This is a genomic window from Chitinophaga niastensis (genome assembly GCF_003014755.1).
Classification (GTDB): Bacteria; Bacteroidota; Bacteroidia; order Chitinophagales; family Chitinophagaceae; genus Chitinophaga; species Chitinophaga niastensis.
This window is the reverse complement of the sequence record NZ_PYAW01000001.1, coordinates 519,044-634,386: the sequence shown is the minus strand read 5'-3', so window position 1 is coordinate 634,386 and position 115,343 is coordinate 519,044. Positions and strand designations below refer to the sequence as shown.

100 protein-coding genes (2 of these 100 running past the window's edge) are annotated in these 115,343 nt (G+C 43.2%); 53 read left to right on the top strand and 47 right to left on the bottom strand.

The annotated features are described in order from the left end of the window. Nucleotides 1–259: the 5' portion of a hypothetical protein gene (locus CLV51_RS02690; protein WP_106526462.1), read on the bottom strand. Its footprint begins 191 nt before the window's first position; 259 of the gene's 450 nt are visible here — the first part of the coding sequence; the start codon lies at nucleotides 257–259; its stop codon lies off the left edge, out of view. Nucleotides 260–451: 192 nt separating this feature from the next. Between CLV51_RS02690 and CLV51_RS02685 the strand changes: the two genes are divergently transcribed. The 3 genes from CLV51_RS02685 to typA all read left to right on the top strand — a co-directional run bounded on the left by CLV51_RS02685 (nucleotide 452) and on the right by typA (nucleotide 5,990). Continuing rightward, nucleotides 452–1,525, top strand: a complete 1,074-nt coding sequence (locus CLV51_RS02685) for a COX15/CtaA family protein (RefSeq protein ID WP_106526461.1) — start codon at nucleotides 452–454, stop codon at nucleotides 1,523–1,525. 24 nt (nucleotides 1,526–1,549) lie between these two features. Then, the gene (locus CLV51_RS02680) at nucleotides 1,550–3,811 is read left to right on the top strand and encodes a patatin-like phospholipase family protein (protein WP_146151213.1); all 2,262 of its coding nucleotides are present in this window, start codon (nucleotides 1,550–1,552) and stop codon (nucleotides 3,809–3,811) included. Between the two features lie 370 nt (nucleotides 3,812–4,181). Beyond that, nucleotides 4,182–5,990 (top strand): translational GTPase TypA, encoded by a 1,809-nt coding sequence (gene typA, locus CLV51_RS02675; protein ID WP_106526459.1) that lies wholly within the window; start codon nucleotides 4,182–4,184, stop codon nucleotides 5,988–5,990. Nucleotides 5,991–6,329: 339 nt separating this feature from the next. On the opposite strand, the gene recA is transcribed toward typA, so the two are convergent. The 5 genes from recA to CLV51_RS02650 form a co-directional block, all read right to left on the bottom strand. Beyond that, nucleotides 6,330–7,337, bottom strand: a complete 1,008-nt coding sequence (recA, locus tag CLV51_RS02670) for a recombinase RecA (RefSeq protein WP_106526458.1) — start codon at nucleotides 7,335–7,337, stop codon at nucleotides 6,330–6,332. A 595-nt stretch (nucleotides 7,338–7,932) separates the two neighbouring features. Beyond that, nucleotides 7,933–8,628 (bottom strand): hypothetical protein, encoded by a 696-nt coding sequence (locus CLV51_RS02665; protein ID WP_106526457.1) that lies wholly within the window; start codon nucleotides 8,626–8,628, stop codon nucleotides 7,933–7,935. Between the two features lie 10 nt (nucleotides 8,629–8,638). Beyond that, nucleotides 8,639–10,126 (bottom strand): RNA polymerase factor sigma-54, encoded by a 1,488-nt coding sequence (rpoN, locus tag CLV51_RS02660; protein WP_106526456.1) that lies wholly within the window; start codon nucleotides 10,124–10,126, stop codon nucleotides 8,639–8,641. A 108-nt stretch (nucleotides 10,127–10,234) separates the two neighbouring features. Next, nucleotides 10,235–10,834, bottom strand: a complete 600-nt coding sequence (locus CLV51_RS02655) for a ribonuclease HII (RefSeq protein WP_106527563.1) — start codon at nucleotides 10,832–10,834, stop codon at nucleotides 10,235–10,237. Between the two features lie 71 nt (nucleotides 10,835–10,905). After that, nucleotides 10,906–11,361 carry a hypothetical protein gene (locus CLV51_RS02650; RefSeq protein ID WP_106526455.1) on the bottom strand — a complete coding sequence of 152 codons (456 nt, stop codon included), beginning with the start codon at nucleotides 11,359–11,361 and terminating at the stop codon, nucleotides 10,906–10,908. A 201-nt stretch (nucleotides 11,362–11,562) separates the two neighbouring features. On the opposite strand from CLV51_RS02650, the gene CLV51_RS02645 reads away from it, so the two are divergent. The 9 genes from CLV51_RS02645 (at nucleotide 11,563) to CLV51_RS02605 (ending at nucleotide 21,953) form a co-directional block, all read left to right on the top strand. Then, nucleotides 11,563–13,725, top strand: coding sequence for a S46 family peptidase (locus CLV51_RS02645; RefSeq protein ID WP_106526454.1), 2,163 nt, complete (start codon nucleotides 11,563–11,565; stop codon nucleotides 13,723–13,725). A gap of 237 nt (nucleotides 13,726–13,962) precedes the next feature. Further along, entirely contained in the window at nucleotides 13,963–15,141 is a 1,179-nt protein-coding gene (locus CLV51_RS02640) for a porin (protein WP_106526453.1), read from the top strand. Between the two features lie 15 nt (nucleotides 15,142–15,156). Next, nucleotides 15,157–16,587 (top strand): anion permease, encoded by a 1,431-nt coding sequence (locus CLV51_RS02635; protein WP_106526452.1) that lies wholly within the window; start codon nucleotides 15,157–15,159, stop codon nucleotides 16,585–16,587. Between the two features lie 23 nt (nucleotides 16,588–16,610). Continuing rightward, nucleotides 16,611–17,279 carry a succinate dehydrogenase cytochrome b subunit gene (locus CLV51_RS02630; RefSeq protein ID WP_106526451.1) on the top strand — a complete coding sequence of 223 codons (669 nt, stop codon included), beginning with the start codon at nucleotides 16,611–16,613 and terminating at the stop codon, nucleotides 17,277–17,279. 6 nt (nucleotides 17,280–17,285) lie between these two features. Continuing rightward, the gene (locus CLV51_RS02625; protein WP_211301929.1) at nucleotides 17,286–19,196 is read left to right on the top strand and encodes a fumarate reductase/succinate dehydrogenase flavoprotein subunit; all 1,911 of its coding nucleotides are present in this window, start codon (nucleotides 17,286–17,288) and stop codon (nucleotides 19,194–19,196) included. A 15-nt stretch (nucleotides 19,197–19,211) separates the two neighbouring features. After that, nucleotides 19,212–19,958 (top strand): succinate dehydrogenase/fumarate reductase iron-sulfur subunit, encoded by a 747-nt coding sequence (locus CLV51_RS02620; protein WP_106526450.1) that lies wholly within the window; start codon nucleotides 19,212–19,214, stop codon nucleotides 19,956–19,958. A gap of 213 nt (nucleotides 19,959–20,171) precedes the next feature. Next, nucleotides 20,172–20,546 (top strand): IPT/TIG domain-containing protein, encoded by a 375-nt coding sequence (locus CLV51_RS02615; RefSeq protein ID WP_106526449.1) that lies wholly within the window; start codon nucleotides 20,172–20,174, stop codon nucleotides 20,544–20,546. A gap of 132 nt (nucleotides 20,547–20,678) precedes the next feature. Next, nucleotides 20,679–21,446, top strand: coding sequence for an AraC family transcriptional regulator (locus CLV51_RS02610; protein ID WP_106526448.1), 768 nt, complete (start codon nucleotides 20,679–20,681; stop codon nucleotides 21,444–21,446). 78 nt (nucleotides 21,447–21,524) lie between these two features. Beyond that, nucleotides 21,525–21,953: a VOC family protein gene (locus tag CLV51_RS02605; protein WP_106526447.1), complete on the top strand. Its 429-nt coding sequence runs from the start codon at nucleotides 21,525–21,527 to the stop codon at nucleotides 21,951–21,953. 81 nt (nucleotides 21,954–22,034) lie between these two features. Here the strand turns inward: CLV51_RS02605 and CLV51_RS02600 are convergent, their stop codons facing one another. The 11 genes from CLV51_RS02600 to rlmD form a co-directional block, all read right to left on the bottom strand. Continuing rightward, nucleotides 22,035–23,117 carry an META domain-containing protein gene (locus CLV51_RS02600; RefSeq protein WP_106526446.1) on the bottom strand — a complete coding sequence of 361 codons (1,083 nt, stop codon included), beginning with the start codon at nucleotides 23,115–23,117 and terminating at the stop codon, nucleotides 22,035–22,037. A 142-nt stretch (nucleotides 23,118–23,259) separates the two neighbouring features. Further along, complete coding sequence (locus CLV51_RS02595) at nucleotides 23,260–24,135, bottom strand: hypothetical protein (protein ID WP_106526445.1); 876 nt, start codon at nucleotides 24,133–24,135, stop codon at nucleotides 23,260–23,262. 15 nt (nucleotides 24,136–24,150) lie between these two features. Continuing rightward, on the bottom strand, nucleotides 24,151–24,771 hold the full coding sequence (locus tag CLV51_RS02590) for an alpha-ketoglutarate-dependent dioxygenase AlkB family protein (protein WP_106526444.1): 621 nt from the start codon (nucleotides 24,769–24,771) through the stop codon (nucleotides 24,151–24,153). A gap of 41 nt (nucleotides 24,772–24,812) precedes the next feature. Then, entirely contained in the window at nucleotides 24,813–25,454 is a 642-nt protein-coding gene (locus CLV51_RS02585; RefSeq protein ID WP_106526443.1) for a DNA-3-methyladenine glycosylase family protein, read from the bottom strand. A gap of 58 nt (nucleotides 25,455–25,512) precedes the next feature. Beyond that, nucleotides 25,513–26,505, bottom strand: coding sequence for a M28 family peptidase (locus tag CLV51_RS02580; RefSeq protein ID WP_106526442.1), 993 nt, complete (start codon nucleotides 26,503–26,505; stop codon nucleotides 25,513–25,515). A 20-nt stretch (nucleotides 26,506–26,525) separates the two neighbouring features. Next, a complete protein-coding gene (gene cysS / locus CLV51_RS02575) occupies nucleotides 26,526–28,022 on the bottom strand; it encodes a cysteine--tRNA ligase (RefSeq protein WP_106526441.1) in 1,497 nt (498 codons plus the stop codon). 159 nt (nucleotides 28,023–28,181) lie between these two features. Beyond that, nucleotides 28,182–29,288 carry an endonuclease/exonuclease/phosphatase family protein gene (locus tag CLV51_RS02570; protein WP_106526440.1) on the bottom strand — a complete coding sequence of 369 codons (1,107 nt, stop codon included), beginning with the start codon at nucleotides 29,286–29,288 and terminating at the stop codon, nucleotides 28,182–28,184. Between the two features lie 64 nt (nucleotides 29,289–29,352). After that, nucleotides 29,353–30,447, bottom strand: a complete 1,095-nt coding sequence (locus tag CLV51_RS02565) for an endonuclease/exonuclease/phosphatase family protein (protein ID WP_106526439.1) — start codon at nucleotides 30,445–30,447, stop codon at nucleotides 29,353–29,355. A gap of 140 nt (nucleotides 30,448–30,587) precedes the next feature. Further along, complete coding sequence (locus CLV51_RS02560; protein WP_106526438.1) at nucleotides 30,588–31,520, bottom strand: rhomboid family intramembrane serine protease; 933 nt, start codon at nucleotides 31,518–31,520, stop codon at nucleotides 30,588–30,590. A gap of 45 nt (nucleotides 31,521–31,565) precedes the next feature. Continuing rightward, a complete protein-coding gene (locus CLV51_RS02555) occupies nucleotides 31,566–32,393 on the bottom strand; it encodes a rhomboid family intramembrane serine protease (RefSeq protein WP_106526437.1) in 828 nt (275 codons plus the stop codon). A gap of 6 nt (nucleotides 32,394–32,399) precedes the next feature. Beyond that, nucleotides 32,400–33,815 carry a 23S rRNA (uracil(1939)-C(5))-methyltransferase RlmD gene (gene rlmD / locus CLV51_RS02550; RefSeq protein WP_106526436.1) on the bottom strand — a complete coding sequence of 472 codons (1,416 nt, stop codon included), beginning with the start codon at nucleotides 33,813–33,815 and terminating at the stop codon, nucleotides 32,400–32,402. A 121-nt stretch (nucleotides 33,816–33,936) separates the two neighbouring features. Here rlmD and CLV51_RS02545 point away from each other — a divergent pair, with 121 nt between their 5' ends. The 5 genes from CLV51_RS02545 to CLV51_RS02525 all read left to right on the top strand — a co-directional run bounded on the left by CLV51_RS02545 (nucleotide 33,937) and on the right by CLV51_RS02525 (nucleotide 38,628). Then, complete coding sequence (locus CLV51_RS02545; RefSeq protein ID WP_158266918.1) at nucleotides 33,937–35,346, top strand: TlpA family protein disulfide reductase; 1,410 nt, start codon at nucleotides 33,937–33,939, stop codon at nucleotides 35,344–35,346. Nucleotides 35,347–35,457: 111 nt separating this feature from the next. Then, nucleotides 35,458–36,168, top strand: coding sequence for a porin family protein (locus CLV51_RS02540; protein WP_106526434.1), 711 nt, complete (start codon nucleotides 35,458–35,460; stop codon nucleotides 36,166–36,168). Nucleotides 36,169–36,312: 144 nt separating this feature from the next. Continuing rightward, nucleotides 36,313–36,936, top strand: a complete 624-nt coding sequence (locus CLV51_RS02535; protein ID WP_106526433.1) for a porin family protein — start codon at nucleotides 36,313–36,315, stop codon at nucleotides 36,934–36,936. 177 nt (nucleotides 36,937–37,113) lie between these two features. Then, nucleotides 37,114–37,800: an outer membrane beta-barrel protein gene (locus tag CLV51_RS02530; RefSeq protein ID WP_106526432.1), complete on the top strand. Its 687-nt coding sequence runs from the start codon at nucleotides 37,114–37,116 to the stop codon at nucleotides 37,798–37,800. Between the two features lie 144 nt (nucleotides 37,801–37,944). Continuing rightward, nucleotides 37,945–38,628, top strand: coding sequence for a porin family protein (locus tag CLV51_RS02525; protein WP_106526431.1), 684 nt, complete (start codon nucleotides 37,945–37,947; stop codon nucleotides 38,626–38,628). A 280-nt stretch (nucleotides 38,629–38,908) separates the two neighbouring features. Here the strand turns inward: CLV51_RS02525 and metF are convergent, their stop codons facing one another. Next, entirely contained in the window at nucleotides 38,909–39,862 is a 954-nt protein-coding gene (metF, locus tag CLV51_RS02520; RefSeq protein ID WP_106527561.1) for a methylenetetrahydrofolate reductase [NAD(P)H], read from the bottom strand. Nucleotides 39,863–40,033: 171 nt separating this feature from the next. Between metF and lptB the strand changes: the two genes are divergently transcribed. The 8 genes from lptB to CLV51_RS02480 all read left to right on the top strand — a co-directional run bounded on the left by lptB (nucleotide 40,034) and on the right by CLV51_RS02480 (nucleotide 53,154). Next, a complete protein-coding gene (gene lptB / locus CLV51_RS02515; protein WP_106527560.1) occupies nucleotides 40,034–40,795 on the top strand; it encodes an LPS export ABC transporter ATP-binding protein in 762 nt (253 codons plus the stop codon). A 22-nt stretch (nucleotides 40,796–40,817) separates the two neighbouring features. Next, the gene (locus CLV51_RS02510; RefSeq protein WP_106526430.1) at nucleotides 40,818–42,350 is read left to right on the top strand and encodes a GH3 auxin-responsive promoter family protein; all 1,533 of its coding nucleotides are present in this window, start codon (nucleotides 40,818–40,820) and stop codon (nucleotides 42,348–42,350) included. Between the two features lie 17 nt (nucleotides 42,351–42,367). Continuing rightward, entirely contained in the window at nucleotides 42,368–43,117 is a 750-nt protein-coding gene (fabG, locus tag CLV51_RS02505; protein ID WP_106526429.1) for a 3-oxoacyl-[acyl-carrier-protein] reductase, read from the top strand. A gap of 179 nt (nucleotides 43,118–43,296) precedes the next feature. After that, complete coding sequence (locus tag CLV51_RS02500; RefSeq protein WP_158266917.1) at nucleotides 43,297–43,869, top strand: RNA polymerase sigma-70 factor; 573 nt, start codon at nucleotides 43,297–43,299, stop codon at nucleotides 43,867–43,869. Between the two features lie 33 nt (nucleotides 43,870–43,902). Then, the gene (locus tag CLV51_RS02495) at nucleotides 43,903–45,066 is read left to right on the top strand and encodes a FecR family protein (protein WP_146151212.1); all 1,164 of its coding nucleotides are present in this window, start codon (nucleotides 43,903–43,905) and stop codon (nucleotides 45,064–45,066) included. 187 nt (nucleotides 45,067–45,253) lie between these two features. Beyond that, complete coding sequence (locus tag CLV51_RS02490; RefSeq protein ID WP_106526426.1) at nucleotides 45,254–48,481, top strand: TonB-dependent receptor; 3,228 nt, start codon at nucleotides 45,254–45,256, stop codon at nucleotides 48,479–48,481. Nucleotides 48,482–48,504: 23 nt separating this feature from the next. After that, entirely contained in the window at nucleotides 48,505–49,992 is a 1,488-nt protein-coding gene (locus tag CLV51_RS02485) for a RagB/SusD family nutrient uptake outer membrane protein (RefSeq protein ID WP_106526425.1), read from the top strand. A gap of 171 nt (nucleotides 49,993–50,163) precedes the next feature. Continuing rightward, nucleotides 50,164–53,154: a glycoside hydrolase domain-containing protein gene (locus CLV51_RS02480; RefSeq protein ID WP_245898601.1), complete on the top strand. Its 2,991-nt coding sequence runs from the start codon at nucleotides 50,164–50,166 to the stop codon at nucleotides 53,152–53,154. A 131-nt stretch (nucleotides 53,155–53,285) separates the two neighbouring features. Here the strand turns inward: CLV51_RS02480 and CLV51_RS02475 are convergent, their stop codons facing one another. After that, on the bottom strand, nucleotides 53,286–54,185 hold the full coding sequence (locus tag CLV51_RS02475) for an SMP-30/gluconolactonase/LRE family protein (RefSeq protein WP_106527558.1): 900 nt from the start codon (nucleotides 54,183–54,185) through the stop codon (nucleotides 53,286–53,288). Nucleotides 54,186–54,338: 153 nt separating this feature from the next. Between CLV51_RS02475 and CLV51_RS02470 the strand changes: the two genes are divergently transcribed. Further along, nucleotides 54,339–55,391 carry a nucleoid-associated protein gene (locus CLV51_RS02470; RefSeq protein WP_106526424.1) on the top strand — a complete coding sequence of 351 codons (1,053 nt, stop codon included), beginning with the start codon at nucleotides 54,339–54,341 and terminating at the stop codon, nucleotides 55,389–55,391. A gap of 198 nt (nucleotides 55,392–55,589) precedes the next feature. Here CLV51_RS02470 and CLV51_RS02465 read toward each other — a convergent pair whose 3' ends face one another. From CLV51_RS02465 to radA, 6 genes are all read right to left on the bottom strand, one after another. Further along, entirely contained in the window at nucleotides 55,590–57,077 is a 1,488-nt protein-coding gene (locus CLV51_RS02465; protein ID WP_106526423.1) for a PSP1 domain-containing protein, read from the bottom strand. A 147-nt stretch (nucleotides 57,078–57,224) separates the two neighbouring features. Then, nucleotides 57,225–58,364 (bottom strand): DNA polymerase III subunit, encoded by a 1,140-nt coding sequence (locus CLV51_RS02460; protein ID WP_106526422.1) that lies wholly within the window; start codon nucleotides 58,362–58,364, stop codon nucleotides 57,225–57,227. A 34-nt stretch (nucleotides 58,365–58,398) separates the two neighbouring features. Further along, nucleotides 58,399–58,950 carry a hypothetical protein gene (locus CLV51_RS02455; RefSeq protein WP_106526421.1) on the bottom strand — a complete coding sequence of 184 codons (552 nt, stop codon included), beginning with the start codon at nucleotides 58,948–58,950 and terminating at the stop codon, nucleotides 58,399–58,401. A 121-nt stretch (nucleotides 58,951–59,071) separates the two neighbouring features. Then, complete coding sequence (locus CLV51_RS02450; RefSeq protein ID WP_106526420.1) at nucleotides 59,072–59,593, bottom strand: glutathione peroxidase; 522 nt, start codon at nucleotides 59,591–59,593, stop codon at nucleotides 59,072–59,074. A 140-nt stretch (nucleotides 59,594–59,733) separates the two neighbouring features. Further along, the gene (locus tag CLV51_RS02445; protein ID WP_106526419.1) at nucleotides 59,734–60,423 is read right to left on the bottom strand and encodes a ComF family protein; all 690 of its coding nucleotides are present in this window, start codon (nucleotides 60,421–60,423) and stop codon (nucleotides 59,734–59,736) included. Between the two features lie 16 nt (nucleotides 60,424–60,439). Further along, entirely contained in the window at nucleotides 60,440–61,816 is a 1,377-nt protein-coding gene (radA, locus tag CLV51_RS02440) for a DNA repair protein RadA (protein WP_106526418.1), read from the bottom strand. Nucleotides 61,817–62,375: 559 nt separating this feature from the next. Between radA and CLV51_RS02435 the strand changes: the two genes are divergently transcribed. The 8 genes from CLV51_RS02435 (at nucleotide 62,376) to pyrH (ending at nucleotide 71,949) form a co-directional block, all read left to right on the top strand. After that, nucleotides 62,376–63,068 (top strand): zinc metallopeptidase, encoded by a 693-nt coding sequence (locus CLV51_RS02435; RefSeq protein WP_106526417.1) that lies wholly within the window; start codon nucleotides 62,376–62,378, stop codon nucleotides 63,066–63,068. Between the two features lie 373 nt (nucleotides 63,069–63,441). Next, complete coding sequence (locus CLV51_RS02430; protein ID WP_211301928.1) at nucleotides 63,442–66,429, top strand: SusC/RagA family TonB-linked outer membrane protein; 2,988 nt, start codon at nucleotides 63,442–63,444, stop codon at nucleotides 66,427–66,429. 23 nt (nucleotides 66,430–66,452) lie between these two features. Next, nucleotides 66,453–67,856 (top strand): RagB/SusD family nutrient uptake outer membrane protein, encoded by a 1,404-nt coding sequence (locus CLV51_RS02425; protein WP_106526416.1) that lies wholly within the window; start codon nucleotides 66,453–66,455, stop codon nucleotides 67,854–67,856. Between the two features lie 291 nt (nucleotides 67,857–68,147). Further along, nucleotides 68,148–68,591, top strand: coding sequence for a 50S ribosomal protein L13 (gene rplM / locus CLV51_RS02415; protein WP_106526414.1), 444 nt, complete (start codon nucleotides 68,148–68,150; stop codon nucleotides 68,589–68,591). A gap of 14 nt (nucleotides 68,592–68,605) precedes the next feature. After that, nucleotides 68,606–68,995: a 30S ribosomal protein S9 gene (gene rpsI / locus CLV51_RS02410; protein ID WP_089890120.1), complete on the top strand. Its 390-nt coding sequence runs from the start codon at nucleotides 68,606–68,608 to the stop codon at nucleotides 68,993–68,995. A 92-nt stretch (nucleotides 68,996–69,087) separates the two neighbouring features. Continuing rightward, on the top strand, nucleotides 69,088–70,080 hold the full coding sequence (gene rpsB / locus CLV51_RS02405; protein WP_106526413.1) for a 30S ribosomal protein S2: 993 nt from the start codon (nucleotides 69,088–69,090) through the stop codon (nucleotides 70,078–70,080). Nucleotides 70,081–70,210: 130 nt separating this feature from the next. Then, entirely contained in the window at nucleotides 70,211–71,035 is an 825-nt protein-coding gene (gene tsf / locus CLV51_RS02400; RefSeq protein WP_106526412.1) for a translation elongation factor Ts, read from the top strand. A 200-nt stretch (nucleotides 71,036–71,235) separates the two neighbouring features. After that, nucleotides 71,236–71,949 (top strand): UMP kinase, encoded by a 714-nt coding sequence (gene pyrH, locus CLV51_RS02395; RefSeq protein WP_106526411.1) that lies wholly within the window; start codon nucleotides 71,236–71,238, stop codon nucleotides 71,947–71,949. 63 nt (nucleotides 71,950–72,012) lie between these two features. On the opposite strand, the gene CLV51_RS02390 is transcribed toward pyrH, so the two are convergent. After that, a complete protein-coding gene (locus CLV51_RS02390) occupies nucleotides 72,013–73,137 on the bottom strand; it encodes a DUF3298 and DUF4163 domain-containing protein (RefSeq protein WP_106526410.1) in 1,125 nt (374 codons plus the stop codon). 86 nt (nucleotides 73,138–73,223) lie between these two features. Between CLV51_RS02390 and pdxH the strand changes: the two genes are divergently transcribed. After that, on the top strand, nucleotides 73,224–73,871 hold the full coding sequence (pdxH, locus tag CLV51_RS02385) for a pyridoxamine 5'-phosphate oxidase (RefSeq protein ID WP_211301927.1): 648 nt from the start codon (nucleotides 73,224–73,226) through the stop codon (nucleotides 73,869–73,871). 79 nt (nucleotides 73,872–73,950) lie between these two features. Here pdxH and CLV51_RS02380 read toward each other — a convergent pair whose 3' ends face one another. The 6 genes from CLV51_RS02380 to CLV51_RS02355 form a co-directional block, all read right to left on the bottom strand. Further along, nucleotides 73,951–74,076: a 30S ribosomal protein THX gene (locus CLV51_RS02380; RefSeq protein WP_106526409.1), complete on the bottom strand. Its 126-nt coding sequence runs from the start codon at nucleotides 74,074–74,076 to the stop codon at nucleotides 73,951–73,953. 154 nt (nucleotides 74,077–74,230) lie between these two features. After that, nucleotides 74,231–74,500, bottom strand: a complete 270-nt coding sequence (locus CLV51_RS02375; RefSeq protein ID WP_012788562.1) for an HU family DNA-binding protein — start codon at nucleotides 74,498–74,500, stop codon at nucleotides 74,231–74,233. Between the two features lie 316 nt (nucleotides 74,501–74,816). Then, nucleotides 74,817–75,119 (bottom strand): DUF4286 family protein, encoded by a 303-nt coding sequence (locus CLV51_RS02370; protein WP_106526408.1) that lies wholly within the window; start codon nucleotides 75,117–75,119, stop codon nucleotides 74,817–74,819. Between the two features lie 38 nt (nucleotides 75,120–75,157). Then, on the bottom strand, nucleotides 75,158–75,922 hold the full coding sequence (locus CLV51_RS02365) for an exodeoxyribonuclease III (protein WP_106526407.1): 765 nt from the start codon (nucleotides 75,920–75,922) through the stop codon (nucleotides 75,158–75,160). A gap of 86 nt (nucleotides 75,923–76,008) precedes the next feature. Continuing rightward, nucleotides 76,009–78,780, bottom strand: a complete 2,772-nt coding sequence (gene metH / locus CLV51_RS02360; RefSeq protein ID WP_170115317.1) for a methionine synthase — start codon at nucleotides 78,778–78,780, stop codon at nucleotides 76,009–76,011. 45 nt (nucleotides 78,781–78,825) lie between these two features. Next, a complete protein-coding gene (locus CLV51_RS02355; protein WP_106526406.1) occupies nucleotides 78,826–79,842 on the bottom strand; it encodes a homocysteine S-methyltransferase family protein in 1,017 nt (338 codons plus the stop codon). Nucleotides 79,843–80,280: 438 nt separating this feature from the next. Here CLV51_RS02355 and CLV51_RS02350 point away from each other — a divergent pair, with 438 nt between their 5' ends. After that, on the top strand, nucleotides 80,281–80,499 hold the full coding sequence (locus tag CLV51_RS02350) for a hypothetical protein (RefSeq protein ID WP_106526405.1): 219 nt from the start codon (nucleotides 80,281–80,283) through the stop codon (nucleotides 80,497–80,499). Nucleotides 80,500–80,622: 123 nt separating this feature from the next. Here CLV51_RS02350 and recR read toward each other — a convergent pair whose 3' ends face one another. Both recR and CLV51_RS02340 read right to left on the bottom strand, forming a co-directional pair. Next, a complete protein-coding gene (recR, locus tag CLV51_RS02345; protein WP_106526404.1) occupies nucleotides 80,623–81,243 on the bottom strand; it encodes a recombination mediator RecR in 621 nt (206 codons plus the stop codon). Nucleotides 81,244–81,305: 62 nt separating this feature from the next. Then, entirely contained in the window at nucleotides 81,306–82,754 is a 1,449-nt protein-coding gene (locus tag CLV51_RS02340) for an Ig-like domain-containing protein (RefSeq protein WP_106526403.1), read from the bottom strand. A 107-nt stretch (nucleotides 82,755–82,861) separates the two neighbouring features. On the opposite strand from CLV51_RS02340, the gene CLV51_RS02335 reads away from it, so the two are divergent. Beyond that, nucleotides 82,862–83,341 (top strand): SRPBCC family protein, encoded by a 480-nt coding sequence (locus CLV51_RS02335; RefSeq protein WP_106526402.1) that lies wholly within the window; start codon nucleotides 82,862–82,864, stop codon nucleotides 83,339–83,341. Here CLV51_RS02335 and CLV51_RS02330 read toward each other — a convergent pair. After that, the gene (locus tag CLV51_RS02330) at nucleotides 83,325–83,873 is read right to left on the bottom strand and encodes a hypothetical protein (RefSeq protein ID WP_106526401.1); all 549 of its coding nucleotides are present in this window, start codon (nucleotides 83,871–83,873) and stop codon (nucleotides 83,325–83,327) included. The genes CLV51_RS02335 and CLV51_RS02330 overlap by 17 nt on opposite strands. Nucleotides 83,874–84,416: 543 nt before the next feature. On the opposite strand from CLV51_RS02330, the gene CLV51_RS02325 reads away from it, so the two are divergent. The 4 genes from CLV51_RS02325 to CLV51_RS02310 all read left to right on the top strand — a co-directional run bounded on the left by CLV51_RS02325 (nucleotide 84,417) and on the right by CLV51_RS02310 (nucleotide 86,650). Further along, nucleotides 84,417–84,929 carry an RNA polymerase sigma factor gene (locus CLV51_RS02325; protein ID WP_146151211.1) on the top strand — a complete coding sequence of 171 codons (513 nt, stop codon included), beginning with the start codon at nucleotides 84,417–84,419 and terminating at the stop codon, nucleotides 84,927–84,929. Continuing rightward, entirely contained in the window at nucleotides 84,920–85,402 is a 483-nt protein-coding gene (locus CLV51_RS02320; protein WP_106526399.1) for a hypothetical protein, read from the top strand. Before CLV51_RS02325 ends, CLV51_RS02320 begins: the two co-directional genes overlap by 10 nt. 135 nt (nucleotides 85,403–85,537) lie before the next feature. Then, a complete protein-coding gene (locus CLV51_RS02315; RefSeq protein WP_106526398.1) occupies nucleotides 85,538–86,029 on the top strand; it encodes a hypothetical protein in 492 nt (163 codons plus the stop codon). A 129-nt stretch (nucleotides 86,030–86,158) separates the two neighbouring features. Next, nucleotides 86,159–86,650, top strand: coding sequence for a lipocalin family protein (locus CLV51_RS02310; protein WP_106526397.1), 492 nt, complete (start codon nucleotides 86,159–86,161; stop codon nucleotides 86,648–86,650). A gap of 70 nt (nucleotides 86,651–86,720) precedes the next feature. Here CLV51_RS02310 and CLV51_RS02305 read toward each other — a convergent pair whose 3' ends face one another. Then, a complete protein-coding gene (locus CLV51_RS02305; RefSeq protein ID WP_106526396.1) occupies nucleotides 86,721–88,802 on the bottom strand; it encodes a TonB-dependent receptor family protein in 2,082 nt (693 codons plus the stop codon). A 156-nt stretch (nucleotides 88,803–88,958) separates the two neighbouring features. On the opposite strand from CLV51_RS02305, the gene CLV51_RS02300 reads away from it, so the two are divergent. Together CLV51_RS02300 and CLV51_RS02295 are read left to right on the top strand one after the other, a co-directional pair. Beyond that, on the top strand, nucleotides 88,959–89,708 hold the full coding sequence (locus CLV51_RS02300) for a metal-dependent hydrolase (protein ID WP_106526395.1): 750 nt from the start codon (nucleotides 88,959–88,961) through the stop codon (nucleotides 89,706–89,708). A gap of 32 nt (nucleotides 89,709–89,740) precedes the next feature. Beyond that, a complete protein-coding gene (locus tag CLV51_RS02295; RefSeq protein ID WP_106526394.1) occupies nucleotides 89,741–90,247 on the top strand; it encodes a GNAT family N-acetyltransferase in 507 nt (168 codons plus the stop codon). A 16-nt stretch (nucleotides 90,248–90,263) separates the two neighbouring features. Here the strand turns inward: CLV51_RS02295 and CLV51_RS02290 are convergent, their stop codons facing one another. The 6 genes from CLV51_RS02290 to ispG form a co-directional block, all read right to left on the bottom strand. Then, nucleotides 90,264–91,157: a LysR substrate-binding domain-containing protein gene (locus CLV51_RS02290; RefSeq protein ID WP_106526393.1), complete on the bottom strand. Its 894-nt coding sequence runs from the start codon at nucleotides 91,155–91,157 to the stop codon at nucleotides 90,264–90,266. 22 nt (nucleotides 91,158–91,179) lie between these two features. Next, nucleotides 91,180–92,100 (bottom strand): molybdate ABC transporter substrate-binding protein, encoded by a 921-nt coding sequence (locus tag CLV51_RS02285; RefSeq protein ID WP_245898600.1) that lies wholly within the window; start codon nucleotides 92,098–92,100, stop codon nucleotides 91,180–91,182. Nucleotides 92,101–92,109: 9 nt separating this feature from the next. Then, nucleotides 92,110–92,526 (bottom strand): DsrE family protein, encoded by a 417-nt coding sequence (locus tag CLV51_RS02280; protein WP_106526391.1) that lies wholly within the window; start codon nucleotides 92,524–92,526, stop codon nucleotides 92,110–92,112. A gap of 20 nt (nucleotides 92,527–92,546) precedes the next feature. Next, nucleotides 92,547–93,566, bottom strand: coding sequence for a c-type cytochrome (locus CLV51_RS02275; RefSeq protein WP_106526390.1), 1,020 nt, complete (start codon nucleotides 93,564–93,566; stop codon nucleotides 92,547–92,549). 295 nt (nucleotides 93,567–93,861) lie between these two features. Continuing rightward, nucleotides 93,862–94,218 (bottom strand): hypothetical protein, encoded by a 357-nt coding sequence (locus CLV51_RS02270; RefSeq protein WP_106526389.1) that lies wholly within the window; start codon nucleotides 94,216–94,218, stop codon nucleotides 93,862–93,864. A gap of 82 nt (nucleotides 94,219–94,300) precedes the next feature. Further along, entirely contained in the window at nucleotides 94,301–96,262 is a 1,962-nt protein-coding gene (gene ispG / locus CLV51_RS02265; RefSeq protein WP_106526388.1) for a (E)-4-hydroxy-3-methylbut-2-enyl-diphosphate synthase, read from the bottom strand. 138 nt (nucleotides 96,263–96,400) lie between these two features. On the opposite strand from ispG, the gene CLV51_RS02260 reads away from it, so the two are divergent. The 4 genes from CLV51_RS02260 (at nucleotide 96,401) to CLV51_RS02245 (ending at nucleotide 103,286) form a co-directional block, all read left to right on the top strand. After that, the gene (locus CLV51_RS02260; protein ID WP_106526387.1) at nucleotides 96,401–97,264 is read left to right on the top strand and encodes a helix-turn-helix domain-containing protein; all 864 of its coding nucleotides are present in this window, start codon (nucleotides 96,401–96,403) and stop codon (nucleotides 97,262–97,264) included. A 111-nt stretch (nucleotides 97,265–97,375) separates the two neighbouring features. Continuing rightward, the gene (locus tag CLV51_RS02255; RefSeq protein ID WP_106526386.1) at nucleotides 97,376–98,791 is read left to right on the top strand and encodes a TolC family protein; all 1,416 of its coding nucleotides are present in this window, start codon (nucleotides 97,376–97,378) and stop codon (nucleotides 98,789–98,791) included. Nucleotides 98,792–98,879: 88 nt separating this feature from the next. Further along, entirely contained in the window at nucleotides 98,880–102,110 is a 3,231-nt protein-coding gene (locus tag CLV51_RS02250) for an efflux RND transporter permease subunit (RefSeq protein WP_106526385.1), read from the top strand. A 27-nt stretch (nucleotides 102,111–102,137) separates the two neighbouring features. Further along, nucleotides 102,138–103,286 (top strand): efflux RND transporter periplasmic adaptor subunit, encoded by a 1,149-nt coding sequence (locus CLV51_RS02245; protein ID WP_158266916.1) that lies wholly within the window; start codon nucleotides 102,138–102,140, stop codon nucleotides 103,284–103,286. 257 nt (nucleotides 103,287–103,543) lie between these two features. On the opposite strand, the gene def is transcribed toward CLV51_RS02245, so the two are convergent. Continuing rightward, entirely contained in the window at nucleotides 103,544–104,065 is a 522-nt protein-coding gene (gene def, locus CLV51_RS02240) for a peptide deformylase (protein ID WP_106526383.1), read from the bottom strand. A gap of 101 nt (nucleotides 104,066–104,166) precedes the next feature. Here def and CLV51_RS02235 point away from each other — a divergent pair, with 101 nt between their 5' ends. Then, nucleotides 104,167–104,955, top strand: coding sequence for a helix-turn-helix domain-containing protein (locus CLV51_RS02235; RefSeq protein ID WP_106526382.1), 789 nt, complete (start codon nucleotides 104,167–104,169; stop codon nucleotides 104,953–104,955). Between the two features lie 60 nt (nucleotides 104,956–105,015). On the opposite strand, the gene CLV51_RS02230 is transcribed toward CLV51_RS02235, so the two are convergent. The 4 genes from CLV51_RS02230 to kbl form a co-directional block, all read right to left on the bottom strand. Continuing rightward, complete coding sequence (locus tag CLV51_RS02230) at nucleotides 105,016–105,801, bottom strand: tetratricopeptide repeat protein (RefSeq protein WP_106526381.1); 786 nt, start codon at nucleotides 105,799–105,801, stop codon at nucleotides 105,016–105,018. Nucleotides 105,802–105,816: 15 nt separating this feature from the next. Next, nucleotides 105,817–106,839, bottom strand: a complete 1,023-nt coding sequence (locus CLV51_RS02225; RefSeq protein ID WP_106526380.1) for a VWA domain-containing protein — start codon at nucleotides 106,837–106,839, stop codon at nucleotides 105,817–105,819. A gap of 208 nt (nucleotides 106,840–107,047) precedes the next feature. Continuing rightward, nucleotides 107,048–107,857 carry a class D beta-lactamase gene (gene blaOXA, locus CLV51_RS02220; RefSeq protein WP_106526379.1) on the bottom strand — a complete coding sequence of 270 codons (810 nt, stop codon included), beginning with the start codon at nucleotides 107,855–107,857 and terminating at the stop codon, nucleotides 107,048–107,050. Between the two features lie 125 nt (nucleotides 107,858–107,982). Further along, nucleotides 107,983–109,170 (bottom strand): glycine C-acetyltransferase, encoded by a 1,188-nt coding sequence (gene kbl, locus CLV51_RS02215; protein WP_106526378.1) that lies wholly within the window; start codon nucleotides 109,168–109,170, stop codon nucleotides 107,983–107,985. Between the two features lie 378 nt (nucleotides 109,171–109,548). Here kbl and CLV51_RS02210 point away from each other — a divergent pair, with 378 nt between their 5' ends. From CLV51_RS02210 to CLV51_RS02190, 5 genes are all read left to right on the top strand, one after another. Then, a complete protein-coding gene (locus tag CLV51_RS02210) occupies nucleotides 109,549–110,034 on the top strand; it encodes an RNA polymerase sigma factor (protein ID WP_106526377.1) in 486 nt (161 codons plus the stop codon). 41 nt (nucleotides 110,035–110,075) lie between these two features. Further along, complete coding sequence (locus CLV51_RS02205; protein WP_106526376.1) at nucleotides 110,076–111,119, top strand: anti-sigma factor family protein; 1,044 nt, start codon at nucleotides 110,076–110,078, stop codon at nucleotides 111,117–111,119. 22 nt (nucleotides 111,120–111,141) lie between these two features. Beyond that, a complete protein-coding gene (locus CLV51_RS02200) occupies nucleotides 111,142–112,089 on the top strand; it encodes an outer membrane beta-barrel protein (protein ID WP_106526375.1) in 948 nt (315 codons plus the stop codon). 28 nt (nucleotides 112,090–112,117) lie between these two features. Further along, the gene (locus CLV51_RS02195; RefSeq protein WP_106526374.1) at nucleotides 112,118–112,471 is read left to right on the top strand and encodes a hypothetical protein; all 354 of its coding nucleotides are present in this window, start codon (nucleotides 112,118–112,120) and stop codon (nucleotides 112,469–112,471) included. Nucleotides 112,472–112,638: 167 nt separating this feature from the next. Continuing rightward, nucleotides 112,639–115,343: the 5' portion of a M16 family metallopeptidase gene (locus CLV51_RS02190; protein WP_106526373.1), read on the top strand. 235 nt of this gene lie beyond the right edge of the window; 2,705 of the gene's 2,940 nt are visible here — the first part of the coding sequence; it begins with the start codon at nucleotides 112,639–112,641; the stop codon falls past the right edge of the window.

Genomic DNA, 115,343 nt, shown 5'->3' with positions numbered 1-115,343 from the left:
CTTTGATGTAAAGCGTTAACTTTTCGTTGGCTGGGTTTTCAACTGCGATTCCAAACAGGAGTTGATCCTTTGTCAGCTGTGTGATTTGAAAGTTAAATGTCTTGGGAGCCGCTTCTGTACCACGTTTTTCGATCACAAACTTAGCAGCGTTATAAGCAAATGCTTTTTCTTGTGCTGTGATGTGCAAAATTGGGAACAGGATAGCAGCTAATACGAGCATTACTACTTTGGGTGCTAAAACAAAACTTAAATGTTTCATGACATTATTTTTTTAATGTGTTGAGCTTTTTAAATGAGGGCGGTATTAGCTAATACAATGGTGCCGTTTAATTTTCAATGCAAAGCTCCGATGTTGGAGTTAACAGAATATTACGCCATTGTTAAAATAATGTGAGAAATTTCAAGCTTCTTGTCGCCTGTTCATTTTTTCTGACATAATTTTGCATCGTTTATGGAAACAGTTATATTAAAAGAAGCAGGTACAATAAAGAATAACCGCCCGGTAGCCATCTGGTTATATATAGGCGTGGGTATGTTAATAGTACAGGTACTCCTGGGTGGCCTGACCCGTTTAACCGGTTCCGGCTTGTCTATTACTGAATGGAAGCTTATACTGGGCGCTCTGCCGCCTATGAATGAGCATGCCTGGCAGGAAGCTTTTGATGGATATAAAAAAATAGCCCAATATCAATATATCAATAATCACTTCACTTTAGCGGATTTCAAATTTATCTATTTCTGGGAGTGGCTGCACCGTGACTGGGCACGCTTAATGGGTCTGGTGTTCATCGTGCCGTTTATTTATTTTATTATAACAAAGAAGATCAATAAAAGCATGATCAATCCTATGCTCATATTGTTCCTGCTGGGAGGCCTGCAGGGCGTTATTGGCTGGATCATGGTAATGAGTGGATTGAATGAAGAAAATCTGTATGTGAATCATATCCGCCTGGCTGTGCACTTTATTGCAGCACTGGTGTTGTTATGTTATGTGTTTTGGTTTGCATTGAAACTAAGTGTACGCCCTACAGAAATATTAAAAGTACCTGCTTTGCGCACACTGAATATATGGCTGCTGGCATTAGTAGGTATACAGCTGGTTTACGGCGCGTTTATGGCTGGTTTGCATACTGCCCTTGTGGCTAATACCTGGCCGGATATCAATGGCTCCTGGATACCCGCAGGCATGTTTTCTCAGGGCGGGTTTGCAACTGATATTGTACATAATCCTATTACTATTCAATTTATACATCGCGGTCTGGCGTATCTGATCACGATCCTGATAGCTTTGTGGTGGTGGAAATCTGCACAAACGCCCACCAATAGTCTGCTGCACGTTACCCGTTATTTACCGCTACTGCTGGTTTTATTACAGGTATTGCTGGGAGTGCTCACCCTGCTTAACAGCCAGATTAAAATACCCGTAAGCTATGGTATCCTCCATCAGGGTGTAGGAATGCTGCTGTTATTATCATTGGTCTGGACATTTTATCTGAGCCGGGGAGTGGGTAGTGTTAACAAATAATAGTAATTCGTAAATCATAATTATTTGCGTAAGTTTATTCGTAATAATCGTCTGATGAAGGTGAAGCTATTACTAATAAAAATTTACTATTCTTTCCCTATACAGTTAGTATTGCTGCATTTCAGAAAGTATCAGATACTACTCATCTTCTGGGTGATATTATTCAGTACTATCAACGGAGGCTTTGCGAAAGTATTTGGTGGAGATGCGTTATATCTGGCACCAGAATACCTGGGCAAGGTAAACTTTTACAGCACAACCATTCTGGGGCTTGCTACTGGCATGTTTGTCATGAGTTGGCAAATCACCACTTTCATATTACATACCGGCCGTTTTAAATTTCTGGCCACTACTTCACAGCCTTTCTTCAGGTATTGTCTGAATAATTCAATTATTCCGCTGGTTTTTTTTATCAGCATCCTTTATCGTGGATGGCAGTATCAGCGCTATGAACAGCTGAGTACCATTCCGGAAATTTTGTTGCTGGGAGAAGGATTCATCTGCGGGGTACTATTTATCATCTTCTTCTGTTTCTTTTATTTTTTTAATGCAGATAAAAACATCGGACGACGGCTGGAGAAGCGTTTTGGGAATCCGCGCAACTTCCTGCGGATGATCATGAAGCCTACGCAGGAACCGGATGAAAATGCATTACCGGTACATAACTACTTTTCCACCCCCTGGCGTATCCGCAGGGCCCGGAATGTGGACCATTACAACAAGCATTACCTGGATGGTATCCTCAAGCAGCATCATTTTGCCGCCATGATCACCGTAGGCTGTGCACTGATCTTCCTGGTAATACTGGCTTATATGATGGATTATGACGTATTCAGGATTCCTGCAGGAGCCAGTGTACTTATATTCTTTGCCTTCTTGATAGGTGTAGCTGGTGCGTATTCATATATGCTGCAAACCTGGTCTATTCCCATATTGCTGGTGATGTTGTTTGGCCTGAACTGGATGGTAGAACACAATTGGGTTGATAACCGCAACAAAGCTTACGGCCTGAACTACCGTCAAAAGAAAGAGCGGCCTGAATATAGTGTTGCTGCCTTACAAAAGTTTTTTACAAGAGATAAATACGAGGCAGACAGGAAACATACCCTGCAAATATTAGATACCTGGAGAGCAAAATTCCCGGCAGATAAGAAGCCGCCATTGATTGTGATGAACTTCAGCGGGGGAGGAAGTCGTTCTGCTACCTGGACACTTAACGTATTACAACGACTTGATAGCTTGCTGCAAGGCCGTTTGATGAAACATACGGTACTGATGACGGGAGCTTCCGGCGGTATGTTGGGAGCCAGCTATTTTCGGGAACTATATTATGAACAGCAACAGGGCAAGCCCATCAGGTTGGGTGACAATATATATGCAGAAAAGGTTTCGCGTGATTTGCTCAATTCTGTTTTTACGGCCCTGGCAGTAAATGATTTTATTACGCCATGGAGAAGTTTTAAAATCGGCAAAAACCAATATGCCAAAGACAGGGGATATGCCTTTGAAATGCAGCTGAATGAACATACCGATAGTATATTGGATAAAACGTTGAAAGACTACCGGTTACCGGAAGAAAAGGCGGAGATCCCTATGCTTATATGGAACACCACCATCAATGCGGATGGCCGCCGGCTGATGATTTCGCCACAACCCATCAGCTATTTGTGCAGTCCGCAATATCTTTATCCTACCCGCCAGGTACGTGATATTGACGGGGTGGATTTTGCGCAATACTTTGCTGCACAGGATGCGATGGACTTACGCGTTACCAGTGCTATCCGGATGTGTGCTACTTTTCCGTATGTATTGCCTAACGCATTTTTACCCAGCAACCCCATTGTAGATGTGATGGATGCCGGTATTCGCGATAATTTCGGGCAACAAACTACCTTACGTTATTTGTATACTTTCAATAAATGGATCAATGAAAACACCAGCGGAGTGGTGTATATACAGATCCGAGATACCCGCAAAAACGATATCTCTCCCATTAAAAAAACAAAAGACCTTAGTGATCTGCTGTTTGAGCCGCTATTTACTATGCAGCAGCATTGGAGTGCCATGCAGGACTTTGATCAGGACGACCTGCTGAATTATATGGAAGGTTACTTCCCGGATAAGTTCCATCGTGTGATCTTCCAATATGTGCCACAAAAGCAGGATAAAGCGGCTGCTTTGTCCTGGCATCTTACCTCCCGTGAAAAGCTGGATATTGCTCATGCACTGGATAACCCCGCTAACCAAAGTGCGTTGGATTATGTGGTGAAATTGCTGAATGAATAGCATTTTGTATTAAGGCAACATAATATTCTGGGTTGGTATTTGCTGTGTTTTGGTATAGTTATAATTAAAGGAGAGATACGATGGCCGGCTGGTATAATTTCTTTTTCCCGGGAGATGGATTATGCTGATTAAAGGCAGGGGTGGCTAAAACCAGCGCCACAAAACTATTTGGTTGCAATATTAGGTTATAACTAATTGTAAAACAATGACAATCAGTCTGTTAGGAATGGTGTATTTCAAGTGACCAAATGATTACATTTATTTAAAACGTGAACCCTTCATTCTCGCTAGCTTTTCGTACCTTTGCGCCTTCTTTTTGTAGCTATTAGCGTAAATTTTGTTAATGGCTGATAGCTAAAGACATAAGTATATGAACATTCGTAATATCGCAATTATTGCACACGTAGACCATGGTAAAACTACTTTGGTTGACAAAATCCTTCATCAAGCTAATGTATTCCGGGCTAACCAGGAATCAGGAGAACTGATCATGGATAGTAACGATCTTGAAAGAGAGCGTGGTATCACCATATTCAGCAAGAACGCTTCTGTTGAGTACAAGGGAACCAAAATCAATGTGATTGATACTCCAGGCCACGCCGACTTTGGTGGTGAGGTTGAGCGGGTATTGAAAATGGCTGATGGTGTTATCTTGTTGGTGGATGCTTTTGAAGGCCCTATGCCACAAACCCGTTTTGTGTTGCAGAAAGCTTTACAGCTGAACCTGAAACCTATTGTTGTTATCAACAAGGTGGACAAGGCTAACTGTCGTCCTGACGAAGTACATGACGCGGTTTTTGAATTGTTCTTTAACCTGGATGCAACAGAAGAGCAGCTGAACTTCCCGACTTTTTATGGCTCCGGTAAAAATGGCTGGTTCAACAGTTCATTAGAACAGAGCGAAGATATTACTCCACTGATGGATGGTATCCTGGAATTTGTTCCGGAACCTAAAACACCAGATGGTAACCTGCAGATGCAAATCACTTCCCTGGATTATTCTTCTTTCCTGGGTCGTATTGCAGTAGGTAAAGTAGCGCGTGCTTCCATTGAAGAAAACCAGTGGATTATGTTAATGCAGGCAGATGGTACCAACAAAAAGCAGAAAGTGCGTGAGTTGTACATATTTGAAGCATTAGGTAAGAGAAGAGTAACTAAAGTATTTGCCGGTGATATTTGTGCTGTAGTAGGTATTGAAGACTTTAACATCGGTGATACTATTGCTGATGCAGAAGAACCAGAAGCATTACCAGTGATCAGTGTAGATGAGCCAACCATGAACATGCTGTTTGGTATCAACAACTCACCGTTCTATGGTAAAGATGGTAAATTCGTTACTTCCCGTCACTTACGTGATCGTTTGATGAAAGAAACTGAAAAGAACCTGGCACTGCGTGTTACGGATTCTGAAAATGCTGATAGCTTCATGGTTTATGGCCGTGGTATCCTGCACTTAGGTATCTTGATTGAAACCATGCGTCGTGAAGGTTATGAGTTGACTGTTGGTCAGCCTCAGGTAATTGTGAAGATGGTTGATGGCAAAAAATGCGAACCATACGAAATACTCGTGGTAGATGTTCCGCAGGATTTTGCGAGCAAGGTGATTGACCTGGTAACCCGTCGTAAAGGTGAAATGATGATCATGGAAACCAAGGGTGAAATGCAACACCTGGAATTTGAAATTCCTGCCCGTGGTTTGATTGGTTTGCGTACACAGATGCTGACCGCTACTGCTGGTGAAGCTGTAATGGCACATCGCTTTAATGATTATAAACCATGGAAAGGTGCTATCCCAGGCCGTAACAACGGTGTGCTGATTGCCAAAGAAGCTGGTACTACTACCGGTTACTCATTGGACAAGCTGCAGGATAGAGGATCTTTCTTTGTTGATCCGGGAGAAGAAGTATACAAGGGTATGATCATTGGCGAAACTAATAAGCCAGGCGATCTCGTTGTAAACCCGAATGAAGGTAAGAAACTGACCAACATGCGTGCGAGCGGAACCGATGGTGCTGCTAACATTGCACCTAAGATCCTGATGACACTGGAAGAATGTATGGAGTACATCCAGCATGATGAGTGTATCGAGGTTACGCCTAACTTTATCCGCATGCGTAAAACCATTCTGGACGAAGAAGAACGTAAGAGATCAGCTAAGGGTATGAAAGCAGAAGCTTAATGATTTTAAGATAACTAGTAAAAGAGAAGCCGCTCCATTTAAATGGGGCGGCTTCTCTTTTCTATTAAATATTTTGTGCTGTGTTCAAATTGGGCAAGGGTAATGCTGTAAAGCTATTCCTTCGGTTGACATTGTGTTATTAGTTAGGTTGTCCTTGTATTGCAGTGATAATCCTTACACAATGTGTGGAAAATGTACACGCAAAAAAATCCCCGCCCAGGATAAGGCAGGGATGCGCATACTAACCCAATGCTTACTAAAACTAAAACTAACTTCTATGTATATTTAATACAATGTTTTAATTCAACACTTATTCAAAATTCAATCGAAAAACAACAACTAAGCTTCCTGTTTTTCTATAATTTTTACTTTGATCTTTGCTTCTATTTCTGCTGCCAGCTCAGGATTATCGTTCAGCAGTTGTTTTACTGCATCGCGGCCCTGTCCAAGTTTGGTGGTATCGTAGCTAAACCAGCTACCACTCTTCTGCACAACACCATATTCAACACCCATGTCAATAACTTCACCCATTTTAGAGATACCCTGTCCATAGATGATATCGAATTCAGCCTGACGGAAAGGAGGAGCTACTTTATTTTTTACCACTTTTACTTTAACACGGTTACCTACTGCTTCATCGCCATCTTTGATCTGGCTCATACGGCGTATATCCAATCTCACAGATGCGTAGAATTTTAACGCGTTACCACCGGTAGTGGTTTCTGGGTTTCCAAACATAACGCCTATCTTTTCACGCAACTGGTTAATGAATATGCAGCAACAGTTTGTTTTGGAAATGGTAGCGGTTAATTTACGCAGCGCCTGTGACATCAAACGAGCCTGTAAGCCCATTTTACTTTCACCCATTTCTCCTTCCAGCTCAGCTTTAGGTACCAGTGCTGCTACGGAGTCAATCACTACTACATCTACTGCACCGGAGAGGATCAGACGATCTGCTATTTCCAGCGCCTGTTCACCGTGATCCGGTTGAGATATTAACAGGGAATCAACATCAACTCCCAATCTTCTTGCATAGCTGCTGTCAAAAGCATGCTCCGCATCTATAATAGCGCAAATACCGCCCTTTTTCTGTGCTTCTGCTATAGTATGTATTGCAACGGTTGTTTTACCAGAAGATTCCGGACCATATATCTCTATGATTCTTCCTTTCGGTAAACCACCAATTCCAAGTGCAATATCAAGTCCTAAAGAACCGGTAGAAATAATCTCCATTGGTGCTTCTGCTTTCTCACCCATCATCATCACAGATCCCTTACCGAAATCCTTCTCTATTTTGTCCATTGTGAGGCGCAGGGCCTTCAGTTTTTCTGCATTGGCTGTAGACATATTAATTAGTATTTTTTACAAATTTAAAAGATAGCAAATCATAAACAGAATGCAAATCACAATTGGATTGCTAAGTTATGATCTAATTTTTTATTTTCCTAAATATTTTAGCAATTTCTTTTAAATGCTAAATAAACTAGTATTCTGCTGCTCCTCTCTTTTACTCCTGATCCAATCCTATGCGAATATTTTTAAGGGTTAACCCGCAATGGCATAACAAAGATGCTAATCCATTACGCATTGAATGTGCGTAACAATAAATCTTTAAAAAAAATTATGCCGGGCGAAATATGAGAATTCTACTGCATTTTTAAAAAGCGTAGTTATACGCTTGAGTATCAAGATAGAATGTTTGACTTTTGCAGAGTCAAGTTTAGTTGTTGAGAGTTAACCCCTACTGTTTGTTAGTTGTTTGTTAGCCTGCCTTGCGGCCTTTGCATCCATGTTAACGGAAGTACGAGTGAAGCGGTCCAGGTTAAACCCCAAAATTTTTTTATTCGCCATTCTATATTCTTTGTTCCCTTTTCCTTGTTGCGTTCATTTGTAAGAGACAAATAACGAACAAGGAATAGGGAATTTAGAATGGTGAAACTTTTTATTTAACCAATATCCAGCACGCAGCCAGCTGCGACAGGATACCAATGAGAAAGCCAATATAAATCTCACGCGGAGTATGAGCCTCCAGCACAAGACGCGCCGTAGCAACTATAGCCGCTACAAAAAATGTGATTACCAGCGGAACAGACACATTCATATGCATCCCCCACATTAATGACAGTAAAAAGCCAATCACACCACCCCAGCCTACCGTATGCATGCTGGTTTTTATAAAATTATTGGATACAAAAGAGATAGAGATAGAAAGAAATACACCCAGAAAAAAGGCTGTATAAAACTTGGGCGCCCGTCCTTCCTGGAAAAAAGTATAGAATGCCCAAAAATAATAAGTAATCATCGCTACGTACGGAATGATCCGGTCACGTTGCGTTTTCATATATACAGAAGAAATAAATCCCAGTGCTTTTGCCAGAAAAACAGAAAGTAGTGGAAAACCTACACTAATAATAACCACCCTGATATACAGCATATCAAATGCAAAACGTTTGCTCTGCACCTTAAATGCCACCATGTATTCGGGAATAGATTCCAGTACCAGGAAGGTAACCAGCACAGGAATAAATAGCGGATGTGTGAGATAAGAAATCACCTGCGCGATTGATCTCATAACAGGAGAAAACTCCGGCTTCATATGTAAATGTCCGTCCCGGTCCAGTACTGCTTGTTCTTGCATGGTGTAATTCTTATAATTCTTTACGTAAACGGGCCACCGGAATATTCAGCTGCTCCCTGTATTTTGCCACCGTACGGCGCGCAATGTTGTAACCTTTGTCCTGCAGCATTTTAGTCAGATTCTCATCACTGAGCGGCTTCCGCTTATTTTCTGCTTCTATGAGATCAGACAAAATTTTCTTCACTTCCCTGGTAGATACTTCTTCACCACTATCTGTTGATAAAGATTCAGAGAAGAAAAATTTCAGCTTGAAAGTGCCGAACTCCGTTTGTACATATTTACTGTTGGCTACACGGCTCACAGTGGATATATCCAGTTGTGTACGGTCTGCAATATCCTTCAGGATCATGGGTTTCATGGTGGTTTCATCACCGGTGAGGAAAAACTCCCGTTGATAATCCATGATTGATTCCATGGTGGATAACAAAGTATGTTGTCGCTGTTTAATGGCATCTATGAACCATTTAGCCGCGTCAATTTTTTGTTTGATGAACAATACTGCTTCCTTCTGCCGCTTATCTTTCTTATCTCCGCGATCATATTCTTTCAGCATTTCCCGGTAGCCGCCGGAAATACGGAGGTCCGGTGCATTGCGGGAATTGAGGGTGAGCTCCAGTTTGCCGGCATTATTTAAAATAAAGAAGTCAGGAAGTACATAACTCTCCGCCTTATTAAGGGTGGCAAAATTACCTCCCGGTTTAGGTGTCAGCTTAATAATCTGTGTGATAGACTCCTTCAGCGCTTCATCGGTGAGGCTCAGTGCCTTCTGTATCTTTTCGTAATGTTTCTTGGTAAACTCGTCGAAATAATTCTCGAGGATCAGGTAAGCAGTATGCACGCCGGGATCATCCTGTGATTTACGTTTTAACTGTAACAACAAACATTCTTTCAGATCAGTAGCACATACACCGGCAGGGTCAAAGTCCTGGATCTTTTTGATCAGCTCCCGCAGCTCATCTTCTGTAGTATCTATATTCTGGGAAAAAGACAAATCATCTACCATAGAGCTGATCTCTCTGCGCAGATAACCATCATCGTCAATGCTACCAATAATATGTTGTGCAATGGCATTCTGATGGTCGTCCAGCTCCAGCATTCCCAGCTGGCTCAGTAAGTGTTCATGAAAAGATGTTTCTACTCTGATCGGGATGGTTTTGTTGCTTTCATCCGGATCCGGGTAGTTATCATCCCGCAGCTTATAATCTGCTACATCATCATCTCCCTCACTCACATATTCAGAAATATCTATATTGTCATATTCGTTCTCGCTACCATCCGGTTCAAATTCTTCCTCTTCCGCGGGCGTTTCAAACTCTTCCTGCTCTTTAAATTCTTCATCGTTAGACTCTTCACCGTATTCCAGCGCAGGATTCTCCTCCAGTTCTTCTTTAATCCTTTCTTCCAGGTTGACAGTAGGTACCTGCAGCAATTTCATGAGCTGAATTTGCTGGGGTGAAAGCTTCTGTAATAATTTTTGCTGTTGTGTCTGCTTTAACATAATCGTTCCCTATGAGGGCAAAATTAATAAGTATAAGGTTAACCAGGCTCTTAGGCTTTAGCTGTTAGCATTTAGTTAACTGCTAATGCCTAACTGCTAATTGCTTTTTCACAGTTCTAATTCCAATTGTTCCGGCAACAGGCGGAATGTTTTCCGGTGGTAGGGCGTATCGCCAAACTCCCGAATGGCATTACGGTGCTGTTTCGTAGGGTATCCTTTATTCACATCCCAGCCAAAATGAGGATATACAGCATGTAATTGCTGCATATATTCATCCCGGTATGTTTTGGCCAGAACAGAAGCCGCTGCAATGGAAGCATATTTACCATCCCCCTGTATAATACAGGCGTGTGGCGTGTTCCCATATGCATAAAAGCGATTACCATCTACCAGTATGAATTCAGGTTGCTGATGCAGCTGCTCCAATGCCAGGTGCATGGCCTTGAAGGAAGCTTTTAATATATTTATCTTGTCTATTTCTACATTATCCACACTCGCTACAGCAAAGCACAAAGCTTTTTTCTCTATCACTGTTCTCAGCTTATCCCTGTCTGATGCCTTCATTTGTTTTGAGTCATTCAGCAACGGATGCTTGAATTTTGGTGGTAATATCACCGCCGCAGCAAACACCGGGCCTGCCAGGCACCCTCTTCCGGCTTCATCGCAGCCAGCCTCCACTAATAATTCCTGATAATAAGAAAGTAGCAAATTCAAATCTATTAAGCCGGGTAAAATTACAAGAATAAAGTTCAAGGAACAAAGAATGTGGAATTTTGAAGTTATTCCACACTATTCCCGGAATCCTTCTTAAACAGATCTCTAAAATCCTGCTTGAAATTGGTCCATTCTTTATCCGACTTTTTCATCAGCTGATCTGCCGCTTCGCGGGTACTGTCCCACGTTTCGGCACTGCTGTTCTTCACGTCTTTCATTTTTTTGTTCATCTCCGCTTTCAGTGATTCCAGCTTTCTACGGGCGGCATCACTCTTTTCACTGCCTTCTTTTTTCAGTTCAGCAGTGGTTTGGTCTATTTCCTTAATCCGCTCGCTGATAGCGTCTTCGGCCTGTTTTTTTTGTTCTGTAAGATAATCACCGGCATTGTTAGCCGCAGATTTAATATCATCTCCCACCTTTTCCACACCTTCTTTTATTTCTTCTTTCTTTTCTTTCCGGGTATTCTTTTCATTGCAGGCGAAAAACGCGGCAAGGCCCATTAACAAGAATATTTTTTTCATGATCGCACAGATTTTTTTCGCTGAGTAAAATTGTGGCATAGCCTACAAACAGCCACCCCCTTTATCAAAACATATTCCAGTTTTCTGTTCAATGCGGAATAATAAAAAAAATGTTCCAAATAAGCCGTTAATCCTTATCCCTGCACCCGGTAACGAAAAAATAGCTAGGTTTGAGGTCCTTAAAAACAAAACCTGATTAATATGAGAAAAAAATTAGTGGTTTTACTCTTGTTGCTTAGCGTAAGTATAAAATGGGCTAAAGCAGACGAGGGCATGTGGTTGCCTTATTTGTTAGGGCAGCAGGCGTACAATGACATGGTAAAGAAGGGGTTGAAGCTGACCAAAGAACAGTTGTACAGCATTAATAAAGCATCTCTGAAAGATGCGATTGTTATCTTCGGTGGTGGCTGTACCGGCGAAATTGTGAGCAATGAAGGGCTGATCTTTACCAATCACCACTGCGGATATGGCGCCATTGCCGCTGCCAGCTCAGTAGCGCATAATTATCTTAAAAATGGTTTCTACGCAAAAAACAAACAGGAAGAAATTACATCTTCCCAGCTGTCCGTTCAATTCCTGGTAAGAGTAGAGGACGTTACCAAACAAGTGGAAGAAACGCTGAAAGGTTTGGATGGCGCTGCAAGAGCACAGAAAGAACAACAGGTTTACAGCGATATTATTACTAAAGCAATTGCTAATACAGGCTACGAAGCCAAAGTACTGCCTATGTTCAAAGGCAATCAGTACCTCTTATTTGTGTATGAGCGTTATAAAGATATCCGCCTGGTAGGTGCGCCTCCTGAAAGTGTGGGTAAATTTGGTGGCGACACTGATAACTGGGAATGGCCCCGCCATACCGGTGATTTTTCTATCTTCCGTGTATATACCGGTAAAGATGGTAAACCCGCTCAATATGCGGCCGACAACGTTCCTTTAAAACCTAAACATTTCCTGCCGGTATCTATCAAAGGCGTAAAGGAAAATGATTATGCCATGATCTTTGGTTATCCTGGTGGTACTAACCGCTATGAAACTTCTTATGGCGTACAGTTGAAAACTACTGTGGAAAACCCATCTGTGGTGAATCTGCGTGATGTAAGACTGAAAGCAATGTTTGAACAGATGAAGAAAGATCCGGCTGTTAAATTACAACTGGCGTCTTCTTATGCTGGTATTGCTAACTACTGGAAATTTTTTGACGGCGAAACCAAACAGCTGGAAAAGCACGGTGTGCTGGCTGACAAACAAAAACAGGAAGCTGCTTTTGTTAAATGGGCACAGGGTAAACCTGAATTTGCCAGTATCTTCAACGATTATGAGGCCGCCTATAAAGCATGGGCGCCATATACAAAACAACGCATTTACCTCAACGAAGGCGTGTTAGGCTCTCCGGTAGCAGCTTTTGCGGCATCTTTAATAGGTGTGGAAAAAGCACTGGTAACACCAGGTGCGGCTAAAGATGCAGCTAAACTGGCTGTAGATGCAGCTGACAAAGCGCGCAAAACTTTCCTTGAAAGTGAAAACAAACCAAGCGATCAAAAAATACTGGCCGCTACCTGCCATATGTTTTACACAGATATCTCTAAAGATCAGCAGCCTATTGGTTTTTATGAGGCACTGAAAACAAAATATGGTAGTCTTGATGAAGAGAACACTTACCGCACCTGGGCTGCAGGCCTGATGGCTAATACCATCATCTTTGACGACGCCAAATGGAAAGCTTTCGTATCAAATCCGGATGCAGTAACGCTGCAGAACGATCCGGCATTTGCTTATGCCAGCACATTCCTCAAAAACTATACTGGTAAATATCTCCCTTTATACAGTCAGTTCAATGCTAAGAACAATGATCTTGGCCGTGCTTACCTGAAAGGAGTAATCCAAATGACACCTAATGCAAACAGGTATCCTGATGCAAACTTCACCATGCGGTTATCTTATGGTCAGGTGAAACCATACGCTCCACGCGATGCAGTAAACTACGATTACGTAACTACCATGAAAGGTGTGATTGAGAAATATGTTCCGGGTGATTATGAATTTGATCTCCCTGAAAACTATTTAGACCTGTACAAGAAGAAAGATTTTGGTCAGTATAAAGATGCTAAACGTAACGATATCGTAGTAGGCTTTATTACTACCAATGATATCACGGGTGGTAACTCCGGCTCTCCGGTAATCAATGCTAACGGCGAATTGATTGGTCTGGCTTTCGATGGTAACTACGAAGCGCTGAGCCACAAAATTCAGTTTGACTCCGAATACAACCGTACTATCTGTGTAGATGTGCGTTATGTATTGTGGTGTATTGAAAAACTGGGCGGTGCTAAAAATATTATTAATGAGCTGAAGCTGGTAAAATAAGCCACGAATAAGCTTTTGAAGGTCCCGTTCCGGCTTTGCCGGAGCGGGATTTTTTTTGTCTTACCCAGGATTATGCTGATTAAAATGATTATGCTGATTATTTTCTAATAACAAAATCAGTGTAATCATTTTAATCAGCATAATCCTGGGTAAGACAAAACATTTTCCTGCCGCATGATGTTATTTGGATAAGTAGCCCGTTCCAATCGCTTATTCAGAATCACATAACAACCGTGCATGCATAAACGAAGTTTACTCCTTTTTGCCGCCTTCGTATTTATCTTTTGCCATACAGGCAATGCTTATGCCTGGCAATTGAATGTTCCCGTAAAAGATAGTACTGTTAAGGATTCTGCCATACAGAAAGTTGCCGGATTTTTAAAAAAGATAACGCTGGGAGGTGTTTTCCAGGCCCGTTATACCGTTTCACTGAACAGGGAGGTGGATGTGAATGGTGTACATCAACCCAATGCAGAGGAGGTAGTGCGTAATAGCTTTAGTCTGAAACGTGCGCGCCTACAGGTAAAGGCGCAGGTGAGCGATCGCTTTATGGCTGCGGTGCTGGTGAATCTGGCTGATTTCGCCAGCGACCCTAAAGGCAAAGTGCTGGAAAATGCATTTATCTCGTATCGCTGGAATGATGCCATCAATTTCACAGTGGGACAGTTCCGGCCGTCTTTTGGATTAGAAGATCTTTATCCTGTAGATATCATTCAGTCGATGGATTTCTCGAATCAGTATTATGCCTTTGGCAATAACGGCTGGCAAAGCTTTCAGGTGGGGGTATCGATGTTTGGTTCGTTTAATAAAGAGCGTAAGGTTCCCATGAAATACGCCCTCTCTGTGGTAAATGGAAATAACCGCAACCAACCTGCTGATAACGATAATGGCAAACTGGGTACCGGCCGGCTGGAATTCGGCAATATGAATAAAATAGCAGTGGGACTCAATGGCGGCTATGGTGCTGTAAAGCGTCAGAGCGTGTATGCGTTGGGGGTAGATGTTTCCGGTGTTATTCCGCTGGCGCCAAAATGGGACCTGCAGCTGCAAACAGAATATAAACAGGGCAACAATCATCAGTATTATTACGCCATACCAGATAGTTTGCGTAAAGAACCGTTGAGTAAATACATCATGAATGGTATTTATGTATTACCCAATTTCCGCTATAAAATAAGTTACCACAAACTTACTTCCATTGAGTTTTCTATGCGGTATGAATATTTTAATGAAGATGAAAAGCATGATGGAAATATGCGCCAGACCTATATTCCCATGATCAGCCTTGCTTTTCTGAAAGATTATGGTGGCCGCGTACAGTTAGGAATGCAAATAGATCAGTACAACAAAGATATTCCCGGTACAAAAACACATAACAGCAACCTGATGATTGTTCAGGTGCAATGCAGACTTTAAAAAATTGCAGCCAGTATGAAAGAGATCAAATATCCGCAACTGTTAATTACTGTGGCTTTTGGCCTGGTCATCTGGTTTATACCGGAGCCTGCAGGTGTAAAACCGGAAGCCTGGCATTTGCTGGCTATTTTCCTGGCCACTATCCTGGGCATTATTATGAAGGCGGCTACTATGGGCACGATGTCTATGATGGCTATTACGCTGGTCGCACTTACCGGAGTACTGGCACCGGGTAATCCCGGTAAGTCTATAACCCTCGCCCTTAGCAGCTTTGGGGATAAAGTGATCTGGCTGATCGGGATTTCTTTTTTTATTGCCCGCGGATTTATCAAAACAGGACTGGGCAAACGTATTGCCTATCTTTTTATCCGTGTGTTTGGGCGTAGTTCGCTTGGATTAGCCTATGGGCTTGGTTTGGCAGATCTGGTACTGGCACCGGCCGTGCCCAGTAATACTGCCAGGGGAGGAGGCATTATCTATCCCATCATGAAATCTATGGCCATGAACTTTGGCTCTGTTCCGGAAGACCCTGCCACACATCGTAAGCTGGGTGGGTATCTTACCCTGAGCAGCTATAATATGAACCTTATCACTTCTTCGATGTTCTTAACAGGAACAGCTAGTAATCCTATGTGTCAGAAGTTCGCGGAAAATATGGGGATTGATATTTCCTGGATGTCGTGGTTTACAGCGGCTATAGTACCTGCTATAGTCTCCATTATTGCCGTTCCTTATATTCTTTATAAGATTTATCCTCCCGAACTGAAATCTACCGGTGATGCACCTGCCATGGCAGCTGAGAAACTAAAGGAAATGGGACCGGTACACAAAAATGAATGGCTGATGCTACTGGCTTTTGTCATTCTTTTATTCCTGTGGATTACGGGAGATTTATTTGGAATAGATGCTACTACCACTGCTTTAATCGGGCTGGTTTTTCTGTTGTTATCGCAGGTGCTCACCTGGGAGGATGTGAAGTCTGAAAAAGGAGCATGGGACACGATTGTATGGTTTTCTGCATTGGTAATGATGGCAAGTTTTCTCAATACATTAGGCTTTATTCCCTGGTTCAGCGACGTTATCAAACAGCAGGTGGGTGGTATGAAATGGACGGTCGCTTTCCCCATTATTGTGCTGGTGTATTTTTATAGTCATTACATTTTTGCCAGCGCTACAGCACACGTGGCAGCTATGTATTCCGCATTTCTGGGAGTAGGCATTTCTGTGGGTATACCAGGAACGTTGCTGGCGCTGGTATTGGGCTTTTGCGGTGGTATATTCGGAACACTTACACATTATGGACACGGACCCGCACCCGTGTTTTTTGGTAGCACCTATGTGGACCTGAAAGATTGGTGGAAATGTGGTTTTGTTTTAAGTATCGTCTTTCTCCTTATCTGGATGGGCATTGGCGGTGGATGGTGGAAAGTATTAGGTATCTGGTAATGCATTGCTAAAAAAAGATTGTTATGGGGCAACGGAAGCAACAAACATTGTCCAGGAAAAACTGGATGGCATTTACAGGATTGTTCCTGTGCTCTTTCCTGGTAATACATCTGCTGGGAAATTTGCAGCTGTTCCTGCCGGATGAAAAGGCGCATCAACAGTTCAATGCGTACTCTCACTTGCTGTCCGGCAATATCCTTATCAAAATTATTTCCTACGTATTGTACGCGAGTATCGTTGCACATGTGGTGTATGCTGTTATCATAACGGTAACGAATAAACGTGCAGGTGGTATTAAGTATCACTATGACCGCAGAGGGGCTGTGAGCAAGTGGTATAGCCGCAATATGGGATTGCTGGGCACTGTCATTTTTATTTTCCTGGTGATACATCTGCGCGACTTTTGGTACATCTATAAATTCGGACAACTTCCATTGGATGCGCAGGGCAATAAGGACTTGTATACATTGGTGGTGGCTGTTTACAGCGAGTTATGGTATGTAGTGATATATGTGATTTGTATGATAGCGCTCTGCTATCATCTGCTGCACGGATTTTTCAGCGCCGCAAGAACGTTAGGCGTGTATCATCCGCGATATGCACAATGGATCAGAGTTTTTGGTTGGGCATATAGTATTGGTATCTGTGCCGGGTTTGCGGCGATACCGGTGTATGTTCATTTCTTAAAATAGATGATTATGCTGGATGCTAAAATACCGGACGGACCACTGGAAGAAAAGTGGAATCATTACAAGGCACATGCAAAACTGGTGAATCCTGCCAATCGTAAAAAGCTGGATGTGATAGTAGTAGGAGCCGGGCTGGCAGGTAGTTCTATAGCGGCTTCACTGGGAGAAATGGGATACAGGGTGAAGAGCTTTTGTTTTCAGGATACACCGCGCCGCGCACATTCTGTGGCCGCGCAGGGAGGGGTAAATGCCTGTAAGAATTACAAAAATGATGGCGACAGTGTATATCGCATGTTTTATGATACCATTAAGGGTGGCGACTTTCGCGCCCGCGAAGGGAATGTATACCGGTTGGCAGAATGTAGTGCTAACCTCATAGATCAGGCCGTGGCACAGGGTGTGCCATTTGGCCGGGAGTATGGCGGGTATCTGAACAACCGTTCTTTTGGTGGCGTGCAGGTGTCCAGAACTTTTTATGCACGCGGACAAACCGGGCAACAGCTGCTGCTGGGCGCTTACCAGGCATTAATGCGGCAGGTAGGTGCAGGGGCAGTACAATTGTTTGCGCGCCATGAAATGCTGGATTTGGTGGTAGTAGATGGCAAAGCGCGGGGTATCATAGTGCGTAACATGGATACCGGCGAAATTGAGCGTCATGGCGCTCACGCGGTGGTATTGGCTACCGGTGGATTTGGTAAGATCTATTACCTGTCCACATTGGCGATGGGCTGCAATGGCTCTGCTATCTGGCGTGCACACAAACGAGGTGCTTATATGGCCAGCCCCAGCTGGACGCAGATACATCCTACCAGCTTACCACAATCCGGCGAATACCAGTCAAAGCTGACGCTGATGTCTGAATCATTGCGCAACGATGGCCGCATCTGGGTACCGAAGCATAAAGGTGAACAGCGTTTACCGAACCAGGTTCCGGAAGAGGAAAGAGATTATTACCTGGAGCGTCGTTATCCTGCATTTGGTAATTTATCTCCCCGTGATATTGCTTCCCGCGCTGCCAAAGAGCGTATAGATGCAGGTTACGGCGTAGGCCCACTAAAAAATGGGGTATATCTCGATTTTTCAAAGGCGATTAAAGATCAGGGAGAGGATAAGATCAGGAAGAAGTACGGGAATCTCTTTCGCATGTACGAAAAAATGACCGGTGTAAATGCTTACCAGGAGCCCATGCGGATATCACCGTCTGCGCATTTTTCCATGGGAGGGCTGTGGGTGGATTATGAATTGATGACTACCATTCCGGGACTATTTGCATTGGGAGAAGCTAATTTTGCGGATCACGGCGCCAATCGTTTGGGCGCCAACTCCTTATTACAGGCGAGTATTGACGGCTACTTCATTGCACCTTACACCATGGCCAATTATCTGGCAGATGAAATTAAAACAGGCCCCATAGATATTCGTCATGCAGCTTTTGCAGCAGCAGAAGAAACAGTGCAAACGCAATTGCGGCACCTGCTAGCCATTCAGGGAAATTTAGGGGCTGATTATTTTCATAAGACACTCGGTAAAATTTTGTACGATAAATGCGGCTTAACGCGTTCCCGTGAAGGATTGGAGGCCGCCATCAAAGAGATCACTGCTTTGCGGGAACAGTTTTATCAACACTTATATGTGCCCGGAGGTTATGCCATTAACAGTGAGCTGGAAAAAGCGGGTCGTGTAGCAGATTACCTGGAGTTGGGAGAGCTGATGTGTTATGATGCGCTTACGCGCAATGAATCCTGTGGCGCTCATTTTCGTGTGGAGTATCAGACACCGGATGGAGAGGCGATGCGTAATGATCAGGACTTTTCTTTTATCTCTGCGTGGGAGTGGGCGGGAGTCAATAAAACACCGCAATTGCACAAGGAGCCTTTGCACTTTGAATTTGTGACACCTACTGTAAGAAGCTACAAGTAACTTAAACTAACGTGTATGCGTATACGATTAAAAGTATGGCGGCAGGAGAGCGGGGATGACGCCGGTAAAATGGTAAGTTATCTCCTCGAAAATGTTAATCCGGATATGTCTTTTCTGGAGATGTTAGACACGCTGAACGAGCAGCTGTTACAGGAAGGATCGCGTCCGGTGGAGTTTGATCACGATTGCCGGGAAGGTATTTGCGGACAGTGCGGTGTAATGATTAATGGCCGGGCACATGGCCCTCTTCTGCACACTACTACTTGTCAGTTGCATATGCGTGTTTTTAAGGATAATGAAGAGATTTTTATAGAACCATTCAGGGCTATTGCTTTTCCGGTAAAGTGCGACCTGAAAATAGACCGCACTGCCTTTGACCGCGTGATACAATCAGGTGGTTTTATTGCTGTAAATACGGGTCAGGCGCCGGAAGCAAATTCCATCCCTATCGGATCGCCTGAAATAGAAGCAGCGTTTGATGCTGCCGCTTGTATTGGCTGCGGGGCTTGTGTAGCCGTATGTAAAAATTCCAGCGCGGCATTATTTACCAGTGCTAAAATATCGCACCTGGCATTGTTGCCGCAGGGTGCAATAGAAGCGCAGGACAGGGTAATACGTATGGTAGATCAGATGGATAAAGAAGGCTTTGGTCATTGCAGTAATACGGAGGCTTGTGAGGCGGAGTGTCCGCAGGAAATATCTGTACTGCATATAGCCCGCATGAACTGGGAGTATAACAAAGCACAGGTGTTGAAAAAATAAAATAATCATCTTCATATAACCATATACGTAATACTACTTAATTTTAAATTTTGTTGTATTTACTTATGTTTTTTACGTAGATAAGATGTAAATTTGCATCCGTTTGTATACCGACATATACTGTTGCTGATAATAGTTGCAATCTCGATAGTGTTAACCCCGGTGAATTATTTGTAACAGGGTTTGTGACCCTTCCCAAAAAGAATAAATAAGATGACACATTGTAAAATGTTTGTGGTAGCCCTTGTGCTGATGATAACAGCCATGACGGCTTGTGCGCCCAACCCTAAAGAAAGCACAGCAGCTGCGGTAACCGTGAGTGGACATGCAGGTAATTTTTTGATGATCAAAGGCCATGGTTTTAGTGAAGATAAAGACCAGAACAAAGTGATCTTTGGAGATGTTACCGCGCAGGTATTGCGTGCGGGCCCTGATTATTTGCTGGTACAGATACCGTTGCAAAAGGCAGGTGTTGTACCGGTGGTTGTAGCAGTAGGAAAGAATACTTCTAATGCTATGTTTTTTGCTTATAGCACTAAGCGTAAACTGGTGGCGGCTGCAGAAAATACCGCCAGCGAGGCTTATTAATAACAGCGTGTTTAATAGTTTTTTATTACCATAGCTTTATTTTCCGTCTGTTAAGAGCTGTGCCGGTTTTCCGGTGCAGCTCTTTTTGTTATCAGGAGATTAAATTTGTGATTTATTGCTTACACTTGCTGTATGTTTCAGACTATTCAGCCACATCCGTTATTAGCTGCTTATGTAGATGCCTATTGGGTGTCTGCACCGGAACATTTTGCACAGTATCGGATTTTGCCCGATACCTGTGCTGATATTATTTTTAATATAGGTGAAGATATCGTGCATGCCGGCGACGGAGCCATTATCATAGCACCGCATACTGCATTTGTGGTAGGCACTATGACTACCTTCCGCGATGCTTCCTTAACGGCAAATACCCGTATGTTAGGTATCCGCTTTCAGCCCGGAGGCTTGAAAGCCTTTATGGGTCATCCTTTGCATCTATTTACGGATCAGCATTTATTATTGGCAGAGGTGTCTGCTACCTGGCATACAACACTGCAAAATTTACTGGCAAAGGCAAAAACGTTAGCAGGGAAAATAAAGTGTCTCGAGATTTTTTTATTGCAGCAGTTGCCTTCCGGCAATGTTACCGGTAAACAGATACAACATACCATTTCTCTCATTAAACAATCAAAAGGAAATATAGCGGTTGCAACACTTGCAGCGCAGGTGTTTATGAGTAACCGTAATTATGAAAGATGTTTTTTGCAACAGGTAGGCGTATCTCCTAAAACGTTTGCCCGTATCGTTCGTTTTATAGCTATCAAACAACAGCTGAAAGCAGGATCAAATGGTCTTTTATTATCGCTGGCGCTGGATAATGGCTTCTATGATCATGCTCATTTTACCCGCGAATTCAGCGCTTTTTCCGGTTATAGTCCTACTGCTTATTTACAGCAATGATTGTCGTTTTTATACAAACAGTACAACCTGATTTCTATCTACTTTTACCATTGTATCAAACAGCTTTAAACCGTTTTTATGCGTCAGAAATTAACATTGATTACGCTGGGTGTGCGTGATTTTCAAAGAGCCTTACAGTTTTACGAGCAAGGATTAGGATGGAAGAAATCTACTGCGAGCCAGGATAATGTGGCATTTTTTCAGCTGGGCGGAATAGTATTATCAATTTATCCTTGGGATTTACTGGCGGAAGATGCACAGGTGCCTGCAGCAGGGAGTGGATTTAGAGGTATTACATTAGCTTATAACACAAAAGACAGAGCTGAAGCGGATGCTGTATTGAAAAAGGCGGAGGCAGCGGGCGCAGTAATTATAAAACCGGCAGTAGAAGTTTTCTGGGGGGGCTACAGTGGCTACTTTCGTGATCCGGATGGTCATTTATTTGAGGTAGCACACAATCCTTTCTGGGAGATGAATGAGCGGGACGAGCTGGTGTTGCCACAATAAAAAAACGGGATTAAACAGATTAAATTCTCCTGATGAGTGTTTTGTTATCAGGGGAATTTAATCTGCTTAATCCTGATAATATTATTTATCCTGCATACCAAACATCACCACAATTTTACCATTTTGGTAAAGGTTTAATGTTTGATCTGCTACATCGTATCTGTAAGTATGACCACCAATTAATTTCAAAAATTCTGATTCCCGGCGCATTATGTTAACATCCATACATGCCATACGGGTACTGATAGCCTGTGTAAAGGTGATCTGGTCTTTTGTTGCATTGTAGCCACCGGAAATACTGTTACATCCACCTTTGCCATGGAAACGTTTTTTATCAGTATCAAACTCCAGCCAAATGCCGGACTGTGTTAAGGTAGAATCTCCCAGTTTGATAACATTCCATTTTTTACTGGCAATAAAAGCCCACTGGCTGGCATCGGGAGCAACGGCGTTTTCTTTTTTATCTTCCTTATCCTGTAAACTAAATGTCAGTACAACTTTGCCGTTTTCGGACAGGTTTAAAGTTTGGCCAGTTACTTCATAGTTGAAAGTGTGATCACCGATTTGTTGCAGAAATGCTGATTCACGTTGCATTACTTTTTCGTCTGAGCAGGCCATCATGGTGCTGGCAGCCTTTGAAAATGTGATTTTGTCCGACGCTGCTTTATAGCTTCCCATTACATTATTGCATCCGCCTTTACCGTGGAAACGTTTGGTAGCATTATCAAACTCCAGCCAGATATTGGATTCCGTTAATTCTGTGTCGCCCATTTTAATAAGGCTCCATTTTTTACCGGCTACAGAAGCCCATTGGGTCGCATTGCCGGACACTCTGGCGGTTTGTACTTTCTTTTTCTCCAACACTTTGGTGAGGGTATATTTTACAGAAGAGCCATCTGCCGGAGGGTTCTTCACTTGTGTAATTTTTACTTTCAATTTATATCGGTAACCTGGTATGTACTTGAATCCAACAATATTGGTGTAAAGACTACCCCAGGTGGAGTCATTAACTCCTTTAATCTGTAAACACTCCATGGGAGCAACTCCTGTACAGGGTTCCCTGGATTCTTTTACATAGATAACCTGCGTTTTTGGGGATGGCTGCTGGTTTTGTACCGGCGCCAGGAATGTGGTGACGAGAGAGATTGCTAATTCAAATAACATAAAATATAGATTTTAATAATTAACAACAAAAGGAGCCTGGAGGTTTTGCCTTTTGTTAGAACAATGGGCTGGTTTGCAAAAAGGCTGCCAGTATTGTTTTAGCGGGTTAGTATACTTGGTATAGTGGCTATGATGGCGGTTTTTAGTTTGCTTTGGCTATTCGGGTAATAATTGATTGGTAGTAGGCTGCTTTATCTTTTCCCGGCAAGCTTACAATCGTTACATCATTGGCTGTGAGCAGATCCAGCTTGAATTTAGATGCGGCCACATATTCTTCCGGGATGTAATAATAAATTTCATTTGGGACCGGAATATTTTTATGATGAAATTTCTGTCGTGCACGATAAGTCAGCAACCACCAGAGGTCTGTTTCTACAAAGTCCAGCGACAGGCCAAAGATGTGGATATCGTTGGTAAAAAAGAGATCTATCCAGGAATGAAAATATACCTGTTTGGCGTGTATGCGTCGCAGTAAGGACGCTTTGGGGACTTCCTTGCTGGTATAAACAGTACCGCTGACTACGTAATTGCGCATCATCTGTAACTGGCCGCCATAGTGTTCAAACCCCAGGTTAATACTCATAGGGTTGAGGCAGTCGCCATGAATATGCCAGTAATTGATGTCATTCATTTTATACCGCCTGAAAATGCTATAGAACTTTTCATTGATGAGACTTGTGTTTTCAAACGGTGTGCTTCCTTCCAGCGTAAATTCGTAATTGGTAGTGAGTATATGTGTTGGTTTCAGCGCCCGTATGGCGCTGTGGATACCGTTTCCTTTTATTTCTGCTGCTTTGATGGCAATAAATGATTTGAGATCTTTCTCACGTATCTTTTGTTTTTTGCTGGCAGTTAAAAAAATTTCTTCATATAGCAACGGAAAGGGTTTTTTATCATCCAGTTCTATGCAGTCGCCAACATGGCAGAAGGTGACAATATCCTGCAGCAGGTCTTTCCAGCTTTGTCCGTGGGAAATGTTATTGATATCATTTCCAATTAATAAAATAAGGTTTTTCATAGCAGGTGTAATGGTTTAAGGGGTGATAAATCGGAAGGTGAGGTTAATTCTTCCTGTAATTTCTTTTGTGGTTTTGGGTACCTGGTGTTCCCAATACTGTTGCAACGAGCCTTTCATAATAAGTAGAGAGCCATGTTGCAGTGCCAGTTCATGTTTCAGGTGATGATCATTTTTATAACGTAATATAAACCGGCGGGTAGCGCCAAAGTTAACAGAAGCAATCACCGGGTGGAGGCCCAGTTCCGGCTCATCATCCGCATGCCATCCCATAGAGTCGTTACCGTTACGGTAAAGGTTTAACAGCACACTATTGAAAGGCTTACCACTTACAGGGGTAATACGGTTGCAGATGTTTAATAATTCCGGTGTCCACGGTTGTGGTGAAAAAGTGTTGCCGGAAAAGCCGTAGGAAGTGGCAGCATCGCCATACCAGGCCATAAGACGGGGAAATAATACTTGTTTGCCGTACATATTCATGGATTCCTGTTTCCAGGCAATGGTATCCATTAGTATTCGCATGAAATCGTCGCTTTCCGCTTTGTTAAAAAACTGCGGATAATAAGCCAGTTCTCCATTCAACAATGAAATATCACCAGCTGCATGCTGATCATCAAAAAAGCTTCCCTGCACACTCATAACACAAATTTATAAAAGCACTACGCAATGTATATGTCGTGCTACCTGTTCGGTTCATTATCTTTCCATGACCAAAGATAGCGGCAGGCATGTGTGCGGTAGGGCGACCATTTGTCAGATATTTTCCGGAGCTTGTCCCTGAATGCTTTTTTATCTTCCGGATTTAGCTTGTAAAGCTTTATCATGGCTTGTTGCAGACCCCAGTCGTCCATAGCAAACACATCTTCCCGGCAGAGGTAAAACATAAGTAACATTTCTACGGTCCATCGTCCTACTCCCTTGATTTGTGTGAGATAGGTAATTACTTCATCGTTGCCCATTTTTTTGAGCTTGCTGTCTGTTAGCTTCTCTGCAATCACAAAAGCAGCTACATTATGTACATAAGTTACCTTGGCGTTGGATAAACCGATGCCCCGCAGGGTAGTAGTGGGCGTATCAAGAATTTGCTGAGCAGTAGGCTCCTTGCGGTCGTAGAGATCCAGAAAGCGGGAATAAATTACATCTGCCACTTTTGTAGATAGCTGCTGGCTCATGATAGAACCAATCAGTTTAAGGCAAATGTTTTTTCGTATAGTCAGTTCCGTTAGTGGCTCCTGAATAATCTTTTGCAGTTTTTTATCTCTGCAAAGATGTGTTTGATAATCTACTCCGATAGCTTCCGGAGTGCTTACAGACCTGGGCATAAACTGTTTTTTAAGTTAATACATCACATCATCCTGCAATCCGGAACCCTCGTTATCATCAGTAATTAAAAGGCTGTGTATATACTACCTGCAGAATGGTTTGTCCTACAGCTTTCAACGTCTTCTTATCAATTACATCCATGTTATCATTCTGTGTATGCCAGTGTGGTGCAAAGTTCCCATTGGCTTGCCAGGCAATGATATCAAATGTTGGAATGTTGGCCATCGTGTTTACGTAAATATGATCATCTGTAATAGTAGAACCATAATTTTCGTAACGGAAATAATCAGAGAATCCCTGCTTATTGGCTACATCCCAGAACATTTTCATAGGACCAGCAGCATATTGCTGCGAAGCACCTTCCATATAAAACTGAGAGCCACGTGCACCTACCATATCCAGCAGGATACCATAGTTCGCTTTATAGCCCTTTACATGCGGATTTTTTGCCCAGTATTGCGTACCTAAACAAAAAGAATTTTCATTGTTTTTAGCACCATAATCTTCTACATCTACCAGCAAAATATCAACACCTGCTTCCGGTTTCTGTGCATGGAACTGACGTGCAACTTCCATCAGCACAGCCACACCGCTGGCACCATCATCAGCACCATCCAGTTTTTTTGTTTTATCAAATGCATCTTCATCAGCCCATGGACGCGTATCCCAATGTGCAAGCAATAATACACGCTGTTTGGCAGCAGGATTAAAACTGGCGATGATATTGATGCAAGGCAGCTTCTCTTTTTTAGGACCAATAACGGTAGTACGTTGTACATACAGCGTATCTGCCCATGGACGAAAATTGTTGATCAGCCAGTCGGCACATTTTTCCTGTGCAGGCGTATTCGGTATCCTTGGTCCAAAGCTTACCTGCTTAGCGGTATATGCAAAAGCGGAATCGGCCTGGAACACCGGCACTGGTACATCCAGTTTGGCTACTTTGCTTTCACCAGTGCTATCGCTGGTGTTATCTGATGATTTTGAATTTTGCTGACATGCGCCGGCCAGTAAGGCCAGCGCTGTCAAAGCAATAAGAGCTTTACGCATTATCTTCCTGAATATTTAATTTATTGTAGGCTATAAGATATAGTACCATCTTTTTCGTCTTTGAGTTGAATGCCTATAGACAATAACTCATTACGAATTTTGTCGGAAGTTGCATAGTCCTTGCGGCTTTTAGCTTCCTTGCGCATCTCTATCAGCATCTGTAAAACACCATCCAGTTTGTTTTCTTCACCTACTAATGTTTCCTGCTGCACACCGAGGATATCCACCAGGTATGTTTTCCAGGTTTGCTGTAAAAGAAGGAAAGTATCCTCACTGAGCTCGTGCATTTTTATCTGCCCGCCTTTAAGCGAATTAATCACAGGTGTGAGCTCAAACAGGTTAGCCATTACCTTGGCGGTATTGAAATCATCATTCAGGAATTCAGGGCATTCCAGGCACCATTGACGCACCTGTTTATCCAGTTCTTCATTGATGGTTTGTCCGTTGGCAGCGTAAGTGAGCTTCTGTAATGTTTCATAAGCGGCCCATAAGCGCTGCAATCCTTTCTCTGCGGCCTGCAAGGCTTCATTGGAGAAGTCCAGCGTACCACGGTAATGCGTTTGCAATACAAAGAAGCGGATGGTCATCGGGCTGTAAGGCTTATCCAGTTGCGGATTTTCGCCGGTAAACATTTCAGTAAGCTTAATGGTATTGTTATAAGACTTACCCATTTTACGCCCGTTGATGGTGATCATGTTATTATGCATCCAGTAACGGGCCATCATGTCGCCATGCGCTATTTCACTTTGTGCTATTTCACATTCATGATGGGGAAACTGAAGGTCCATACCACCACCGTGGATATCGAATTGCGTACCCAGGTATTTGGCGCTCATGGCAGAGCACTCAATATGCCATCCAGGGAAACCCTCACCCCATGGACTTGGCCAGCGCATGATATGTTCAGGCGGTGCTTTTTTCCAGAGGGCAAAATCAGCTTTGTTATGTTTATCATCCTGTCCTTCCAGCTCACGCGTGGTTTCCAGCATGTCTTCCAGTATACGACCGCTTAAAATGCCATAGTCGTAGTTAGCGGCATATTTTTTTACATCAAAATATACACTGCCATCTACTTCATAGGCATATCCTTTGTCAATGATCGTTTTGATCATTTCTATCTGTTCAATAATATGACCGGTAGCAGTGGGTTCTATACTTGGTTCCAGGCACCCGAATTGTGCCATGGCCCAATGATACAGGTTGGTGTATTTCTGTACCAGTTCCATGGGCTCCAGCTTTTCGAGCACAGCAAATTTTGATATTTTATCTTCTGCGGCGCGGCCTTCTTCCTCAAAGTGACCAGCATCGGTGATGTTACGCACGTAACGTACCTTATAGCCCAGGTGCTTTAAATAGCGGAATACCACATCAAACGTGATATAGGGGCGGGCGTGGCCCAGGTGAGACTCGCCGGATACGGTAGGTCCGCACACGTACATGCCTACGTGGCCGGGGTGCAGTGGTGTAAATACTTCTTTCTGACGGTGTAATGAATTGTATATTTTAAGTTCTGACATATGCTATAAATGACAGATGTCATCCGGTTGTGCCGTTGCTGACATCTTATTTTTTGTTGGTGGATGGCAAAGATAAAAATTGTTTTCCTGGTAAGATAAATCTCCCGTAACAACATCGGTCAGACATTAAAATATTAAATCTTTTCATAATGATTACAGTTATTTGTTTACTTCTACTTCCGCGCGTCCACTGCCGATCAGGCTTAAATTAGCAATTACAGGGTAATGATCAGACAGATCCGAATTTATTTTCCGGAAGCTATTTACTTTGAAATCAGCGCTTACAAAAACATAGTCGATGCGCAGGGTGGGTGCCAGCCCGGTAAAAGTACGGCCTATGCCCAGGCCCTTTTGCAGAAATGCATCCTGTAAGTCGCCCTTAATGGTAAAGTAGGTATAGGATGCAGGCGTATCGTTAAAATCGCCGCAAACTATCACCGGGTAAGGACTTTGACGGATGAAATTCCCCACAATATCGGCCTGTTGACTGCGACGTATATACGCTTCCCGCATTTTTTGCACGATACTTTTAGTCGCAATCAGCCCGGTATCTTCCTGATTCTTTATTTTTTTAATGGCAGAATAATCTTTTTCGTTGAAGCGATAAGATTCCAGGTGCATATTTACAATGCGAACGGTATCAGCATCTCTAACAATATCTGCATAGATCAGGCTTTCACTCCGGGGGCCTATGCTCATTTTCACTTTATCAGATGCAATAATAGGAAAACGGGAATAAATAATAGAACCCCAGTGCTGCATTCCGTTGCGGTTAAAGTCGCTGGAAAAGTAGCGGAAAGGCAATGCCATCTCCCTGGAAATATCTTCCCGGTTATTAAAATCATTTTTCTTTTCAGAGGTATAAAAATCCTGGAAGCAGGCGATATCCAGCTGCTGTTTTTTTATCATGGCAAACATGGCCTGCCGGTTGTATTTACTGTCTTTTTCACGATAAAGCCCAAACTGGCTTACATTATAGCTCATTACCGTAAAACTGGTGCTGGTTGTTGCCGCCTTATTGCCGGATGGCATATTAAACGCTACAAAAGCGATGATAGACTTCCAGCCCAGTAAAATGGCGATCAGCGATAGCAAGGCATAGCGATAATTAAAAAACAACCACCCAAACAGAAACACTACGAGGAGTCCGAGCAGGAACGGGAATGCCAGCGTTATAAAACTGATTGGCCAAAACCACGCCGGCGAAATATAAGGTGCCAGGCAGGCTGCCAGGAAAAGTAATACCACGGCGAAGTTGATGATCAAAAAAAATCCTTTCGTAAATAGTCTTAAAAATCGCACCGTGTCGCACTTTGTTGAATTAATAAAGTTAATCTTTTTTCAACGACAGGCAGGCTATAACCGGGAAATGCTCTGAAGGAGAAACGGAGAGCACCTTACTGGTATGTATCCTGAACTTGTGTTGTGGCAGCAAATAATCTATACGCAGGGTGGGCGATAGGTAGGAGAGTGTACGTCCAAAGCCGGTACCGGTTTGCAAAAAAGCATCCTGCAGATCCCGGCTGATGGTCCTATATGTAAAGGAAACGGGGGTATCATTGAAATCGCCGCAAACAATTACCGGATAAGGACTTTGAGCCACCAGTCCTGCCAGCTGGAGCGCCTGTAGCGATCTGCGGGAAAAGGTTTGTTTCATTTTATTAATTAATCTTGTTCCTTTAGCAGTGTGTATATCGCTATAATCCTTACCGTTAAACATATACGAAGTTAGCTGTACGGAGAAAATCCGTATGGTATCTTTCTGCATCATAATATCAGCCTGAAGAAAGCTACTGCCGCTGCCCATAGCGCTTTTGCCGCAGGGAATAGAGATAGCGTTTATTATGGGAAATCTTGAAAATAAAACAATCCCGTAGTGCCAGGTATCCCAATGCGTTTTATCGCAGGTAAAATAGTGATAGGGGTAGCTTCCAACTAACCGGATACTGTCTATATTATTTGTGTACTCCTGTTTATCATTGGTATAAAATTCCTGCAAACAAAGGATATCAGGGCTTGCCGCTTTTATTACATCATAAATGGCCGTCAGTTTAGTGGTGTCATTTCTGTAATAAGCGAGTCCCATGCTGCTGGTATTATAGGTCATCAGCGTGAACTCTCCACTACCATGCTGTTTAGGGATATTATTATTTTGGAAGAAGTGAATGCCCCACGTATGCTTAGCAGCACCGAGGCATAAACATGCCACTGTCAGGGAAATAAAAGCGTATTTTTTTTGGTACCACAGCCAGACGGGAATGAACAATAAACAAACAGGAAATAAAAGAGGGAATAAAAGCCCCGCAAAGCCAGCCATCCAGTATTTACCCGGATTGAGATAAGGAAGATAAGTACTGAGGAGGAGTATTAATGCCAATATTATATTGCTCCAGAGTAATAGCCTGCGGATGATGACTTTAAACATAGGGGTAACGTTAGTATAACAAATTATGAATTACAAATTGCGAATTACGAATTACGCATTTGTGAGAAGATCTTTGCGAAAACCTTCGCGATTTATCTTCTCACAAATGCGTAATTCGCAATTTGTAATTTGTAATTCTTTTATTCTGGTTTGCTCGCGCGCAGCAGTGTTTCTCTTTCGTCCGGTGAGAGGGAAGAAAGTCCGTTTTCGTTTATCTTATCAAGAATTTCGTTCAATCGTTGTTCAGGTACTTTACCGATACGTTTGAATGGCTGTAGTTCAGGATTGGGGGGAAAGTTCTTTTTTTTTAAATCCTCCGGATTGATTTGCTGGGAGGCAGGATGAAATACATGTGTAAGCTTAAACGTCAGTTTGTTGAAACCTGCACCTAAATCGTTGCCTTTTTTCCACTGATACATATAGAGCCAGCCGGCAATTGCGCCACCTGCCAATTCAGGAATGTAAGTAACACCATAGCGGGAAGAAGCCAGGAGGGAACCTACTGAAAGCGCCACAAACAGCAGCGTGATGATCCAAAGGGAAATACCACCCGACAGTAATGGAAAGATGCGATAACGTGGAGCAATAGCAGTAACGCCAACGGCTATTGCCATTACGCTACCAGCAGCCCCCAGTGAATATTCACCACCTGCCAATGCATGAAAAGAGGGGATGAACTGCATACCTGCTACATAAAAAAGATTGCCACAGATACCACCGAAAAGATATAAAGGCAAAATCCGCTGATGACCTGCCAGGTGTTGCATGAATGTGCCGAAGCACCACAGCCATACCATGTTACTGAATACCTGCCAAACAGCAATATGTGTAAACAGGGAGGTGATAAGTGTCCACGGACGCATAAGTAACTTGGAGGAATCCGCAGGAAGTCTGAGCCAGGTCATAATATCCTGGTGAAACCGCACTTCTCCCACGTCTTCCATCTTGTAAATAACAAGTGTAAAAAACAGGAAAACAAAAATTGTAAGATTAACTACCAATAATTGTGTTACCATATTTCTTCCTTCTCCCAAAGAGAGGCGGGGTAATTTCTCTTTTTCCAGCAAATGCATGGTACAAATATTTTCAATACAAATTTACGGCTAAATACAGTCGCGTTAATAAAAATCTGAACGGTTTTTTGTCCACCCTCTTAATAATAGATAAGCAAATAACGCACCACCTAAATGGGCAAAATGTGCCACATTATCGCCGGCAGAATTTTGTATACCGGACCACAATTCCGCGACAATCATAAAACCAACAATATATTTTGCTTTTACGGGGAACATGAAGTAGATGTACATATACGTATTCGGGAACAGAAATCCGAAAGCGAACAGGATGCCGTATACAGCTCCGGAAGCACCTAATGTAGCCACGCTGCGGTAATAATTTACATATTCCGTTACATACAGTTTGGCCATATCTATGGTTCCCGGATCAGGGTTGTCGCCCAACGCATTTTTTAACCCCTCTAAACTAACGGTACCGTTGCCGAGATCGTATTTGCTATCCAGCAAAGCAAAATTGCTGTAGGTGGGATCTGTTAAAAAATTATGTGCATACCTGGTGAGGTTTACGTTTTCATATGTGAGCACACCCATATGGCACAGCGCTGCACCTATACCACATACCAGGTAAAATATGAGGAAACGTTTGGGACCCCATAAGTTTTCCAGTGTGGCGCCAAACATCCACAGGGTAAACATATTAAAAAGCAGATGAGTAAAGTGCTTCGGATCATGCATAAATAAATGCGTGATAAACTGATGAGGTCTGAAAAGATCCGAGCCCCAGTAATGGAGGGCAAATAAACGGCTCAAATCATAATCATATTTACCTAGCAGTGTTACCTGCACTAACCAAACCAATGCATTAATGATCATCAGGTTTTTGATCACCAGTGGCAGATACTGAAATTTTCCGGGCCTGTACTCGTTCATTGCTTCTTAGTTATTAGCTCTTTTTTTCAACAACACCACATTTTCGATGTGATGTGTATGGGGGAACATATCTACGGGTTGTACCTTTTCCACAGTATACAGTGCATCCAGCAAAGCCAGGTCTCTGGCCTGTGTAGCCGGATTACAGCTAACGTATACAATCTTAGGTGCTGCAATTTCCAACAGTTTGTTTACCAGTTTCTCGTGCATGCCTGCCCGTGGGGGATCGGTGATGATCACATCCGGTTGCCCATGATGTGCAAAAAATTCGTCATCACAAATATCCACTACATCGCCTGCAAAAAACTCGGCATTATTAACATTGTTGCGGGCGGCATTTTCCTTTGCATCATCAATGGCTTCTTTGATCAGCTCTATCCCCACTACCTTGCGGGCGTTGCGCGATACAAAAATACCGATGCTGCCGGTACCACAATATAAGTCGTATACAATTTCCGATCCTGTTAACCCGGCAAAGTCTCTTGTAACTTTATACAACACTTCGCCCTGGTATGTGTTTGTCTGGAAAAAGGATTTCGGGCCTATTTTAAAAACAAAGTCTTCCAACTTCTCTTCTGCATAGCCTTTACCGAAATATACCTTAGGCTCCAGGTCAAAAATAGTATCGTTGCCTTTAGGATTGATGGTGTACACCACGGTAGTGATAGCTGGTACTGTTTTCAGCAAATGATCCAGCAGTGCTATCCGGTTTGCTTTGTCCTCATGATGGATCACCAGGTTTACCATAATCTCGCCGGTGGTGCAAAGTCGTACAACCAGGTTACGTAGCCAGCCCTGCTGTGCACGGATGTCGTAAAATGGCAGCTCATGTGATACTGCATATTCACGGATGGTATTGCGGATCAGGTTTACCGGTTCCTGCATGAGGAAGCAGGTGTCAATATTAAGTACTTTATCAAACAGCTTTGGTACATGAAAGCCCAGTGCGGGTCTTACAGGTATTTCGCCATCATTATCCCTTATTTCTTCAGTAGTAAGATAAGCTTTGTTACTGAAGGTAAATTCCAGTTTGTTACGGTAGTGTTCTGTATGCGCAGAACCCAGGATAGGGTCCATAGGCGGCAGTTCCAGTTTGCCAATACGTTGCAGGTGGTCTGCTACCTGTTGTTGTTTATATTCCAGTTGCAGGCTATAGGGCATCATTTGCCACTTACATCCGCCACAGGTGCCGAAATGACTACAAAAAGGAGTGACTCTTTTGTCAGAATAAGAATGAAAGTGAATCACTTTCCCTTCTGCCCAGTCTTTTTTATTTTTACTGAGACGAACATCCACCACATCGCCAGGCACCACGCCGCCTTCAATAAATATAACTTTCCCGTCTTGTCGGGCCAGGGCTTTACCCTCTGCCGCGTAGGCAGTTACAGGTACATTTTCTAAAACAACATTTTTTTTCCTCACGGCTGCAAAGGTAATTGGAAATGCTGAATCCGAAATGCGAATTCATGTATTTACCATTCAGCACTCCACTTTCCTTTTTTTCCTTTTTTCCACTTATTTTTACATATTGTTTTCATATCCTATGCGTAAATTATTTGTATTACTGATAGCCATCTTTCTTGTGCATTTGCAGCTCCAGGCGCAAGGGTACCAGATCTCCATAAAGTTGAAGAACTTTACCGGTGGAAAATTATTCCTGGCCAATTATATGGGCAGAACTACTTATCTGGCCGATTCTGCAGATGTTTCTGCTACAGGTGAAGTAGTGCTGAAAGGGAAAGAACGGCTACTGCCGGGGATCTACCTGGTGGTATTACCAGGGAAACAGCAATATATTGAAGCACTGATAGATAAACAGCAGGTATTCAGTGTTAGTATTGATACCAGCGATCTTATTAATAAGACAGTTTATAAGAATTCACCGGATAACGAGCTATTCCTCTCCTATAACCAGTTCCTTTTTCAGCAGGAAACGTTGAGCCGTAATATTCAACAGCAGCTGAAAGCAGCGCATACAGCGGCTGATTCCGCCAAAGCGCTGCCTTTGCAGCAGGAGCTTGGAAAAAAAATCCAGGACTTCCGCAACGGCTTTATCGCAAAACATCCGGCTACCATATTGGCTGCTATTTTTAGGGCCATGAAGGAACCGGAAATCCCCAAACAGCCTGTGGGAGAGGACTCTTCCTTTGCTTACCGTTATTTTAAAGCACATTATTGGGATGAGGTAGACCTGGAAAGTGATCGCCTGGTAAGAACTCCCATCCTGGAAGGCAAGCTGAAAAAATATTTTGAACAGCTGGTACCCAATCATCCGGATTCTATTATTGTGGATTGTGATGCTATGATTGCCCGCACACGCAAGAGTAAGGAAGTCTTCAAATTTGTACTGTGGTGGCTTACTTATAATTACGAGAGCTCTCCTTATATGGGTATGGATGCTGTATTTGTGCACCTGGTGGAGAAATATTATGTAGCGGGAGAGGCCTTCTGGTTAAGCGATGAGCAGTTGAATAAGATTGTAGACAGGGCATACACCATGGCTCCGAACCTGATAGGAAAGCAGGCCGCCCCACTGGAATTTAAGGATACTGCCTCCAGGCCCTTATCGTTGTATAAAACCCAGGCAAAATATACGGTATTGGTGTTCTGGGATCCTACCTGCGGACATTGCAAGACAGAAATTCCGCGCCTCGATTCTGCCTATAAAGCAAGCTGGAAAAGCAAAGGGGTGGCTATGATCGGTGTAAAAACGGAAGGAACGCAACAGGAGTGGCTGGCATTTATAAATGAGCATCATCTTTCCGGATGGGTACATGGATCTGATCCACAGTCAGCTGGCAACAATTACCGCCGCCTATACGATGTATACAGTACTCCCATGATTTATCTACTGGATGAAAAAAAGAAAATTGTGGCAAAACGTCTGGGAGTAGACCAGTTACAGGAATTTCTGGAACGGCTAACCACCAAAAATACAGCAGCCAGGCTGTAGTGAGCAGCAAATAGCTCCTGTTTTATACTGGTAATCAATTTATTATATAATTTTAACATTGCTTTGGCATAGTCTTTGGCTGGTGGGTAACGGACCACAAAACTAAAGGGTATGACAAAAAAGACGATTTTATTCACATTCGCAGCTTTGAGTATTTCATTTGCCGCTATGTCACAGGCTCGTGTTGGCATAAAAGGAGGCTGGAATCTTTCAAATATTACTATTGATAATGCAGGAAATACTAAAGATAGTCGTTCGCTATCCGGATTTAATGTAGGTGCCATCGTGGATGTGCCATTGGTCCCAAAGCTCCTGTCCTTTCAACCCGGCGTATTTTATACTACCAAAGGGAGCAAAATTGAAGCAGGGAATAAAAGTAGTTCTATAACAAATCCTTACACAAAGTATACTGTAAACCCATCTTACATTGAGGTTCCATTAAACTTTATAGCTAAGCTGCCAATAGGAAATAACGCCAGCCTGTTTGCGGGTATAGGACCCTACTTTGCATTTGGAGTAGCAGGTCAACAAAAATATGATGCTATAATAGGAGGTATTTCTGCCAGTAGCGCTACAGACATTAAATGGGATAATGACACCCCTTTAAATGGTGGAGATCCTAATACAGCCTATGATAAATTCAAACGTTTTGACTGGGGTGGTAATGTGCAGATAGGTGCTGAATTAAGCAACTTCCTGGTTGCTGTGCAGTATGGAATTGGGTTTGCCAAAATTCGCTCCGGACAGGATAATAGTGCTGATGAAAAAAATAAGAACCGTGTGTTCAGTGTTTCTATAGGTTATCTGTTTGGTGGAAGATAATTGCGCGCAAACAATTAGTTGATTCGATTTGTAGTATGTGCTAAGCAAGCAAAAACAGGCGCATTTTAGCAATCCAAATAACAATGAAAGTGGTGTCAGTGCCTGTTGACAACACTTTAAACAATCATTCAAATTACATCTAATATGAAAAAGTTATTATTATCAGCAGCGGCTTTACTGATAGCCAGCATTTCTTTTGGTCAGGTCAAATGGGGAATTGTTGCAGGGCCTCAATTTTCCAGCATTACATCTAAGAATTCTATTCCAAACGGTGGAAAGGTAACCAGTAAAATTCTTACCAGTGTAAGAGCCGGTGTTACCGCGGATATTCCATTGGCTGATGAATTTTTCATTGGTACCGGATTATTGTATTCCGGTAAAGGTGGTAAGGACAAGAATTCAGATATGAAAACGACATTATCATATCTGGAAGTGCCGGTTAATTTTATGTATAAACCTGAAGTCGGTAATGGTAAGCTGGTATTAGCAGCGGGACCTTATCTGGCTTATGGTATAAGCGGAAAGTATAAAAACATTCCTCTTCTTGGTGATAGGAATGCTTTCGCTGATGAATCCGGAACCGGTAAACTGAAACGCTTTGACGCAGGAGCTGATATCAATATTGGCTATGAAATGCCAATGGGGATTTATTTCGGACTCAATGCGGATCTGGGTCTTGTTAATACTGCTGACAATACTAGTAATAGCCGCAGTTTCAAAAACACCTCCTTCGGCGTGTCTGTTGGTTATAAATTCGGAGGCCATTAACTGAATTATTATCTCAGGTAAAATTTCTAAAAAAAGGCTGCCGGTATTTTTCGGCAGCCTTTTTTTATTATCTTCAAACCTTTTCGTTGTTTCTAACGTTAGTACCCAATGAGAGTTGAATAGTCCCAATTGACATAGGTAACAGTGAATTGTCTAATATTTATTATTAACGAGCGAATGAAGTTCATTACAATTGTTTTTGCAATGACCTTTTTTGTCGTTGCTACAACCTCCGCTCAGGTGAGCCTGGGCATTCGTGGTGGTTATGTTAACTCTGGATTAGCATCCTCTGCTAACATCTCCCGTTCGGGAACTGCTAACCTTAACAACTGGCAGGTGGGTATATACGCTGATATACCTTTGTTTAAAGGAGGATATCTGCAGCCGGGGCTCAGCTACGTTGTTAAAGGTGCTAGGCTGGAGTCTACCATACAGCACCCTTCCTATACATTTTCTTCCGGCACTACTAATATCCGCCTGAAATACCTGGAATTTCCCGTAAATATGGTGTATAAAGTGCCTGTAGGTTTCGGCCAAATTGTGCTTGGAGCTGGTCCTTATGCGGCTTACTGTGTTCGTGGACATTATGATATGGCTATTTATAACGAAGGCCAACAGGTGCAGTCCATTTCGCAAAGGGTAAATTTTAAGCAATCTCCCAATGTTTTTTCTACAGGCATGGATTTGCAGCGCTGGGATGCCGGCTTGAATTTTACTGCCGGAATACAGCTTAATTGTTTTATCACTTTAGGAGTGAATTATAGTCTTGGATTAATGGACATTGACAGATCGCCGGGTACTAACCTGAAAAACAAATATTTTGGTGTAAGCATTGGTATGTTACTTGACCGGGAAGACTGGTAAATAAAATATTTTTATTACAACTTTTGAAGCGCTTTCCTGCAAGGGAAGCGCTTTTTTTATTTCAAGATAAGTTATGGACATCTTTAGTATTATGCATTATATATATTATATATTTTAGAAATAACCTATAAAATTTTTCTACAAATGAAAAAGAATGTTCTGTTAATCGCTGTAGCACTTTTGGGAACCTTATCTACCTATGCACAGGTTAAATTGGGCGTAAAAGCCGGTTTTAGCGCCGCTTCGATAAACGCAACGGCCGACGGCAAATCTGATAACGAAGGCAGAAAAATCTTACCTGCTTTTCATGCAGGTCTTATTGCTGACTTTACGCTGGCAGAAAATTTTTCCCTGCAGCCTGGTTTATTTTACAGTGCCAAAGGAGTAAAAGCCAGCTCGGAAGCCAGTGCGGGCGGAGTATCTGCAAAAGAAACCATGACAGTGAAATTAAATTACCTGGAAATCCCGGTTAACTTCCTCTACAAGCATGAAATGGGTGGAGGTAAATTATTTGCTGGTTTTGGTCCTTATATCGCCTTCGGTATCGGTGGTAAAGTAAAGAGCACATACGAAGTAAATGGCCAAAAACAATCAAATGAAACAAAGGTTAAGTTTGACGGTAAAAAGGATGCAAATGACGGGAACGTACATATGAAAACCCTGGATGCCGGTGCTAACTTCACTGTTGGCTATGAGCTGAAAGGTGGTTTCCTCGTAGGCGTTAATTACAGCCTGGGATTGACTAATTGCACAGTAGCAGAGAATTCTACTTCTAAAAACAGGTATTTCGGTATTTCCGTAGGCTACCTGCTGGGCAAGAAAAAATAATTTTCAGATCATCTAATAAAAAGGACTGCCCTAAAGGCGGTCCTTTTTATTTTTTAAAGAGACGTAGGGGTACGTGTTAGGTGCTGCGTCTTAATACCGAAAGTAACCACCTGGAAAGGTGGTATCGATCATTGGACAGTTAAAATTAAAAAGTGTGACAGTTATAGGGATATGCCACTACGTATCTACGTGATGGCATTTTTTATATATGAAAGAAAGCAAAAAAGGGAAAGACTTTTGTCCTTCCCTTTATATTTACACATAAAATAATAATTTGTTATTACATAATAGCTTCTACTGCCTGGCGAACAACTTTAGGTTTACCCAGCGTGTAATAGTGTAGTACCGGTACACCAAATGCTTTCAGCTCTTTAGACTGTGCAATCAGCCACTCAGTGCCAACCAGTTCCACATCCTTATCTGTTTTGCATTTCACGATTTCAGAAGATAAATCTGATGGGATGTCTACATGAAAGATGCGAGGCAGTATGGTCATTTGTTTCTTGGAGGTCAGTGGTTTTAATCCTGGAATAATAGGAACAGTAATACCCATTTCCCGGCATTTATTCACAAAATCGAAGAATTTCTGGTTATCGAAAAACATCTGTGTTACAATGTAATCAGCTCCATTTTCCACCTTGCGTTTCAGGTGGCTGATGTCTGTTTGCATGTTAGGCGCTTCAAAATGTTTTTCCGGGTAGCCGGCAACACCAATACAGAAGCTGGTTTTCACCCCACTCTGCAGATCGTCTTCCAGGTAAACCCCGTTATTCATATGTACTACCTGGTCCAGCAATTCTATAGCATAGCTGTGTCCGTGTGGATCAGGTTCAAAGAAAGTTTCATTTTTGGGCGCATCTCCCCGTAAAACAAGTACATTGTCAATACCGAGGAAGTTGAGATCTATCAAGGCATTTTCTGTTTCCTCCCTGCTAAAGCCGCCGCAAATCAGGTGGGGAACAGCATCTATATTATAATGGTTCATGATAGCTGCGCAAATACCTACTGTGCCGGGGCGTTTGCGGATCTCTACCTTTTCAAAGGCGCCATCGGCCTTCTTTTTGAACATATGCTCGCTACGATGGTAGGTAACATTGATAAAGGAAGGCTTGAACTCCATTAAGGGGTCCAGATGATCATATATTGATTCGATGCTCTTTCCTTTAAGCGGAGGAAGGATTTCAAATGAAATCAGGGTATCCTTTGCCCGGGCGATATGTTCAGTTACTTTCATAAAGTTATAAGCTTTGTGGAAGGGGGCTGGTTGGTGAAGCCCTTTATTCCCGCTAAAATTACGCGGGCAAAAATAAGACATCCGCTAATTATTATCAGATCATTTTTAATCTTAGGATAACTATAACTAGGCTAAGTGAATGAATTGTTTAATTTTGCTAAGTTTGATCATATGGCATTAAGAATACATACAGACCAGCTGGTAAAGCGTTACGGCAACAGAACGGTGGTAAACCATGTATCTGTTGAAGTGTCCCAGGGCGAGATAGTAGGGCTGCTGGGCCCTAATGGTGCAGGCAAAACCACCTCTTTTTACATGGTGGTAGGGCTGGTTAAGCCAGACGAAGGGAATGTGTACCTGGGTGAAGTTAATATTACCAAATTGCCCATGTACAAGCGGGCACAGATGGGTATTGGCTATCTTCCGCAGGAGGCTTCTGTATTCCGGAAGCTGAGCGTAGAGGATAATATTTCCGCTGTACTGGAAATGACTAAGCTCAAAAAGGCAGCACAAAAGGAGAAACTGGAAATGCTGCTATCAGAATTCCGGTTGGAACACGTACGTAAAAGTCCGGGTGACGTATTGAGTGGTGGTGAACGCCGTCGTACTGAAATAGCCCGTGCACTGGCCGTAGATCCCAAGTTCATCTTGCTGGATGAGCCTTTTGCGGGTATTGACCCAATTGCCGTAGAAGATATCCAGGCTATTGTAGCTAAGCTGAAATACAAAAATATAGGTATCCTTATAACAGACCATAACGTACAAGAAACGCTCTCCATTACTGACCGGGCTTATTTATTGTTTGAAGGCAAAATCCTCAAATCCGGATCGGCAGAAGAACTGGCAGAGGACGAACAGGTAAGAAAAGTGTATCTTGGCCAGAATTTTATTTTGCGCCGGAAAGATTACCTGGACGAAGCAGCTAAACAATAAAAATAATTCTACAGCATCCTATATGAGAATTTTAAGTCCTGCAATATCACAACTGGCAAGATTGCGCATGGGGCGTATCGCATATTTCATGCAGTACCCTGTGCAAGTGCAGCAGCAGGTATTCCAAAACCTTATCAGTGCCGCGCAGTATACCGAATTCGGTAAGCAGTACGGCTTTTCGAAGATTTACAAGATAGACGAATATAAGCAGCGGGTTCCTATTCACACTTATGATACCATCAAGCCTTATATACAACGTACGATGGAAGGTCAGCAAAATGTGCTGTGGAATACGCCTATAAAATGGTTTGCAAAGTCCAGCGGAACTACCGCAGACAAAAGCAAATTCATTCCTGTTACGGTTGAAAGCCTGGATGAATGTCATTACAGGTCTGGCCGGGATGTGATCTCTCTCTACTACAATAATTTCCCTGACTCCGATGTATTCACAGGAAAATCGCTGGTAATAGGCGGTAGCCACCAGGTGAATAAGTTATCTGAGAACAGTGATTCCTATTGTGGTGATCTGAGCGCCGTGATGCTGCAGAATATGCCGTTTTACGGCAATATGATCCGCACCCCGGACCTGGAAATCGCTTTGATGGACGAATGGGAAGAAAAGATAGAACGTATGGCTAATGCGGTCATCCATGAAAATGTGACCTCTATTGCCGGTGTCCCTACCTGGACAATTGTATTGATTAAACGCATATTTGAGCTTACCGGCAAAGATAACCTGGCGGATGTATGGCCTAATCTGGAATTATATATGCATGGTGGTGTAAGCTTTACGCCTTACCGGGAGCAGTTTAAAAAACTGATCCGCAAACCGCTGATGCACTACCAGGAAACTTATAATGCATCCGAAGGATTTTTTGCTGCGCAGGATGTGATAGGAGAAGAAGGATTGCTGTTATTCCTGAACCATGGTATTTTTTACGAGTTCATGCCGATGGAAGAAGTGGGCAAAGAACATCCACGTACCCTGCAACTGCAGGAAGTGGAGCTGGGCAAGAACTACGCGCTGGTTATCAGTACCAATGGTGGCTTATGGCGCTACATGGTGGGTGATACCATTCAGTTTGTATCATTGGTACCTTATCGTATTAAGATCAGTGGCAGAACAAAATCCTTCATCAATGCATTTGGGGAAGAGGTGATTGTGGAAAACTCTGATACTGCAGTAGCCAAAGCAAGTGAAGCCACCGGCGCAGTAGTAAATGACTATACTGCCGCACCTGTATATTTTAGCGATGAAGGCAATGGTGGCCATGAATGGCTGGTGGAATTTGAAACAGAACCAGATGATATCAATCGCTTTACCGGTATACTTGATAGTACTTTAAAGTCTATCAACTCAGACTACGAAGCTAAAAGATATAAAGATATAGCCTTGCATATGCCGGTGGTGCATGTATTACCCAAGGGCACGTTTTGTGAGTTCCTAAAGAGCAAAGGCAAACTGGGAGGACAACATAAAGTTCCCAGATTGAATAATGACCGCAATTACCTCGAAGAAATTCTGAAATTTGTGGCCAACAATATGAACGCTTAAAACCTATCAACTATAACATGAAATTACTGGAGAACAAAGTAGCGATTGTAACAGGCGCCAGCCGTGGTATCGGAGAAGCCATTGCTTTGAAATTCGCAGCTGCTGGAGCTGACGTAGCTTTTACATACGTGAGCTCTGATGAAAAAGCTAAAGCACTGGAAGCTAAACTCATAGCTTTAGGCGTAAAAGCAAAGGCATATAAGTCAAATGCCGGTGTTTATGAAGAATGTGAAGCGTTGGTAACAGAAGTGTTGAAAGAATTCGGAAAAATAGATATCTGTGTAAATAATGCAGGTATCTCCAAAGATAACCTGTTACTGCGCATGAGCCCTGATCAATGGGATGATGTAATGAACATCAACCTTAAGAGTGTATATAACATGACCAAACATGTAATACGCCCTATGATGAAGGCAAAGAGCGGCAGTATCATTAATATGAGCTCTGTAATTGGTATTATGGGCAACGCCGGCCAGAGCAGCTATGCCGCTTCCAAGGCAGGTATTATCGGATTTACTAAATCCATTGCACAGGAGCTGGGTAGCCGCAACATTCGCTGTAATGCAGTAGCACCAGGATTTGTGGAAACAGATATGACCAGTTATCTGAAAGAAGGTGATGGCGCCAGCACTTACATTCAGCAAATTCCACTGGCCCGCTTTGGTACACCGGAAGATATTGCGAATGTTTGCCTGTTCCTGGCTTCAGAAATGAGCGGTTATGTAACCGGACAAACAATCAGCACCTGTGGCGGCTTGTGCATGTAATCAATTAAATAAACGGATAGAGAAACGCGGGTAATTTACCCGCGTTTTTTATTGCTGCTAACTTGTTGTACCTTTTCATTACAGGGAATAATTATATTATATAAAATAATAAAAGGTGAACAATGTTGACGATGTAAAGTCCAAATGTGATAATTTGGGAATTATATCGTGAGGTCGCCGTGAACAATTTGGAGGAAGTAAGCACAAATATTATACAGCAAAAACGCCAACTGCCAGCTTTTGAATCCTTATTCAAAAAGTATTACGCTGCGCTCTGCATTTTCGCTTTTGATTTTGTAAACCGGCATGAGCTGGCAGAAGAAATTGTACAGGATACTTTTGTGAAGATATGGGAACGTTACGCGGACCTGGATATCCAGGTGTCTGAAAAAGCTTACTTATATAGAGCGGTACAAAATAATTGCCTCAATTTTATTAAGCAGGACAGAATAAGAGCACAATACGGCAGTGAATTAATGCATCAGCTGGAATCCCGCATATCCATGCTCAGTATATCTTCCACACACTCGCCGATAGAAAAGCTGGAACATTCCGAATTGGAATTACTGGCAGAAAAAGCCATTTGCAAATTACCGCCGCAATGCCAGGATGTATTTCGTCTCAGCAGGTTTGAGCAATTAAGCTATCCGGAAATTTCCCGCCATTTAGGTATCTCCATCAATACCGTAAAAACCCAGATGACCCGCGCCCTGCAACGGTTACGAGATGAATTACTTCCCTTGCTGAAATAGCATGTTAAAAAAAAGAGAAATTTTTTTGAGAGCTTGTCACCCTGTTACCTGAGAAAAATTGTCTTAGTAGCTGTTTTCTATATTATGGGGCCTAACTATACACAAGAGCAGGTGGACGACCTGATTGCACGTTTCTTGTCCGGGGATATTTCCGCGAATGAGCAAAAGATGCTGGAGCACTGGATCAGAGAAGATACAGCGAACCAGGTTTATTTTTTGCAATTACGGGACGCCTGGCTGATCACAGCACCATCTGGAAAATACGATGCTACTGTGGCCTGGGATGATCTGGTAAACAGGGTTACAGCGGAACCTGTAGTTGCTGTTAACAGGTGGAAACAGTATCTCAAAGTGGCAGCATCTTATACATTGCCCCTGGTAATAGGCGGTGGTCTTGTATATACATGGTTATCTTTTAAAAGAGAAGATAACAGCAGCGCCATCGTAACAGTGACCAGCCCCAGGGGGGCCACCACAAAAATTGAATTGTCCGACGGCACGGAAGTATGGCTGAATGCAGGCAGTAAACTGCAATATGCACAGTCTTACAACACCCGTGGCCGCGAAGTACAACTGGAAGGGGAGGCTTTTTTTAAAGTGCATACCAATGCGCAAAAGCCTTTCACCGTAAATGCATCGGACCTGAAGATACTCGCGCTGGGTACGTCTTTCAACGTAAAGGCATATCCGGAAGATAAAACGGTAGTGACCACACTGGTAGACGGAGAAGTGAAAATTGACGGTAGTAAAACAGCGAGCCCGTTCCGGATGATGATGAAACCGCATCAACACGTAGTATATAAAAAACCATTATCAACTAACGGCAGTGAACATACGAAAAATACTGCACCAGCCGCAGACAGCCCCTCAGCTGTACCGGTGGAAAGCAGGGACGTGAACGATACAGAAATATATACCGCCTGGAAAGATGGCAGCTGGATAGTAGCTGCACAATCTATGGAAGAACTGGCGGTAACTATGCAACGCAGGTTTAATGTAAAGGTGATTTTTAAGGAAGAAGAGTTGAAAGAATACCGTTTTAGCGGCATTTTTCGCCAGGAAACGCTGGAGCAGGTACTAAACATACTTAAGCTCACAGCTCCGCTGAAGTATAATATAGATAACGGAGTAGTAACATTAGCACTCGATAAAGAGTTGAAAGAGAAGTATTCAAGAGCATTGAGAACCGGTAAGTAGCCGGAAAACATAGGAGTATCATCATTCAATCACCTGTAAAAAACCAACTTACATGCACGATATGAACAACTAAAAAAAATTGGGGTAATGCGACTTACCCCAATCAACGAAAATCACATGTTGGTGGATTGCCTTTGCGACGGGCAGCCACCGTAACTATTCGTTTAACTAAAATCTATACAAGTTTATGAAATCCACTGCAAACCTGGCGGCATTTTTTTGCCCCGGGCGAAAATTATTGCTCATGATGAAATTGACGGGTCTGCTGATTTTCGGAGGTTTTTTACAGGTTTCTGCCGCGGCTTACGCGCAGGACAAAATCAGTGAACTACACGCTGAAAATAAGAGCGTAAGAGAAGTTTTCAAACTCATTGAAAACAACAGTAATTATCGCTTCTTCTACAATGAAAATTTTGCTGACCTGAACAGGGCGGTAACAATTGATGTAAAAGATAAAAAGATCAATGACGTGCTGGGTATGCTTTTTAGCAGCTCCAATGTCACCTATCGCGTGCTGGAAAACAACCTGGTAGTAATTACTCCCACTGGCACCGCACAGGTAAAAGTAACCGGTTTTGTAACAGATGCTGTTACGAAAGATCCTTTACCAGGCGTAACCATCGCTGTAGAAGGTACCAGCAATGGTGCTGTTACAGATGCTACCGGAAAATATACCATACAGGTACCTGCGGAAAACAGTGTGCTGGTATTTTCCTATATCGGCTATACACCGCAGAAAGTTACGGTAGGAGGGCGTTCGGAGATAAACATTAAGCTGGACCCTGATACTAAAAAACTGGAAGAAGTAGTAGTAATGGGTTATACCACCACTACTGTAAAGAACCTGACAGGTGCTGCGCAAGCAGTAAGTGCTGCAAAATTAAAAGATGTAACAGCCACCAGTGTGGATAAAATGCTGCAGGGTAAAGTAAGCGGTGTATTTGTAGGTAACAGCTCCGGAGATCCGGCATCTGCACCTGTAATACGTATCCGTGGTAACGGAACCCTTACTGCCGGCAACTCTCCGCTGGTAGTTGTAGATGGTATTATTGGTGGTTTACCCAACCCCAGTGATATTGAAAGTGTAACCATCCTGAAAGATGCGGCGGCAACTACCCTTTATGGTGCCCGCGCAGCAAATGGTGTAATGGTTATTACTACTAAAAGAGGTAAGGCAGGTAAAACACAGGTGAATTTCCGTACGAATGTTGGTACGGCACAAATCAATACAGGCCATTTTCACCTGATGAACGGAGCGGATCTGTACGACCTGCAAAAGGCCGCAGGCAGAGCACTGGATCCTTCTCTCCGCACTATCAATACCAACTGGCAGAAACTTGCATTTCAAAATGCCAGCAACCAGAATTACGAATTATCTACCAGTGGTGGTAATGAAAAAACAAAATTCTACCTGGGCGGTAACTACTATAAAGAAGATGGTATCCTGAAAGGTACTGGTGTAGAGCGTTTTAGTGCACGCTTGAACCTGGATCATAACATCACCGAAAAACTGCGTGTAAGCGCCAATTTTGCAGGTACACAGTCTACCGACAGGGATAATTCAAACGGATCCTTATATCAATACTATACCAACCTGCCATGGGACAAAGCCTATGATGCACAGGGGCAGCCGGTAAATCCGCTGACAGCAGACAACTGGTATGGAAGGGATATGAGCAACTTCCTCTATGATCAGCAATATAATTACGTTAAAAATAAAAGACAGTCACTCGAAGCACTGGTGAAACTGGAATATGATATCACCAAATGGTTGTCATTCAGTACTACCAACCGTGCGCAGTACTATCATTTTAACCAGGAAAGCAATGGAGATGTAAGAACATCCTCCGGTTCCGATGATCGTGGTAACCTGTATAACTATTATCAGGATTCTTCCAGCTATATCAGCTCCAACCTGTTAAAAGCAAGGTATACGATCAACAAAGTACATAACATCGATGGTTTGGTAGGTGCTGAGTTCCAGCAGACAAACCTTAATGATATCAACGCAAAAGGTAAAGGTATTCTGCAGGGCGTAAATGTACTGGATGGAACTTCTTCCCCTATGTCTATTGGTGGAACAAAAGTAGACCGTGCATTTAATTCTTACTTTATACAGGCAAACTATAACTACAATTATAAGTACTACTTCACTTCTTCCTTCAGAAGGGATGGATCTTCCAAATTCGGCGCCAACCAACAGTATGGTAATTTCTATGCTTTTGGTGCATCATGGGCTGCTTCGGAAGAAAACTTTATCAAACAGATAAAAGCTATTACCAACCTGAAAGTAAGGGCCAGCTACGGTACTACCGGTAACGCGGAAATCGGTGATTACAGTGCTATTGGTGCGTATGCGATCAATACCCAGTACAATGGTTATCCGGGTGCTTATCCTGGCATTTACAATGTGCCTAATCTCTCCTGGGAGAAAGTGTATAATACCAACGTTGGTTTTGACCTCGGATTATTTAACCGCATTAACCTGACGGTAGATCTGTATCAGAAAGATAGTAAAGACCTGCTGTTTAATGTGCCTTTGCCGGGAACCGCAGGCTACAGCTATATTTCACAGAACGTAGGTTCGGTACGTAATAAAGGTATTGAAATTAACCTGAGCACAGACAACCTGGTAGGCGCATTCAAGTGGAGCACCGACTTCAATATTGGTTTCAATAAAAACTCCGTGACGGATCTTTATGCCGGAAGAAATCAGATCATTGATCCGCTCAATGGCTATTTCGTGTTGCATCAGGGACAGGACATGCGCAGTTTCTACATGCGTAAATGGGCAGGTGTAGATCCTGCCAATGGTGATCCGCTTTGGGAAAAGCTCATCACAGATGCTAATGGAAAGGTGACTGGTAAAACTACTACCAATAATTATAATGATGCTTCCCTGCAGATTGTAGGTTCTGCTACCCCAAAATTTTTTGGCGGCATGCGTAATACCTGGTCTTACAAAGGCTTCCAGCTGAGTGCTTTCCTTGCCTTCGTTTCAGGTAATGAGGTGTATAACAGCACCCGTGAACTGATGGATAACGATGGAGCATATTATACTTACAATATGATGGCACTGGATAAAGGATGGAGCCGCTGGGAAAAACCAGGAGATGTGGCTACCCATCCATTATTTAAGATCAAGGGTAATAAAAATTCGCATAAACCATCTTCCCGTTTCCTGGAAGACGGTAGCTACCTGCGTCTGAGAAATGTAAACCTGAGTTATGCATTGCCTAAAGCCTGGCTGGATCGTGTGCATGTTGGAAATGCCAGGATTTCTGTTGGCGGTGATAACCTCTGGACACTTACCAAATTTTCCGGTATAGATCCTGAAGTGGATGATCGTGGTATCAACTCCATTAAGTATCCGTCCAGTACAAAATGGTTTGCAGGCCTTGAAATTAATTTTTAACAGGAGCTAAAAAAGAGATTATCATGAAACATGTGTCAAAATATTTTGCAGGACTGCTGCTGTTATCAATGGCCTCTTCCTGTTCATTGAAAAAAGATCCATACAGTGCTATTCCGGATAATGATATCCTGAAAGATGAAACTAAATGGCCGGCGGCAACTGCAGGTAATTATGCGCTGCTGAAAGAAGAAAATTTTACACGCAATTATTTCCAGATGGGGGAATTCCCGAGTGATGATGTGACGTTGAGCGGCGCCACTACGGATCCTTTGTTTTATTCCTATACATACGGGCACCTTACCAACCAGGGAAATGCCCTGCAGATATGGCGTATGGGTTACAAAACCATCAACGGCTGTAACAGGCTGCTGGAAGTAATGTCTGAAGGAAAATCCGATGCGGTGAATGAGATGATCGGTGAAAATCTGTTTATCCGTGCTTTCGTTCATTTTAGCCTGGTAAGAACTTTTGGTCGTCCTTACAGCCAGAGTCCTGAAACCAACCTGGGCATACCTGTAATTACAAAGTATGATATAACGGCGCTGCCTAAACGTAATACGGTGAAGGAAGTATATGCGCAGATAGTAGCGGATCTCAGCAGGGCGAAAAACCTGATGGATAATTCCAACACCAACAGCTATGCTACCAAAAGTGCAGCAATGGCTTTGTTGGCAAGGACTTATCTCTATATGGGAAAGAATGATTCTGCACGTATATACGCTGATTCTGTCATCACCTCCAATAAGTACTCCCTGGTAGCAACATCAGATCTGCCGGGCTATTACACTAAAAGTAATGAGAATAACAAGGAAACCATCTTTGCTATTCATCATACCCTGCAGGACGATCGTACCTGGAGCTCTATAGGTTCCATGTATTATATGTCACCCGGAGGTATGGGCTATGGCGAGATGTATGCTTCCGGCTCTTACCTGAAGCTGCTGCATCAACACCCTGAAGATGTGAGGAATGCTTTTGTGCAGATAGTGCCAATGAAAGATCAGAATGGAAAAGATTCTCTGAATCCTGTTACCGGTGAGAAGGTGGCTGCAGAACGTAATGGTGTGCCTAAATGGTATATCCTGAAGTATTCTAACCAGGACAACGTGCCTACGCTGAGTTCTCCTGTGGTACTACGTTTGGCCGAAATGTACCTGATACGTGCAGAAGCTAATGCTAAACTGGGTAACAACCCGGCGGCCATTTCTGATGTAAATATCATTCGCGCAAGGGCTGGCTTAAGTGGTGCCTCCCTGTTTTCTGCTTTAGATTTAAAGGGCTATGCCTCTGTACTCGACGTGGTACTGGATGAGCGTCGTCTGGAGCTGGCATTTGAAACGCATCGTGTGTTTGATCTGTTCCGCAACAACCGTGATGTATTCAGGGATTACAAAGGTGTACAACCTGCTAATCCTCAAACAATTAAATATACAGATGCAAGCGTGGTACATTTCATTCCGGAACAGGAAATCCTCCTGGACCCGAATCTGGTGCAGAACCCATTGCAATAGATAATAACTTACCAGGAAAGTCCTCCGCCAAAAACGGGGGACTTTCTCTTTAAAAAATAAATCAGGAAAAAAAACGCCGGAAGAGTAAATTTACTCAACAGTGAACATTGATCTAACAGCATTTAAAACTCATCATCTTACATGCATCAGCACAACCACCATTCCCATATTATGAAAAAAGGACTCATGCTGGCGGGGTTTACTTTCAGCTTCCTGGCCGCAGCAACGGCCCAGCAGGTAAAGTATACCGTCGGCAACAACAACTGGGATGCGGATTCGCTCGGTAATCACCGGGCAGTAGTTACCTTTAACGGCACCGACAAAGTGGCCCGTGTAGTCATCCCATGGCGTCGCCGTGATGAACACCCGGAATTAAAACGTATCATCATACAGGATGCACAAACACAAAAAAAGATCACCAATGTAAAAACGTTGGTACTTAATCGTGAACAGGGCGATATCTGTTTTGAACCCGCTTCCGGCAAAGGCAATTACTATATTTATTACCTGCCGTATAAAAACGAAGGGAGATCCAACTACCCGCGCGGCGTATATCTTACACCGGAACAAACAGCAGATAATAACTGGCTGCAATCTGTTACTGCTACAATAAAGCCCAATGCTATCGTAAAGGAGCTGGAAGCTGTTGATGCCTTCAATACTTTCTATCCCATGGAAGTCATAGCTACAGTGGCTGAACAGCAACAGTTGTTGTTAAAGCATCCGGCTGCAGGTTACCTGGTGTTTCCGGAAGACAGACAATTTCCGATTAAAATGACGGATGATCTGCCGCAACGCTGGATCCAGAAAGGGCCATCACAGGCGTTTGCAGGGGAGGCCGACAAAGGAGAGTACTACACCTTTCAGTTAGGAGTGTACGCTCGTAATGAGATGAAAGATGTGCAGATATCTTTTGCAGACCTTACCTCCACAACCGGTAAAACCATACCGGCAGCGCAATTGAACTGCATCAATACCAACGGAACTACCTACGATGCGCAACCCTTTGCCAACAAAGTAAATGTGGCAGCCGGAAAAATACAGGCGATGTGGTGCGGCATTGATGTGCCACAAACCGCTACACCAGGCACTTACAAAGGCATTGTTACTATTAAGGCAGCAGATATGCCCGCCATGCCGGTAAGACTCACACTAACGGTAACGAATAAACTGGCAGTTAACAGCGGCTTTAATGAGCCCTGGAAACAAACCCGGTTGAAATGGCTGAATTCTACACTGGCACAGGATAACGCAGTTATTGCACCTTACACGGCATTGGAATTAAAAGACAGTGTTATCAGCTTACTGGGTCGTAAAGTAGGTATTAATAAAGATGGATTCCCGGCACAAATTCAAACATTTTTTACACCTGAAATGACATCTCTGTCCACACAGGCAAAGAATATTTTCACAGAACCTGTGCATTTTCATTTCACCTCCGCAGCCACAGGCAAGGATCTCAAATGGGAAAGCCAGGGTTGGCAGATAACTTCCAAAGATGCCGGAAAAATCAGCTGGAAAGCTATCAACACTACCGCAGGATTGCAAATGGAAGTGAATGCCTCATTAGAATTTGATGGCTTCATAGACTATACCGTAAAAGTAACGGCACTCGATGAAGTAGGGCTGAAGGAAATTACCATGCACCTGCCATTTGATAAAGGAGCCGCCAAATACATGATGGGCCTGAATCAGAAAGGTGGCGTCCGTCCGGAAAAAATTGACTGGAAATGGGATGTGAAAAGCAAAAACCAGGATGGTGCCTGGATTGGCGATGTAAACGCCGGCTTACAATTTACGCTGCGAGATGAAAATTATGTGCGGCCGCTTAATACAAACTTCTACCTACAGAAACCTTTACTGCTGCCAACTTCATGGGGAAATGGCGACAAAGGCGGTATTACCATAGGAGAGAAGGGCAAGGCAATACTGGTAAACAGCTATAGCGGCGAAAGAACCATGCATAAAGGCGACGTGCTGTATTACAATTTCCATCTCATCATTACGCCGTTCCATCCTGTGAACACTGATTTCCAGTGGGCTACCCGCTTCTATCATAAGTATAATAACCTGGACAGCATCAAGGCGACCGGCGCCACAGTGGTGAATATCCACCATGGTAACGAAATAAATCCATGGATCAACTATCCGTTTATTGAATGGAAGAAGATGAAGGATTACATTGATGTAGCACACAGCAAAGGACTAAAAGTTAAGATCTATAATACAGTAAGAGAATTGTCTGATCATGCATGGGAAACCTTTCCACTGCGCAGTTTAGGCCATGAAGTATACAGCCCCGGTAAGGGTGGTGGCTTCTCCTGGTTGCAGGAGCATGTGGGCAAAGACTATATTGCTGCCTGGTTTGTACCGGAGTTTAAAGATGCTGCCATCATTAACAGCGGTATGAACCGCTGGCATAACTACTACGTGGAAGGCATGAACTGGCTGGTGCAAAATGTAGGTATAGACGGCATCTACCTGGATGACGTAGCCTTTGACCGCATCACCATGAAGCGTATTAAAAGAGTACTCACGCAGGATGGCCATCCTGGTATCATTGATCTGCATTCTGCTAATCAGTATAATAAAACAGATGGTTTTATCAACAGCGGAATGTTGTATATGGAGCATTTTCCGTATCTGAACCGCCTCTGGTTTGGTGAATATTTTGATTATGAAAACAATGATCCTGATTTCTTTCTGACAGAAGTGAGCGGTATTCCGTTTGGTTTGATGGGAGAGATGCTGCAGGATGGTGGCAATCAGTGGCGTGGTATGGTATACGGCATGACTAACCGTATGCCGTGGACGGAGAACTCAGATCCGCGTCCTATCTGGAAAGTATGGGATGATTTTGGAATGCAGGGCACAAAGATGATTGGTTATTGGGTAGATAATAATCCTGTTAAAACTAATAATCCACTTGTTCCTGCCACTATCTATAAAAAAGACGGTGCAGTGCTGATATCCCTTGCCAGCTGGGCTAAAGAAGACACTACTATTAAACTGAGTATCGACTGGAAAGCGCTCGGTATAGATCCTGCAAAGGCTGTTATAACGGCGCCGGATATACGTAACTTCCAGCAAGGACAAGTATTCGATAAAGATGCGGCTATTCCTGTTGCTAAGAACAAGGGATGGTTGTTGATTATTAGATAAGCTTTTAGCAATTAGTTTTTAGCTTTTAGCAAAAATGCAGCGAAGACAGGCAAAGATTATGAATTATAATCGATACTTGTCTTCGCTGCATTTTTGCTAAAAACTAATAGCTAAAAGCTAATTACTTCTTATTAATATTTTCTTCCTGCAATAGCCACCCTAAAGGTTTCCACGCATTTTCTGTCCTGCAGGGTTACATATACAGTTTTCCCGTCCTTATCTCCAAAAACCAGATTACTGCATTGTTTGCCTTTTAATGGTACTTCACGGATCAGTGCTCCTTTGGGAGATAATACGGCAATTACGCCTTTACCCCATCTGGCGATATAAAGATTACCGGCTTTATCGCATTTCATGCCATCAAACCCAAAATCAGGGAAAGTAGCCAGGAGGGTTTTATTAGAGAGGTTACCCGTTTTATCTACATCGTACTTCCACACTTTGCGCTGAACGCTTTCATTTATATACAGTGTTTTTTCGTCCGGGCTTAATTCAATTCCGTTAACAGTGCCCATATTGCCTTCCAGTAGTACAGGTTTGCGATCAGCATCTATGCGCCAGAGCTGACCGGTGCTGGTGGCCCATGCAGGATCGGAAGCAAAGATCTGGTCCTTCTTATTAATGCACAGATCATTAGGCTGGTTAAATTGATCGGAATGTGTGTAAACGGTTACCTTTTTGGTTTTCATATCTACCATCAGCACATTGTGTCCTATGAAATCCGGTAAAAACATATTGCCTTTGCTGTTAAAGCTCACGCTGTTGCCTACGCTGCTATCCGGCAGGGTAAGAAATATTTCGCCGGCGCCGGTTTTGGTATTTATCTTCCCCACAGTGCCGTCTTTTTTAAAGTTTACCACATAAAAATTGCCGGCTTTGTCAAAGTTGGGTCCTTCTATGTTTACAGAAAACATGTTTTCTGCGGTGAGGTCACGCGCTTCATATAGCGGTCTGGCGGTTGGTTCTTGTTGTGCCATCGCTTGTAAGCCGTATCCAGCCATCATTGCCAGCATGTATATGTGTTTTTTCATGTCCATTTATTTTTTTGAAGCTTTAAATTAAGGAACTATTCCAGATTTTTTGCCCTCTATTCCTATAGGAATGGTATGTAATGAAATTATCAGGAAATAATTATCAACAGAACAGGATCACTGACTGTCAACTAATTTCTTAATTTTGCGCCCATGATCCATGTTTCGGAGTTTAAAGATTTGGCGCATCTTACTATTCATAAGGTAGGAAATTCATCGAATGAGGAGTCGCTCCTTTGTTCTAAAGCGCCGTTGCAGCTGGAAGACGAAACGATCAGCCAGTTATTGATCACTTATTTTATTCAGCCTTTTACCAATGCTGCCGAATATTTCAGGTTCAGTCATGATGCGGATCTACAATTGAATGAAATATTTCAATATTGTCGACGTATATTTACTGACCAAAATGAATTCCAGGAGCAGTCGGTCAATATTGCCAAACATCTATATAAACATTCCACCCATCCAAAAATAAAAGGGGGGGAGCTTTATATAGCCTACTTTCGCAAGTGCCAGGTAGATGGTGAAGAAGTGGAGGCTATAGGCATCTTTAAGTCAGAAAACCGTGATACCTATTTGAAGGTCTTTCTGGCAGACGATAATTATCAGGTTAATTATGAAGATGGTATAAATATTAATAAGCTGGACAAAGGTTGTCTTGTTTTTAATACAGAAGAGGAGAATGGTTTTAAGGTAAGTATTGTAGATAGTATCAGTAAGCAAACCGAGGCCGTATATTGGAAAGATGCTTTTTTACAAGTGCAGCGCCGTGAAGATAGTTACCATCAGACAGAAACAGCAGTGAACATGTGCAAGCAGTTTATCCACAATAAACTGCCTGTAGAATATGAGATGGATCGTGTGGATCAGGTAGATCTGTTAAATAAATCAGCCGCATACTTTAAAGAAAAAGAGCAATTCCAGCTGGACGATTTTGCGAAAGAAGTATTAGGTCATCCGGACGCTATCGCTTTTTTTAAGGAATATCGGAATGAGTACCAGCATGAGCACCAGCAAAATATCCCTGATGAGTTTGAGATATCAGCTCAGGCTGTAAAAAAACAGCAGAAGGTATTTAAGAGCATTCTGAAGTTAGATCGAAACTTTCATGTTTATATTCATGGCAACCGCGAAATGATTGAGCGCGGTTTTGATGAAGCCACCAACATGCACTATTATAAATTGTTGTTTGAAAATGAGTCGTAGGTATGTGTAATAGTCAGGGAGGCGCCTGTGTAGTTGATTTTGTGAAGAGATAATTAATTAGAATTTTTAAGTTTTTCTCATAAGCAAAAACCAATTATTAACAAAGGCTGCCTCATCTGGGCGGCCTTTTCTTTTATAGCTTACTTATTGCCAGAGGCAAACAAAAAAGACAACCAGCGCGGTTGTCTTTTTTGTTTGTTATTTGTTTTCCTTATCAGGATTGTTGTTTCTGTTTGGATTGTTAGGTCTTGGTTTGTTCCGGGGCGGACGACGATCCTGTCTTGGTTGTTGTGGCGCTTGTCCGGACGGTCCCTGTTGACCTGGTTGTCCTTGTTGCTTTGGACCCTGTTCAGGGCGTGGCTGCTGTTCGCGGCCCTGCCTTGGCTGGCCTCCACCTTGCTGCTTTTGTTGCGGCGGACGGTTTTCCTGTTTAGGTCTGCGATCCTGTTGTGGTGGACGGTTATCTGGTCTTTGTGCAGTTTTTTGTTCTGGCTTCGCTAGTTCGTTTCTTGGTCCCTGACCTTGTTGTTTCTGTTCTCCGCCTTTTTGTTGTTTTTGCCTGTCCCTATCTTTTTGTTTGCGTTTCTGGGTTGTTTTTTCCAGTGCTTTCAAGCTGATAAGACCAACTACATCTGCATATCCAAGATCTGCTTCTTTAGGTTTGGCAGTTGTTATTTCCGCTGGTTTCAGGTCATCTGGTTTTATGCCCTGTTTGTTGAGCATACGGATTTCCTTAGCCCTGGTAATCGTCAGCGGATATTGTTTGTTACTACCTTCATACGAGTACCACATGAGACTTTTGAAGATATCCCTTTTTTGCAGATTGGCAACACCACCAGAGGTTTCGATGGTATCAGCGTCTTCGGGGAAATCTTTCAGTGCATCGAGGTAGGTATCCAGCTCGTAGTTGAGGCAACATTTTAAACGACCACACTGTCCGGATAATTTCGCCTGGTTGATAGACAGGTTCTGGTAACGGGCAGCGGTAGTGTTTACGCTTTTGAAATCAGTCAGCCATGTGGAGCAACATAACTCCCTTCCACAGCTGCCGATGCCACCTACTTTTCCGGCTTCCTGGCGTGCACCTATCTGGCGCATTTCTACCTTGGCCCTGAATTCGGAGGCATAAATTTTAATGAGTTCTCTAAAATCAACGCGATCATCTGCAGTATAGAAGAAAGTGGCTTTACGGCCATCGGCCTGTATTTCCACTTCCGCGAGTTTCATTTCAAGTCCAAGGTTGCGGGCAAGTGCTCTGGATTTAATCAGGGCTTCTTTCTCGCGTGACTTATTATCGCTCATTCTTTGCAGGTCGTCGTTGGTTGAACGACGCAATACTTTTTTTACTTCGGGTGTGTCTTCCGCGCGTCGCTTCTTCATTTGTAGTTTTACCAGTTCGCCGGTGAGGCTCACTGTTCCAACGTCAAATCCGCTTACACCTTCCACGGTTACCATTTCGCCTTTATCAAGGAGCTGTCTGGTAACGTTACGGAAAAAGTCTTTGCGACTGCCATTGTTAAAACTTACTTCTATAATGTCAAATGGTGCTAAGCTTTCGCCAAGTGGAATATTGGACAGCCAATCAAATACGTTCAGTCTATTACAACCTCCTGTGCTGCATCCTCCATTACTCTTGCATCCTGACGGCTTTCCATCCACACCCGTACCACATCCGGCACAAGCCATATTATTAATTAGTTTAAATTTTATAAATAAGCATTTCAGGTCATTCCAGTTCTTCAAAATACGTTTTTCCTTGCAGATAAACAAAAAGACCGGAAACAACAAAGATAGGGAAAAGGCGCTGATAAGCCCCGGGGAGAGCTCCTGTTGTTACATAACAGGTAAAGGTTTCTTTTTGAATATATATTGTAACTTGATGGACAGTGCATGAAATAGCATCTTTCCGTTGGCGTTACGCTCTATATAATAGCTGGCGTTGTCCAATGCCTCCACAATCTGTTGCATTTGGTCCAGGTTGGCCAGTTTAGCCAGTTTGGCGGCAAAGTCCATTTCTTCTTCTGAAAAGGCCAGCAGGCTTCTGTCCAGGTATTGCAGCCGGATGGTATGTTCCAGCAGGTTAATGAAATAACGGAGGAACTGCTTTTGATTTTCCCTGCCTGTTTTAGCACTGGAGATGCCTTCTATCCATTCCTGCAGCGCTACACGGTTACCGGTAAACAGATGATTGAGCCAGCTACGTAACAGCTCATGATAATCATCATCAGAGTGTTGTAGCAGGTATATCGCTTCGCGATAGTTGCCGGCAGTAATAGTGGCTATCTGTTGTGCTTTGGCTGGAGCTACCTTTCCTCTTTCGATGAGTGCTTTCACCATATCTTCCTTTGCCAGCGGATTTATTTTGATGAGATGTGTTCTCGACAAAATAGTAGCCAGTATCTGTTCCTGGTTTTCTGCTATCAGTATAAAGAGGGTGTTATTGGGGGGCTCTTCTATCAGCTTCAGCAGGCGATTGCCTTCATTGCCCAGGTATTCGGGCATCCACATCACCAATATTTTATAGCCACTCTCAAAACTTTTAAGGTTGAGTTTGTGGATAATGTCCTGGCACTCAGTGGCAGTAATGTTTCCCTGTTTATTTTCCGCACCAATAAACTGTAACCAGTCATAGGCATTGCCATATGGATTGGTAGCTACAAATTCGCGCCACTCGCTGATATAGTCTGTACTCACAGGCTTATCGCCTGTTTTGCGGGGAATAACCGGATAGGAATAATGAATATCCGGATGTACGCACTGAGATGCTTTGGCACATGCGGAGCAACGGCCACAGGCGCTATCAGCCTGTTTGTTTTCACAAACCAGGTATTGTGTAAATGCCAGGCCAAGCGGCAGGCCACCCGCTCCTTCAGGGGCGAGCAGTATCATGGCATGACTGAGCCGGTTGTGTTGAACAGATTGTATAAGCTGTTGCTTCACGTCGGCCTGTCCTATGATATCTGAAAAAAGCATGGGCGCAAGATAATAAAAAGGGGCTAATCAGCATTTATGGTAACGATACATAGCAGGCATTTTGAAAAGTGCCCTTGCCGCTGATAGTACGGTTATTGGCAGCAAAATAAAAATTACCTGAAATAGTTTTCTTTATTGTGTTAATCCTCGTAATAGTGATGCTGGAAGTATCAGTGGTGTAGGGTTTGTAATCGATACCATCATTTACCGACACTACTACCAGTCCGCCTTGTCTGTCGGCAGCAGTGGAAAAAATGTAGGTTTTAAGATACAGACTATCATTCTTCAGGGCGTTTTCGTCATACACGCCATCCATTACATTCAGCAGTACTTTCATTGTATCAGATATCGCTTCCAGGCTCATAAATTTTACACCCCCGGTATCAGTTTGCTGACGAAATACAACGTTGCTGACAAGGTTCAAGGAATTGGTAGTGTTTTGTATAGAAGCCTTCATCGACAATCCAGGGCAGGAAAGTGTGGGAGTATCCACTTCATTCTGACAAGCACTAAATAGCTGTAAAAGTGCCAGCATTAAGACTGCCAGCAGCAGCGTGTTTTTTGTTGCAGTAAGATGATCTTTCATGAATATGATCCACTTTGTGTAAATGATACCAGAAAACTCACGTTAATACCTATACGTATAACGTGAGTTCCTATAAATATATTATTACACTAAGTTGGCAGTAACAGAGTGTTATAAAAAACTATTTTTCGATTGCGGCGATTATTTCCTTTGATTCAGGTTGTGTTTTAGGAGAAAATACAGCTACCAGGTCTCCTTTTTCATCCAACAGATATTTCTGGAAGTTCCAGGTTACTTCAGCTGGTTCCAGGTGCTTCGCTTTACTTTCATCCAGCAGCCATTTATACAAAGGATGTATATCTGCACCTTTTACAGATATTTTAGCTGCCATTGGAAAAGTAACAGCATATTTTTTAGTACAAAACTGCTCAATCTCCTTATTGCTGCCTGGTTCCTGCGAACCGAAATTATTAGCGGGGAAACCGATGATCACCAGTTTATCCTGGTATTTTTTGTATAATTTTTCCAGTCCTTCGTATTGCGGTGTATTACCACAAAGAGAAGCAGTGTTTACAATGAGTATCTTTTTCCCTTTGTATTTGGAGAAATCTATTTTTCCTCCATCAACAGCATCTACTTTGAAATCATAGAGGTGGGAAGATGCAAATAACATAACTATTGACAGTATTGCTAATTTGAACATATAGTTGTTTTTAATGAAGACAGATTGAGATATTCAGCAAATAATCTATTCTTGTAAAGTTAGGTATCCCCGGTGAAAAAAGAGTATCTTTTTAGTTAACTTTTTCTCACCAGGATAATGGCATATGCCAATCGCGTAGATCAGCTGTAGGAGAAGGCCAGGCAGCAAACGCTGACCTGCGCACCTGCCTGTAACAGCGCGTTGCAACAAGCTTCAGTAGTGGCACCGGTGGTAATTACATCGTCCACCAGTAATAGATGCCGGTTACATATGGAGGTGTCATTGGCCTGAAAAGCATCGGCTACATTCTGCCATCTGCCGGTTCTTCCTTTTTTTGTTTGGGTACTTGTAAATTGTTGCCTGCTGAGTGCTTTAGGCTGTACCGGTAGTTGTGTAACATGTGCAATACCATTAGCCAGCAGCGTTGCCTGGTTGTATCCGCGTAGCTTTTCTTTACGGGGGAAAAGCGGAACAGGCACTATGCAATCAATAGTGGATAACCAGGTGCTTTCTTTTAGCATATAGCCCATTTGTTTGCCCAGCCAGTTGGCAATATCGGGTCGTTGCCTGTATTTGAATTGATGAATGAGTTGCTGCAGGCCGGAGGACTGGCTATAATAATAAGCTGCTGTTGCCTGTTGCACAAGGGCGCGGCCATTGAAAATGAGGGCTACCGGGTTGTTAGCGTGTCTGTGAAAATTGGTGGCAGGCAATGCCTGCATGCAGCGCAAACACAACAATTCTTCTGTTTGTGGCAGGTCAGTGCCACATACCTCACAGCAATGCGGATAAAAGAGGTGGACCAGTGGGGATAACAAACTGGTAAACATTGGATTGATTTTAAGATTAGAATAATCGCTGGTAAACTTCTTCTACTCTTCCTACCGCAATTACTTCAATATGGAATTTACTGAAATCAATTCCTTTTTTGTTATATCGGGAGATAAATATTTTTTCGAAGCCAAGTTTTTCTGCTTCGGCAATTCTTTGTTCAATGCGGTTGACGGCGCGTATTTCGCCACTGAGGCCTACTTCGCCGGAAAAGCAAATTTTTGCAGGAATAGCGTTGTCTTCATACGAAGATAACAGGGCACATAATACGGCCAGGTCAATGGCCGGGTCTTCTACGCGAATGCCGCCGGCAATATTGAGGAAGACATCTTTTACCCCGAAATGGAAGCCACCACGTTTTTCCAATACGGCCAGCAATAGTTGTAACCTGCGCAGGTCAAAACCAGTAGCCGTGCGTTGTGGTGTGCCGTACACAGATTGTGTTACCAATGCCTGTACTTCTACCAACAGGGGGCGCATGCCTTCCATGGTAGCAGAAATGGCTACACCACTCAGCAGATCTTCTCTTTGAGATATTAAGATTTCTGAAGGATTCGTTACTTGTCTTAACCCGGTGCCGGTCATCTCATAGATGCCCAGTTCTGCAGTAGAGCCAAACCTGTTTTTGATTGTGCGGAGGATGCGATAGGCATAATGTTGGTCCCCTTCAAACTGCAAAACCGTGTCCACCATATGTTCCAGCACTTTTGGGCCGGCAATGGAGCCGTCTTTGGTAATATGACCAATGAGAAATACGGGTGTGTTGCTTTCTTTGGCAAAACGTTGTAATTCTGCTGCTGTTTCTCTGATTTGTGATACGCTGCCGGGGGCAGATTCAATAAACGGGGAGTGTAATGTTTGAATAGAATCCACAATCACCAGTTGTGGTTGCAATTTTTTTATTTCCTGGAAGATTGTTTGTGTAGATGTTTCGGTGAGCAGATAAAACTGTTCATTGGAATTCTGGATGCGGTCAGCTCGCATTTTTATCTGTTGCTCACTTTCTTCACCGCTGATGTAAAGTGTTTTAATATGTTTTAGTTGTAGTGCATTTTGCAGGAATAAAGTAGACTTTCCGATGCCCGGCTCTCCACCTACCAATACCAGCGAACCCGCCACTATGCCACCTCCCAGCACACGGTTTAATTCGTTGTCCGGTGTTAGTATACGTTCTTCAGCAGTTGTAACAACTTCCGAAAGGTTGATTATTTTTTGCGTGCGTACGGCCGACGCTTCAGTTGTTTTCCAGTCTTGTTGTTTCTGTGGAATATCTTTTTGCACTCTTTCTTCAACAAACGTATTCCATTCTCCACAACTCGGACATTTACCATTCCATTTGGCGGATTCATATCCACAATTCTGACAGAAAAAAGCGGTTCTTATCTTACTCATAATTTTTTAAAACAGGATGCATACAAAGTAAATGGTTTTATAATTATCGCACGGAAATGATACAGGAGAAGTAGTGAAAAGAGAGATATAAATGGCTAAAATGAGAAAAGAGCCAAACGGAAGATTCCGCTGACTCTTTCTACTTACTAACCCATTAAATTCAGGTCTAAATTACAAAATGGCTTCAGAATAAAAAAGTTTATTTAATTGATGTGAATAACTTTTGAGCTATTTTCCTAATGTAACAAAGTGGCTGCCATCGCTTGTTTCAGCGGCTGTTTTTGTCCAATATTACTTTCATTGGGAACTCGTAAAATGTTGATAAATAGGGTTGATGTTGATGATTTTTGCATATAAAAAACTAGTAATAAGTTGCATTTTATAGGGTGACAAACAGACGCTTTTTAAGCATAAAAAATAATTTTAGCGTCAATATGGCAGTGTTAAATTTATAATTTTCAGACAAAAGGAAGGGATGACATACAAGTGCTAAATAAAACTTAAAAGGGAGGATCTGGTGAGGTATTTGTGCCCCGATTGTCATAATAATCTTAAAAGTATGACACCAGGAATCTTGTTTTTGTCGCTGATTTTTGTGGGGATCAGCATGCTTGTAAGCTATATTTTGAAAAGTAAATTCCGGGCTTACAGCGAAATACCCACCTCTTCCGGCCTGACCGGCAAGCAGATAGCGGATAAAATGCTGAGAGACAATCAGATATATGATGTACAGGTACTTTCCTCAGAAGGGTTTCTGTCAGATCACTATAATCCTGGCACTAAAACAGTCAATCTTAGTCCGGATGTTTATAGCGGCGCCAATGTGGCTGCAGCTGCAGTAGCTGCTCATGAATGTGGCCATGCTGTACAACATGCTGCCGCCTATCCGTGGCTGGGCCTCCGGTCCAGGCTGGTCCCGGCAGTACAGGTGAGCTCCACACTGGTACAATGGGTGCTGTTGGCCGGTATTCTGCTCATAAACCGTTTTCCGGAACTCCTGTTAGGGGGTATTATCCTTTTCGGAATAACAACCGCATTTGCCCTGATTACGCTGCCGGTAGAATTTGATGCTTCCCGCCGGGCACTGGCATGGCTGGATAATAGCCGGGTAATGCGACCAGAAGAACACGATAAAGCGAAAAATGCCCTTTGGTGGGCGGCTATGACCTATGTGGTGGCTGCTTTAGCTTCTGTTGCCACACTGTTTCAATACATTATGATATACATGGGAGCGAGGAACAGAAATAATTAAAGCATTAATTTAATAAATATCAGAAACCGCCCCGGCTTGCCAGGGCGGTTTTTTACTGCTACACAAATGCATTTTATTTCCTTATAGAGATTATCTTCTTATCTAGTTCACTGAAAAAGATGCTTTTAAACGTACTTTTTAATATCTTTTTAACATTTCGTTAATGTTTTAATGAAATAAAATTTTACATTTATACTCGATTAAATTGTGTGATCAGCCAATTTTATTGTTTTTGCTTATAAGGTCAACCAAAAAAATAAACTTTTAGACCCAAGACTAGTTTCAACCAAACTCAGACTGCCGTCACAACTCAGACTGCTGTCTCGATAATTCAAATTGCTGTTACAATAATTCAAAATCTAAATTTAGAACCATGTTGCGATTCTACTCGTTGATGGGCATGCTAATGCTACTATGCACGCTCTCATTTGCCCAAACAAAACCAATTACAGGAAAGGTTACAGATGCCAGAGATGGCAGCCCTTTACCTGGTGTCACAGTAAAAGGAAAAGGTACTAATACCGGAACTGTATCAACTGTTGATGGTACTTTTAAGTTCAATGTCCCTGCCCAGGTTAAAACACTTGTTTTTTCCTTCATAGGATATGCCGATCAGCAAGTTGAACTAGGTAACAATACTACATTTAACGTGCAACTCGGATCAGATAAAAAAGAACTGTCTGAGGTGGTAGTATTGGGCTTTGGCACGCAGACTAAAAAAGATTTAACCGGCTCTGTTGCTAAAGTGTCTGCCAAGGATTTTGAAAATCAGCCCATGCCTACTATGGAAACTGCGTTGCAGGGCAGAGTTACCGGTGTGTATGTTAATTCCGGTAGCGGTAAACTTGGACAGGCTGCAGATATCAAAATCCGTGGTACGTCTTCTGTCAATGCCGGCCAACGTCCGCTTTACGTAGTAGATGGGGTGCCCATTATTATTAACGATATCGGTACTACTGATGCTGAGCCTACCAACCCGCTGGCAAGTATCGACCCCAATGAAATAGAATCCATGTCGGTGCTGAAAGATGCCTCTTCTGCGGCTATCTATGGTGCAAGAGGAGCAAATGGTGTTGTACTGATTACTACCAAAAGAGGTAAGGCTGGTAGAACATCTGTTACCGCGAATATTTCCGGCGGTACCAGCAAACCGACACATCTCCGCAAGTTCCTGAATGCAAAGCAGTACCGGGAACTGTTTACGGAAGCAGCTAAAAACGGAGGCGTTACTGATATTGCCGGGGATTTTGCTTCAAATTCAGGATCTAACGACTGGAATAATAATTTCGATACAGACTGGAACGGAGCTGCTTTTCGTAATGGTAGCTTCCAGGATTATTCTTTATCTGTAAATGCCGGTGATGAAAAAACCAGATTCTATTTCAGTGGTGTTCTCAATAAACAGGTAGGTATCATCATTGGTAATGACCTGCAAAGATTTGGTGGCAGGTTGAACGTAGAACACAATATTAGCAGTAAGGCAATTATTGGTGTTAATATCAATGTGATGAAAACGGCCGGAAACAGGTTGCCGAATGATAATGCATTTGATAACCCGGTTCAGTTGAATGCATTGCCTCCGATACAGCCGTTGCGTGACAGTCTTGGTCGTTATAACAATAGCACCATCTACTATAATAACCTGATTAATCTTACAGATGGTAAAAATATAATGCAGCAATTCACAGGAATTGGTGATGTATATCTTAGTTATAACATCCTGCCAAACCTGACTTTTAAAACTGATTACGGCTTTAACTTTCTGCAATTAGATGAAGAGACGTATGCAGGCCGCAGAACACAGACCGGTGGTGGTAAGAATGGTGTAGGGGTTAATGCACAAGGAAAAGGCGTGAGCCAGGTATTTACCAATACATTAAATTATACCAAAGACTGGCATGAACATCATAACCTGGGTGTATTAGTGGGTATCATGTATGATGATTATAATGAAAGAAGTAACAGTGTTACCGGTGAAAATTACCCGAATGATCAATTCCAGAAAATACAGAACGCTGCTAAAATCACTGCCGGTACTTCTTTTGAAACAGGTAATGCACACGTTTCCTATATCTCCCGTGTGAACTACAAATTCATGGATAAATACCTGTTGCAGGCAAACGTTAACGTGAACGGTTCTTCCAGGTTTGGATTTTATGATAAAAAATACCGCTATGGCGTGTTTCCTGGTGTACAGGCAGGTTGGGTGATTTCTCAGGAGTCATTCCTCAAATATTCCAAAGCTATCAATTTCCTGAAGCTGAGAGCAAGTTATGGTCTTACCGGTAATGATAATATCGGAGATTTCGATTCCCGCAGTTTAATAGGATCTATCAATTATGCTGACAAGATCGGCCTGGTACCATCAAGGCTGGCAGCAAGTGATCTGCACTGGGAAACAATGCATGAAGTTGATCTGGGGCTTGACTTCGGTCTGATCAATAACAGGCTGACAGGTACTTTAGATCTGTATCAACGTAAAACCATGGATATGTTACTCAACATCAACATTCCTGCAACCGGTGGTTTTACTTCTTTGAGGAGAAACGTAGGCTCTATGCAGAATAGAGGTGTGGAAATTGGTTTGAACTCCAGAAACCTGGTAGGTGAATTTCAATGGAGCACCAATTTTTCAATCACTTTGAACCGGAATAAAGTATTGGATGATGGCGGATCCCCTATTGAGCCTAATTCCCGTAACCTTGGACGTATTGCGGCAGGTCAACCATTCGGTTATTTCTATGGTAAGAAATTTGCAGGAGTAGATCCTCAGAATGGAGATGCGTTATACGCCACTGCAGATGGTAAAACAACCAATGATTATAATGCTGCACCGAATATGAAGATTGGTGACCCCAACCCTAATTTCTTTGGTGGATTCGGAAATAATTTTGCTTACAAAAACTTTTACCTGGATGTACAAACACAATTTGTATCCGGTAATGATATTTACAACCAGGCCGGATCATTCCAGTCTTCAAATGCGCCTTACTACGATAACCAGACTATAGATCAGATGACCCGCTGGCAGAAGCCCGGTGATATCACTAAAGTACCTAAAGCTATTCTCTATGGCAGCAATGGTGATAAAAAGTCTTCCCGCTGGGTAGAGAAAGGTTCTTTTTTCAGGGTGAAATCAGTAACATTCGGATATAACGTTCCAAAGAAAGTAATGTCCGGTCTGAAATTACAAAGTGCCAGGATTTATATGGCCGCCAATAACCTGTTTACCTTTACCAATTATTCAGGATATGATCCGGAAGTAAATACTTCTTACCTGGGTGCATTACAGCTTGGACATGATTTCTATACACCACCGCAGGCTAAAACAATCACTTTTGGTATTAACGTTGGATTTTAATTTCTCTCTTAAAGCAACAAGTCATGAATATTAAGAACTATATAAATGCTGCAATGATGGCCCTGGTACTGACTGGGGTTAGTTCCTGCGGTAAAAAACTGGAACTGGATCCCAAGCAGAATATTGATGCATCCACTGCCATTAAAACAGACTCGGATGTAGATCAGCTGACAATAGGTGCTTATGCTGTTTTGGAAGATCCTGCTTTGTATGGAACTATGCTCATTATGCTACCGGAGTTATATGCAACTGATAAATCTGCCAGTGCAAAATACCTGGGTTGGGTAGGTTCTTTTGATACCCCAAGAGAGGTGGCCAATAAGAAAATTTCAACCATCAATGGTGATATTACGCGGGTATGGGTACAGTCTTACAGGGCTATTAATCTGGCTAATACAATCCTGGCGTCAATGGGAGTAGTAAAGGATCCCGCCCTGCAGAAGAGCCTTAAAGGAGAGGCACTCTTTATCCGTGCACTGTTGCAGTTTGAACTGGTTCGGTTGTATGGACAGCAATGGACCGGTGGTCCTGCTGGCGCCAATACACAGCCGGGGGTTCCTATTGTGACCAAAGCTTCCTCCGACGATGCGATAGCAAGCCAAAAATATAAGAGAAATACTGTTGCGGAAGTATATAACGCAAGTATACAGGATCTGAAAGATGCCATTACACTGTTACCGGCAGATAATCCCGGACGTGCTAACCAATATGCTGCAATGTCTATTCTCGCCAGGGTATATTTGCAACAAGGCGATTATGCCAATGCGCTTACACTGGCTAACCAGGTAATAAGTAGCACTAAATTTTCGCTTAACAGTGATGTAACAACAGTTTTCCGTACCAAAAACACTGCTGAAAGCATCTGGGAAATTCAACAGAACGATCAGAATAACGCAGGTAATGCCAATGACGGGTTAGCTACTTTTTATGCCAATCTGGATGGAGGACTTGGCCGTGCTGACTTTTTTGTTTCCGCTGGTTTCAAAGCTACTTTTGATCCTAATGACAGCAGGGGTAATACACTTATTTACACCGGCTCCGGAGCTAAACCCGGTAACCTGGCCTGTGGAAAGTATTTGGCCTATGGTCAGAATATACCCATAGTAAGATTGTCTGAGTTGTACCTGGTACGTGCAGAATGTAATATCCGTCTTGGATCTGTTGTTGGAGATACTCCTGCCAAAGATCTGGCGCAGGTAAGAGGCCGCACAGGTGCTGCTCCGATCCCTGTTCCGACATTAAATAATATCATCAATGAGCGTGTTTTTGAACTGTTTGGCGAAGGCTTTGCGGTGCATGATCTGAAACGGTTGAACCTGCCTACTTATGGCGGTATTCCGTTTAATGATAAAACAATGGTTTTCCCTGTACCACAGCGTGAAATCAATGTAAACAGTAATCTGGCACAGAACGACGGTTATAACTGATCCGTGGTTTTTAAAATTAGTGAAGGGCTTTCTCTATCTGGAGAAAGCCCTTCTTTTTTCAACGACCTCCAATAAATTGAAAAATAAACTTAATATGTCTGAGGTTTTCCACCAGGCAAGTAGTGCTGTTAATAACTTTTATACAAATTGTTTATTGAAAACCAATAACTTACAAAGGTGCTCTGAAAAAAAGCGTGCAAAATGTATGGTTATTAAGATTGAGGAATGTACCTTTGCACTCCTCATAATCGGGGAATTGTTTACAAGACGTAATTTTTATCGTATACAACAATGAATACATTAAGTTTTAAAACTAAATCGGCTAACGACGCTTACGTAAAGCGTGACTGGCATATAGTAGATGCTACTAACCTGACACTCGGAAGAGTATGTGCTAAGATGGCAGCTATCTTAAGAGGTAAAAACAAACCTTACTATACGCCTCATACTGACTGTGGTGATTATATCATCGTAATCAATGCGGAAAAAATTTCTTTGACTGGCAATAAAATGCAGGAAAAGGAATACATGCACTACACTGGTTTCCCAGGTGGTCAGAGAATCGAGTTGGCTAAGGACCTGATCCGCCGCCGTCCTGAGGTAATGATCGAAAAGGCAATCAAAGGTATGTTGCCTAAGAATCGTCTGGGCCGTGCGATGTACAAAAAATTATTTGTATACGCTGGTACTGAACATCCTCATGCTGCGCAGAAACCACAACCTTTAACTTTCTAATTTTTCTCTGATACATGGAAAAGCAAAAAAATACAATAGGTCGTCGTAAGGAAGCTGTTGCCCGTGTTTACATCAACAAAGGCACCGGTAACATTACTGTAAACGACAAAGATTATAAAAACTACTTTTCTTTGATCTACCTGCAAAATCAGGTGGAACTGCCTTTCAAAACTATCGATGCACTCGATAAATTTGATGTGAAAGTGAATGCACAGGGTGGTGGTATCAAAGGTCAGGCAGAAGCTATTAAACTGGGTATTGCCCGTGCGCTTTGCGAAGTGAACATTGAGTTCCGTCCCGCACTGAAAGCAGCAGGTCTGTTGAAACGTGATCCAAGAGGAGTTGAACGTAAGAAACCAGGTAAAGCAAAAGCAAGAAGAAGCTTCCAGTTCTCTAAACGCTAATATTTTTGAGCTATTGGCTATTAGCTACTGGCTAATCGCTGGGATGCTAAAAGCTAAACATTATTTGATCCTTTTAATTGAGCAATATAAACATGGAAAATAATACCTCATTGCAGCAGCAGTTACTGGAGGCAGGTGTTCACTTCGGTCACCTGAAGAAAAAGTGGAATCCAAAGATGCTGCCTTATATTTTCGCAGAAAAGAAAGGTATTCATATCATTGATCTGAATAAAACCGTAGAAGGATTGCAGGAAGCAGCAGCTGCCCTGAAATCTATCGCTAAAAGCGGTAAGAAGATCATGTTCGTTGCTACTAAAAAGCAAGCGAAAGAAATCGTAGCAGATGCTGCGCGTAACATCAACATGCCTTTCGTTACTGAAAGATGGTTAGGTGGTATGCTCACTAACTTCTCTACGATCCGTAAGAGTGTGAAGAAAATGCAGAGCATTGAAAAAATGCTGCAGGATGGAACATTCGACAACATCACTAAGAAAGAACGTCTTACTTTAAGCCGCGATAAAGAGAAAATGGAGAAAGTGCTGGGTGGTATTGCCCAACTGGCACGTGTACCAGCAGCGCTGTTTATGGTTGATATCAGCCACGAACACATTGCACTGGCAGAAGCAAAACGTCTTGGCATCTCTACTTTTGGTATGGTGGATACTAACTCCGATCCTACTAAAATAGATTTCGCTATCCCGGCTAATGACGATGCGACTAAATCTATCGCTATCATCACCAGCTATATCTGTGCAGCTATCGCAGAAGGTCTTTCTGAAAGAGCTACTGAGAAATCTGAAGATGTAGAGGAAGAAGAAGAAACTGACGATAAAGGAAAGAAATTTGAAGTAGAAGGTGGTGAAGACCGTGAAAGAGGTCGTAAACCAGGTGCTCCAGGTAGCGGTCGTGGCCCAGGTGGTCCAGGCGGTGCTAACCGTGGTGGCGGCGGTCGTGGTCCAGGTGGCCCGGGCGGTGCTAACCGTGGTGGTGGCGGTCCTAACCGTAGCGGCGGTGCAGCAGGCGGACAACGTCGTCCATCTGGCGCTGGCGGCGGTGGTCCAAGAAAACCAGGCGGCGGAAGATAATATAATTAAGCTTTAAGCTATTAGCCTTTAGCAGTTTAACCATTACGGAACTAACTGCTAGAGGCTAATAGTTAAAAGTCAGATTCTGTTTTTGCATAAATATTTACAACAATTAAACTAATTATAGCTCATGGCAACAATTACAGCAGCTGATGTAAACAAACTGCGTCAGCAAACTGGTGCTGGTATGATGGATTGCAGAAAGGCACTGGTAGAAAGTGAAGGCGACTTTGAAAAAGCAGTAGACTACCTGCGTAAGAAAGGCCAGAAAGTGGCTGCACTTCGTTCCGATCGTGAAACCAAAGAAGGTGTTATCATCGCTAAAACAGCAGCAGATGGTAAATCCGGCGTTATCGTGGGACTGGGTTGTGAAACTGACTTCGTTGCTAAAAACGAAGATTTCGTAAAATTTGCACAAGCTATCGCTGATCTGGCGCTGAACAATGGTATCAAAACCGTTGAAGACCTGAATGCTGCTCCCCTGGATGGTGCAACCGTTGCTGATAAAGTAAACGACCAGGTAGCAAAAATCGGTGAAAAAATCACCCTCAATAAATTCGAATTCGTAGAAGCTGGTGGCGTTACTTCCTACATCCACGGTAATTTCCGTATGGGCGTATTGGTAGCTTTCTCTAAACCTGTTTCTGAAGAAGTAGGTAAAGATATCGCGATGCAGATCGCAGCTATGAGCCCTATCGCAGTTGATGCTGATAGCGTTCCTGCTGAATTGATTGCCCGCGAAAAAGAAATCGCTGTTGAACAGGTGAAGGCTGAAGGCAAACCTGCTGAAATGGCGGAAAAAATTGCTGCCGGTAAAATCAATAAATTCTTCAAAGAAAGCACCCTGCTGCAACAGGCGTTTGTTAAGGACAATAACAAGTCCGTAGCGGAATACCTGAAATCAGTAGATACTGACCTGAAAGTGGCTGGCTTTAAGCGAATCGCTTTAGGTTAATACTATCATATTAAAAAAAAGGAGAGAAATAGTTTCTCTCCTTTTTTTTGCGCATAACTAATTAGCGCGCTTAATGCAGCAGGATTCAGACAAAAGAAATTGCATTTTGCTTTCCATCTCCTCCTTTCTGCATTTAAGTTGTATATTAGAATACCGTAATTACATTAGGAAATCACAATCTTACAATATTTTATAGCGTCATGTTGCCAAAGTATAAGCGTATTTTGCTCAAATTGAGCGGTGAGGCCCTCATGGGGGATGCAAGTTATGGTATTGATCCGAAGGTGATAACTCAATATGCCTACGATATTAAGGCGGTTACTGACCTCGGGGTACAGGTGGCCATCGTAATAGGCGGAGGTAATATTTACCGCGGTATGAATGAAGCCGAAACCGGTATAGAAAGAGCACAAGGAGATTATATGGGTATGCTGGCTACCGTGATCAACGGAATGGCTTTGCAAAGTGGACTGGAAAGAGTAGGACTTTATACCCGTCTGCAATCTGCTATTAAAATGGAACAGATCGCAGAACCATATATCCGCCGCCGTGCTATTCGTCACGTGGAAAAAGGCCGTGTGGTTATATTTGGTGGTGGTACTGGTAACCCTTACTTTACTACAGACACCGCCGCTTCTTTACGCGCAATTGAAATTCAAGCCGATGTAATTCTTAAAGGCACACGCGTAGATGGCATCTATACTGCTGATCCTGAAAAGGACAAAACAGCAACCCGTTACGAAACCATTACTTTTTCAGAAGTATACCAGAAATCACTCAACGTGATGGATATGACAGCATTTACCCTTTGCCAGGAAAATAAGCTGCCTATTATCGTGTTTGACATGAACAGGCAGGGTAACCTCCTGAACGTGATCATGGGGAAAAATGTAGGTACTTTAGTAAAAGGATAAATAACAGCAGTTAGCTATTAGCCTTTAGGCATTAGCTAACTGCTAATAGCTAACCACTAATAGCTATTTCAGGATGCTTTTTAAAGCTGTAAACGGAATAAACAACGTTACCTGTCCCAAAGCATAAGGCCCTATCTCATAAGGCACATAGCTAAAAGCAACCCCTTTACTGGTTACAATAATATTATCATTTGCCGGAATACTTTTCACCAGCAGATTCTGATCCAGCGCTTCATCTTCACTGATGTGGTATTTCTCCTTAAAAGCTTTGTCCAGCAAGTTACTCAGCGTTTCTTTATAGCCCGGTTTGAAGATATCATTTGGTGTAAGCACTTTTCTTTTAGAGAGATCCAGTGTTTTATAAGTGGCGCCCCAGTTGCCATGTGCCCCACCTGTGAAATCATAGGCATACTTTTCCAATACCAGCAGCGGCCATGTATTCCATACTACCTTCATATCTGTGTCTGTGGTCCAGTTCCAGGACATAGCGGCGGTGGCGTCCTTTAATTCGCTGCTGTCGGCATCTCTGGCTGAAATGGTATAACTCAGTATAAAAGAATCTATCCCTCTTTTGAGATATTGCTGCGGGTCTTTAAGCCGGGTATTGCCTGTTATTTGCTGTATGATAAAAGTAGCGGTGGTGGAATCTACAGTGGAATCTGGCCATACAATACTGTTTGAAACCGTTCCTACAGGCGATTTGGGGAATGATGGTATCAGCCTGGCGGAATCTATACTATAGAACACTTGTAAAGGCACCGCTTTTTTAAGGTCTGTATGCAATTCAAAATGATACGAGGTACCATTGCCATGCCATACACCTTTGAAATGCCCTTCGTCTGTTAGGGTACCGTTGAATAAACGCTCTTCCTCACCGTTGGCCGTTTCTTCATAAACATTCACCAGTCCGGAATCCAGGGTGCCCCACAATCCTATCGGCTGACCAATACTATCATAGCAGTAGTAACCACGATAGAGGTGTGGCGCGGTTTTCATCAGCTGCATGGTAATGTCTTTATCAGCCAGTTTACCTTTGAGCTGTGTATAAAAAAGTGGGATAGAGGCTAGTGGCACAATGATTTCAGCTGTACTGTCGGCCCCTGTGGTATCACTGTTTTTGCTGTTACCGTTATGGCAGGACAGCAGCGTGGCAGTTATCAATAACACCAATAAGGAAACTCTTCTCATAGTATGATTTATATCAGGTCATCAAAATTACTATTATCCTTCCATACCTTTGTTTACCTGTTTAAACCAATAAAAATTAAAGCACCATGTTGAACCAGAAAGTAGCTGATTTACGGAAGGATTATATACTGGCCTCCCTGGATGAAAGTGACGTTGCCCCACACCCGTTACCACAATTCGAAAAGTGGTGGCATGATGCTACCAGCAGTGAAATAGATGAGCCTAATGCTATGACATTAGCCACCAGTACTCCCGATGGACACCCGTCTGCGCGTATTGTGTTACTGAAAGGTTTTGACGAAGAGGGCTTTTTATTTTTTACCAATTATGAAAGTCGCAAAGGGCTGGAGCTGGCGCAGAATCCACATGTAACCCTGTTATTTTTCTGGCGTGAGCTGGAGCGGCAGGTACGGATAGAAGGTACTGTTAGTAAAGCACCTGTCAGCATTAGTAATGAATATTATAACAGCCGGCCTAAAGATAGCAGGATAGGAGCTATCGCTTCGCCGCAAAGCAAGGTGATTCCGGGCCGTTCTTTCCTGGAGGAACAGGTGAGTCAGGTAGCATTAAAATATGAGCAGGAAGCGCCTGAAAGGCCTGATTACTGGGGAGGCTACGTAGTAAAGCCACGTGTGGTAGAATTCTGGCAGGGCAGAAGCAATCGCCTGCACGATAGAATATTGTATACGTTAACTACAGAAGGAAGCTGGAAGATAGAGCGGTTAGCTCCCTGATAAAAATGCAAAATGGCGAATTAGGAATTGGGCGAGGACATCGCTCCGTCTTTAATTCGCCATTCGTACATGAAATCTCTTATGCTTTTGGCTCAGCCTTAGGAGCAGCAGTAGCAGTAGTTTTTCTGATTCTTGCAGGTCTAACTTTACCGAAAGATTTGCTGAAGATTTTACCTTTTTTAGTTTTTACATCTCCTCTACCCATAACGAATAATTTGAAGTTTGTTGATTGTGAAAATATGATGTTATCAGGCTGCAAATTACTGTAATTCGTTGAAATAGTCTACTGCCGGCCTTTTGATATAAAAAAAAAGCAAGAAACATGATTGTTCCTTGCTTGAATAAGTTGTGCTAACTGATTAGAGCTTGTCGGATAAAGCTTTACCAGCCTTAAATTTAGCAACTTTCTTAGCCTTGATCTTGATGATCTGACCGGTTTGTGGGTTTCTACCGTTACGTGCAGCACGTTTAGAAACGGAGAAAGTACCGAAACCAACCAAAGTTACTTTGCCACCTTTTTTCAGGGTGTCAGCAACTGCTTTGGTGAAAGAATCCAGAGCTTCGTTAGCTTGGGTTTTGGTAATGCCTGCATCTTTAGCAAGCTTGTCGATTAATTCGGCTTTGTTCATAGTTAGTAAGATTTAACTAGTGAAAAAATGTTTGATGTGAGCAAATATAGCGCGTTTTATCAGATTACCAAATTTTTCGCCAATTTTTTATATAAATTTTTATCGGCTGAAAAACGCTACAGGTAACGGTTACAGCTGATTGATATTTTGCGTGCTAAAGTATAAAGCTTTAGCAGGATCGCATAAAACCCTGTGCCCTAGCATGTTTGCTTGTTTTTTTACTATTAACGCAGCTTTGAACCAAGTATTGTACCAAACTCCGCATGCCTTGAAAATAGTGGATTTCCTGTGGATAAGTTTAACAAAGAACACTTGCTTAAACCACCTGCATGACTGTTGTAAAGGCAATAAAACGATCTCCAAAAACGTCGTAACCTCTTTGCCGCAGGGCTTGTGCATGCTCTTCCTTAAAGGTATTGTAGTTCTCCAGACTGTCTGTAAAATATTGAACAGCGTAAGTAGGCCCTTCCTGGTCATCCTGTTCCAACAGCCTGCTCATACGGAAATCATGAAACAAACCCGTCTCCAGCATAGCCGGAATATGCTCTTCCCTCATCCACTCAAGCCACCGCAAATGCGCATCTGTGGCCACTTTTATGGTTACATTATAAATGATCATATGCCTTTGGTAAATTGAATGCTCATATCAACATATGGTTACAGCGCCAGTTCCAGGAACACCGGGCAATGGTCTGAGTGCTTCACCTGTTGATAGATAGCTGCATGTTTAAGCTTCGCCTGCAGCGGGCTTGTTACGTTGATGTAGTCAATACGCCAGCCCTTGTTATTGTTCCTTGAATTAGCCCGGAAGCTCCACCAGCTGTACTGATGCGGGTCCGGATTAAATTGACGGAATGTATCCACAAAACCGCTGTCAAAGAAACGGTCCATCCAGGCCCGCTCTTCAGGTAAAAAGCCGGTTGAATTTTTATTGCTCACCGGATCATGTATGTCAATAGGTTTATGGCAAATGTTGTAATCGCCGCATACCACCAGGTTGGGCCGGGTTTTCTTCAGCTCATGGAGATACTGCAAAAACTCTTCGAGCCACTGGTATTTATAGGTTTGTCTTTCCTCCCCGCTGGTGCCGGATGGGAAGTAAGTATTGATTAAGGTGATATCACCGAAATCAAGCCTTATAAACCGCCCTTCTGAATCACTCTGCAGATGGCCATTACCGTATTGTACAAAGTCAGGCTTGATACGGGTAATTACCGCAACACCGCTATATCCCTTCTTTTGTGCAGGATACCAGTAGTGTTCATAACCTAGTTTTTCAAATTGCTGAAAGTCGATGTTTTCCTGGTGGGCTTTAATTTCCTGCAAACAGATGATATCAGCAGGGTCCGATTGTAACCATTCGGTGAAACCTTTGGTCATGGCTGACCGCAGGCCGTTTACATTGTAAGATACGATTCTCATTGAAATAGTTTTTCGCCATTAGCAGTTAGTTTTTAGGGGAGTAGCATTAGCCGCTAATGCCTAAAATCTAACTGCTAAAAGCTGTTTTACATATCATATTCCAGGTTAGGACGCAGCCACTTCTCTGCTTCTTCAATGGTCCAGCCTTTACGGTTGGCATAATCAGTTACCTGGTCTTTTTCAATTTTACCAAGACCAAAATACTTTCCTTCCGGATTAGCAAAGTACCAGCCGCTAACGCTTGATGCAGGGTACATCGCCAGCGATTCGGTAAGTGTGATGCCTGTATTTTCAGTCGCATTCAGCAGATCAAATAACTTGTATTTTTCGGTATGCTCCGGACAGGCAGGATAGCCTGGTGCCGGGCGGATACCCGCATATGCTTCTTTAATTAAATCTTCGTTGCTCAGGTGTTCTTCTGTAGCATATCCCCAGAACTCTTTACGTACACGCTCGTGCATCAGTTCTGCGAAAGCCTCTGCCAGCCTGTCTGCCAGCGCTTTAAGCATGATGCTGTTGTAGTCATCGTGCTCTGCTTTGAATTTGTCCAGCCATTTCTCAATGCCTATACCAGTGGTAACGGCAAAGCCTCCGATATAATCTGTTTTACCGGTTTCCTGCGGTGCAATGAAGTCGGCCAGTGAGAAATTGGGTTGCCCCGGCGCTTTCTTCACCTGCTGACGGAGGAATTCCAGCTTTACAGGTGCAATGTCTGTCTGTTCGGGAGTTACCTGTATAGTGTCTGCTGCTACTGCATTGGCAGGATACATACCTATTACTGCATTTGCACCCAGCCACTTTTCATCAATTACTTTTTTCAGCAGTTCTTTGGCATCGTTGAACACCCGGGTAGCTTCCACGCCTACTATTTCATCTGTCAGGATCTGCGGAAATTTACCATGCAGCTCCCATGCAATGAAGAATGGCTGCCAGTCTATATATTTCGCTATCTCTCCCAGGTCATAATTTTCAAACTTTTTAACACCTGTCATTTTAGGCCTTACAGGCGTAAAGGCACCCCAGTTAATAGCGGTTTTATTTTGTTGGGCTACTGCTATTGGCAGGAACTGTTTCGTTTGTTTTTTATTCCTGAAAGCATCATTCAGTTTATGATACTCTTCCTGTATACCGGCGAGGAAATTAGGCTTGAGTGCTTTGTTGAGCAAGCTGCCGGTAACAGTTACGCTACGGGACGCATCCAGTACGTGTACCACACCATGTGCATATTCCTGGGCTATTTTAACAGCGGTATGTGTACGGGAGGTAGTAGCTCCGCCAATGATCAGCGGAATATCAAATTCCTGCCTTTTCAGTTCACGGGCCACATGTACCATTTCATCGAGACTCGGGGTAATCAAACCGCTCAGCCCAATGATATCCACTTTTTCCTGCCTGGCTGCCTGTAAGATTTTTTCTGCCGGCACCATCACACCAAGGTCAATGATCTCATAGCCGTTACAGGCCAGTACCACACCTACAATGTTTTTACCGATATCATGTACGTCGCCTTTTACGGTGGCCAGCAATATTTTTCCGGCTGCTTTGATCTCGCCGCCGTGTTCTGCCTGTATCCGTAGTTTTTCCTCTTCTATATAAGGAGTTAGGATGGCTACCGATTTTTTCATTACACGGGCACTCTTTACTACCTGGGGCAAAAACATTTTACCACTGCCAAATAAATCACCAACGATGTTCATACCTGCCATCAGCGGTCCTTCTATCACTTCCAGCGGACGTGGGTATTTCAGGCGGGCTTCTTCGGTATCTCCATCTATATAATCGGTAATACCATTTACGAGCGCATGACTTAATCTTTCTTCCACGGTGCCCAGGCGCCATTTCTCATCTTTCTCTACTACTTTGCCCTTAGCTTTTACTGTTTCGGCAAATTGTATAAGTCTTTCGGTAGCATCTTCCCGTCTGTTTAGTACGGCATCCTCACAAAGGTCGCGCAGCTGTGGTTCAATATCATCGTAGATCTGCAGCATGCCGGCATTCACAATACCCATGTCCATGCCCGCTTTGATGGCGTGGAACAGGAATACGGAGTGCATCGCTTCCCGCACGGTTTCGTTTCCACGGAAGGAAAACGACACGTTACTCACGCCACCGCTCACTTTTACCAGTGGCATCAGTTCTTTGATGCGGCGGGTGGCATTAATAAATTCTACGGCGTAGTTGTTATGTTCTTCTATACCGGTAGCAATGGCAAAGATGTTAGGATCAAAGATGATGTCCTGTGGGTCATAGCCTACTACTTCGGTCAATATTTTATAGGCGCGATGGCAGAAAGTAACTCTTTTATCTTCCGTATCTGCTTGTCCGTGTTCATCAAACGCCATTACCACTACTGCAGCGCCGTAGCTTTTGCAGATATGTGCGTGTTCAATGAATTTGGCTTCGCCTTCTTTTAAGCTGATGGAGTTTACAACACATTTGCCCTGTACACATTTCAAGCCGGCTTCAATAACACTGAACTTACTGGAGTCGATCATTACCGGGATACGGGAAATATCCGGTTCTGCTGCCAGGAGGTTGAGGAAGGTAGACATGGCCGTTTCTCCGTCGAGCAGTGCATCGTCCATGTTTACATCCAGGATCTGTGCGCCGCTTTCTACCTGTTGACGGGCAACAGACAGTGCTTCTTCGTAAAGGCCTTCTCTTACGAGGCGGGCAAATTTCTTGGAACCGGTTACATTGGTACGTTCCCCTACGTTAATGAAGTTGGTTTCAGGCCTTACTACCAAGGGTTCCAGACCGCTCAGCCGCATAAAGGGCTTAATTACCCTACGCTCTTCACTTTCTGTACCAATTGATTCATTGATAGTATCCATGTTGTTTATAATGGTTGCGCTCATTGTTGCTGTTAATGGAATTTAGATAGAAAACCTTGCCGCTGTTATTTATGCCAGCGTTTCAGCCAGTTCCGGCTTTTGGCGTGGTTTGATATGTTTCACATGATCTGCAATGTGGCGTATATGATCAGGCGTGGTACCGCAGCAGCCACCTACTATATTAACGAAGCCGGATGCGGCAAAATCTTCAATAATACAGGCTGTATCTTCCGGTTCCTCATCGTATTCACCAAAGGCATTTGGTAAGCCGGCATTTGGATAGCAGCTAACATAGCAGCTGGCGATGTTGGATAACTCCTCTATATAAGGACGCATCTGCTGACCACCCAGTGCACAGTTTAAGCCGATAGAGAATGGATTGGCATGCATGACAGAGATATAGAAAGCTTCCAAGGTTTGCCCGCTGAGGGTTCTGCCGGAGGCATCTGTAATAGTACCGGAGATCATTATCGGTAATTCCGGTTTGCCGGATTCACGGAAGTACTTTTTGATAGCATAGATAGCTGCTTTGCAATTCAGCGTATCAAAAATGGTTTCTATCAGGAGCAGGTCTACACCACCGTCAGATAAGCCTTTGATCTGTTCTTCATATGCAGTGGCTACTTCATCGAAGTATACAGAGCGGAAGCCCGGATTATTTACATCAGGAGACAGGGACAATGTTTTGTTTAAGGGGCCAATGGCACCAGCTACAAAACGGGGCTTGTCGGGGTTTTTAGCTGTATACTCTGCTGCTGCTTTTTTTGCAATCGTAGCTGCAGATACATTCAGCTCATAGGCCAGCGATTGCATGTCATAGTCGGCCATCGCAATAGAAGTGCTGCTGAAAGTATTGGTCTCAATAATATCTGCGCCTGCTTCCAGGTACTCTTTATGGATGGCAGCTACTATTTGCGGCTGTGTAAGATTTAGAAGATCGTTGTTGCCTTTAAGATCACTGGGATAGTTAGCAAAGCGGGTTCCTCTGTAGTCTGATTCCTGAAGTTGATATCGCTGAATCATGGTGCCCATGGCACCGTCAATGATGAGTACGCGCTCATTAGCGCAGTCTTGTAAAGATTTCATGTTTATCAAGGCGTTTATTAGTTACCGTTTAAGAAGATAACAGGGTCGAACAATAAACAAATCCACCCTGAATAACCCTGCAAATATAACCTTTTCCCAGGTATTTTTTTGAAATAGGAATTTAGCGGTTTTGAGATGTAATCAGTGTTTTGACCAATGTTGCCGCGATTAAATTACGGCATTATATAAAGCCTCCTGGATATAGATTTTCTCTATATTATTAAATTTAATTTGGAAATAGTCTACAAAGTCTACTATATTTGTAGGGTAATAGAAAGACACCATGCAACAAGATGATAGAAATAGGATGAAATACCCGGCCATGGCCTCCCATCAGTCCTCTGCCTTATACACCCTCTGCAATTGCTGTTGCTGCAATTAATGCTTTGTCGTTAGTTCTTCTCAAATTTTTATTACAACAAAAAATAAACGTCAGTCATGACAATATCAGAACATATCCATACCCTCCATAAACACCTTGCTAGTCTTGGTTTACAGCCAGTACCCATAGCAAATGACGGTAATCAGCCGGAAGTTTTTAAGGTATGTTTTTTAAACAAATTTGAAATGCAGCGCTGGAAAGAGCTGCAGGCGCAAAAAGAATCAGAAACCAATCATACAATATTACAGGGCCATCCCGGGAAGGATGGTTACTGACAACTTTTCATAACGTGGAATTACAGGTTAAACGAAGACGGGTGCTATTCAGCACCCGTATTTTTTTTTAATTACGAATTACGGTAATGCCCGAAGATCTCCGCGAATTGCCGCCATTCGTAATTATTTATTTTGTACATAGCTTTCCAGCGGCAATCTATTGGATATTGAACGGGCCAGCGTCATCTCATCCGCATATTCCAGTTCTCCGCCAAAGGCAATGCCACGGGCTATTGTAGTAATTTTTACAGGAAAATCCTTTAGTTTTTTAGAGAGATAATAAATAGTAGTATCCCCCTCAATAGTAGGGCTCACGGCCATGATCACTTCTTCTACCCCCTGATGCTGTACTCTTTCCACCAGCGAATGAATATTCAGCTGATCAGGACCAATACCATCAATAGGAGAGATAATGCCGCCCAGCACATGATACAAGCCGTTGAACTGCTGGGTATTTTCAATTGCCATTACATCGCGGATGCTTTCTACCACACATACCACGCTCTTCTGCCTGGAATGGCTGCTGCAAATACTGCATACATCCGCATCAGACACATTATGACAAACTGTGCAAAATCTGATCTGCTGCCGCATACGGGCTATTACATCACCAAACTGCTCTACCTGGGCGGTTTCCTGCTTTAGCAGGTGCAATACCAGGCGCAGGGCTGTCTTTTTACCGATGCCCGGCAGTTTTGAAAATTCATTCACTGCGTTTTCTATCAGTGCAGAAGAAAATACCATGGTGTAAAGTTAGGGATATTGCAGCGGAGGGAATAACAGTAGGCTGCCTCCGCTGCAATAATTTATATAGTGATGGACTTACCAACCGTCCAGTAAGCTTTGAGATTTATTTTGTCGATCTGTATTACCCGCTCCGGTTGCTTCCTGGGCTTTCTGTAGTAATTACCCCGATCCCATTTACCATTGCCGTTGGTATCCAGCAACACCCGCACCTCGTATTCACCAGGTGTGATAAATGTTTGCTGCCATTTGCCACCTACAATTGTTCCGGAATATTTGATGGTTTTGTCCTGCACCAATTGTATTACATAGTGCATGGTGGTATCGTTAATAGCAGCCAGGGTGCTGTCGCTAACCTTCAGGTCGGCCTTGAAGATCGCGTAATCATTCGCTTTTTTGGACGTGAATTTAATCGTATCGGCTCTGGCCAGTTGCTGTCCGGAGGTATCTGTAGGCGCATCTTTAGGAATAACCAGGCGGTAAGGGGTGCCCTCTTTCCATCTGTAGCCTATCGATAGCTGCGTATGGGTGGAGTCCATGGTACTGGTAAAGGTAACCGGTCTATAGGCACTGTCTTCACCAAGTATCATTCTGGCACTATCCAGGTTCCTCAGCGGCAGATTAAAAGTTATTTTCAGCGGAGCGGGTAATTCCTGCATTCCGCCATCTAAAGAAGGAGTGGCCTGTAGCTTAGGCAACTTTTTCTTTTTTTCTTCTACCGGCTGTATGTCTGCAGAGTCTATAGGTTCTGGCGGAGGCTTAATAGTACTGTCGGTTTCCATGAACAGCAACATATTTACATCTGCCAGGTTTGTTTCCCTCAATGTAATAGGTGCTTCCAGGAATGCGATCATCTCCGAAGGCTGATTATACTGCAGATCACGGTCTTCTTCCTTCAGCGCAAAAATCTTATACGTGCCGGGTGCAATATTTTTAAAGCGGAATGAGCCATCACCTTTGGTTTTAGCGTAATAAACAGGTTTTTCCTTGGAAACGATGGAGTCGGTAAGTTCGCGATATAGCATTACAGCTACATTACTATCCAGTCTGCCGTTTTCAGCATCTATCAGATGTCCGGCAACCTGCAAGCTATCCAGGTAATCACCTGTTGATACTACATATTGGAAGTCCTGTACAATATTGCGTTCATTGATATCACGGATGGCATCTGCAAAATTGAAGGTGTAGGTGGTGTTTGCCTTCAGTGTATCCTTGATTTCCAGGGTTACGGTGTGTAGTTTGGCCGTTACCAGTGGCGTACGTTTCAGTGTGGGTGATACAATGAGTTTATCATTTACATTATCCAGCTCCACAAATTCATCAAAAATAAAAGTAATCTTCTTGCTTTTGAAATGCACGGTGGAGTCCCGTGGCGTTGACTGTAACAATACCGGCGGAATAGTGTCCCGCGGTCCGCCACTGGGCGGCACAATGTTGGCACAGCGCGTAAATGAGATGGAAACGATAATAAACATCAGCCAGAAAACCCAGCTCCTGATATATTGATTCATGTTACCTGATCAGATTAAATATGCTACAAACTTACGAACTGATTTAATGAATTACGAATTTCACCAGCCAGTAGCCAAGTTCATGTTTTTTTCGTTAATGTTATATAATGGCAAGTGTTTATTTATTACAGCGTACACAACTGATTTCCGCGTCACTGGAAGAAGTGTGGGATTATTTTTCGGCTCCGGGCAATCTGACAAACATTACACCCGCCCATATGCGCTTCCGTGTTACTTCTCCGCCTGTTGAGGGACAGGTATATCCGGGGCAGATTATTACCTATAAGGTATCGCCGGTAGCGGGCATCCCCCTGGAGTGGATGACAGAGATCACCCATGTGGAATACCTGGTTTATTTTGTAGATGAGCAAAGAGTAGGCCCCTACAGTATCTGGCACCATCAGCACCATTTCGAAGCAGTAGCCGGAGGTGTGAAGATGACAGATACCGTGCATTACCGCCTGCCTTTCGGCTGGCTGGGGAAATTGGCGCATGGCCTGTTTGTAAAGCGACAACTGGAAGCATTATTTGCCTACAGAAATGAGGCAGTGAAAAAACAGTTTACACCATCTACTGCTGCTCAATGATTGTCTTCGTTAAATTATCTCCTGTATAAAGTTTGATGGTGCTTTTTCCTGTTTTGGGAATGGTGCCGATCCATAATGGCATCATAGATGCTGAACTCTTTTGCCGGTTAGAGGTGGCCACAAAATGCATGGTTGCACCATTGTTAGTATTGTCTACGGTGGCACCTTCCAGCTGTATTTGTGTGCCGTAATAGGTGGCCGGCATAGTAGCAGCTACCACCAGGTGCGTTCCAAAATCAGGGGTTTCAATGGTATTGCTCATGGTTTTTGCCATACCAAATAAACTGTCGAAAGAGGCAGCATTGTCTATTATCCAAAAAGTAAGACTGTCAGTGACTTTAATCGTGTTTTTTACAAAATAGCCGGATAGTGGCTTTACATCCAGTGCGCTGTTGGGGGCGGCCTGGATATTCATAGCCGTATCAGCGATGCCGTTGATAGCAGTACTATCTGCAGCTGTTTTTTTACCAGTGTTATTACAGGATGCTGCTGTCAGTGCGCAGGCAATGAGTGTAATAGTTTTGAGGCGCATAAATAATGAGTTTTTATTTTGATAGATAACGTTAATAGCCGGGAATAGTTTTCCGCGATAAAGGTATTAACAAAGTGATGTTCCCAACAGAATGTTTTCCGGTGACAGCGATATGAGACATGTCTGGTTGTTTTCTCCGAAGTTATCGTGCAACAAAAAAACTTAATATGCGTTAAGCCAAATTGTAATTTTATGCTTTGTCATGAATGATTACCTGTTTATGTCCAACAAAATAAGGACAGGAATTGTTGGAGACTGGCAGGGCGTAATCTAACGGTTATGGGTACACTTAGCTATCGCCTCGCTGCAACTGCTGATGCAGCTGCTATCTGATGCCGGAGGCCAGGCATATGTACGATAACCGGGGTTTGAATTGATCCGGGAATTAGCACCGATACTGAAGCAACAGTATGGGTTATATAACATGAAGATGTGAGTAGTTATCCATTTTAGCTATGTATGTTGATAAATTCATATTAGCCGTGACGACACTTATCTGATCATTTTATATATATTAGCAAACTAAACCGGTACACAACTTCTTTGCGGAGAGATTTGGCACATATAAGTGAGCAAATGCTCATAGAGCGATTAGTGATAGGAGATCCTGCAGCCCGGGAGCTATTATATGACCGCTACGCAGGGGCGCTTTACAGCATGGTTATCCAATTGGTTCCCATGAAGAACAAGGCGAATGATATAATAGTAAGCGTATTTACATGGGCCTTCCATCACATTGAAACATTCAGCACATCCGGTTACTGCACTTTATTTGCCTGGCTGATGCGCAAGACAAGGGAATTTGCTATCAAAGAAGCCTTACCTGAAACAGCGCTAACAGGTACGGAACTGATGGAAAGAGAAGAAGGTATTTTGCAACAATTTTGTTTAGAACTGACAGCCGATGAGCTACAGGTGTTCCGGCTCAGTTATTTCAAAGGATTATCAATCACAACGATAGCTCGCTTACTGGCTGTACCAGAGGGGCAAATAAATGAAACGCTGGGAGCTGCTATGAAAGCTTTCAGGAAATTCTTAAAAGATACTTGGAACTAAAATTCTACATAGAAAGCGGTATCATCGAGTCCTTTGTTTTGGGTCTTGCCACTGAAGATGAAGTGGAAGAACTGCAACAAATGCGAAGACTTTATCCAGATCTGGATACGGAAGTGGAGCTAGTTGAGCGCCGTTTGGAAAGAGCTGCTTTCGATGAGCCGGCCATGCCTCCAATGGAAGTGCGTGATCGCGTGCTGCAAAAAATCAGGTGGGAGCAGGGTAGTGGTCAGTCTGAGTTGAACTCTAACTATACATTTATCAACATTCAGCCTAAAGATGGCGACCATATTACTGTACACCGCTGGTGGAGGGTATTCTTTATTATCTTCTTTATAATGTCTAAAATATTCTTGTTCCTGGCTATCTTTTATTATCTCAAATACCGTCAGTCGCAGGAACAACATGGCTTAAATATGCCAGCGGCAAATGTTCCTTTTAATCAGGAACAACAACAAAATATATTCTTCTTATAATTTCTGCTGCCCCAAGATCGTTATCAGAAAATATTTTATCGTTTTGAGAATCCGCACGACGTGTGGAATCGTATTTATAGATATAATATTAATTAACCATGTTTTATAGGTGGTTGATTTTTATAAAACAACATTTTGAATATAAATAATTACATAGAAAGTGGCATAATTGAGCGTTACCTACTCGGACTTGCTACAACTGAACAGGAAGAGGAACTCTTATACCTGCGCCAGCTGTATCCTTTGCTGGATGTGGAAATGACCACAGTAGCGCTCAGGATAGAAGGTAAATTGCTGGAAGAAGCAGTGCATCCCCCGGAAGAGCTGAAAGATACAGTGCTCCGGCGTATCCGGCCACGTAACCGGCAAGGCAAGCATCACAACAATGGTTATAATACAAATGAACATCAACAAAATGGCCCAACCTACATTAATCTTCAACCTGGCTGGAATCGTCGTATTTCCGTGAGTATCTGGTGGCGCTGTGCCTTCATTGCTGTTATTGTGCTGTCCATGTCGCTGGCGGCCAGCACCTGGTATTTTTATCAGCGCGCTGCACAACTGGAAGAAGTGCTCATCAGACTGAAAATGCCCGTACCCGCTAATCCATCTCCGGCACACCCCTGACAGCTTCACTTTTCATTTGGTACGTTTCTTGCAAATGCTGAACTTGCCACCGTATTCCGGCTGTTATAAACCTTATTTGGTAACTGCGTGTTGAGTACTTGAGCATTTAAACACACAAATTAATTTCCCATGAAAAATTTTTCATTAGCAGCGTTATTTCTGGCGATGATCGCCATTTTCGGATCATCCTGCTCTCCAAAACAAGGTGTTACACAGGACATCACTAAAAGCTCAGTAAAAGGTAACTGGGTATTAACTGATATTCGTTATGAAGGGATACCTGATAATGCCAAAGTAACCGTTTTTGATGAAGCGTCTGCCAAATGTTTTATCGGTAGCCAATGGATCCTGCCTGATAACAATGCCAATGGCTCTTACGCAATATCCTCTACTGATAATGGTTGCAGCCCTGTTACACAAAACATCGCATGGACGCTGACCAAACAAGGTGGTGTAACTATGTTTGGATTCAAAAAGCTCCTGACAGGTGTGAAAGCTAAAAACGTAACAGACGGATACAGGGTAGAAGTTACCGGTGCCGGTAGTATCATGACCTGGAGAGCAAATGTGAATTTTGAAAATAAATCCGCTGCTATCATCTATACATTACAACGTAAATAATTTTACGGACGATATAAAAAGAAAGGTTTGCTCCTGCGAGCAAACCTTTTCTTTTTTATATAAGGGTTCATCAGAATTTTACAAATACAGACGACTGGAAATTGCGGCCTGGCGCGGGCATTATGCCTCCCCAGAAGTCCCAGCGACGATTGAAATATTTTTCATCGGTGAGATTATTCACACCCAGCCTGATTCCCCAGCGCGTTCTCTCATAATTAACATGCAGGTTAGCATAATGATAAGCCGGTACAGGCCCGGTGTTACCATCAGCACTGGCAATGTTGCTATTGTTTTCATCGGTATATTGTTTACCTACATAATTGTAGGAGAGGTTAGTGTTGAAGGTACCATTGGCAATGGTACGTCTGTACTGTAAACCCGTTGCCAGCAGCTGTGTTGGAGCATAACGCAGGTAGTTGCCCTTATTATCTCCCTTGCTGATTTTTGCTTCCTGATAGGTAGCTGTTATAAAGGCGGAAAAGCCTTTCCACTCCGATGTTTGCAATTCTGCTTCTATTCCTTTGTGCTCCGATGCGGCTATATTTTTGGATACACCAGCATTACCATCATAAATGATCTTGTCTTTAAAGTTGAGATAGTACGCGCTCAATTGCAGCTGTAGCCACTTTACGGGCGAGATCCGTGTACCTATTTCATAATTCATGGAGTATTGAGGCTTCAGCGTAATGCCTTTGTCAATGGTGCCCGCATCCAGTACATCGTAGATCAGTGGCGGCTGAAAGCCACGTGACAGGCTGGTAAACACTTCAGCACGGTCGCTGAAAGTATAGTTGGCGCCCAGTGAATAAACCCATGCCTGTACATTAGTACGGTCTGAACGGCCAATGCTTTTATCCGGATTCTGGATGGTGTAATTATTTTCTTTATAATTAATATCACTGTAACGTAATCCGCCAGATAGGGAGAATGGCCCGGTGATATGGAACTTATCGTACACGTACAATTCTGTACTAAAAGTAGAAGTGGCTTTAAATCCGGTCATTTGCCCGATATGTGCTCCCGGTGAGAAACCTTTCATGGTGCCATTGTTATACCTGTCTGTATGCAAACGGGTACCCGCAATAAATAAATTTTCATGATTTCCCAGCGGGCGACTCAGCTTGTAATCCGCCACAGTACCAGCTGCGGGCAGGTCGCGTATGTATCCGGTGACATCTGTGTATTTACCGGTAGCACCTTTCCTGGAAAGGTACCAGTCGCGGATAAAGTAATTTCCATAAGCCGCAATGCTTAGCTGATCGTATTTGCTTAATTGTTTATCAAGACTGATATGCGCACTAAATCTTTTGGAGATAAAATCGTCATAAGGATTTTGTACTTGCCTTGGGTTTTGCTCAAACTGTTGCTGGGTAAGCCCTCCGGGTGTTTGGGAGTTCTCCGTATAGCCGTCGAGGTATACAGATAAACGTGTAGTAGAATCGGCCTGTATACCAATACGTGCGGTTACATTATTTACATTGAACTGGCTCCTGTCTTCGCGTGGACCATCGCCCTGACGGTGATAACCGTTGATCCAATAATCAAATTTGCCTTTGCGGGCACCGGTATTAACCTGTGCAGTGAATTCGTTCCAGCTGCTATAGCCCAGCTCTACGCGGGTTTCCGGATTAAAGGGCGCTTTGCGCGTAACGAGGTTTACCACACCACCAATGGTGTAGCCACCAAAAAGTACTGCCGTGGCACCGCCTTTAATAACTTCGATTCGTTCTACCTGGTTAAGCGGCATCATATAATAGCCACCGGGATCACCGTAATACATGGTACCACTGGGGATCTTGCCATCTACCAGGGTGAGTACACTGCTGCTGCGTTCAGGATCGAGTCCGCGTAAACTGTAATTGGGTTTCAGTCCGCGCCCGTCTTCATCCTGTGATACTGCGCCGGCAACCCGTGCCATGGCCTGATCCAGTGATTTAATGCCTGCTTCTTCCAGCTGTTTCCTTTCCAGCACCTGGATGGTAGCATCCATGCCCTTTATCTGTTGCTGAATGCCTCCTGCCGTAATGATCACGGTATTTAATACACGGTTTTTAATAGCGGTTGTATCCCTGGTGTGTGTAGATGATTGTTGGGCCCATAATTGGCCTGTGGCTAACGGGAAAGCCAATAATAGTGCTACAGTTTTATACATATAGTGTGATTAGCGTGATGGTTGTTGCTTTTGCGGAGGCAAAGGTAGCGGGCTGCCGGGTTGTTTATTTTCGTAATCGGGAAAAAAAATACGCAAAAGCGGAATACTATTAGAAATAGTATATTTAGATAGCAATAGTCAAACACCAGGTTATTTATGAGCACGCAGCATTCTAAAATTCAGCTACTGGCACATGCCAGTTTCAAAATAACTACGCCCGAAGGTCATGTTATTTTGATAGATCCCTGGTATACAGGCAATCCTGTTCTTCCTCCTGATATTACTATTCCGGAGAAGATAGACCTGATCCTGATTACACATGGTCACAGTGATCATCTGGATACAAAATTAGTGGACATTATCCGTACGTATTCCCCTAAGGTCATTGCTAATCCTATTGTTCGCTGGTATTTACAGGAACAGGGTGTACCGCTTCATGTTTTTGAGCCGATGAATGCCGGTGGTACCGTGTCTATTCTGGATGTGAAGGTAACAATGACGAATGCTTTTCATTTTGCACAGATAAATTTGCCTGATGGTAAAATTGGTTATCCTCATGCCTCCAACGGATTTATTGTGTGGATGAGCGATGATATTTCCGTATATTATTCCGGCGATACTTCCGTGTTTGGCGATATGGAATTGATAGGAGAAATTTATGAGCCGGATATTGCCATCTTACCTATTGGCGACAGGTTTACTATGGGGCCGCTGGAAGCCGCTTTTGCTACACGGCTGCTCAAAGTAAAACATGTGATTCCTTGTCATTATGGTACTATGGCTACACTCACGGGTACGCCTGAACGACTGAAAGCGCTAACAGAAGATATAGAACGGTTACAGATTCATGCGCTGCAAGCGGGTGAAGAAATGGACACAGCAGGTATTAAAAATGGCAACTGGTAGCGACGCGTAGGAAATTTGTAAATTAATTGTTCATGTTGCCCCTCAGAACAGATCGTCTATTACTATATCCTTGCCGCTTGCCTTTGCTGACGGAGATCTATTTAGAACATCCTCACGCATCGGAAACGCTAGGGGCATACATACCAGCGGACTGGCCACAGCCAGACCTTAAAGAACAATTGCCTCATTTTATTGAACTGCTTCAGCACGATCCAAAATCATTTCCATGGATGCTCTGGATTATTGTTTCCGTAGCGGAAAAAAAAGTGTTAGGAGATGCGGGTTTTAAAGGAAGGCCGGATAAAAATGGCGTGGTGGAAATTGGCTACTCCATATTACCGGAATACCGTCGTATGGGATATATGGAGGAAGCAGCAGCAGCACTTGTTGACTGGGCATTTCAGCAACCACATGTAAAAAAACTAATTGCCGAATGTGATGTAACCAATATCGCCTCCATGAAAGTATTACAGAAACTGGGAATGCGGGAAACGGGTGCCAGCGGAGAAATGTTACATTGGTATTTACTTAATAAATAACGTGTGTGCATGAACGTTATTCCGTCAGGTTCTGCTTTGCAAAACGGATGAAAAGCTGGCACAGCTTATCTTGCTGCCCTTGCAGATAAGTAAAGTGGAGCTTTCTCACTACCCTGAAATTTTTCACTGGCAGTATAGTAAATTCACCAGCCTCCAGTTCACGTTGCACAGCTTGTAACGATATGAATGCTGCACAGGGGGCATGATGCAGGTATGATTTGATACTTTCGGTACTCCCCATGTACATGGCTACATTCAGGTCAGTGATTTTCAGTTTCAATCGTTTCAGCTCTTCAGTAATAACTTCCAGTGTACCGGACCCATGCTCCCGCATGAGTAATGGAATGGTTTTAAGATCAGCAGCAGTAAGGGGTTCGCCATTTCCGTACTGTTGTTTTACATTACCTACCAGCACAATCTCATCTTTTGCAAACTCTACATATTTCAGCAATGGGTTTTTGGAACTGCCTTCTATAATGCCCAGCTGAATAGTTTTTTCGAACAGGGCCTGTTCTATTTGCTCGGTATTGCCGTTGGTTAAAGATGTTTTTACATCCGGGTAACGCTGATTAAATTTTGCCAGCAGGGGAGGTATCTGGTATTGTGCAATGGTGGAACTGGCGCCTATTGGCAACAGTCCACCCTGCATATGTTTGAGCTGATTTACATCATACTCCAGGTTGCGGTAATCGGTAAAAATAATTTCAGCATGATGCATCACCAGCTGTCCTGCACGGGTTAATTTTATTTTGTTACCTATTCGTTCAAACAGCGCCATGCCCAGTTGTTGCTCCAATTCATGAATATGTTTGGTAACAGCCGGTTGTGAAATGTATAATTCCTCTGCAGCTTTGGTGAAGCTGAGGCGCTTGGCTACGGTATGAAATACCCTGAGTCTGAAGTCGAACATGCACTAAAAATACAAAATTACCTTACAACTCTGGCGGCGTAAACCCAAAGTGCTTATAAATACCCTGTCCGCGATCACTCATGAGGAAGGCCAGAAAATCCTTTGCTGCCTGTGGATGTGGTGCTGTTTTCAGTATGCCGGCCCAGTAAGATGCTTTGATATTTTCCTTTTCAGGAATAGCTACTGTTGCTACGGGATGATGTAGCATTTGTTGATAATAAGCCTCTGTAAACCATACAGGGCCTGCATCTGATTGTTTGTATAAAATGCGTAGCGGCGTTTCCCGGTGATGGATTTTTGTGAGATAAGTAGAGCCTTTTTCTACCTTTTCTTTCATAATACTTTGTTGCAGCTGTGTGCCACCGGCTTTCACACAGGCTTCTTCTATGCGTTTGCCAATGCCTTCCCAGGCGGGATTGGGCATACTTACGTTTACATCTTTACGGGCAAGGTCAGCCAGCCTGGTAATTTTTTTAGGGTTCCCCTTTTGTACCATTATAGCGAGGGTATTGCCTGCGTAGTTTTTAACTACGGCAAAACTATCCCGGAGCTGATCAATACGGCCTTTACCTGCGGTGTAAATATCCGGTTTGATATCAATGCGGAGATTGCCCAATACCAGGGATCCTGTGAGTATCTGTTGCGCCAGGATACCTGGTGGCAGTGTTTCTGCAAATACTCTTTGATATTGTGGGTATTCTTTTTTGAAATCGCTGATCAGGGAGTCAATTACCATAAACTGATTTCCTGCAAAAAAGATGACCAGTTGTGGGTCAATGATATCGCCGTAGAGATCAGGTACATTATCAATACCTGGTACAGTAAATGCTACGCTTGCAACTGGTGGTGTATTCCAGGGCGGATCAAACCGATGATCCTGTGCATGAAGTGCTCCTGCCAATAGTAATGTTACCATCAGCCATATAGCAAAATGTTTCATCATTGTTTTCGTTTATGGGTGTACATAAGACCAGCCTTCCTGCTGTTTAATTATCAGTTCGCCATTGCCGCTGGGTGTATATTTAATGAAGGGAAATAATTCTTCTTTTGATATGTTCCTTTCTCTCATTGTATTCTCGCACTCTACTAATATCACACCGCGTGTTTTCAGCTCCTGCAACAGTTCTTCATACGGGTGATCTTTTTTGAAGGCGGTAACTCCGCCGCCATGTGCCACCAGTTCGATGGTTACGGTCTGCAAACGTGGATCTTCCAGTGCATTTTTGATATTGCGGAGGGTATTTCGGATCGTCTTATCATCATCACTATTGAGCTGATAAATAGCTTTGTACCTGGTTTTGCGCTGACCCATGGCATATTGCATGACTAACAGGCTAAAGAGGCAGAACAGGAGGATTACTTTTTTCATAGTCATCTAATGTTTAACAATTAAGGTTGCATGGTTTTATAAGGTCCGTATTTATGTTGGTTTTCAGAGAAGTTATCTGCATAAGGGCCAAATGGAAAGTCTGCCGGCTTTTGTTTTATATCGTGCCAGTCGGCGGATTGATCTTTATGCGGGCGGGGCTGTGAGTTAATGAATGCTGCCACATCCCACGCTTCTTCGTCTGTGAGTTTTGGGCTGTCATAATCTACGCCAAACGGCATATTATATTTCACATAACCGGCGAAGTTGGAGAGGCGGTATAATCCGGCGGCATCATTGTAGCTGTTTGGGCCCCACAAGGGAGGATAGGTGTAAACGGTGCCGTCTGTATGTAATACCCCTTCACCACTGGCGCCATGGCAGCTTTGACATTGTTGTGTATATACCTTATGACCTTTGTCCATATCAGCAGGGCGGGATAGCAGCGCTACTTTTTTGATGCCGGCACCTTCCGGTTGTTCGCCTTTCTTCACCTCGCTGCCCAGCCATTCAATATAGGCTTTTATAGCCATCATTTCTTTGCTGGTGCTATCTGGTGCGATACCGTTTAAGCTGCGCTCAAAACAGTCGCTAATGCGTTTATTAAGGGACTCACTGCTGTTTGACCTGGCCCTGAATTTAGGATAGGAAGCAGCTACTAAACTGTAGTTATTACCAAAAGGTTTTGTGCCTGCCCGGAGGTGGCAGTTCTGGCAATTCATGCCATTGGAAATATGCAGTACACTGCCTTTGGGCCCCAGGTAGCGGGCTGTTGCCGCAATGAGTGCCTGACCATACAGGATGGCTGTTCCCTTTTCACCGGCTGGTATAGTGGTAACAGCCGGCGGCTGCCATAGAGGAGTAATTGCAGTGGAAATACTTGTTACCGGTTGACGATTGGTGTTGCCGGGCTGTCTCCATAACGTGTGGCAACAAACGAAAAATGTTTCAAAGCCTATCAGCATCACCAGCATGAACAGGCAGGCAAATAATTTGAATATAGTCCGTTTATAATGTTGGGTCTTCCTATCGTTGTGCTCCATTTAAAATTACAGGTTGGTGAATGACAGTACAAAAGTAGTGTCCCACCAAAGTGATGTCAAATAACAAATAGCTATAAGTAATAACTTCAGGTTATAGCTATCTATATATTTAAGTTATAGATAAAATGAAGCGATAAAAGTAAATAAAAGAACTATGATTTCTGTGATTAGAATGATTATACTGATGAGCGGAGATTTAAGCGGTTATTAGCATGAAAAAACCCGTACAGACGTTAGCTGTACGGGTCTTTAAAATAAATATTTTTACATGAGTGCTAAATGATCTTCGTCAGGATCAGGAAGTTTTCTTCTTTCCTGCGTTCTTGTTATTTGCCTTGTAGCGCATATCCGGAGTACCATTTTTCTTTTTAGGTCCTGCGGCAGGAGCTGCACTGGTTTTGTTTTCTTTATAACGCTTGTCAGGAGTGCCGTCTTTCTTTGTTTTAGTATCTGTTGCGGCTGCTGCAGGAGCGGCAGGTTTTTCTGCTGGTTTAACTTTTTCAGCTTTTTTCTCTGCTTTTTTCTCAGTTTTTTCAGCTTTAGTTTTAGTGGTTTTTGCTTCTTTTTTAACAGGAGCGGCGGCAGGAGCTTGTGCCATTGCCACAGTTAAACCCATGAACATGGCCAAAAATCCGATGAGGAGCTTTTTCATATCAAATATGTTTTGCCAAAAATTAAGGTTTTTTCTTCATTGATGAACTTGTTGCCGTATATTTTTAAGGAATATTTAATAATTAATTCTTCTCCACCCACATACCATTATCACGAATGAGGTTAATAAGCTCATTTACAGCCACATCGCTATTCAAACCACGCTTCACAATGTCTTTGCCCTTGTAGAGTGTAATTTTGCCAACACCGCTGCCTACATAACCAAAATCGGCATCTGCCATTTCACCCGGACCGTTAACGATACAGCCCATGATGGCTATTTTAACGCCCTTCAGGTGATGCGTCACTGCACGAATGCGGGCGGTGGTTTCCTGTAAATCAAACAGCGTGCGGCCGCAGGAAGGACAGGAAATATATTCCGTTTTGGATATACGGGTACGGGTAGCCTGTAAAATACCAAATGCTATATTGTTCAGGGTGGCCGCTTGCGCAGCTGCATTGTCCTGGTTGGTTAACCAGAGTCCGTCACCAAAACCATCCAGCAATAAAGCACCTGCTTCAGTAGCATGGTGGATAAGGTGTTCATCTGCCGAAGGCTGTTGGCTGATACTATGAATAATAACGGGAACAGCTATATTTTTTTCCAGCAGTAAAATGAATAACCGCCTTATCGCAGCCATGGCATTGCTGCAGGTGGCAGCAGCAACCAGAATGGTACTGGCAGCAACAGCCGGATTTGCTAATTGTAGCAATAATTGTTGCTGATCAGCTGTGTCCAGGTGATTGCAATCAAATTGCACAAAATTGATACGGCCGGTATTGCCTTGCGGGTTGGCCTGTACATAAGACCTGGCATCGAAATAAGGAACGTGATTTTCTTTATCGGCTAATGTCTGCCAGTAGCCGGCATCTACAACCACTCTTAATGTACCGGGTAGTCCGAATGAAGGAATCTGTTTACCGGTATAGATATAATCTGCTGCTGCATCACCTATATTCCACTTGTCACTTGGTTCATCGTACGTATAGCCGATAGCGTTAAGGTCTGCAGGTTGAATATTTGTATTACCGCTGTAATCCGCTATCACTACGGGTACCTGCTTTTCTCCTACATTTTCTACGTGTATAGTTTCACGGCGTTTGTAAGAGAAAGGAGAGTAGGGAACCTGGTCTACAGGAGGAATCGGAGTATGATCATTACGTTGGGTATATCTCTTCACAATATCCTTACACACTGGTAGTTCAAATTCAGGATCCTCTGTCAGCGATACGCGAATGGTATCACCTACGCCATCTTCCAGCAAAGTGCCGATACCAATGGCGGATTTAATGCGACCATCTTCACCATCGCCGGCTTCTGTTACACCCAGGTGTAATGGGTAGCAGTGGCCCAGCTCCTGCTGCATAGTTTGTACGAGCAAGCGGTAAGCCTGTACCATTACCTGCGGATTACTGGCCTTCATGCTCAGTATAATATTCTGGTAGTGCAGGTCTTCAGCGATACGTAAAAATTCCATGGCACTTTCTACCATGCCCATGGGGGTATCGCCATAACGACTCATAATGCGATCGCTCAAAGAGCCATGGTTGGTACCTATACGCATAGCAGTACCATACTCTTTGCAGATCTTTACCAGCGGCGTAAACCGCTCACGGATACGGTCTATCTCTTCCAGGTATTCACTATCAGTGTAATCTATCTGTTCAAATTTCTTTTTATCTACATAATTTCCCGGGTTCACGCGTACTTTCTCCACTATGCGCGCAGCTATTTCTGCGGCATTGGGTGTAAAGTGAATATCAGCTACCAGGGGAGTAGTATAACCTCTTTTGTGTAATTCGTTTTTGATGAGGAGCAGGTTATCTGCTTCTTTTTTACTGGGAGCAGTAATGCGCACCAGTTCAGCGCCTGCCTCGATACAACGAATGGTTTGTGCTACTGTGGCTGCAGTATCCATCGTGTCCGTAGTGGTCATTGTCTGGATACGTACCGGGTTAAAATTTCCAATAATCAGATCACCCACCTTTACTTCCAGTGTGGCCAGTCGCTTGTATTCTGTTAGAGAGTTGCAATAAAGTTGCATACGTTTTTGTTTTCCTCCGGTGCAAAGTTAATAAACCTGCGGGGTATAATTTCCGCGCCTTAAAGCTACATTAAATTCCACGAACGGCAGATGCAAACGGTTACAAATAGGGCATAATAGCGTAAATTTGGTCTTCTTATGTTAGCGAATAGAAGCATAGACATACCTTACCAGCAATTGCCGTTTAAAGGGCAGTTTAATATCTCCCCCCTGGGCGCATTTCGTAATGAACTAACGGATCAGCCTCATCGCCATGACCACTTCCAGATTATTTGGTTTATCAAAGGCAAAGGCAGACACATGGTGGATTTCGTATGGTATGATGTAGATGATAATATGTTATTCCTGCTGCGTCCCGGACAGGTACATCAGCTGGACTGTGAGCGGGAGGGGTATTTCATGTATTTTACAGAACAATTCTATTTTACAAATAAGCACGATAAAGAAACGCTGTACGACTTCTCCAATCTCTTTGACCACTGGCATGGATACGGTCCTATTACTATCAGTGAAAATACCGGCAAATCCTTTCTGGGCTTAACTGAGCTGATGGCAAGAGAAATCAATTGCGCACCTTCCTGTAACAAAGGTATCGTGAAACATTATCTCAACGCATTTCTGCTGCTGGCAGAACGCGAAAAGAAACGTAATGCCAGCGAAACGATGATGCCACTTAGCCACGATGGCAGGGTGGTACAGCTTCGCCGCCTGCTGGAACAGCACTATCAAACTGAGCACCAGGTAACTTTTTATGCCAACGCCTTTGCGCTCACGCCCAAAAGACTCAACGAAATCACCAAGGATACTACCGGTCGTACCGTTACAGAACTCCTGCACGACCGCATTGTGCTGGAATCAAAGCGCAACCTTGCCTTTAGTCATAAAAGTGTCAAGGAGATCTGCTATGAGCTTGGATTCGAGGACCCTGCCTACTTTAGCCGCTTTTTTAAAAATAATACAGGTATCTCTCCACAGGATTTTCGTGAGATGATGTTCAAATAGTACAAGTCAATAGCTGAATTGTCCTAACACCAACCCCCCACCTCCGGCTATATTTGCATTCTTATTCGCCAGCCCGTATCAAAGGCTTTTTTTAGACGCTATAGATTATTTATGAACATCTGGAAACCGCTTTTCCTGCTGGCTATTACAGCAGGATGCAGTTCAGCGGCCGTGATGGGTCAAACCCGCCCGCTTACCTTGCAAGAAGCCTTACAAACAGGATTGAAGAATTATCAGTCCATAAAAGCAAAAGAAAACTATGCCCAGGCAGCTACTGAAAATATCAGTGCTGTAAAAAGAGAATATCTTCCTGATCTTAATCTTTCCGCGCAAAACAGCTATGGTACTGTAAATGGACAAAATGGCCCTACCTGGGGTTACAAGGGCTGGAGTACCGGTGCTTCCGGACCAGCTTTACCTTCACAAAACTGGAATGCTGCATTTGGTGGTTTATATCTGGCTAACATCAGCTGGGATGTAGTAACCTTTGGTCGCCAACACGCCAAAGTGCAGGCAGCAAAAGAACAACTCAATACCAACAAGGCTGATCTGGAGCAGGAAAAATTTGAACAACAGGTGCGTATTGCGGGAGCTTACCTGAACCTCCTTGCTGCACAGCGTTTGCGCGGGTCTATGGCATCTAATCTGAAACGTGCACAGGACCTGCAGCATATCATTGTCTCCAGGGCGTTGAACGGATTAACTGCAGGGGTAGACAGTTCTATAGCCAATGCGGAAGTATCTAAAGCAAAACTTACGCTTATTGATGCCGTGAATTATGAAAATGCGCAGAGCAATAAGCTGTCAGAAATGATGGATGTGCCGCCGCAGGATTTTACATTAGACACTACTTTCGTTACCAAAATACCTAATCAGCTGCTGGAAACAGCATCTGCACAGGATGCTGCCTCATTTAAAGAACAACCCCTCCTGAAATTATTCAGTTCAAGGGTATCGCTGAGCGAAGCTAATCAGCAGTTCATCAGTAAAAACGCTATGCCACGTCTCTCTTTTATGGGCGTGTTGCAAACCCGTGGTTCCGGTTTTGATTTTGATTACAATGCGGCTAATCTCAGCCACTACAGCCAGGGATATTGGTCCGGCGTGCAACCACAACGTTCCAACTATCTCGTAGGACTCAATCTGTCATGGACCGTCACTGATTTATGGCGCACGCACGCACAGGTTGCGCGTCAGCACTACACTACAGAAGGATTGAAGAATGAATACAATCAAACTTACAACCGGCTGCAACACCAGTTACAGTTGTCTGAACAACAGATTGGTAATGCGGTGAAAAAATACCGGGAAGCACCTGTTGGCCTGAAAGCTGCCAGCGATGCGTTTCTTCAGAAAAGTACGTTGTATGAAAACGGGTTGTCTAACATCGCTGATTTGGCGCAGGCCCTGTATAACATTAACCGGGCAGAAACCGACAGGGATATTGCCTACAATGGTGTGTGGCAGGCTATCCTTTATAAATCAGCTACTGTAGGAGATCTGCAACTTTTTTTGAATCAACTGTAAATAGCTTTTAGCAGTTAGCGCATTTAGCTAACAGCTAATCGCTAACTGCTAAAAGCTAAAATTGCTTTCATTTTCTGAACACAACTATATGAATCTGATTAAAACCGCATTACAAAAACCAATAGCCATCATTGTAATCGTGATGGGGCTGTTGTTTTTTGGTATACAATCTACGCGGGATATAAAAATTGATATCTTCCCGGACCTTAACCTGCCGGCTATCTATGTGTCGCAACCTTATGGTGGCATGTCTCCACAGCAGATGGAAGGTTTCATTGCTACCAACTATCAGAACCTTTTCCTTTACGTTACAGGTGTAAAAGATATTGAGGCTAAGAATATCCAGGGTCTCACCATGATTAAGATCTCCTTTTACGAGGGAACTAATATGGCGCAAGCCGCGGCGGAAGTGACAGCCATGGCCAATCGTGCATTTGCTTCGATGCCGTCTGGCACGCAACCGCCTTTTATCATTCGCTTTGATGCGTCTACATTGCCTATCGGGCAGTTGGCGCTGAGCAGTCCTACCCGCACCAACAATGAATTGCAGGATCTGGCAATGACGGTGGTGCGTCCGTCTTTCAGCCGTATTGCAGGTCTTACCTCACCAGCTCCTTTTGGTGGTAACTCACGTACTATCGTTATTCACGTAGATCCGGAACTGATGCGTAGTCATCATCTTACCGCCGATCAGGTAGTAGCGGCCGTGAAAGATAATAACCAGATATCACCTGCAGGTAACGTTCGTATTGGTGATATTACTTATCTCACCCCTACTAATACTGTGATACGTACGGTGAAGGAGTTTGAAAATATTCCGCTGGTAATGGGAGATGGCCCAACTGTATTTGTACGCGATGTGGCCAAGGTGGAAGATGCGGCGGATATTACCAGCAGCTATGCGGTGATCAACGGGAAACGCTCTGTGTATCTGCCTATCATCAAAACAGCAGATGCCTCTACCTGGACAGTTGTAAATAACCTGAAAGAAGCTTTACCAAATATCCAGAAGTTATTACCGGAAGATGTAAAAATATCTTTTGTATTTGACCAGAGCGTATACGTGATCAATGCTGTGAAAAGTTTGATCAGTGAAGGTGTGATAGGCGCGGTACTCACCGCTTTAATGGTGTTGCTGTTCCTGGGAGATCGTCGTAGTGCTTACATCGTTATTATTACTATTCCTGTGTCTATCATCATTGGCGTGATGTGTTTGAAGATGGTAGGACAAACCATCAACATCATGACGCTGAGTGGTTTGGCGCTGGCCATCGGTATCCTGGTAGATGAGTCTACAGTAACAATTGAAAACATACACCAGCACCTGGAGATGGGCAAGCCCAAAGCTCAGGCCATCTGGCATGCCTGTCAGGAAATTGCCTTTCCGAAACTGCTGATCCTGTTTTGTATCCTTGCTGTGTTTGCACCCTCGTTTACCATGAAAGGTGTGCCCCGCTCGATGTTCATGCCATTATCACTGGCCATCGGATTTTCGATGATTGCCTCTTACCTGTTGTCACAAACACTGGTACCTATTTTAGCAAACTGGATGTTGAAAGCAGAGAAATTTCAACATCATGTACATAGCGATGATCCGCATAAAACTGCAGGTTATATAGAAACAGAAATTGCAGCTGAAAGACAACATCGTAAAACTATTTCCGGCTTCGACCGCTTTAAGCTGCGCTTTATAGGATGGCTGGAAGCGTTGTTGAAAAGGCGCAAATTAGCGATAGGCGCTTATTTCATAGGCATCATCGGACTGGTAATACTTTGTGTGAGCATCATCGGCCGCGATATTTTACCTAAACTGAATAACGGACAATTCCAGTTGCGCCTTAAAGAGCCAACCGGAACCCGCCTGGAACGGACGGAAACCATGCTTATAAAATCGACGGACATTTTGAAGGAGATTGTCGGTGCTAAAAACATCGACATTACCTCCTCCTTCGTCGGTACACATCCGTCTTCTTATTCTACCAACCCCATTTACCTGTTCATGGCTACGCCCAATGAGGCGGTATTACAGGTAAATCTGAAAGAAGATTATAAAGTAAACATGGACGAGTTTAAGGAGAAATTGCGCAAGCGTATCCATGAACAAATGCCGGAAGTGAAAATGAGTTTTGAGCCAATTGATCTCACCGATAAAGTAATGAGTCAGGGTGCTACCACCCCGATTGAAATTGCGGTGATGGGTAAAAATTTAAAAGAAAGCGTGCCCTTTGCAAAGAAGGTATTGGAAGAAATGAAAAAGATCCCTTACCTGCGTGATGTGCAAATTAATCAGGCAATGGATTACCCGGCTATCCGTATAAACATCGACAGGGAGCGGGCCGGCCAGCTGGGCGTGAGTGTAACTGATATCGCTAAATCATTAACAGCTTCTACTTCTTCCAGTCGTTTTACAGAAAAAAATAACTGGCTGGATGAAAAAAATGCGACTTCATATTTTGTGCAGATATCTGTGCCGGAAAATGAAATGACCAGCATAAATGATATAGCTGCAATTCCTATCAGCAAAGATAAAACACGTCCTTCTTTGGGAGATGTAGCCACCTTACAGTCTGATACAGTAGTAGGAGAATATGATCGTATTGGCCCGGTGAGAATTGTTTCTATTGGTGCCAATATTTATAAGAAAGATCTGGGAAGTGCTTCTACTGCAGTAGCTGCGGCCATCAAGCATGCGGGTGAACCACCCCGCGGTATCACTGTGGAAAAGCGTGGTTTGATGAACCTGCTCGACGAAACACTGGGAAGCCTGCAATCCGGATTGCTGGTGGCCATCATTGTAATACTGTTGTTACTGGCAGCCAACTTCCAGTCGTTCAAAGTAGCATTGGTAGTAGTGTCTACCATTCCAGCAGTATTAGCGGGTTCCTTAATCATGTTGTTGTTAACGGGTTCCACACTCAACCTGCAATCGTACATGGGTATAATTATGTCTGTAGGGGTATCGGTAGCCAATGCGATCTTGCTGGTAACGAATGCAGAGAAATTACGACTGGAAAATCATGACGCCCGCAGATCTGCACTGGAAGGGACTTCTATTCGCCTGCGTCCTATCCTGATGACAAGTATTGCGATGGTGGCAGGTATGATACCAATGGCTTCCGGACTGGGAGAGGCCGGTGATCAGACTGCTCCGCTGGGGCGTGCTGTAATTGGGGGATTGATCGCCAGTACTTTTGCATCCTTGTTTATTCTGCCATTGATATTTTCCTGGGTACAACAGAAAACTACTGTTAAATCCGTATCACTGGATCCTGAAGATACAAACAGTGAGCATTATGTTCCTGGCGCAAAGCGTGTTTAATAAATGGTTTTTACAAGTATAACTATAATGACTAAACGACATACCAATATCATGAATGTAAAAAAATACAGCCTGTCGTACCGGGTCATGACGGCTGCTGCATTATTACCAATAGGTTTGTTTTTTTCCTCCTGCCACAACACACAGGCAGAAGATGAAACCCATACCGAAAGCCAGGGAGTACAGGTGAAAATTATTCACCTGCAAAAAGGTCAGCTGGATGCCTCTCTCAAATTGCCGGGAGAAATAAAGCCCTTCCAGTTTGCAGATCTGTATGCTAAGGTGAACAGTTATGTGAAAAATGTGAGTGTGGATTTGGGCAGCCAGGTGGCTGCAGGCCAGGTATTAGCCACACTGGAAGCCCCGGAAATGAATACACAATTGCTGGAAGCACAATCGCGTTTGCATACCAAAGAAGCCATGTTTCGCGCCAGCCGCGCCACTTACGAACGTTTGCTGAAAACAAGTAAAGTGCCCGGAACCATATCTCCCAACGACCTGGATATGGCGTTTGAAAAAATGAGTGCTGATAGTGCCGAATTATTATCATCCAGATCATCTTACCACGAGGTGCAACAGATGCTCACTTACCTCACTATCCGCGCACCTTTCAGCGGTGTAATCAGTCAGCGTAATGTGCATCCGGGTACCTATGTAGGACCGGCTGGTAAAGGCTCTGATAAGCCACTGTTCCGCCTGGAAGAACAACAAAAACTACGTTTGTCCGTAGCCGTGCCTGAGATTTATACTGATGATGCGCACCATGCAGGTGATGTACGGTTTACTGTGAAATCCTTACCCGGGGATACTTTCACGGCACATGTAAATCGTATTGCCGGTAGTCTGGATGTGAAGCTGCGCTCCGAAATACTGGAAATGGATATCACCAACAAAGAGAGAAGACTGCTGCCTGGTATGTATGCAGAAGTACAGATGCCACTGCCTGGTAAAAAAGAGATGTATGTGGTGCCTAAGTCAGCTATCGTCAGCAATTCTGAAAAAGTATTTGTGATCAAATCCGTGAATAATAAAGCGGTATGGGTGCCTGTACGGCGTGGTAACGAATCTAACGGATTGGTGGAAATATTCGGCAACTTATCAGATAATGATCAGCTGGTGCAAAATGGCAGTGATGAAATAAAAGAAGGAACGCTATTACAGGCGGTCGCAAAATAATGTGTGTTTAAGGTGGAGGAGGTGTTTGTGGATTAATGGATTAGAGTGATGAATAAAACAATTAATCGGCTATGAAGTGTAATGCAAAGACAGACCTGTAGCAATAGCAAACACCCTCCTCAATTCAGTTAGCATTACAGCGCTTCCCTCTGTGGGAGCGCTGTTGCTTTAAAGATATTTTAAAGAGAATTGTTACACCGCGTAACAGTTGTAGGTTTAGGTAAAACGGCCGGAATAGTCTTATTCCGGTTTTTTATTTACAACACCTTCATCGGATAAGCGGCTTTTATTTTCCCCTTTGCAATGTCCTGCAATTTATTCTTCAATAATGATCTGCGTAATGCCGGAAGGTAGTCCAGGTATAGCTTTCCGTTGGTATGATCGTATTCATGTTGTATCGCCCGGGCAATATCACCACTGAATGTACAGGTATGTGTAACAAAGTGTTCATCCTGGTACTCCAGGAGAATACTTTGCGAACGTTCCACTTCTTCCCAGATACCGGGTATACTCAGGCAGCCTTCGGTATCTATATTTGTTTCCTCACTATATTCCAGGATACGTGCATTAATAAATACAGCCTTAAAATCAATGGCAGTTACCAGGAACAACCGGTAAGGCCTGTTAACCTGTGGTGCTGCCAAACCCGCGCCTTTGGCACGTTCCAGCGTAGCCCACATGTTAGTGATCAACTGGCTTAATCCAGGTGTATCGGGTGTTATATTCTGACACACAAGACGCAATACAGCCGCGCCATACGGGATAATGGGTAATATCATGTGAAGCTTTTTACAAAGAAAAACTTATACTCTTCCCTGCAATAGTAGATTTTAGACACTTGTAAAATGTACAGATTTTTTATCTGTAATTTTGAACAGATATGCCGGTAGATATTCTTGCACATATTTTTCGTAACCAGCCTTCACCGGCTGTGATGGCTATGTTGCCGTCGGTAGCGCTATTGCCGGTGGTAGAATGCTACTATTGGTATACCCATCTTCACAACAAAAAAACATGGGCAGCTTTAGATGGACAACCAGCCCTGGTGATTCTCCTGGATACAGCAACCATTAAATTTACAGGCAATTGTGACATGGAGATCAGGGATGCATTTTTTTGTAATGGAACGCTGGAGAATACTTACATAGAAAAACTAACAGCGGGTATGCGGTTGCTGATAGTGAAATTTACTGCTGATGGATTATCTCATATAAAGCCGCAACTACCGGATGTTTTATTGCCCATTGCTAAATTGTGGGAATCGTCTTTGCTACCGTTAACAGATATACGAAAATCATCTCAGCTACAACAGGCAAAAATATTGAATACTTTTTTGGAGCAGCAGCTCTTACATAATACAACCGGTAATTTTTTGTTACAGGCTGCCACAGCAAGTATCAGGGAATGTAAAGGCCGGTTAACAGTTGCGCAATTATGCACCACGCTGAAGGTGAATTATAAATGGTTGGAGCGGAATTTTCGTAGAGCCGTTGGTGTTACACCTAAAACATACATCAATAATATCCGGTTTCTGCATGCTTATTTTGATGTACAGCTTACTGCACAGCCCCTCACGGGCATTGCGCTGGATAATGGTTATTATGATCAGAATCATTTCATCAAGGCATATAAAAAATTTACAGGCACTTTACCATCTTCCTGTAAATAAAACATCCAAAAGTAAGTTGCCTCCTTTTGGATGTTGATGTATATAAAGATGAATAAAAGACTACCAATCTTTTTCGGCTTGCATAGGCTGACCTTTTACTTTTTTGGCTTTATCCTGCAGTTTCTTTTCTTCCTGCGACAAGGCCTGCAGTAAACGTTCTGCTTCCTGTTTGTTTAGCTTGCTGGGCTGTGGTTCCGGCTTCTGCTGGTCCTCTTTGTCTTTGTTCTGGTCTTTATTCTGTTTGTCTTTGTTTTGATCTTTGTTTTTATCCTTGTCTTGTTTGTCCTTATCCTGCTTATCCTTGTCCTGTTTGTCTTTATCTTTGTTCTTATCGTTCTTATTCTTGTCTTTGTTTTTATCCTTCTTATCTTTTTTATTGTCGCCGCCACCGCCTTGTTGTTGCTTCTTCAGCATTGCCTGTGCATAAGCCAGGTTATAGCGTGCGTCTTCATCTGCAGGATTTATTTTTAGCGCCTGCTTGTAGGATTTGATACTTTCTTCCCACTTTTTGCCTTCCATAAAAGTATTCCCGATGTTATAGTCTGCGTCGGACTTTATATCAGGTTTACCGCCTAGTTTCAGGCTGTTGGCGTATTGTGAACGGGCATCATCATAGCGCTTTTGCTGGTAAAGGGAGTTTCCCAGGTTGTAGCTACCAATGGCTGATTGCGCATTTTGCTCCAATGCCTTTTTATAGTTGGCTTCCGCATCCGTAAACTGCTGTTTTTTATACAGGTCGTTACCCTTGCGGATATACTTGTTGGTCCCATTCTGCGCAAAGGCTATAATGCCTGTGAAGAGTGCTACCGTAGTAATAAAACAATATTTTAGGAACGTAATTTTCATGATCCGGTATATAAATTAAGCTGCCTGAGTAGCCGGGGTAGGGCGTTTGCGACGTACCTCCGGGATAAAAAATTCAATGAGCAGCAGTGCCAGGCTCACGCCCAGGAAATATTGAAAATAACTGTTGTAATCTGTGAATACATTTTCTCCGAACTCTTTCTGTTCCATGCTGTCTATTTTAGCCGCCAGCGTATTCACCACATCATCTGTATTGTTATCGAGGTGTTGATAAATGCCTCTGCCCGCAGCAGCAATGCCTTTGAGTTCTTCCTCATTCAGTTTGGAAATCACTGTATTACCTTGCCTGTCCTTTTTATAAGTACCTGTTTCGGGATCAGGCAGGGGAGAACCAGCTACAGAGCCTATGCCGATGGTATTGGTAACCGCACCATTTTCAAAAGCTGCTTTGGTACGCTGAATGGCTGTTTCATCATGATCCTCTCCATCGGAGATAAGGATCATCGCTTTATGTTTGCGTTCTTTTTTATTAAAAGCGTCATCAGATACCTGTATAGCCTGCCCTATCGCAGTGCCTTGTGAAGGTATCATATCCGGGGATACAGTGCTGAGATACATTTTTGCCGCAGAATAATCTACTGTGAGCGGCATTTGTAAATAAGCGTTGCCGGCAAATACCACCAATCCTACACGGTCATTGTCCAGCTTGTCCATTAGCTTGCTGATCAATTGTTTGGCGCGGGTTAGCCTGTCGGGTTGTACATCAGTGGCGAGCATACTTTTACTAACGTCCAGGGCAATCACCACATCCACGCCCTTGCGGGTGATCTTTTCCATGCGGCTGCCTTTTTGCAGGTTGGCCAGTCCGATTACACCAAAAAAGAACGCCAGGAAAATCAGCAGGAACTTTAATACAAAGAGTTTACGGGAGTAGCCGGTAAAAAGCTTTTCTACCAGCACCGGATCACCGATACGGCGAATTGAACGGCGTTTCCACCAGGATACGCCGAGAAAGGCCACCTGTAGTAGCAGGAGGAGGGCTAATGCCCATAAATATTCACTATGCTGAAATCGTAACATATTCGACTTTAAGATATTCGTTACCGGTAGTAAACCAGGTAAGATATCAAAAATAATTTTTTTGTCACGTATTGCAAGCCGGGGAGATGGGGTTTTATCGTTTTTTTAACGATCCAATATCATTTTGGGGTTTTCGGATGCAGTTATGCAGATATTTAGTTTCAGGAGGAGATCTTTATCTGAAACTAAATATCTGCATAAAAAAGATCTACATCTCACCTTTAAAATAACCGGCGTCGGTAAGAATACTTCTCAGTATATCCATGCGGTTTTTGGCGATATCAAAGTTCGGATCTTCTGTTTCTATGTTCAGTACAAAAAAGGAAGGATGCCTGTTTTCCTCGATCCAGCCTACAATCCAGCCTATTTTCTTTGCACCGTTATTGCCCCATCCTGTTTTATAGGATAGTTCATATTTAGGTGTTTTTTCCATAAGCATCACATCACGCACACTTTTCATCGTAGTTTTTGCAAATGGTAACTGATCGAAATATAGCTTTTTCACAAAGCCCAGTTCCTCATCAGGAGAGATCAGCAGGGAGTTGTCCAGCCAGAAGGTATCTATACGGCTTATTTTCATATTGCCATATTTTATGGAATCCAGCCACAACTGCATGGTGGGCTTGCCTATGCGACGGGCCACTTCCTGGAAATAAGGCACCGCGGATAGTTTAAATGCCTGTGCCATGCTCAGGTCCTGATTCCAGGAGGGAGACTGCCGGGTAACGCCATCCCAGGGAATTACCATGCCGGTATCTTTGATCGCACCGGTGTGTAAACCTACCAGGGCATTAAGTATTTTAAATGTAGATGCTGGAAGGAAACGCTGTTTGGCTCTTTCCAGGTTATATACTTTAAACTCTCCCTGACTGTTATTAAACAACATGAAGGTGCCTTCCACCTTGTATTTGGAAAAATATTTTTCCCAGCTTTTTTCTTCCTTTACGTTATTGGGTGCACAGGCGGCCAGAGAAAGGCCTATCGCTAAAAACATCCAGCCAAGTCGTTTCATCAGCATAATGATTAAATTATAAGTTGCAAAAGTAAGCGATATTTCACGCAAAGGAGCATAAGGAGCAAAGGCGCAAAGATCATTTAAATAATCTTTGCGCCTTTGCTCCTTATGCTCCTTTGCGTGAAATATTATTTGATTACACCCAACTCCTTACCCACTTTGGTAAAGGCTGCAATGGCTTTGTCCAGGTGTTCCTGCTCATGGCCGGCGCTCAGCTGTACGCGGATGCGCGCTTGTCCCTTCGCCACTACCGGGAAGAAGAAGCCAATTACATAAATACCTTCCTGCAGCAGCTTATCAGCAAACTGCTGACTCAGTACTGCGTCATAGAGCATTACCGGAACAATAGGATGATCGCCGGGTTTAATATCAAAGCCCACTTCGGTCATTTTGGTACGGAAGTATCTGGTGTTGTATTCCAGCTTATCGCGCAGCGCGGTGGTTTCGCTGAGCATATCCAGTACGGCTATAGAAGCACCTACAATGCTGGGCGCCACGGAGTTGGAGAACAGGTAAGGACGGCTGCGCTGGCGCAGGATGTCTATTACTTCTTTAGGTCCGCTGGTGAAACCGCCGGAAGCACCGCCCAGGGCTTTGCCCAATGTGCCGGTGATGATATCCACACGACCCATTACACCACAGTATTCGTGGGTACCGCGACCGGTTTTGCCGAGGAAGCCGGAAGAATGGCTCTCATCAGTCATTACAATCGCATTATATTTATCTGCCAGATCACAGATCTTGTCCAGTTGGGCAATGGTGCCATCCATGCTGAAAGAGCCATCAGTAACGATAATGCGGCTGCGGCAGTCTTTTGCTTCCTGGAGTTTTGCTTCCAGATCAGCCATGTTATTATGCTCATAGCGGAAACGCTGCGCCTTGCACAAACGCACCCCATCAATGATAGACGCATGATTCAAGGCGTCAGAAATGATAGCATCCTGCTCGTTGAAAAGCGGCTCAAATACCCCACCATTGGCATCAAAGGCTGCCACATATAAAATAGTATCCTCGGTGCCCAGAAATTTGGAGATTTTTTCTTCCAGTTCCCTGTGAATATCCTGTGTACCGCAAATGAAGCGAACACTACTCATTCCATAACCATGTGTGTCAATCGCTTCTTTCGCAGCTTTTACCACAGCTGGATGGGAAGATAGTCCCAGGTAGTTATTGGCACAAAAATTAAGTACAGTCTTGCCACCAACCTGTATTTCAGCTCCCTGCTCAGATGTAATAATGCGCTCTCTCTTATACAGCCCGGCTTTATTGATTTCATCCAGTTCTTCCCGTAAACGGGTTGTAAACGTCTTATTCATATAAATTGCAATATTTTAAAGGATCTACCAAAGTTATGGGCAATAAATGTATTACGATTATCCCTCGCGTAAATCAGTAACGGTTCTATAGGTAAAAAGTTTGACCCAGGTGTAACATTTAGTAGTTGCCCTCCGTCATAGTACTATCATGATTGTAAATGCCATGTAGTGAAAAACTGAAGAACTGTCCTTTAATGTTGAGATATGAAACGTGTTTATCGGCTAAAGGATTGATCATCAGTTTGAAAGAAACTGTTACTACAAAATGAGGAGGTGGATGCTGATTTAGCGTAGGTGTGGGTAACAAAGATGGATTTTGTCAATGATAGGTATTAAAGTATTTGTCGGAACTTAGCACTAAAATCCCGCACCACCGGAATGACGGAAAAGGAGTACAATAAATGTGTGGATCTGTATTCGGACAATCTATTCCGCTTTATCGTCAAAAATCTAGAGCACGCGGAAGACGCCAGGGACGTAGTACAGAATTCATTCGAGATATTGTGGAAGCACTGCCAGGATGTGCCTTTTGAAAAGGCTAAGTCATACCTGTTCACAGTTGGCTACCACAATATGATCGATCATGTACGTAAGATAAAGCGGATAACACTGGTAGATCAGTTTAAAGATGAAGAGAAGATATCAGAACACAAGGTTCATAACGCGAAAGAGGTAATTGAAAAAGCATTGTCAAAGTTGAGCGAAGTACAACGTTCACTGGTACTGCTAAAGGATTATGAAGGATATACGTATGAAGAGATAGGGGAGATGATGGATCTGAACCCTTCACAGGTAAAGGTTTACCTGCATCGCGCCAGGATTCATCTGAAAAATTACCTGGTGAAGATGGAAAATGTTATATGATATTTCTATAATTGCTAATTAATTAATAATAAGTAGAATTTTTGTCAATAGAGATCAACATATCAAATTACGAGTCTTACCTCCTCAGCTACATTGATGGAGAGCTGAATGAGGCGGAACTGACTGCATTGGAGCTTTTCCTGCAACAGCATCCTCAAATCAGGCAGGAGCTTGATTTGCTGGAGGGTGTCCGCATAGTGCCGGATGAGCAGATCGTATTTGATAACAAAGCGGCCTTATACCGGACCGGATTTGCCGGAGATGTGGATTACGAGGCGCTCCTGTTGGGGCATATTGATGGAGAGCTTACAGCAGCAGAAGAGCAAACCTTGCAGGAATATCTGCGTCAGCATCCGGCAGCACAAAGGGAATTGGACTTGCTGCAGGTCGTAAAATTACAACCGGATACCGAAATAGTATTTGCACATAAAGCTGTTTTATATAGAAGCAGTGAAAACAAACCGGCGTTTGTTTATCGGCGCATGTGGTGGGGAGCTGCGGCAGCCGCTGTGATAGCAGGTTTAGTTATCTGGATGCTGCCATCAGGGAATCTGTCACACCAGCCACCAGTGATCGCCAGCGCAGTGAAAAAGACAGTGGCTATACCTTCGCCTACACCTGTTACTACTGTTGTAACACCTGTTGTTCCGGAAGTAGTACAACCAGTGGTAGCAAAAAACAATAAAACAACCACTGTACCCGTGAAAAAAGCAGCAGTAGCTGCACCGGTAAAAAAACAGGAGATAGCAGACGTTTCAGCTCCCAGGGTGGACGGACCAGTGATGTCTCAGCTGCCATCCCCGCGTAATACGATGGATGAAGTGGTAGAAAAGCATCTGCAACAGGCCAGTACTACGCAGATTGTTACTGGTATCAGCGCCCCTGTTAATAAAGAAACTGTACTGGCAGCAAATATGCCTGCCACCAATAATAATAACAATGTCACAGCTAACAATATAATTGCTGCACCTGCACAGGGAGCCGTAAAGGGAGAACTGATTATGTCAGTGAGTGGCAGCGATAGCAAAATACTTGATAAAGTAACTAATGTGGCTAAGTTTTTCTCCCGGAAAAGGAATAAATAATAAATCATGGTAATAGTAGCATATGAAGCATAAAGTTTTACTCGTCTTGTTACTGGTATTATGTGGAGGGTGGGCTCATGCACAAAAAGCAGATACTCCTAAAACTGCGCCGGCAACGCCGGATACCATTCAGATCAAAGGATTGATCATACTCAAAGGCAAAAATGAAAAAGGCCGCAATAGCTATAAATTTTATAGCGATACCGCTTATGCCCGTAATAAACTGAAAAAGAATTTGCAGACCAGGTGGTTTGTTTTTGACCTTGGCTTCAATAATTATATTGATCGCAGCGACTATGGCGGCGCGAGCTTTGTAAACTATTACCCCAATACCACACAATATTACAACGGAGTTATCGCTTCCGCTGTTAGTAAATCCTACGATTATTCGGCTGCAGGCCTTGCTAATTTTGCTCCAAGAGACGCAAGTGAACCTTTAACTCCATCTGAATTTAAACTTATCACTGGAAAATCGATCAATATAAACATCTGGTTATTTGAGCAGCGACTTAATATAACAAAACACAAACTTAACTTGTTATATGCTTTAGGACTGGAGATGAATAATTACAGGTATGCCCGGAGCATCACATATTTACCGGGATATCCAACACAGATAATTAGGGATTCCGTAGAATTTTCAAAAAATAAGCTTTTTGCCGAATACATATCCATACCGGTAATGCTGAATTTTAATTCTAACCCCGCTCACCCGAACCGTGCGTTTCAGGCGAGTTTCGGTGTCTCTGGTGGTTATCTGCTCAAGTCCAGAACAAAACAGGTGAGTCAGGAGAGAGGCAAAGTGAGGAAAACCGATGACTTCAACCTTAACAAATGGCGTTTTGGGTTAACCAGCGAACTTGGTTACGGACCAGTTAAGTTGTATGCAAATTTTGCCCTTACGCCTTTACATGATTACGGATTACAGCAATATCCGTTTTCAATCGGCATCCGATTGAACGGGTTTTGAGTATTTTAGCCAGTTCTAAATTGTGTTTATGCGTTCCTTTGTTGCTCTGATGGCGTGTATTGGTTGTATTGCGTGGGTGCACTCCTGCGATAAAAGATTGTTAGGTGTTAGTCTTGAGAAAACTAATGTATCAGATCAAGCGCAGCAATTACCAATGGCCATTATTCCCGTGGCAGCAGCACCAGTAGATAATATTTCGCTGGTAAAAGCCACTATTAGTGGAACTCCCACTAGTACTACCTTACCACAGGTTGTTGCAATTCATGCTAAAAACAGGAGCCAGTCAAAAAAAGAATCCAGGCACGCAGCAAAGGATTCCCTTATGTTTGATATGGCAGTAGTAAGAGGACAGTACTCAATACTCAACAGTCTTACTCCCTGATTTCCCTGCACCTATAATCAATGTACCCCGGCTTGCTGATTTTCATTTGAACAATCGGTTGTTTTTCCTGTGGCCATACCGTTCATACAAATTTCCCTGTTTTTCCACTCATTATTTTCCACTTCCGGTTATATTTGATATAACAATTTCTAAAAACCAACTATCGTATGAGTCTTAAAAGAGTCGTATTATTACTCTTATTTGCCTGCTCGCTGCAAATGGCAGGGGCGCAAGGCAAGTATCAATGGAAAGAGGCCACTTCCGGAGGTTATACCTATAAGTACATCTCCAATGACCCCATGAAGGCCCGTTTGTATACCTTGAAAAACGGCCTGACAGTTATCCTGAGTGTAAATAATAAAGAGCCACGTATACAAACATTGATCGGTACCCGCGCAGGTAGCGATAATGATCCTAAAGATCATACAGGGCTGGCACACTACCTGGAGCATCTGTTGTTTAAAGGTACCAGTCAATATGGTTCCCTGGATTGGGCAAAAGAAAAGCCTTTAATAGACCAGGTATCTAACCTGTATGACAAGTACAACAAAACCGTTGATCCTGCTGCCCGCAAAGCGGTGTACCATGAAATTGACAGCGTTTCCGGTGTTGCTGCCAAATACGCAATTGCCAATGAATACGACAAAATGATGTCGGGCATGGGTGCGCAAGGTACCAACGCACATACCTGGGTGGAAGAAACCATTTACGAAGAAGATATTCCTTCCAACGCTATCGATAAATACCTGACCGTTCAGGCAGAACGCTTCAGGGATCCGGTTTTCCGCCTGTTCCATACTGAACTGGAAGCAGTGTACGAAGAAAAGAACCGTGGTCTGGATAATGACGGCCGCAAAGTATATGAAACAATGCTGGCTGCCCTGTTCCCCACACATAACTATGGTCAGCAATCTACCATTGGTACCGTGGAGCACCTTAAAAATCCAAACCTGAAGGCTATCCGCCAGTTCTATAATGAATACTATGTGCCTAACAACATGGCAGTGGTAATGGCAGGAGATTTTGATCCGGACTATGTAATCAAATCCATCGATCAGAAATTCAGTTACATGAAAACAACGCCGGTAAAGGAATATAAACCCGCTCCGGAAGCTCCTATCAAAGCACCTATCGTAAAAGAAGTATTCGGACCTGATGCAGAAAGCATTGATATTGCTTTCAGAATGCCAGGCGCGCTGGATACCAAATCTAACATAGTGTTGGGCGTAATGTCCAGCATCCTGCAAAATGGCAAAGCAGGTTTACTGGATCTGAATATCAACAAACAACAGAAAGTGCTCAATGCAAGTGCTAACTCCATGAGCCTGAAAGATTATTCTATTCTTTCCCTCAGCGGTAAAGCTAAACAAGGCCAAACACTGGAAGAAGTGAAAGCCCTGCTGCTGGGTCAGTTGGATATTCTGAAGAAAGGTGAATTTGACGAAACACTGGTGAAAGCCATTGTTAACAACGCGAAACTGGCTGAACTCCAGGGACTGGAAAGTAATAACAACCGCGCTACCTCCATGATGGATGGCTTCATTAAAAGCAAAGGCCAAAACTGGGCTTATGATGTAGCTTACGTAGATGATATGAGCAGTGTAACCAAAAAACAAATCGTTGATTATGCTAATAAATTTCTCAACGATAATTATGTAATTGTTTACAAACGTAAAGGAGAAGATAAAAACATTCAGAAAGTAGAGAAACCTGTTATCACACCGGTAGAAGTAAACCGTGAAGCACAATCTGCGTTCCTGAAAAAAATATCTGCTATTCCTGCAACACCAGTGAAGCCACAGTGGCTGGATTATGAAAAAGATATCCAGAAAACAACCATCGGTAATACTGAAATGATGTACGTACAGAATAAGGACAATGGCCTTTTCCGCTTGTACTATCGTTTTGATATGGGTAACTGGAATAATAAGAAACTGGCCCTGGCAGCGCAATACCTGCAATTCCTGAGCACAGATAAATATACTTCTGAGCAAATCAGCAAGGAATTCTACAACATTGCCTGCAACTTTAGTGTGTCTGCTACCAATGAAAACACATCTATTGTTATCAGTGGATTACAGGAGAATTTCGACAAAGCAGTAACCTTGTTTGAACACGTAATTGCTAACTGTAAACCTAACGAAGAAGCCCTTGCATCTTTGAAAGGACGCTTACAGAAATCACGTGCGGATAGTAAGCTGAATAAGGGCGCTATCATGAAAGGTGTAGTAAACTATGCCATGTATGGGGCTAAAAATCCGTTTAATAATCAGTTGAGCCAGGCGGAACTGGATGGCGTTACAGCTACTGAACTGACCAGCATACTGCACGAACTGCCTTCTTATAAACATACTATCATTTACTACGGTCCTGAGCCACTGGCGACTGTTGCAGCTGATGTGAAAAAACTGCACCCACTGCCTGCTGCTTTTAAAGAAGCGCCTGCTGCGGTGAAGTTTGCGAAAGATAACCAGGCTAAAAACCAGGTGTTGTTTGCAGATTATGATATGGTACAAACAGAAGTAAACTGGTTGAGAAATACAGATACTTATGATCCTGCTAAAACAGGTCTTATTATGTTATTCAACAGCTACTTCGGCGGTGGAATGGGCTCTATTGTGTTCCAGACCATCCGTGAATCCAAGGCACTGGCTTACTCCACATATGCTTACTATTCATCTCCCGATAAAAAAGGAGAGCGCTATTCTACAGTAGCTTACGTAGGTAGCCAGGCAGATAAAATGAATGATGCCGTAGTAGGTATGAACGAACTGCTGAACGATGTTCCCCGTTCCGATAAACTGTTGGAAACCGCTAAGGAAGGCCTGAAACAGGATATTGAAACAGAACGTATCACTAATGATGGTATAAT

Bases quoted from the DNA above. Each gene is read 5' to 3' on its own strand.
- CLV51_RS02685 (WP_106526461.1), top strand. From the start codon at position 452: ATGGAAACAGTTATATTAAAAGAAGCAGGTACAATAAAGAATAACCGC.
- typA (WP_106526459.1), top strand. From the start codon at position 4,182: ATGAACATTCGTAATATCGCAATTATTGCACACGTAGACCATGGTAAA.
- recA (WP_106526458.1), bottom strand. From the start codon at position 7,337: ATGTCTACAGCCAATGCAGAAAAACTGAAGGCCCTGCGCCTCACAATG.
- CLV51_RS02665 (WP_106526457.1), bottom strand. From the start codon at position 8,628: ATGCAAGAACAAGCAGTACTGGACCGGGACGGACATTTACATATGAAG.
- rpoN (WP_106526456.1), bottom strand. From the start codon at position 10,126: ATGTTAAAGCAGACACAACAGCAAAAATTATTACAGAAGCTTTCACCC.
- CLV51_RS02650 (WP_106526455.1), bottom strand. From the start codon at position 11,361: ATGAAAAAAATATTCTTGTTAATGGGCCTTGCCGCGTTTTTCGCCTGC.
- CLV51_RS02645 (WP_106526454.1), top strand. From the start codon at position 11,563: ATGAGAAAAAAATTAGTGGTTTTACTCTTGTTGCTTAGCGTAAGTATA.
- CLV51_RS02640 (WP_106526453.1), top strand. From the start codon at position 13,963: ATGCATAAACGAAGTTTACTCCTTTTTGCCGCCTTCGTATTTATCTTT.
- CLV51_RS02635 (WP_106526452.1), top strand. From the start codon at position 15,157: ATGAAAGAGATCAAATATCCGCAACTGTTAATTACTGTGGCTTTTGGC.
- CLV51_RS02630 (WP_106526451.1), top strand. From the start codon at position 16,611: ATGGGGCAACGGAAGCAACAAACATTGTCCAGGAAAAACTGGATGGCA.
- CLV51_RS02625 (WP_211301929.1), top strand. From the start codon at position 17,286: ATGCTGGATGCTAAAATACCGGACGGACCACTGGAAGAAAAGTGGAAT.
- CLV51_RS02620 (WP_106526450.1), top strand. From the start codon at position 19,212: ATGCGTATACGATTAAAAGTATGGCGGCAGGAGAGCGGGGATGACGCC.
- CLV51_RS02615 (WP_106526449.1), top strand. From the start codon at position 20,172: ATGACACATTGTAAAATGTTTGTGGTAGCCCTTGTGCTGATGATAACA.
- CLV51_RS02610 (WP_106526448.1), top strand. From the start codon at position 20,679: ATGTTTCAGACTATTCAGCCACATCCGTTATTAGCTGCTTATGTAGAT.
- CLV51_RS02605 (WP_106526447.1), top strand. From the start codon at position 21,525: ATGCGTCAGAAATTAACATTGATTACGCTGGGTGTGCGTGATTTTCAA.
- CLV51_RS02600 (WP_106526446.1), bottom strand. From the start codon at position 23,117: ATGTTATTTGAATTAGCAATCTCTCTCGTCACCACATTCCTGGCGCCG.
- CLV51_RS02595 (WP_106526445.1), bottom strand. From the start codon at position 24,135: ATGAAAAACCTTATTTTATTAATTGGAAATGATATCAATAACATTTCC.
- CLV51_RS02590 (WP_106526444.1), bottom strand. From the start codon at position 24,771: ATGAGTGTGCAGGGAAGCTTTTTTGATGATCAGCATGCAGCTGGTGAT.
- CLV51_RS02585 (WP_106526443.1), bottom strand. From the start codon at position 25,454: ATGCCCAGGTCTGTAAGCACTCCGGAAGCTATCGGAGTAGATTATCAA.
- CLV51_RS02580 (WP_106526442.1), bottom strand. From the start codon at position 26,505: ATGCGTAAAGCTCTTATTGCTTTGACAGCGCTGGCCTTACTGGCCGGC.
- cysS (WP_106526441.1), bottom strand. From the start codon at position 28,022: ATGTCAGAACTTAAAATATACAATTCATTACACCGTCAGAAAGAAGTA.
- CLV51_RS02565 (WP_106526439.1), bottom strand. From the start codon at position 30,447: ATGTTTAAAGTCATCATCCGCAGGCTATTACTCTGGAGCAATATAATA.
- CLV51_RS02560 (WP_106526438.1), bottom strand. From the start codon at position 31,520: ATGCATTTGCTGGAAAAAGAGAAATTACCCCGCCTCTCTTTGGGAGAA.
- CLV51_RS02555 (WP_106526437.1), bottom strand. From the start codon at position 32,393: ATGAACGAGTACAGGCCCGGAAAATTTCAGTATCTGCCACTGGTGATC.
- CLV51_RS02545 (WP_158266918.1), top strand. From the start codon at position 33,937: ATGCGTAAATTATTTGTATTACTGATAGCCATCTTTCTTGTGCATTTG.
- CLV51_RS02540 (WP_106526434.1), top strand. From the start codon at position 35,458: ATGACAAAAAAGACGATTTTATTCACATTCGCAGCTTTGAGTATTTCA.
- CLV51_RS02535 (WP_106526433.1), top strand. From the start codon at position 36,313: ATGAAAAAGTTATTATTATCAGCAGCGGCTTTACTGATAGCCAGCATT.
- CLV51_RS02530 (WP_106526432.1), top strand. From the start codon at position 37,114: ATGAAGTTCATTACAATTGTTTTTGCAATGACCTTTTTTGTCGTTGCT.
- CLV51_RS02525 (WP_106526431.1), top strand. From the start codon at position 37,945: ATGAAAAAGAATGTTCTGTTAATCGCTGTAGCACTTTTGGGAACCTTA.
- metF (WP_106527561.1), bottom strand. From the start codon at position 39,862: ATGAAAGTAACTGAACATATCGCCCGGGCAAAGGATACCCTGATTTCA.
- lptB (WP_106527560.1), top strand. From the start codon at position 40,034: ATGGCATTAAGAATACATACAGACCAGCTGGTAAAGCGTTACGGCAAC.
- CLV51_RS02510 (WP_106526430.1), top strand. From the start codon at position 40,818: ATGAGAATTTTAAGTCCTGCAATATCACAACTGGCAAGATTGCGCATG.
- fabG (WP_106526429.1), top strand. From the start codon at position 42,368: ATGAAATTACTGGAGAACAAAGTAGCGATTGTAACAGGCGCCAGCCGT.
- CLV51_RS02490 (WP_106526426.1), top strand. From the start codon at position 45,254: ATGAAATCCACTGCAAACCTGGCGGCATTTTTTTGCCCCGGGCGAAAA.
- CLV51_RS02485 (WP_106526425.1), top strand. From the start codon at position 48,505: ATGAAACATGTGTCAAAATATTTTGCAGGACTGCTGCTGTTATCAATG.
- CLV51_RS02480 (WP_245898601.1), top strand. From the start codon at position 50,164: ATGAAAAAAGGACTCATGCTGGCGGGGTTTACTTTCAGCTTCCTGGCC.
- CLV51_RS02475 (WP_106527558.1), bottom strand. From the start codon at position 54,185: ATGAAAAAACACATATACATGCTGGCAATGATGGCTGGATACGGCTTA.
- CLV51_RS02470 (WP_106526424.1), top strand. From the start codon at position 54,339: ATGATCCATGTTTCGGAGTTTAAAGATTTGGCGCATCTTACTATTCAT.
- CLV51_RS02465 (WP_106526423.1), bottom strand. From the start codon at position 57,077: ATGGCTTGTGCCGGATGTGGTACGGGTGTGGATGGAAAGCCGTCAGGA.
- CLV51_RS02460 (WP_106526422.1), bottom strand. From the start codon at position 58,364: ATGCTTTTTTCAGATATCATAGGACAGGCCGACGTGAAGCAACAGCTT.
- CLV51_RS02455 (WP_106526421.1), bottom strand. From the start codon at position 58,950: ATGAAAGATCATCTTACTGCAACAAAAAACACGCTGCTGCTGGCAGTC.
- CLV51_RS02450 (WP_106526420.1), bottom strand. From the start codon at position 59,593: ATGTTCAAATTAGCAATACTGTCAATAGTTATGTTATTTGCATCTTCC.
- CLV51_RS02445 (WP_106526419.1), bottom strand. From the start codon at position 60,423: ATGTTTACCAGTTTGTTATCCCCACTGGTCCACCTCTTTTATCCGCAT.
- radA (WP_106526418.1), bottom strand. From the start codon at position 61,816: ATGAGTAAGATAAGAACCGCTTTTTTCTGTCAGAATTGTGGATATGAA.
- CLV51_RS02435 (WP_106526417.1), top strand. From the start codon at position 62,376: ATGACACCAGGAATCTTGTTTTTGTCGCTGATTTTTGTGGGGATCAGC.
- CLV51_RS02430 (WP_211301928.1), top strand. From the start codon at position 63,442: ATGTTGCGATTCTACTCGTTGATGGGCATGCTAATGCTACTATGCACG.
- CLV51_RS02425 (WP_106526416.1), top strand. From the start codon at position 66,453: ATGAATATTAAGAACTATATAAATGCTGCAATGATGGCCCTGGTACTG.
- rplM (WP_106526414.1), top strand. From the start codon at position 68,148: ATGAATACATTAAGTTTTAAAACTAAATCGGCTAACGACGCTTACGTA.
- rpsI (WP_089890120.1), top strand. From the start codon at position 68,606: ATGGAAAAGCAAAAAAATACAATAGGTCGTCGTAAGGAAGCTGTTGCC.
- rpsB (WP_106526413.1), top strand. From the start codon at position 69,088: ATGGAAAATAATACCTCATTGCAGCAGCAGTTACTGGAGGCAGGTGTT.
- tsf (WP_106526412.1), top strand. From the start codon at position 70,211: ATGGCAACAATTACAGCAGCTGATGTAAACAAACTGCGTCAGCAAACT.
- pyrH (WP_106526411.1), top strand. From the start codon at position 71,236: ATGTTGCCAAAGTATAAGCGTATTTTGCTCAAATTGAGCGGTGAGGCC.
- CLV51_RS02390 (WP_106526410.1), bottom strand. From the start codon at position 73,137: ATGAGAAGAGTTTCCTTATTGGTGTTATTGATAACTGCCACGCTGCTG.
- pdxH (WP_211301927.1), top strand. From the start codon at position 73,224: ATGTTGAACCAGAAAGTAGCTGATTTACGGAAGGATTATATACTGGCC.
- CLV51_RS02380 (WP_106526409.1), bottom strand. From the start codon at position 74,076: ATGGGTAGAGGAGATGTAAAAACTAAAAAAGGTAAAATCTTCAGCAAA.
- CLV51_RS02375 (WP_012788562.1), bottom strand. From the start codon at position 74,500: ATGAACAAAGCCGAATTAATCGACAAGCTTGCTAAAGATGCAGGCATT.
- CLV51_RS02370 (WP_106526408.1), bottom strand. From the start codon at position 75,119: ATGATCATTTATAATGTAACCATAAAAGTGGCCACAGATGCGCATTTG.
- CLV51_RS02365 (WP_106526407.1), bottom strand. From the start codon at position 75,922: ATGAGAATCGTATCTTACAATGTAAACGGCCTGCGGTCAGCCATGACC.
- metH (WP_170115317.1), bottom strand. From the start codon at position 78,780: ATGAGCGCAACCATTATAAACAACATGGATACTATCAATGAATCAATT.
- CLV51_RS02355 (WP_106526406.1), bottom strand. From the start codon at position 79,842: ATGAAATCTTTACAAGACTGCGCTAATGAGCGCGTACTCATCATTGAC.
- CLV51_RS02350 (WP_106526405.1), top strand. From the start codon at position 80,281: ATGACAATATCAGAACATATCCATACCCTCCATAAACACCTTGCTAGT.
- recR (WP_106526404.1), bottom strand. From the start codon at position 81,243: ATGGTATTTTCTTCTGCACTGATAGAAAACGCAGTGAATGAATTTTCA.
- CLV51_RS02340 (WP_106526403.1), bottom strand. From the start codon at position 82,754: ATGAATCAATATATCAGGAGCTGGGTTTTCTGGCTGATGTTTATTATC.
- CLV51_RS02335 (WP_106526402.1), top strand. From the start codon at position 82,862: ATGGCAAGTGTTTATTTATTACAGCGTACACAACTGATTTCCGCGTCA.
- CLV51_RS02330 (WP_106526401.1), bottom strand. From the start codon at position 83,873: ATGCGCCTCAAAACTATTACACTCATTGCCTGCGCACTGACAGCAGCA.
- CLV51_RS02310 (WP_106526397.1), top strand. From the start codon at position 86,159: ATGAAAAATTTTTCATTAGCAGCGTTATTTCTGGCGATGATCGCCATT.
- CLV51_RS02305 (WP_106526396.1), bottom strand. From the start codon at position 88,802: ATGTATAAAACTGTAGCACTATTATTGGCTTTCCCGTTAGCCACAGGC.
- CLV51_RS02300 (WP_106526395.1), top strand. From the start codon at position 88,959: ATGAGCACGCAGCATTCTAAAATTCAGCTACTGGCACATGCCAGTTTC.
- CLV51_RS02295 (WP_106526394.1), top strand. From the start codon at position 89,741: ATGTTGCCCCTCAGAACAGATCGTCTATTACTATATCCTTGCCGCTTG.
- CLV51_RS02290 (WP_106526393.1), bottom strand. From the start codon at position 91,157: ATGTTCGACTTCAGACTCAGGGTATTTCATACCGTAGCCAAGCGCCTC.
- CLV51_RS02285 (WP_245898600.1), bottom strand. From the start codon at position 92,100: ATGATGAAACATTTTGCTATATGGCTGATGGTAACATTACTATTGGCA.
- CLV51_RS02280 (WP_106526391.1), bottom strand. From the start codon at position 92,526: ATGAAAAAAGTAATCCTCCTGTTCTGCCTCTTTAGCCTGTTAGTCATG.
- CLV51_RS02275 (WP_106526390.1), bottom strand. From the start codon at position 93,566: ATGGAGCACAACGATAGGAAGACCCAACATTATAAACGGACTATATTC.
- CLV51_RS02270 (WP_106526389.1), bottom strand. From the start codon at position 94,218: ATGAAAAAGCTCCTCATCGGATTTTTGGCCATGTTCATGGGTTTAACT.
- ispG (WP_106526388.1), bottom strand. From the start codon at position 96,262: ATGCAACTTTATTGCAACTCTCTAACAGAATACAAGCGACTGGCCACA.
- CLV51_RS02260 (WP_106526387.1), top strand. From the start codon at position 96,401: ATGTTAGCGAATAGAAGCATAGACATACCTTACCAGCAATTGCCGTTT.
- CLV51_RS02255 (WP_106526386.1), top strand. From the start codon at position 97,376: ATGAACATCTGGAAACCGCTTTTCCTGCTGGCTATTACAGCAGGATGC.
- CLV51_RS02250 (WP_106526385.1), top strand. From the start codon at position 98,880: ATGAATCTGATTAAAACCGCATTACAAAAACCAATAGCCATCATTGTA.
- CLV51_RS02245 (WP_158266916.1), top strand. From the start codon at position 102,138: ATGACTAAACGACATACCAATATCATGAATGTAAAAAAATACAGCCTG.
- def (WP_106526383.1), bottom strand. From the start codon at position 104,065: ATGATATTACCCATTATCCCGTATGGCGCGGCTGTATTGCGTCTTGTG.
- CLV51_RS02235 (WP_106526382.1), top strand. From the start codon at position 104,167: ATGCCGGTAGATATTCTTGCACATATTTTTCGTAACCAGCCTTCACCG.
- CLV51_RS02230 (WP_106526381.1), bottom strand. From the start codon at position 105,801: ATGAAAATTACGTTCCTAAAATATTGTTTTATTACTACGGTAGCACTC.
- CLV51_RS02225 (WP_106526380.1), bottom strand. From the start codon at position 106,839: ATGTTACGATTTCAGCATAGTGAATATTTATGGGCATTAGCCCTCCTC.
- blaOXA (WP_106526379.1), bottom strand. From the start codon at position 107,857: ATGCTGATGAAACGACTTGGCTGGATGTTTTTAGCGATAGGCCTTTCT.
- kbl (WP_106526378.1), bottom strand. From the start codon at position 109,170: ATGAATAAGACGTTTACAACCCGTTTACGGGAAGAACTGGATGAAATC.
- CLV51_RS02210 (WP_106526377.1), top strand. From the start codon at position 109,549: ATGACGGAAAAGGAGTACAATAAATGTGTGGATCTGTATTCGGACAAT.
- CLV51_RS02200 (WP_106526375.1), top strand. From the start codon at position 111,142: ATGAAGCATAAAGTTTTACTCGTCTTGTTACTGGTATTATGTGGAGGG.
- CLV51_RS02195 (WP_106526374.1), top strand. From the start codon at position 112,118: ATGCGTTCCTTTGTTGCTCTGATGGCGTGTATTGGTTGTATTGCGTGG.